Source organism: Streptomyces sp. NBC_00271, from assembly GCF_036178845.1.
GTDB lineage: Bacteria > Actinomycetota > Actinomycetes > Streptomycetales > Streptomycetaceae > Streptomyces.
In genome coordinates this window covers 9,465,909-9,576,601 of the sequence record NZ_CP108070.1, presented here as the reverse complement: position 1 = coordinate 9,576,601, position 110,693 = coordinate 9,465,909, and the positions used below count along the sequence as shown (strand labels likewise).

General features: G+C 70.3%; 111 protein-coding genes, 7 pseudogenes and 1 riboswitch (2 of these 119 cut by a window edge). Of the genes and pseudogenes, 55 read left to right on the top strand and 63 right to left on the bottom strand.

From position 1 onward, the window contains the following. Positions 1-1,191: the 3' portion of a serine hydrolase domain-containing protein gene (locus OG798_RS43565; protein WP_121414286.1), read on the top strand. 36 nt of this gene lie to the left of the window's left edge; only the last 1,191 of its 1,227 coding nucleotides appear in the window; its start codon lies off the left edge, out of view; its stop codon occupies positions 1,189-1,191. Between the two features lie 6 nt (positions 1,192-1,197). Here the strand turns inward: OG798_RS43565 and OG798_RS43560 are convergent, their stop codons facing one another. From OG798_RS43560 to ribA, 5 genes are all read right to left on the bottom strand, one after another. After that, positions 1,198-2,349 carry a saccharopine dehydrogenase family protein gene (locus OG798_RS43560; protein WP_328758833.1) on the bottom strand — a complete coding sequence of 384 codons (1,152 nt, stop codon included), beginning with the start codon at positions 2,347-2,349 and terminating at the stop codon, positions 1,198-1,200. Next, positions 2,342-3,433: a saccharopine dehydrogenase gene (locus OG798_RS43555; protein WP_328758832.1), complete on the bottom strand. Its 1,092-nt coding sequence runs from the start codon at positions 3,431-3,433 to the stop codon at positions 2,342-2,344. Before OG798_RS43555 ends, OG798_RS43560 begins: the two co-directional genes overlap by 8 nt. Then, positions 3,430-4,575 (bottom strand): NAD(P)/FAD-dependent oxidoreductase, encoded by a 1,146-nt coding sequence (locus OG798_RS43550; protein ID WP_328758831.1) that lies wholly within the window; start codon positions 4,573-4,575, stop codon positions 3,430-3,432. The genes OG798_RS43555 and OG798_RS43550 overlap by 4 nt, the downstream gene beginning before the upstream one ends. Then, positions 4,572-5,549, bottom strand: a complete 978-nt coding sequence (locus OG798_RS43545; protein WP_097223988.1) for an ornithine cyclodeaminase family protein — start codon at positions 5,547-5,549, stop codon at positions 4,572-4,574. Before OG798_RS43545 ends, OG798_RS43550 begins: the two co-directional genes overlap by 4 nt. A 75-nt stretch (positions 5,550-5,624) precedes the next feature. Continuing rightward, positions 5,625-6,314 (bottom strand): GTP cyclohydrolase II, encoded by a 690-nt coding sequence (gene ribA, locus OG798_RS43540; protein ID WP_067361698.1) that lies wholly within the window; start codon positions 6,312-6,314, stop codon positions 5,625-5,627. Between the two features lie 49 nt (positions 6,315-6,363). Here ribA and OG798_RS43535 point away from each other — a divergent pair, with 49 nt between their 5' ends. Then, positions 6,364-7,167 (top strand): creatininase family protein, encoded by an 804-nt coding sequence (locus OG798_RS43535; RefSeq protein WP_097223989.1) that lies wholly within the window; start codon positions 6,364-6,366, stop codon positions 7,165-7,167. 167 nt (positions 7,168-7,334) lie between these two features. On the opposite strand, the pseudogene OG798_RS43530 reads toward OG798_RS43535, so the two are convergent. The 5 genes and pseudogenes from OG798_RS43530 to OG798_RS43510 form a co-directional block, all read right to left on the bottom strand. Beyond that, positions 7,335-8,096: pseudogene (locus tag OG798_RS43530) on the bottom strand (lysylphosphatidylglycerol synthase transmembrane domain-containing protein); the annotation flags it as partial. Between the two features lie 359 nt (positions 8,097-8,455). Then, positions 8,456-9,394 carry a class I SAM-dependent methyltransferase gene (locus tag OG798_RS43525; protein WP_373561092.1) on the bottom strand — a complete coding sequence of 313 codons (939 nt, stop codon included), beginning with the start codon at positions 9,392-9,394 and terminating at the stop codon, positions 8,456-8,458. A gap of 2 nt (positions 9,395-9,396) precedes the next feature. Next, entirely contained in the window at positions 9,397-10,683 is a 1,287-nt protein-coding gene (locus OG798_RS43520) for a glycosyltransferase family 4 protein (protein WP_328758829.1), read from the bottom strand. Next, positions 10,680-11,078, bottom strand: a complete 399-nt coding sequence (locus tag OG798_RS43515; protein WP_266428011.1) for a 6-pyruvoyl trahydropterin synthase family protein — start codon at positions 11,076-11,078, stop codon at positions 10,680-10,682. The genes OG798_RS43520 and OG798_RS43515 overlap by 4 nt, the downstream gene beginning before the upstream one ends. A 137-nt stretch (positions 11,079-11,215) precedes the next feature. Beyond that, positions 11,216-12,196, bottom strand: a complete 981-nt coding sequence (locus OG798_RS43510) for a zinc-dependent alcohol dehydrogenase (protein WP_328758827.1) — start codon at positions 12,194-12,196, stop codon at positions 11,216-11,218. Between the two features lie 106 nt (positions 12,197-12,302). Between OG798_RS43510 and OG798_RS43505 the strand changes: the two genes are divergently transcribed. The 3 genes and pseudogenes from OG798_RS43505 to OG798_RS43495 all read left to right on the top strand — a co-directional run. Then, positions 12,303-13,109, top strand: coding sequence for a CDP-alcohol phosphatidyltransferase family protein (locus OG798_RS43505; RefSeq protein WP_328758826.1), 807 nt, complete (start codon positions 12,303-12,305; stop codon positions 13,107-13,109). A 668-nt stretch (positions 13,110-13,777) separates the two neighbouring features. Next, positions 13,778-14,398 (top strand): annotated as a pseudogene (locus OG798_RS43500) (ATP-binding cassette domain-containing protein); the annotation flags it as partial. After that, positions 14,383-15,420: pseudogene (locus tag OG798_RS43495) on the top strand (RNA polymerase sigma factor); the annotation flags it as partial. The pseudogenes OG798_RS43500 and OG798_RS43495, both read left to right, overlap by 16 nt. 503 nt (positions 15,421-15,923) lie before the next feature. Here the strand turns inward: OG798_RS43495 and OG798_RS43490 are convergent. Together OG798_RS43490 and OG798_RS43485 are read right to left on the bottom strand one after the other, a co-directional pair. Next, a complete protein-coding gene (locus OG798_RS43490) occupies positions 15,924-16,226 on the bottom strand; it encodes a putative quinol monooxygenase (RefSeq protein ID WP_328758825.1) in 303 nt (100 codons plus the stop codon). Between the two features lie 332 nt (positions 16,227-16,558). Continuing rightward, on the bottom strand, positions 16,559-17,521 hold the full coding sequence (locus tag OG798_RS43485) for a carbohydrate kinase family protein (RefSeq protein WP_328758824.1): 963 nt from the start codon (positions 17,519-17,521) through the stop codon (positions 16,559-16,561). 248 nt (positions 17,522-17,769) lie between these two features. Here OG798_RS43485 and OG798_RS43480 point away from each other — a divergent pair, with 248 nt between their 5' ends. The 4 genes from OG798_RS43480 (at position 17,770) to OG798_RS43465 (ending at position 21,841) form a co-directional block, all read left to right on the top strand. Next, positions 17,770-18,786: a sugar ABC transporter substrate-binding protein gene (locus tag OG798_RS43480; RefSeq protein ID WP_095851484.1), complete on the top strand. Its 1,017-nt coding sequence runs from the start codon at positions 17,770-17,772 to the stop codon at positions 18,784-18,786. Positions 18,787-18,914: 128 nt separating this feature from the next. After that, complete coding sequence (locus OG798_RS43475; RefSeq protein ID WP_095851485.1) at positions 18,915-19,910, top strand: ABC transporter permease; 996 nt, start codon at positions 18,915-18,917, stop codon at positions 19,908-19,910. After that, a complete protein-coding gene (locus OG798_RS43470) occupies positions 19,907-20,743 on the top strand; it encodes an ATP-binding cassette domain-containing protein (protein ID WP_095851486.1) in 837 nt (278 codons plus the stop codon). Before OG798_RS43475 ends, OG798_RS43470 begins: the two co-directional genes overlap by 4 nt. Positions 20,744-20,818: 75 nt before the next feature. Continuing rightward, positions 20,819-21,841 carry a LacI family DNA-binding transcriptional regulator gene (locus tag OG798_RS43465; protein WP_095851487.1) on the top strand — a complete coding sequence of 341 codons (1,023 nt, stop codon included), beginning with the start codon at positions 20,819-20,821 and terminating at the stop codon, positions 21,839-21,841. 222 nt (positions 21,842-22,063) lie between these two features. On the opposite strand, the gene OG798_RS43460 is transcribed toward OG798_RS43465, so the two are convergent. Next, positions 22,064-22,756: a LuxR C-terminal-related transcriptional regulator gene (locus OG798_RS43460; protein ID WP_095851488.1), complete on the bottom strand. Its 693-nt coding sequence runs from the start codon at positions 22,754-22,756 to the stop codon at positions 22,064-22,066. A 150-nt stretch (positions 22,757-22,906) separates the two neighbouring features. On the opposite strand from OG798_RS43460, the gene OG798_RS43455 reads away from it, so the two are divergent. The 13 genes from OG798_RS43455 to OG798_RS43395 all read left to right on the top strand — a co-directional run bounded on the left by OG798_RS43455 (position 22,907) and on the right by OG798_RS43395 (position 33,968). Further along, a complete protein-coding gene (locus OG798_RS43455) occupies positions 22,907-24,040 on the top strand; it encodes a sensor histidine kinase (protein ID WP_328758823.1) in 1,134 nt (377 codons plus the stop codon). 146 nt (positions 24,041-24,186) lie between these two features. Further along, positions 24,187-25,110, top strand: a complete 924-nt coding sequence (locus OG798_RS43450) for an ABC transporter ATP-binding protein (RefSeq protein WP_328758821.1) — start codon at positions 24,187-24,189, stop codon at positions 25,108-25,110. After that, a complete protein-coding gene (locus tag OG798_RS43445) occupies positions 25,103-25,855 on the top strand; it encodes an ABC transporter permease (protein ID WP_121414295.1) in 753 nt (250 codons plus the stop codon). The genes OG798_RS43450 and OG798_RS43445 overlap by 8 nt, the downstream gene beginning before the upstream one ends. Positions 25,856-25,971: 116 nt before the next feature. Continuing rightward, positions 25,972-26,100 carry an aborycin family tricyclic lasso peptide gene (locus OG798_RS43440; RefSeq protein ID WP_103079660.1) on the top strand — a complete coding sequence of 43 codons (129 nt, stop codon included), beginning with the start codon at positions 25,972-25,974 and terminating at the stop codon, positions 26,098-26,100. 73 nt (positions 26,101-26,173) lie between these two features. Further along, positions 26,174-28,015 carry a lasso peptide isopeptide bond-forming cyclase gene (locus OG798_RS43435; RefSeq protein ID WP_267063531.1) on the top strand — a complete coding sequence of 614 codons (1,842 nt, stop codon included), beginning with the start codon at positions 26,174-26,176 and terminating at the stop codon, positions 28,013-28,015. Beyond that, positions 28,012-28,275 carry a lasso peptide biosynthesis PqqD family chaperone gene (locus OG798_RS43430; RefSeq protein ID WP_267063530.1) on the top strand — a complete coding sequence of 88 codons (264 nt, stop codon included), beginning with the start codon at positions 28,012-28,014 and terminating at the stop codon, positions 28,273-28,275. The genes OG798_RS43435 and OG798_RS43430 overlap by 4 nt, the downstream gene beginning before the upstream one ends. Further along, the gene (locus OG798_RS43425; protein WP_267063529.1) at positions 28,272-28,763 is read left to right on the top strand and encodes a lasso peptide biosynthesis B2 protein; all 492 of its coding nucleotides are present in this window, start codon (positions 28,272-28,274) and stop codon (positions 28,761-28,763) included. Before OG798_RS43430 ends, OG798_RS43425 begins: the two co-directional genes overlap by 4 nt. Further along, positions 28,760-29,725: an ATP-binding cassette domain-containing protein gene (locus tag OG798_RS43420; protein WP_267063528.1), complete on the top strand. Its 966-nt coding sequence runs from the start codon at positions 28,760-28,762 to the stop codon at positions 29,723-29,725. The genes OG798_RS43425 and OG798_RS43420 overlap by 4 nt, the downstream gene beginning before the upstream one ends. After that, complete coding sequence (locus OG798_RS43415) at positions 29,722-30,591, top strand: ABC transporter permease (protein WP_095851496.1); 870 nt, start codon at positions 29,722-29,724, stop codon at positions 30,589-30,591. The genes OG798_RS43420 and OG798_RS43415 overlap by 4 nt, the downstream gene beginning before the upstream one ends. Positions 30,592-30,611: 20 nt before the next feature. Continuing rightward, the gene (locus OG798_RS43410) at positions 30,612-31,148 is read left to right on the top strand and encodes a MauE/DoxX family redox-associated membrane protein (protein WP_220788805.1); all 537 of its coding nucleotides are present in this window, start codon (positions 30,612-30,614) and stop codon (positions 31,146-31,148) included. Positions 31,149-31,153: 5 nt separating this feature from the next. Then, positions 31,154-31,885, top strand: a complete 732-nt coding sequence (locus tag OG798_RS43405; RefSeq protein ID WP_121414300.1) for a DsbA family protein — start codon at positions 31,154-31,156, stop codon at positions 31,883-31,885. Continuing rightward, entirely contained in the window at positions 31,882-33,204 is a 1,323-nt protein-coding gene (gene mslH / locus OG798_RS43400; RefSeq protein WP_267063527.1) for a lasso peptide C-terminal Trp epimerase, read from the top strand. The genes OG798_RS43405 and mslH overlap by 4 nt, the downstream gene beginning before the upstream one ends. Before the next feature lie 89 nt (positions 33,205-33,293). Next, complete coding sequence (locus OG798_RS43395) at positions 33,294-33,968, top strand: response regulator (RefSeq protein WP_095851500.1); 675 nt, start codon at positions 33,294-33,296, stop codon at positions 33,966-33,968. Between the two features lie 221 nt (positions 33,969-34,189). Here OG798_RS43395 and OG798_RS43390 read toward each other — a convergent pair whose 3' ends face one another. Then, positions 34,190-34,558: a hypothetical protein gene (locus OG798_RS43390; RefSeq protein WP_095851501.1), complete on the bottom strand. Its 369-nt coding sequence runs from the start codon at positions 34,556-34,558 to the stop codon at positions 34,190-34,192. Positions 34,559-34,779: 221 nt separating this feature from the next. On the opposite strand from OG798_RS43390, the gene OG798_RS43385 reads away from it, so the two are divergent. Beyond that, on the top strand, positions 34,780-35,490 hold the full coding sequence (locus tag OG798_RS43385) for an alpha/beta fold hydrolase (RefSeq protein ID WP_267063526.1): 711 nt from the start codon (positions 34,780-34,782) through the stop codon (positions 35,488-35,490). Positions 35,491-35,645: 155 nt separating this feature from the next. On the opposite strand, the gene OG798_RS43380 is transcribed toward OG798_RS43385, so the two are convergent. Then, the gene (locus tag OG798_RS43380) at positions 35,646-35,945 is read right to left on the bottom strand and encodes a hypothetical protein (RefSeq protein ID WP_261686487.1); all 300 of its coding nucleotides are present in this window, start codon (positions 35,943-35,945) and stop codon (positions 35,646-35,648) included. Between the two features lie 268 nt (positions 35,946-36,213). On the opposite strand from OG798_RS43380, the gene OG798_RS43375 reads away from it, so the two are divergent. Beyond that, positions 36,214-37,029, top strand: a complete 816-nt coding sequence (locus tag OG798_RS43375; protein ID WP_328758817.1) for a DUF899 domain-containing protein — start codon at positions 36,214-36,216, stop codon at positions 37,027-37,029. Positions 37,030-37,108: 79 nt separating this feature from the next. Here OG798_RS43375 and OG798_RS43370 read toward each other — a convergent pair whose 3' ends face one another. From OG798_RS43370 to OG798_RS43330, 9 genes are all read right to left on the bottom strand, one after another. After that, positions 37,109-38,236, bottom strand: a complete 1,128-nt coding sequence (locus tag OG798_RS43370; RefSeq protein WP_267063524.1) for an LLM class flavin-dependent oxidoreductase — start codon at positions 38,234-38,236, stop codon at positions 37,109-37,111. Positions 38,237-38,249: 13 nt separating this feature from the next. Further along, a complete protein-coding gene (locus tag OG798_RS43365; protein ID WP_267063523.1) occupies positions 38,250-39,368 on the bottom strand; it encodes an LLM class flavin-dependent oxidoreductase in 1,119 nt (372 codons plus the stop codon). Next, on the bottom strand, positions 39,365-40,753 hold the full coding sequence (locus OG798_RS43360) for an NtaA/DmoA family FMN-dependent monooxygenase (protein WP_328758816.1): 1,389 nt from the start codon (positions 40,751-40,753) through the stop codon (positions 39,365-39,367). The genes OG798_RS43365 and OG798_RS43360 overlap by 4 nt, the downstream gene beginning before the upstream one ends. A 17-nt stretch (positions 40,754-40,770) precedes the next feature. Further along, positions 40,771-42,006 carry an LLM class flavin-dependent oxidoreductase gene (locus tag OG798_RS43355; RefSeq protein WP_257037107.1) on the bottom strand — a complete coding sequence of 412 codons (1,236 nt, stop codon included), beginning with the start codon at positions 42,004-42,006 and terminating at the stop codon, positions 40,771-40,773. Between the two features lie 75 nt (positions 42,007-42,081). Further along, positions 42,082-42,171, bottom strand: a complete 90-nt coding sequence (locus OG798_RS43350; protein WP_323138250.1) for a putative leader peptide — start codon at positions 42,169-42,171, stop codon at positions 42,082-42,084. A gap of 106 nt (positions 42,172-42,277) precedes the next feature. Then, positions 42,278-43,015: a GNAT family N-acetyltransferase gene (locus tag OG798_RS43345; protein WP_267063521.1), complete on the bottom strand. Its 738-nt coding sequence runs from the start codon at positions 43,013-43,015 to the stop codon at positions 42,278-42,280. A 26-nt stretch (positions 43,016-43,041) separates the two neighbouring features. Beyond that, positions 43,042-44,070: an ABC transporter substrate-binding protein gene (locus OG798_RS43340; protein ID WP_267063520.1), complete on the bottom strand. Its 1,029-nt coding sequence runs from the start codon at positions 44,068-44,070 to the stop codon at positions 43,042-43,044. A gap of 96 nt (positions 44,071-44,166) precedes the next feature. Further along, a complete protein-coding gene (locus OG798_RS43335) occupies positions 44,167-44,952 on the bottom strand; it encodes an amino acid ABC transporter ATP-binding protein (protein WP_121414309.1) in 786 nt (261 codons plus the stop codon). Continuing rightward, positions 44,949-45,914: an amino acid ABC transporter permease gene (locus OG798_RS43330; protein ID WP_328758815.1), complete on the bottom strand. Its 966-nt coding sequence runs from the start codon at positions 45,912-45,914 to the stop codon at positions 44,949-44,951. Before OG798_RS43330 ends, OG798_RS43335 begins: the two co-directional genes overlap by 4 nt. A 469-nt stretch (positions 45,915-46,383) precedes the next feature. Next, a riboswitch (SAM riboswitch) is annotated at positions 46,384-46,530 on the top strand. Positions 46,531-46,560: 30 nt separating this feature from the next. On the opposite strand from OG798_RS43330, the gene OG798_RS56750 reads away from it, so the two are divergent. Beyond that, positions 46,561-46,641 (top strand): putative leader peptide, encoded by an 81-nt coding sequence (locus tag OG798_RS56750; protein ID WP_413253671.1) that lies wholly within the window; start codon positions 46,561-46,563, stop codon positions 46,639-46,641. 152 nt (positions 46,642-46,793) lie between these two features. Then, a complete protein-coding gene (locus OG798_RS43325; RefSeq protein WP_328758814.1) occupies positions 46,794-47,483 on the top strand; it encodes a glutathione S-transferase C-terminal domain-containing protein in 690 nt (229 codons plus the stop codon). Positions 47,484-47,546: 63 nt separating this feature from the next. Here OG798_RS43325 and OG798_RS43320 read toward each other — a convergent pair whose 3' ends face one another. Next, a complete protein-coding gene (locus tag OG798_RS43320; protein ID WP_328758813.1) occupies positions 47,547-48,062 on the bottom strand; it encodes a YceI family protein in 516 nt (171 codons plus the stop codon). Positions 48,063-48,218: 156 nt separating this feature from the next. On the opposite strand from OG798_RS43320, the gene OG798_RS43315 reads away from it, so the two are divergent. Further along, complete coding sequence (locus tag OG798_RS43315) at positions 48,219-48,764, top strand: MarR family winged helix-turn-helix transcriptional regulator (RefSeq protein ID WP_095851512.1); 546 nt, start codon at positions 48,219-48,221, stop codon at positions 48,762-48,764. A 24-nt stretch (positions 48,765-48,788) separates the two neighbouring features. Here OG798_RS43315 and OG798_RS43310 read toward each other — a convergent pair whose 3' ends face one another. Together OG798_RS43310 and OG798_RS43305 are read right to left on the bottom strand one after the other, a co-directional pair. After that, positions 48,789-49,583 (bottom strand): maleylpyruvate isomerase family mycothiol-dependent enzyme, encoded by a 795-nt coding sequence (locus OG798_RS43310; RefSeq protein ID WP_328758812.1) that lies wholly within the window; start codon positions 49,581-49,583, stop codon positions 48,789-48,791. Positions 49,584-49,641: 58 nt separating this feature from the next. Further along, positions 49,642-50,526 carry a dioxygenase family protein gene (locus tag OG798_RS43305; protein ID WP_328758811.1) on the bottom strand — a complete coding sequence of 295 codons (885 nt, stop codon included), beginning with the start codon at positions 50,524-50,526 and terminating at the stop codon, positions 49,642-49,644. A gap of 306 nt (positions 50,527-50,832) precedes the next feature. On the opposite strand from OG798_RS43305, the gene OG798_RS43300 reads away from it, so the two are divergent. Beyond that, complete coding sequence (locus OG798_RS43300; RefSeq protein WP_267063515.1) at positions 50,833-51,306, top strand: hypothetical protein; 474 nt, start codon at positions 50,833-50,835, stop codon at positions 51,304-51,306. 113 nt (positions 51,307-51,419) lie between these two features. Here OG798_RS43300 and OG798_RS43295 read toward each other — a convergent pair whose 3' ends face one another. Beyond that, entirely contained in the window at positions 51,420-52,046 is a 627-nt protein-coding gene (locus OG798_RS43295; RefSeq protein ID WP_267063514.1) for a MerR family transcriptional regulator, read from the bottom strand. 149 nt (positions 52,047-52,195) lie between these two features. On the opposite strand from OG798_RS43295, the gene OG798_RS43290 reads away from it, so the two are divergent. The 3 genes from OG798_RS43290 (at position 52,196) to OG798_RS43280 (ending at position 55,602) form a co-directional block, all read left to right on the top strand. Then, entirely contained in the window at positions 52,196-52,639 is a 444-nt protein-coding gene (locus tag OG798_RS43290; protein ID WP_267063513.1) for a DUF3291 domain-containing protein, read from the top strand. A 65-nt stretch (positions 52,640-52,704) separates the two neighbouring features. Continuing rightward, complete coding sequence (locus OG798_RS43285; RefSeq protein ID WP_267063512.1) at positions 52,705-54,147, top strand: MFS transporter; 1,443 nt, start codon at positions 52,705-52,707, stop codon at positions 54,145-54,147. Positions 54,148-54,309: 162 nt separating this feature from the next. Continuing rightward, positions 54,310-55,602 (top strand): YhgE/Pip domain-containing protein, encoded by a 1,293-nt coding sequence (locus tag OG798_RS43280; RefSeq protein WP_267063511.1) that lies wholly within the window; start codon positions 54,310-54,312, stop codon positions 55,600-55,602. A gap of 55 nt (positions 55,603-55,657) precedes the next feature. Here OG798_RS43280 and OG798_RS43275 read toward each other — a convergent pair whose 3' ends face one another. Next, on the bottom strand, positions 55,658-55,942 hold the full coding sequence (locus OG798_RS43275; RefSeq protein WP_323138770.1) for a hypothetical protein: 285 nt from the start codon (positions 55,940-55,942) through the stop codon (positions 55,658-55,660). Between OG798_RS43275 and OG798_RS43270 the strand changes: the two genes are divergently transcribed. Further along, a complete protein-coding gene (locus OG798_RS43270; RefSeq protein ID WP_413254805.1) occupies positions 55,926-56,513 on the top strand; it encodes an MFS transporter in 588 nt (195 codons plus the stop codon). The genes OG798_RS43275 and OG798_RS43270 overlap by 17 nt on opposite strands. Before the next feature lie 55 nt (positions 56,514-56,568). On the opposite strand, the pseudogene OG798_RS43265 reads toward OG798_RS43270, so the two are convergent. The 3 genes and pseudogenes from OG798_RS43265 to OG798_RS43255 all read right to left on the bottom strand — a co-directional run. After that, positions 56,569-57,533 (bottom strand): annotated as a pseudogene (locus OG798_RS43265) (NAD(P)/FAD-dependent oxidoreductase); the annotation flags it as partial. Then, positions 57,479-58,231 carry a response regulator transcription factor gene (locus OG798_RS43260; protein ID WP_328758810.1) on the bottom strand — a complete coding sequence of 251 codons (753 nt, stop codon included), beginning with the start codon at positions 58,229-58,231 and terminating at the stop codon, positions 57,479-57,481. The pseudogene OG798_RS43265 and the gene OG798_RS43260, both read right to left, overlap by 55 nt. A 448-nt stretch (positions 58,232-58,679) precedes the next feature. Further along, positions 58,680-59,204 (bottom strand): MarR family winged helix-turn-helix transcriptional regulator, encoded by a 525-nt coding sequence (locus OG798_RS43255; protein WP_328758809.1) that lies wholly within the window; start codon positions 59,202-59,204, stop codon positions 58,680-58,682. 362 nt (positions 59,205-59,566) lie between these two features. Here OG798_RS43255 and OG798_RS43250 point away from each other — a divergent pair, with 362 nt between their 5' ends. Then, positions 59,567-60,610, top strand: a complete 1,044-nt coding sequence (locus OG798_RS43250) for a zinc-dependent alcohol dehydrogenase (RefSeq protein ID WP_328758808.1) — start codon at positions 59,567-59,569, stop codon at positions 60,608-60,610. Positions 60,611-60,658: 48 nt separating this feature from the next. Here OG798_RS43250 and OG798_RS43245 read toward each other — a convergent pair whose 3' ends face one another. Then, entirely contained in the window at positions 60,659-61,663 is a 1,005-nt protein-coding gene (locus tag OG798_RS43245) for a hypothetical protein (protein ID WP_267063507.1), read from the bottom strand. Next, positions 61,660-62,562, bottom strand: a complete 903-nt coding sequence (locus OG798_RS43240; protein WP_095851524.1) for a helix-turn-helix domain-containing protein — start codon at positions 62,560-62,562, stop codon at positions 61,660-61,662. Before OG798_RS43240 ends, OG798_RS43245 begins: the two co-directional genes overlap by 4 nt. 179 nt (positions 62,563-62,741) lie before the next feature. On the opposite strand from OG798_RS43240, the gene OG798_RS43235 reads away from it, so the two are divergent. Together OG798_RS43235 and OG798_RS43230 are read left to right on the top strand one after the other, a co-directional pair. Continuing rightward, on the top strand, positions 62,742-63,944 hold the full coding sequence (locus tag OG798_RS43235; RefSeq protein ID WP_328758806.1) for a CaiB/BaiF CoA transferase family protein: 1,203 nt from the start codon (positions 62,742-62,744) through the stop codon (positions 63,942-63,944). 80 nt (positions 63,945-64,024) lie between these two features. Beyond that, positions 64,025-65,191, top strand: a complete 1,167-nt coding sequence (locus OG798_RS43230; protein ID WP_328758805.1) for an acyl-CoA dehydrogenase family protein — start codon at positions 64,025-64,027, stop codon at positions 65,189-65,191. A gap of 145 nt (positions 65,192-65,336) precedes the next feature. Here the strand turns inward: OG798_RS43230 and OG798_RS43225 are convergent, their stop codons facing one another. Next, positions 65,337-65,918, bottom strand: coding sequence for a dienelactone hydrolase family protein (locus tag OG798_RS43225; RefSeq protein WP_121414334.1), 582 nt, complete (start codon positions 65,916-65,918; stop codon positions 65,337-65,339). 38 nt (positions 65,919-65,956) lie between these two features. Between OG798_RS43225 and OG798_RS43220 the strand changes: the two genes are divergently transcribed. Further along, positions 65,957-66,313 carry a hypothetical protein gene (locus OG798_RS43220; protein ID WP_328758804.1) on the top strand — a complete coding sequence of 119 codons (357 nt, stop codon included), beginning with the start codon at positions 65,957-65,959 and terminating at the stop codon, positions 66,311-66,313. Positions 66,314-66,422: 109 nt separating this feature from the next. Further along, the gene (locus OG798_RS43215) at positions 66,423-66,776 is read left to right on the top strand and encodes an SCO4225 family membrane protein (protein WP_121414336.1); all 354 of its coding nucleotides are present in this window, start codon (positions 66,423-66,425) and stop codon (positions 66,774-66,776) included. A 39-nt stretch (positions 66,777-66,815) separates the two neighbouring features. Here the strand turns inward: OG798_RS43215 and OG798_RS43210 are convergent, their stop codons facing one another. After that, entirely contained in the window at positions 66,816-67,385 is a 570-nt protein-coding gene (locus OG798_RS43210) for a TetR/AcrR family transcriptional regulator (protein ID WP_328758803.1), read from the bottom strand. 156 nt (positions 67,386-67,541) lie between these two features. Here OG798_RS43210 and OG798_RS43205 point away from each other — a divergent pair, with 156 nt between their 5' ends. Beyond that, positions 67,542-68,399 carry an AAA family ATPase gene (locus OG798_RS43205; protein WP_328760154.1) on the top strand — a complete coding sequence of 286 codons (858 nt, stop codon included), beginning with the start codon at positions 67,542-67,544 and terminating at the stop codon, positions 68,397-68,399. Beyond that, on the top strand, positions 68,396-69,778 hold the full coding sequence (locus tag OG798_RS43200) for a vWA domain-containing protein (protein ID WP_121414338.1): 1,383 nt from the start codon (positions 68,396-68,398) through the stop codon (positions 69,776-69,778). The genes OG798_RS43205 and OG798_RS43200 overlap by 4 nt, the downstream gene beginning before the upstream one ends. 47 nt (positions 69,779-69,825) lie before the next feature. On the opposite strand, the gene OG798_RS43195 is transcribed toward OG798_RS43200, so the two are convergent. Then, positions 69,826-70,527 carry an SDR family oxidoreductase gene (locus tag OG798_RS43195; RefSeq protein WP_267063504.1) on the bottom strand — a complete coding sequence of 234 codons (702 nt, stop codon included), beginning with the start codon at positions 70,525-70,527 and terminating at the stop codon, positions 69,826-69,828. 184 nt (positions 70,528-70,711) lie between these two features. After that, positions 70,712-72,229: an MFS transporter gene (locus OG798_RS43190; RefSeq protein WP_382120352.1), complete on the bottom strand. Its 1,518-nt coding sequence runs from the start codon at positions 72,227-72,229 to the stop codon at positions 70,712-70,714. 164 nt (positions 72,230-72,393) lie between these two features. Here OG798_RS43190 and OG798_RS43185 point away from each other — a divergent pair, with 164 nt between their 5' ends. Next, positions 72,394-72,876 (top strand): MarR family winged helix-turn-helix transcriptional regulator, encoded by a 483-nt coding sequence (locus tag OG798_RS43185; RefSeq protein ID WP_323138769.1) that lies wholly within the window; start codon positions 72,394-72,396, stop codon positions 72,874-72,876. 112 nt (positions 72,877-72,988) lie between these two features. Here OG798_RS43185 and OG798_RS43180 read toward each other — a convergent pair whose 3' ends face one another. Further along, on the bottom strand, positions 72,989-74,014 hold the full coding sequence (locus OG798_RS43180; RefSeq protein WP_328758800.1) for a hypothetical protein: 1,026 nt from the start codon (positions 74,012-74,014) through the stop codon (positions 72,989-72,991). A 680-nt stretch (positions 74,015-74,694) separates the two neighbouring features. After that, positions 74,695-75,078 (bottom strand): annotated as a pseudogene (locus OG798_RS56745) (AAA family ATPase); the annotation flags it as partial. Positions 75,079-75,562: 484 nt separating this feature from the next. On the opposite strand from OG798_RS56745, the gene OG798_RS43170 reads away from it, so the two are divergent. Then, positions 75,563-76,744 carry a glycosyltransferase gene (locus tag OG798_RS43170; protein WP_328760153.1) on the top strand — a complete coding sequence of 394 codons (1,182 nt, stop codon included), beginning with the start codon at positions 75,563-75,565 and terminating at the stop codon, positions 76,742-76,744. A gap of 61 nt (positions 76,745-76,805) precedes the next feature. On the opposite strand, the gene OG798_RS43165 is transcribed toward OG798_RS43170, so the two are convergent. The 3 genes from OG798_RS43165 to OG798_RS43155 form a co-directional block, all read right to left on the bottom strand. Next, entirely contained in the window at positions 76,806-77,003 is a 198-nt protein-coding gene (locus tag OG798_RS43165; RefSeq protein WP_095851535.1) for an antitoxin, read from the bottom strand. A 420-nt stretch (positions 77,004-77,423) separates the two neighbouring features. After that, a complete protein-coding gene (locus tag OG798_RS43160; protein ID WP_328758798.1) occupies positions 77,424-77,552 on the bottom strand; it encodes a hypothetical protein in 129 nt (42 codons plus the stop codon). After that, positions 77,549-78,790: a DUF418 domain-containing protein gene (locus OG798_RS43155; RefSeq protein WP_328758797.1), complete on the bottom strand. Its 1,242-nt coding sequence runs from the start codon at positions 78,788-78,790 to the stop codon at positions 77,549-77,551. The genes OG798_RS43160 and OG798_RS43155 overlap by 4 nt, the downstream gene beginning before the upstream one ends. A gap of 202 nt (positions 78,791-78,992) precedes the next feature. Between OG798_RS43155 and OG798_RS43150 the strand changes: the two genes are divergently transcribed. From OG798_RS43150 to OG798_RS43140, 3 genes are all read left to right on the top strand, one after another. Beyond that, complete coding sequence (locus tag OG798_RS43150; RefSeq protein ID WP_097224023.1) at positions 78,993-79,664, top strand: response regulator; 672 nt, start codon at positions 78,993-78,995, stop codon at positions 79,662-79,664. Continuing rightward, positions 79,661-80,779: a sensor histidine kinase gene (locus OG798_RS43145; RefSeq protein WP_095851538.1), complete on the top strand. Its 1,119-nt coding sequence runs from the start codon at positions 79,661-79,663 to the stop codon at positions 80,777-80,779. Before OG798_RS43150 ends, OG798_RS43145 begins: the two co-directional genes overlap by 4 nt. A gap of 466 nt (positions 80,780-81,245) precedes the next feature. Beyond that, a complete protein-coding gene (locus OG798_RS43140) occupies positions 81,246-82,145 on the top strand; it encodes a hypothetical protein (RefSeq protein ID WP_267063498.1) in 900 nt (299 codons plus the stop codon). 51 nt (positions 82,146-82,196) lie between these two features. Here the strand turns inward: OG798_RS43140 and ykgO are convergent, their stop codons facing one another. The 3 genes from ykgO to rpmG all read right to left on the bottom strand — a co-directional run bounded on the left by ykgO (position 82,197) and on the right by rpmG (position 82,886). Next, positions 82,197-82,319: a type B 50S ribosomal protein L36 gene (gene ykgO, locus OG798_RS43135; RefSeq protein WP_054230145.1), complete on the bottom strand. Its 123-nt coding sequence runs from the start codon at positions 82,317-82,319 to the stop codon at positions 82,197-82,199. A gap of 40 nt (positions 82,320-82,359) precedes the next feature. Further along, positions 82,360-82,620, bottom strand: coding sequence for a type B 50S ribosomal protein L31 (locus tag OG798_RS43130; RefSeq protein ID WP_267063497.1), 261 nt, complete (start codon positions 82,618-82,620; stop codon positions 82,360-82,362). Positions 82,621-82,721: 101 nt separating this feature from the next. Further along, entirely contained in the window at positions 82,722-82,886 is a 165-nt protein-coding gene (gene rpmG / locus OG798_RS43125; protein WP_054230143.1) for a 50S ribosomal protein L33, read from the bottom strand. A 1,032-nt stretch (positions 82,887-83,918) separates the two neighbouring features. Here rpmG and OG798_RS43120 point away from each other — a divergent pair. Beyond that, a complete protein-coding gene (locus tag OG798_RS43120) occupies positions 83,919-84,239 on the top strand; it encodes a hypothetical protein (RefSeq protein WP_121414363.1) in 321 nt (106 codons plus the stop codon). A gap of 78 nt (positions 84,240-84,317) precedes the next feature. Here the strand turns inward: OG798_RS43120 and OG798_RS43115 are convergent, their stop codons facing one another. Then, entirely contained in the window at positions 84,318-85,559 is a 1,242-nt protein-coding gene (locus OG798_RS43115) for a cytochrome P450 (protein ID WP_267063496.1), read from the bottom strand. A 211-nt stretch (positions 85,560-85,770) separates the two neighbouring features. Then, the gene (locus OG798_RS43110) at positions 85,771-86,505 is read right to left on the bottom strand and encodes an SDR family oxidoreductase (RefSeq protein ID WP_120986121.1); all 735 of its coding nucleotides are present in this window, start codon (positions 86,503-86,505) and stop codon (positions 85,771-85,773) included. A gap of 136 nt (positions 86,506-86,641) precedes the next feature. Between OG798_RS43110 and OG798_RS43105 the strand changes: the two genes are divergently transcribed. The 3 genes from OG798_RS43105 to OG798_RS43095 all read left to right on the top strand — a co-directional run bounded on the left by OG798_RS43105 (position 86,642) and on the right by OG798_RS43095 (position 89,260). Then, positions 86,642-87,232: a TetR/AcrR family transcriptional regulator gene (locus tag OG798_RS43105; protein ID WP_267063495.1), complete on the top strand. Its 591-nt coding sequence runs from the start codon at positions 86,642-86,644 to the stop codon at positions 87,230-87,232. 194 nt (positions 87,233-87,426) lie between these two features. Beyond that, positions 87,427-87,831, top strand: coding sequence for a hypothetical protein (locus OG798_RS43100; RefSeq protein WP_267063494.1), 405 nt, complete (start codon positions 87,427-87,429; stop codon positions 87,829-87,831). A 55-nt stretch (positions 87,832-87,886) separates the two neighbouring features. Further along, on the top strand, positions 87,887-89,260 hold the full coding sequence (locus OG798_RS43095; RefSeq protein WP_267063493.1) for a phosphatase PAP2 family protein: 1,374 nt from the start codon (positions 87,887-87,889) through the stop codon (positions 89,258-89,260). 540 nt (positions 89,261-89,800) lie between these two features. On the opposite strand, the gene OG798_RS43090 is transcribed toward OG798_RS43095, so the two are convergent. Both OG798_RS43090 and OG798_RS43085 read right to left on the bottom strand, forming a co-directional pair. After that, positions 89,801-90,043, bottom strand: a complete 243-nt coding sequence (locus tag OG798_RS43090) for an FG-GAP repeat domain-containing protein (protein ID WP_267063492.1) — start codon at positions 90,041-90,043, stop codon at positions 89,801-89,803. Positions 90,044-90,358: 315 nt separating this feature from the next. Beyond that, entirely contained in the window at positions 90,359-91,054 is a 696-nt protein-coding gene (locus OG798_RS43085; RefSeq protein ID WP_267063491.1) for a nuclear transport factor 2 family protein, read from the bottom strand. A 252-nt stretch (positions 91,055-91,306) separates the two neighbouring features. On the opposite strand from OG798_RS43085, the gene OG798_RS43080 reads away from it, so the two are divergent. Then, positions 91,307-91,945, top strand: a complete 639-nt coding sequence (locus tag OG798_RS43080; protein ID WP_267063490.1) for a TetR/AcrR family transcriptional regulator — start codon at positions 91,307-91,309, stop codon at positions 91,943-91,945. 440 nt (positions 91,946-92,385) lie between these two features. Here OG798_RS43080 and OG798_RS43075 read toward each other — a convergent pair whose 3' ends face one another. Beyond that, a complete protein-coding gene (locus OG798_RS43075) occupies positions 92,386-92,670 on the bottom strand; it encodes a hypothetical protein (RefSeq protein WP_267063489.1) in 285 nt (94 codons plus the stop codon). Positions 92,671-93,149: 479 nt separating this feature from the next. Here OG798_RS43075 and OG798_RS43070 point away from each other — a divergent pair, with 479 nt between their 5' ends. Beyond that, complete coding sequence (locus OG798_RS43070) at positions 93,150-93,446, top strand: hypothetical protein (protein WP_328758794.1); 297 nt, start codon at positions 93,150-93,152, stop codon at positions 93,444-93,446. 9 nt (positions 93,447-93,455) lie between these two features. Here OG798_RS43070 and OG798_RS43065 read toward each other — a convergent pair. After that, positions 93,456-93,815: pseudogene (locus OG798_RS43065) on the bottom strand (transposase); the annotation flags it as partial. 182 nt (positions 93,816-93,997) lie between these two features. Between OG798_RS43065 and OG798_RS43060 the strand changes: the two are divergent. Next, positions 93,998-94,531 (top strand): NUDIX hydrolase, encoded by a 534-nt coding sequence (locus tag OG798_RS43060; protein ID WP_267063487.1) that lies wholly within the window; start codon positions 93,998-94,000, stop codon positions 94,529-94,531. On the opposite strand, the gene OG798_RS43055 is transcribed toward OG798_RS43060, so the two are convergent. Then, entirely contained in the window at positions 94,509-95,849 is a 1,341-nt protein-coding gene (locus OG798_RS43055; protein ID WP_328758793.1) for a hypothetical protein, read from the bottom strand. The two genes, OG798_RS43060 and OG798_RS43055, sit on opposite strands and share 23 nt — an antisense overlap. Before the next feature lie 125 nt (positions 95,850-95,974). On the opposite strand from OG798_RS43055, the gene OG798_RS43050 reads away from it, so the two are divergent. From OG798_RS43050 to OG798_RS43040, 3 genes are all read left to right on the top strand, one after another. Continuing rightward, positions 95,975-96,205 (top strand): hypothetical protein, encoded by a 231-nt coding sequence (locus OG798_RS43050; RefSeq protein WP_240361308.1) that lies wholly within the window; start codon positions 95,975-95,977, stop codon positions 96,203-96,205. Between the two features lie 251 nt (positions 96,206-96,456). Continuing rightward, positions 96,457-96,900, top strand: coding sequence for a glycine-rich domain-containing protein (locus tag OG798_RS43045; protein ID WP_328758792.1), 444 nt, complete (start codon positions 96,457-96,459; stop codon positions 96,898-96,900). Between the two features lie 118 nt (positions 96,901-97,018). After that, positions 97,019-97,807: a protein kinase gene (locus OG798_RS43040; protein ID WP_393020565.1), complete on the top strand. Its 789-nt coding sequence runs from the start codon at positions 97,019-97,021 to the stop codon at positions 97,805-97,807. Between the two features lie 1,004 nt (positions 97,808-98,811). Here the strand turns inward: OG798_RS43040 and OG798_RS43035 are convergent. The 6 genes and pseudogenes from OG798_RS43035 to OG798_RS43010 all read right to left on the bottom strand — a co-directional run bounded on the left by OG798_RS43035 (position 98,812) and on the right by OG798_RS43010 (position 105,128). Then, positions 98,812-99,354 carry an FABP family protein gene (locus tag OG798_RS43035; protein ID WP_168497745.1) on the bottom strand — a complete coding sequence of 181 codons (543 nt, stop codon included), beginning with the start codon at positions 99,352-99,354 and terminating at the stop codon, positions 98,812-98,814. 652 nt (positions 99,355-100,006) lie between these two features. Continuing rightward, a pseudogene (locus OG798_RS43030) lies at positions 100,007-100,234 on the bottom strand (hypothetical protein); the annotation flags it as partial. 1,988 nt (positions 100,235-102,222) lie between these two features. Further along, positions 102,223-102,798, bottom strand: coding sequence for a hypothetical protein (locus tag OG798_RS43025; protein WP_267063483.1), 576 nt, complete (start codon positions 102,796-102,798; stop codon positions 102,223-102,225). A gap of 246 nt (positions 102,799-103,044) precedes the next feature. Beyond that, positions 103,045-103,314: a BlaI/MecI/CopY family transcriptional regulator gene (locus tag OG798_RS43020; protein WP_267063481.1), complete on the bottom strand. Its 270-nt coding sequence runs from the start codon at positions 103,312-103,314 to the stop codon at positions 103,045-103,047. Positions 103,315-103,392: 78 nt separating this feature from the next. After that, positions 103,393-104,127: a class I SAM-dependent methyltransferase gene (locus tag OG798_RS43015; RefSeq protein WP_328758790.1), complete on the bottom strand. Its 735-nt coding sequence runs from the start codon at positions 104,125-104,127 to the stop codon at positions 103,393-103,395. A gap of 149 nt (positions 104,128-104,276) precedes the next feature. Beyond that, the gene (locus OG798_RS43010; protein ID WP_328758789.1) at positions 104,277-105,128 is read right to left on the bottom strand and encodes a helix-turn-helix domain-containing protein; all 852 of its coding nucleotides are present in this window, start codon (positions 105,126-105,128) and stop codon (positions 104,277-104,279) included. Positions 105,129-105,227: 99 nt separating this feature from the next. Here OG798_RS43010 and OG798_RS43005 point away from each other — a divergent pair, with 99 nt between their 5' ends. Beyond that, positions 105,228-106,691, top strand: coding sequence for an amidase (locus tag OG798_RS43005; protein WP_328758787.1), 1,464 nt, complete (start codon positions 105,228-105,230; stop codon positions 106,689-106,691). A gap of 12 nt (positions 106,692-106,703) precedes the next feature. Here the strand turns inward: OG798_RS43005 and OG798_RS43000 are convergent, their stop codons facing one another. The 4 genes from OG798_RS43000 to OG798_RS42985 form a co-directional block, all read right to left on the bottom strand. Beyond that, a complete protein-coding gene (locus tag OG798_RS43000; RefSeq protein WP_328758786.1) occupies positions 106,704-107,717 on the bottom strand; it encodes a helix-turn-helix domain-containing protein in 1,014 nt (337 codons plus the stop codon). A gap of 54 nt (positions 107,718-107,771) precedes the next feature. Beyond that, entirely contained in the window at positions 107,772-108,416 is a 645-nt protein-coding gene (locus OG798_RS42995; RefSeq protein WP_328758785.1) for a class I SAM-dependent methyltransferase, read from the bottom strand. 94 nt (positions 108,417-108,510) lie between these two features. Beyond that, positions 108,511-109,773: an MFS transporter gene (locus OG798_RS42990; RefSeq protein ID WP_328758784.1), complete on the bottom strand. Its 1,263-nt coding sequence runs from the start codon at positions 109,771-109,773 to the stop codon at positions 108,511-108,513. Positions 109,774-109,927: 154 nt separating this feature from the next. Continuing rightward, on the bottom strand, positions 109,928-110,693 hold the 3' portion of the coding sequence (locus tag OG798_RS42985) for an amidohydrolase family protein (protein ID WP_328758783.1). The gene runs 626 nt beyond the window's last position; 766 of the gene's 1,392 nt are visible here — the last part of the coding sequence; its start codon lies off the right edge, out of view; its stop codon occupies positions 109,928-109,930.

Genomic DNA, 110,693 nt, shown 5'->3' with positions numbered 1-110,693 from the left:
GCCGGCCTTGATCCGAAGGCGCTGGCCCGACTGGACCAGCACTTCTCCCACCTGGTCGACGACCTCCGGCTGCCCGGCTACCTCGTGTCCGTGTCCCGGCACGGCCGGGTCGCGCACCTCACCACGTACGGCCACCGCGACCGCGAGGCCCGACTCCCCGTCGAGACCGACACCTTGTGGCGGATCTACTCGATGACGAAGCCGGTCACCTCGGTCGCCGCGCTGATGCTCCTGGAGGAGGGACGCTTCCGGCTCGACGACCCCGTCGCCCGTTTCCTCCCCGCCTTCGCCGACCCCCGGGTGTACGTCAGCGGGTCGGGCGCCGACATGAAGACCCGCCCGGCCGGGCAACCCCTCCTGATCCGACACCTGTTGACCCACACCTCGGGTCTGACCTTCGGCTTCTACCACTCCCACCCCGTCGACGCGCTCTACCGCGACGCCGGTCTGGAGTCGTCGGTGGCGCCGGGCGCGGACCTGGCCGGGACCTGCGACGTGTACGCGGGCCTGCCCCTGCAGTTCGAGCCGGGCACCGAGTGGAACTACTCGGTCTCCACCAATGTGCTCGGCCGCCTGATCGAGGTGGTGTCGGGGCAGGACCTCGACGCGTTCCTCGCCGAGCGGATCTTCGGGCCGCTGGGGATGACGGACGCCGGGTTCTGCGTCACCGACGAGCAGGCCGGGCGGCTCGCCGAGCTGTACGGCGAGGACGCCGAGGGCCGTATCACCCCGATCGCCGGGCTCCCTCTGCACGGCCGCCCGCGCTTCCTCTCCGGAAGCGGCGGCATGGTGGCCTCCGCGTACGACTACCACCGCTTCATGGAGATGCTCCGCCGTCGCGGCGAACTCGACGGGGCCCGGCTGCTGAAGCCGGAGACCGTGGACACGATGGCCGCCAACCACCTCCCGGGCGGCGTCGACCGCCGCACCTTCGGCAGCGCGCTGCACCGCGAGCCCGGCAACGCGGGGCTCGGCTTCGGGCTCGGGGTCTCCGTCGTGGTGGACCCCGAGATCACCCGGTCGCCGTCCAGCGAGGGCGCGTTCGGCTGGAGCGGGGTCGCCAGTACGACCTTCTGGGTCGACCCGCGCCACGACCTGACCGTGCAGTTCTACACCCAGGTCCGCCCGACCTCGTCCCACTCGATCTATCCCGAGCTCAAGCGACTCGTGCACGAGGCGGTGCTCGACTGAGCCCGGCTACCCCGCGCGCAGGGTGAAGGGCACTCCCTCCCGGGCGAGTTCGGCCAGCCACCGCTCGGAGCGCTCCGCCGTCTCCGCGGCGCGGGCGAGCCCCGGCGGGAGCGAACCGTCCAGGATGTGGCGGACCCCGAGGGCGAGCGTGCGGGAGACGCAGCGGGCCATGGCGCTCTCCTCGGCGGTGCCCACGAGGTCGAGGAGGTAGCGCCCCGACCAGGTCGCGCCGGAGCCGCCGCGCACGTCGAGACAGACGGCGAGGACGACCCGGTCACGGTCCGCGTCGGTGGTCGGATAGGTGTTGGCCAGCTCCTGGGCGAGGGCGGTGATCCGCCGGTCGTCGCCCGCCTTCAACTCCTCGAAGACCGCGTCCCAGGCCCGCAGCCAGCCGTCGAGGCGCAGGGTGCCGCGCACGAAGGTCTCCGGCTTCCAGGTGCCGGGAAGCCCGTACTGCTCGACGAAGGGCACGCTGTCGCGGTTGGGGTAGACCTCGAAGGTCTCGCCGTCGATCAGGTGGGCGCGGGTGGCCTCCCAGGGGCGGTCGGCGGTGGTCTCGGCGCCGTCCTCGACATAGCGGGCGGGCGAGCGCAGAGCGTTGAGCACGCCCGCGGGTGCCCAGCTGAAGCGGTACTTGAAGTCGTTGGGCACGGCGGGGATGCCGCCGCAGTACGAGGTGAGGCGGTACGAGGCGGCCGACCCGGCGCCGATCTCGGCCTCGGCCCGGGCGATCAGACTGTGCGCGAAGAGGTGGTCGATGCCCGGGTCGAGCCCGCACTCGGTCAGCACCACCACTCCCGCCGCCTCGGCCGCGGGCACCTGGTCGAGGACCGCGTCCGACACATAGCTGGAGCAGGCGAAGTGGGCGCCGCGCTCGACACAGACGGCGAGCAGCGGGGCGTGTTCGGGTGCGGGCAGCATGGAGACGACGACGTCTCCGGGGGCGAGCTCGGCGGCGAGCGCCTCCCGTGTGTACGCGCGGGGCTCGGCCCGCCCGGTCAGGCCCAGCGCCTCCAGGCTGCGCGCGGCACGCTCCTCGGTGCGGTGCCACAGGCGTACGCCGTCGGCGGCGTCGCAGGTCGCGGCGAGACCGCTGCCGGTGGACAGGCCCGCGCCGATCCAGTGGACGGTGCCGCTCGCGGCCGTCACCTCAGACATCACGCGACTCCCCTTCCTCTGCTTGCTCGACTTGCTCGGCTTCCTCGGCTTCCTCGGCTTCGAGGGCGCGGCACGCCTCGTGGAAGCGGTCCAGGCAGCGCCCCCACGGTCCGCCGACCCCGAACTCCAGCAGCTGGGGCAGCAGCGACGCCGAGAAGTCGACGCTCGCCTCCAGCGGCAGCAGCGACGGCAGATTGTCGATGGCGATCAGGTCGAGGGCGGGCCGCTCGCGGATGCGGCGGGCGGGGTGCGCCCAGTCCGTCGTGGTGTCGTAGATCGGCAGCACGTTCAGGGGGGAGCCGACGTCGCAGGTGACGTCGCACAGGGTGCGCAGCCGGCGGCCGGGCTCGTCGAGGTCCCTGTCCGTGAGGAAGGGCGGGATCGGCCGGGTGGTGAGCACGGTGTTGACCATCAACTCGTGCGCCAGCAGCGCCGGTCGGTCCAGCTCACGGGTCTCGGCGAGATCCCAGCAGGTGGGCTCGACCCCGGCCACACCCAGCGCCACCCGGGCACCCCGGCCGCTGCGGCCGAGCGCGCCGATGACGAGGGCACGCAACTCCCCCACCTCCGAGGCGAGTTCGGCGTCCAGCTCCTCCTTCGACATGGGCCGCAACGGTGCCTTGAGGCTGCCCCGGTGGTGCAGCACCGCCAGGGCGGCGCCCAGGTATCCGGCCCAGTAGCCGAACGCGGCGAGCCTGCGCCCGTCGTCGTGCACCAGGTACTCGATGTCCAGCAGGGCCCCGCCCCCGGCGAGGAACCTGCGGAGCAGCGCCGCTGCCCCCGGCTGCCGCTTGTAGGCATGCCCGAAGAAGACATGGCGATGTGTCAGGGCCGGTGGCCCGTCGGGGAGTTCTTTCAGACCCACGACGACCGTTTCGGGCGGCGCCGACACCCAGGAGCCCGCCTCCGCGACCCGGCAGCCGGCGTCCTCGTACGCCTCGATGGGAAAGACCCGCTGCGGCGACTCCTCGACCGTGAGCGTCACACCGCTCTCGACGAGCCGTCGGGCGTCCGAGGGCACGATCGGGGTACGCCGTTCGGTCGTACGGATCTCGTGGCGCAGCCACAAGTGGAGCTCGGTCATACGAGGTTGACCTCCGGGCGCGGGGCGTCGGCGGTGAAGCGCTCGACGCTCAGGGGGCTGATGTCGACGAAGGGTACGCGGCCCAGGTACAGATCACGGATCACCTCGCCGACCGCCGGTCCCTGGAGGAAGCCGTGGCCCGAGAACCCGGTCGCGTACAGGAAGCGTGCGCACGAACGCGCCTCGCCGATCAGGGCGTTGTGGTCCGGAGTGATCTCGTACAGGCCCGCCCAGCCGCCCGTCCGGCGCAGGTCGAGCAGGGCCGGGGCACGGCGCTCCATCGCCTCGGACAGACGGGGGATCCAGCGGTCGTGGGGCGTGGTGGCGAAACCGGGGATCTCGTCGGGGTCGGACATGCCGAGGAGGAGGCCGGGGCCCTCGCTGTGGAAGTAGAGGCTGGTGGTGAAGTCGATGGTCATGGGGAGGTCTGGCGGCAGGCCCGGGACGGCTTCGGTGACGGCGATCTGGCGGCGCAGCGGTTCCACCGGCAGGTCCACGCCCACCATCGCGCCGACCGCCCGCGACCAGGCACCGGCCGCGCAGACGACCGTGTCGGTGGCGATCCGCCCCTGGCTGGTGACGACCGCGGTGATCTCGTCGCCGCGGGTCTCGATGCCGGTGACCTCGTGGTGCCGCAGCACGGTCGCGCCGTACCGGCGGGCCCCGGCCGCGTAGCCCTGCACGACGGACTCGGGCGTGCAGTGCCCGTCGTCCGGGGAGAAGGCCGCCGCCAGCAACCCGTCGGTGGTGATCAGCGGGGACAGCCGCCGGGCCTCGGCCGGGTCGATCAGACGGCTGGGCACCCCGAGCGCGTTCTGCCGCCGTACGCCGTCCTCGAAGGCGGTGACCTCCTCGGGCGTGGAGAGCAGGAACAGATAGCCCACCCGGCGCAGCCCGATGTCCTGGCCCGGTTCCTCACCGAAACGGGCGAACGCCTCCAGACTCCGGGCACCCAGCTGGATGTTCAGCTCGTCGGAGAACTGCGCCCGGACCCCGCCCGCGGCCCGCGAGGTGGACCCGGAGGCGAGTTCGTCGCGCTCGACGAGCACCACGTCCGGTACACCGGCCCGGGCCAGGTGGTAGGCGATGCTCGTGCCCATCACCCCGCCGCCGATGACGACGACCCGCGCGCTGCCGGTCATCGGCGCGCCTCCCGGGCACGAGCGGCCGCGATCACGGCCCAGGCCGCGGCGGCGTCCTGGATGCCGAGCCCGACGCTGTTGTAGAAGACGATGTCGTCGGGGTGGGTGCGGGCCGGGTGGCTGCCGGTGAGGACCCCGCCGAGCGGGATCAGGTCGGCGCGGGTGAGTACTCCCTCCCGCAGCGCGTCCACGATCGGCCCGGCGTGCTCCGCCGCCGTCTCCGGGTCGTCGACCACGACCGCCGCCGCCCGCCGTACGACCTCCGTGTCGACCTCGCTGCGGGTGGGCTCGAAGGAGCCGACGCTGACGACCGCGCACCCGGGCGCCAGCCACGCGCCCCGTACGACGGGTGTGCTGCTGAGCGTGCAGGCGGCGACCATGGGCAGGCCCGCGACGGCTTCCTCCGCCGTGTCGACGGCCTTGGTCGCGACCCCGAGTTCCGTCGCGAGGCGCCGCGCCGCCCGCGCCCGTCGGGCCGGATTCGGGCTCCACACCCGTACGGACCGGAGGTCCCGCACCCGGGCGACGGCGCGCGCGTGGGCGAGGGCCTGGGTGCCGGAGCCGAGCAGGCCCAGCTCCGCGCTGTCGGCGGTGGCCAGCGCGTCGAGGGCGACGGCGCTCGCCGCGGCGGTGCGCAGGGTCGTGACCGCCGTACCGTCCATGACGGCGGCGAGTTGCCCGGTCACCGGATCGAGCGCGTTGATCACGGCGTGCACGGTCGGCAGCCCGGCCGCCGTGTTGGCCGGGTTGACACTGCCGAACTTGGCGACGGCCCCGGTGTCGGCGGACAGCCGGGCGAGGTAGGCGAAGACGACGCTGTCGTCGAATCGGCTGGGGTGCATGATCTTGCCGGGGAGCTCGGCGGTGCCGTCACCGAGCGCGGTGAACGCCGCGCGCTGCGAGGCGATCGCCGCATCGGTGTCCAACAGCTCCGTCACCCGGTCCCGGGAGAGGTACAGGACGTCGTCGGTCATTCCTTGTACCTTTCCCCGCGCGCACCTCTCTCACCACAGCCGACGCCTCCGGGTGACGCCCTCGGGCGCCCGCGCTCAGGAGGAGTGGGAGACCACCACGTCCAGATGCGGCAGGAAGTGGTCGAGGCGCTCCCGCTTGGTGCGCAGATAGGTGATGTTCTGCGGGCACGGCGGTATGAGCAGCGGGACCTGCTCGGCGACCTTGATGCCGTTGCGCTGGAGCGACTCCCGCTTGCGCGGGTTGTTCGAGAGCAGGCGTACGGAGCGGACGCCGAGGTCGTGCAGGATGTCCGCCGCGACGCGGTAGTCACGGGCGTCGACCGGGAGGCCGAGGGCGACATTCGCCTCGACGGTGTCGAGGCCCTCCGACTGGAGCTTCATCGCCTGCAGCTTCGCGAGCAGGCCGATGCCGCGGCCCTCGTGGCCGCGGAGGTAGACGAGGACGCCACGGCCCTCCGCGACGATGGCGCGCAACGCGGCGGCGAGCTGGTCACCGCACTCGCAGTGGGTGGAGCCGAAGGCGTCCCCGGTGAGGCACTCCGAATGGAGCCGGGTGAGGACACCTTCCTTCGTGGCGTCTTCCCCGCTGTTGCTGAGATCGCCGACCTCCCCGTAAACCAGGGCCACTTGCTCCTCTCCGCGATCGTGATCCAGGAAGCCGACCGCCTGGAAGTCGCCGTACACGGTGGGCAAAGGGGCATTCACGACTCGTTCGACACCTGTGAGGCGTGCGGTCCCGGCGAGTACTCCAAAGTTATCTGTCATGATCTGGTTCCTAAGCAGAGTCGAAAGCAGCGTCGAAAGGCCGTGAGACATGAGTGGTTCGGGAACGCGCTCGGCGGTATCCGGTCTGTTGCCGGCGGACACCACGGAGGATGTACGCGAGCGGGGGGCCGGTGTCGCCCGTGAGGTCGCCGTGCTTCCCGTCGGGAGTTTCGAACAGCACGGTGCCTACCTTCCGTTGGCGACGGACACCCTGGTCGCGTGCGCCATCGCGGAACGGATCGCCGCCGCTCATCCGGTCCATCTCCTTCCTCCGGTGACGATCTCCTGCTCGCACGAGCACGCGGCCTGGCCGGGTACCGTCAGCATTTCCGCCGTCACGCTGCACGCGGTGGTCCGGGACATAGCCGCATCGCTGCGCCACTCCGGCGTCGACACCCTGGTACTGGTGAACGGGCACGGCGGAAATTACGTGCTCGGCAATGTGGTTCAGGAATCCGTCGGCACCGGTACGCGTATGGCGCTTTTCCCGGCCATGGAGGACTGGGAGGCGGCGCTGGAACGGGCAGGTGTGGAGACCTCGTTGCTCACCGATATGCACGCCGGTGAAATCGAGACCTCCATTCTTCTGCACACGCATCCTGAATTGGTCCGGCCCGGTTACGAGACCTCTGACTTCGTCGCCGACGACCGGCGTCATCTGCTCACCCTCGGAATGGCCGGCTATACCGAGTCCGGCGTCATCGGTCGTCCCTCGAAGGCGTCCGCCGAGAAGGGGAAGGAGCTCCTGGCGGGGCTGACCGAGGCCTTCGGGGCGTACTTCTCCTTGGTGACGGCGAAGACACTGCCCACCGCCTCCGACGCGGCCCCGGCCAAGGGGACTTCCGGAGCGTGAACTTCGGCGGTCTCTGACGCTCGGCATTGATCGTGCCCTCCTGCGTTCTCCTGCCGGGGGCGCCGCAGCGCCGCGAACCACCGGACGACCAGGACCGCGACGCCGGGCAGGGCGGCGGCGAAGCTGAGCACTCCGTAGATCACCGCGACGCTCAGGCCCATGCCGGCACCCAGCCCAGCGGCGCCGAAGGCCCAGGCCATGACGCCTTCCCTGGGGCCCCAGCCACCGATGTTCAGCGGCAGGCCCATGGCGAGCAGGGCCAGCAGGGCCAGCGGCAGCAGTACGGCGGCGGAGGCGTGGGATCCGGCGACGCGGGCGGCGAGCAGGAACATCGCGAGATGTCCCGCCAGCACCACGACCGACGAGATGAGCACGCCAGGCCAGTTGCCGCGGGCGAGCAGCGCGCCGCGCGCCTCGGTGAGCGCGGCGCGGACGGCTCCGTAGCGCCGGGACGGGCCGGACCGGGCCCTGCCCCTGCGGACCGCGCCCGCCGTGACGACTCCGCACACCGAGACGATCGCCAGGATCACGGCGAATTGGCGGGCGTCCGCGAGGACCGGTGACGGGAAGGTAAGCAGGACCACCGCGCCGACGGCCACCAGGACCACCTGGCCCGCGGTCCGTTCGAGGACCACCGCGCGTACCCCGCGGCCGACGTCCCCGGTGCTCTGGCCGTGTCGTACGGCGCGGTGCACATCGCCGAGGACACCGCCGGGCAGCGCCGCGTTCAGGAACAGCGCGCGGTAGTAGTCCGCGACGGCGCCGCCCAGCGGCAGCCGGATCCGCAGTCCACGTGCCACCAGGCACCAGCGCCAGGCGCTGAACACGGTGGTCAGCAGACCGAGCCCCAGCCCTGCCAGCAGGGTCGGGCCGTCGACCCGTCGCAGGCCGTCCAGGAAGACTCCGGTACCCAGCCGCCAGAGCAGCACACCGAGAATGAGGACACCGGCGACGGAACCGATGTGCGTGCGCAGGGAGCCCCCCTTGCGGCGGGCGGGGGTCGGGTCGGCTTCCTGTCGGGCCGGGGCCGGGGGCGTCTCGGCATCGACGTGAACCGCGCCGGGGCGGGAACGGGGGAGCTCCGTCGCGCCGCGGGCCGGCGCCACGTTCCCCTCGGCGCGCGGCTCACCCGCCTCGCCACCGGTCGGTGCCGTGTCCGCCGGACTGACGTCGCCGCGCGCCGAAACCAGGTCCGCGTCGGCGTGGACCCGGACAGCGGTCGCCGCACCGCGCGGGCTGGAGGTGCCCACGTCCACGCCGACCGCTTCCGCCGTCCCCGCCGCGGCGCTCACACCGCACCGCCGGTCGGCCGCGGCAGCGCCAGTACGTCGCTGTGGTGGACCTGTACGTGCAGTTCACCCGCGGCGCAGGCGGCGAGGCGGGACTGCAGATACGACTCTGCACGGGCGGCCAGCGCGGGCTGCTCCTCGACGGCCGCGCCGACCCAGCCGCGCAGCCACTCCGCCGTGAGGTCGGCCTCGTCGGCGCCGAGCCGCCAGGGGCTCGGATGCACCCGTACCGTCGCGCCGTGCCGGTCGAAGGCCTCGCAGGCCGCCGTGATCGCGTCGGGGCCGAGCAGGTCCCCGCGCCGCTGGTGGGCGTTGAACGCCTCGGCGAACTCGGCGTCCAGCGGATCGGCCGGTGTGAACTCGACGCGCCCCACGACGGAGAGCGTGAGCAGGGCCGGCACCCCGGCGCCGGCGCAGGCCGCCGCGAGCCGGTCGATCTCCTCCCGGGTCAGCACGTCGAGCAGGGCGGACGCCGTCACCAGGGACGCCCCGGTCAGGGCGTCCGCGGTCAGCCGGCCGATGTCACCGCGCTGGGTGGTGACCGTCACCCGGCTGCCGTCGGCGGCCGCGCGCGGTGCGCCCACGGTCGCGAAATGCAGCAGATAGGGGTCCCGGTCGTGCAGGATCCAGTGCTGGGCGCCGTCGAGCCGGGGGGCGAGCCAGCGGCCCATGGAGCCGGTGCCGCAGCCGAGGTCGTGGATCACCAGGTCGCCGCCGCGGCCCGGCCGGTTGGCCAGCCGGATGCGCAGCGGGTCGAGCAGTTCGGGCGCCCGCGCGGCGGCGTCCGCGGGCTCCCGCAGCTGGAGCCACTGGGGGGCGTAGCGGGGCACGTCGTCGTCGGGCGCGCTCGCGCGCTGCCCCGGAACCCCGGACACACCACCCTGCACGCCCACCTCCGACACGCCCTGTTCCGGAACTCCCGACGGAGTCGCAGTCATACTCATGCCGCCCTCCGAGGCTGCTGCGGAAGACGTCCCAGCACACCGGCCAGGCTGCGGGCGGTGGTCGCCCAGCCGTCCAGTGCGGCCCGGCGACTGCGCGCTGCGGCCTTCAGCCGACGGCGCACATCGGCCTCGCCGAACCAGCCGCGCAGTTCCGCGGCGAGCGCCGCCGGGTTCTCCGGGGGTACGAGGATGCCGGGGACCCCGCCGTCGGGCGCGCGCCCGACCGCCTCGGGGAGCCCGCCCACGTCGGTCGCCAGCACCGGGATCCCGCGCGCGAGCGCCTCGGTGACGGCCATGCCGTACGTCTCGGCGTAGGAGGTGAGGACCATGAGGTCGGCCGCCGCGTAGCTCGCGTCGAGTTCCGCGCCCGCCTGCGGTCCCGCGAGGTGCAGCCGGTCGCCGAGTCCGTACTTCTCGATCAGGCCGCGCAGCTGGGCGACGTACGTCGGGTCCTGGGTGAGTCCGCCGACGCAGACGCAGCTCCAGGGCAGGTCGGTGACGGTGGCGAGGGCCTCGATCAGCCGGTGCTGGCCCTTGCGCGGGGTGACCGCGGCGACGCACAGCAGCCGGGAGACGCCGTCGGTGCCGGAGGCGAGGGGCGCGATGTCGGCGCCCGGGGCGGCGACATGGACCCGTTCCGGGGCGAGCCCGTGGTGGGCGACCAGTCGGCGGACGGCCCAGTCGCTGGTGGCGACGACGGCGGACACGGCCCGCAGCGTCGCCCGTTCCTTCGCGTCCAGCTCGGCGGCCACGGCGGGCGCGAGCCCGGTCTCGTCGCCGAGCGGCAGGTGCACCAGGACGGCGAGACGCAGCCGTTCGGCCTCGGGGACGATGATCTCGGGGACGCCGCAGGCGACGAGCCCGTCGAGGAGGACGACCGAGTCGTCCGGGAACTCACTGAGCGTGCGGGCCAGCTCGGTACGGGCGGAGGCCGACGGCCGGGGCCAGCTGCCCGCGACGGCGTGCTTGTGGACCTGCCAGCCGAAGCCGGGCAGGTCGAGGCAGAGCCGCCGGTCGTAGGCGTTGCCGCCGCTGGGCGCGGACGTGTCGTCGACACCGCCCGGCATCACGAAGTGCACGGAGCGCAGGGACATGGGGATGATCTCGGCGTTCTTGAGAGCCGTGTGCTGCACGGGCACGTAGTTCAGGGCGGTCTGGTCGCCGTTCGCGGCCGCCTGGCCGGACTTCGCAGACGCCTGGCCGGTCTTCGGGGACGCATGCCCGGACTTCGGGGACGCCTGGCCGGTCTTGGGGGACGCCTGGTCCATGGTCGTGTCGGTCACAACGCACGCTCGTAACTCGCCCAGGCGATGTGCGACTCGTGCAGGGTGACCGTGATGCCCGCGAGGCCGTGGGCGCCCTCACCGAGGCCCCCGGCGTGCACGCGCTCGGCGAGGCGGTCGGCGATGACCTTCGCCAGGAACTCCGTCGAGGTGTTGGTGTTCTTGAAGTCCGGTTCGTTGTCGAGGTTGCGGTAGTTCAGCGCGCTCACGACGGCGCCGAGTTCCTGCGTGGCCAGACCGATGTCGACGACGATGTTGTCGTCGTCCAGCTCGGCCCGGCGAAATGTGGCGTCCACCAGGAACGTCGCCCCGTGCAGGCGTTGCGCGGGCCCGAAGACCTCGCCACGGAAGCTGTGGGCGATCATCAGGTGATCGCGGACGGTGATGCTGAACAACGGACGACCCTCCAGGTGCGGCACGTCTGATCCCCTGCCGGGACCATGCCGTGTAGTACGGCTGCCCCGTTCTCCTTGTTCAGCTGCCTGTTCCCCTTTCTTTGCAGTTTTTGGAGGTCAGGCAGGCTGTTCAGCGCTCAAACGCCTTCGTAGACGACGCGATGGCACAGGCCGGGTATCGATCCGGAGGCCAACTTCGGCATCACGTCGGGCAGTTCGTCGAAGCCGCACTCACCGGTGACGAGCGCGTCGAAGGCGGGCTCGGCGAGCAGTTCCAGGGCGAGTGCCAGCCGATCGGCGTACGTCCGACTGGCGCGCCGCGCCGGGGAAACGGAACCCACCTGGCTGCTGCGCACGACCAGGCGCCGTGAGTGGAAGGCCTCGCCCAGCGGCAGGCTGACCCGCCGGTCGCCGTACCAGCTCATCTCCAGGACGGTGCCCTCCTGGGCGAGCAGCTCCAGCGACCGGGTGAGCCCGGCCTCGGTGGCGCTGGCGTGGACGACGAGGTCGCACTCGCCCGCGGCGTCCGCGGGAAGCGCGAAGTCCACGCCCAGGGCGCGCGCGATGTCGGCGCGCGCGGGGTCGGCGTCGACGAGCTGGACGCGTACGCCCGGGAAGCGGGCGAGGAGCGCGGCGATGGAGCAGCCGACCATGCCGCCGCCCACCACGGCGATCCGGTCGCCGACCAGCGGTGCCGCGTCCCAGAGGGCGTTCACCGCGGTCTCCACGGTCCCGGCGAGTACAGCGCGCGGGGCGGGGACGGAGTCCGGTACGACGGTCACGGCGCTCAGCGGCACGACGTAGCGCGTCTGGTGCGGATACAGGCAGAAGACGGTCCGGCCGCGCAGACCCGCCGGGCCTTCTTCCACCTGGCCGACGCTCAAATAGCCGTACTTCACCGGTGCGGGGAAATCCCCTTCCTGGAACGGTGCACGCATCGAAGCATGCTGACTTTCCGGAACGCCGCCGCGAAAGACGAGGGTCTCGGTGCCCCGGCTCACTCCCGAGTAGAGCGTCCGCACGAGCACCTCCCCCTCGGTGGGGGCCGACAAGGCGACCTCGCGTATCTCGGCGTGGCCGGGCGAGCTCAGCCAGAAGGCACGAGCTGTGAGTTCCATGAGCGTCCCCCTGAACGATTCAGCAGATCTTCACGTACGGAGCGGTGACAAGCCGCGCACTGTACGCGGCGTTGATCGACTCTGTCATACGGCCGGAGGATGTGCGGTGGCCCTGAACAACACGTACGACGCGAGGCTCTTGGCGCAGGAGACCACGGTGGGAGCGGGTCTGCAGCTCCTGGTGCTGGCTCTGCTGGGCACAGCGATCGGGATGGGGCCCGCGGGCTGGCTGACCGGTCTGGCCTTCGCGCTCGCCACCTGGGCGGTGCTGACCCGTGCCCTGCGTCGCTCACGGCCCCGTTCCTTCGGACCGGCCAATCGGGTGACGCTCGGCCGGGCCATCCTGGTCGGCGGGGTCACCGCCCTGGTCGCGGACTCCTTCGAGAGCTCGCCCCCGGTCAGTCTGCTCGTCGGTCTCACGGCGGTCGCCCTGATCCTCGACGGGGTGGACGGCAAGGTCGCCCGTCGCACTGGCACCTCGACCGCGCTGGGCGCCCGCTTCGACATGGAGGTGGACGCGTTCCTGATCCTGGTGCTGAGCGTGTACGTCTCGATGTCGCTCGGCCCGTGGGTGTTGCTGATCGGCACCATGCGGTACGCGTTCGTGGCGGCGGCCCGGGTGCTGCCCTGGCTGAACGCGGCCCTGCCGCACAGCATGGCGCGCAAGACCGTGGCGGCCCTTCAGGGGATCGTGCTGCTCGTCGCGGGCGCCGGGATCATGCCCCTGGAGGGCAACGCCGCCGCGGTGCTCCTCGCGCTCGCCTCACTCATCTGGTCGTTCGGCCGTGACATCACCTGGCTGTACCGCCACCGCCACCCTGTCGAGGAGCGGGAGCAGGAGGCGGAGCGGGCGCAGGAGCAGGAGCAGGAGCAGCAGGTGCGGGACGACGTCCGCGAGCTCGTCGAAGCGTGAGGTCGCGGCGGCGGGCGGAGCGTCATCGAGGGCGGAACCAGTCGATAACGATTCGACAACCGCACGCTCTACCGCGTCGTAGGGTTCGGACATGTGAAAGACCGACTCGTCATCAAGGGCGCCCGCCGGCACAACCTGCGTGACATCTCCGTGGAGTTGCCCAGGAATGCGCTGATCGCTTTCAGAGGAGAAGTCGCCGTCCGAGGGCGCCGTCGCGCCGTGGACGAACACGACCGGCGCCGAGTAGTTCACCCGGCTGCTCGAAGCGGTGGCCGGCGGCGGCCAGGTTCAGCACCGCCGCCCCCTGGCGTCAACTGCCCGACGCCGCGAAGAAGGTGGTACTGCACGGGTTCCGGGAGCAGGTCCACATCACCTGCCCGGCCTGTCGCAGCGCCCGGTTGAAACCCGCTGTGCTCGCCGACGCCGTCGTCGCGGAGATCGGCGAGCGACCGCGGTTCCTTCTCGACGTCGGGCCGGGCGCGGGCGCGCACGGCGGACACGTGGTGCACTCGGGTACCGCGCGCGAACTCCTCGACCATCCGACCTCCCTCACCGACGCCTGCCTGTCCGGCCGACGGCGGATACCGCTGCCCGCGGCACGCAGGCCCCGCACGGAGGGGCGCGCGATCACCGGTGTCGAGCAGATCGACAAGGTGGTCCAGGTGGACGGCCGCTGCGAGCACTGCTACGGCGACGGCACCCGCAAGGTCGAGATGAACTTCCTCCCTGACATCTACGTGCCGTGTGAGGTGTGTCACGGAGCGCAGTACAACCGGGAGACCCTGGACGTACACTTCAAATGCAGGTCCATCGCCGACGTACTGGGCATGGCCATCGAGGACAGCCTGGATTTCTTCGCGGAACACGCGATCATCTCCCGGCACCTCAGGACGCTCCATGACGTGGGTCTGGGCCATGTGAAACTCGGCCAGTCCGCCACGACGCTCTCCGGCGGCGAGGCACAGCGCGTCAAGCTCGCCGCCGAACTGCAGAAACGCACCAAGGGAAGAACGCTCTACGTCCTCGACGAGCCGACCAACGGCCCGCATGTCGACGACGTCCGCCAACTGCTGGCCGTGCTCCACCGACTCGTCGACCAAGGCAACACGGTCGTCGTCATCGAGCACGACCTCGACGTGATCAAGACTGCCGACCGGATCGTCGACATCGGTCCCGAAGGCGGCCACCGCGGCGGCACAGTGATCGCCGAGGGCACCCCCGAACAGGTGGCGGCCCAGCCTCGGTCCTACACCGGGCAGTTCCTCCGACCGCTTCTGGAGAGGAGTTGAGCGCCATGGAAACGGACACTCAGGCATGGGAACTGGAGTCGCCCAATCCCGCCGCGTATGCGGACGAGGACGACGACGCGCCCAGCCCCCGGCTCACCTCCGGCGGCGCCACGATCGATCAGGTGCGCGACTACCTCAAGCAGATCGCCCGGGTCTCCCTCCTCGACGCCGAGAAGGAGGTGGAGCTGGCGAAGCGGATCGAGGCGGGCCTGTTCGCCGAGCGGAGGCTGACGGAAGAGCCGCACATCAGCCCCGAATTCCAACGCGAACTGGAGATTCTCGCCGCGGACGGACATGTGGCGAAGTCCCATCTCGTCGAGGCGAACCTGCGCCTGGTCGTCTCCATCGCCAAGCGGTACAGCAGGCGGGGAATGCTTTTCCTGGATCTGATCCAGGAGGGAAACACGGGACTGATCCGCGCGGTGGAGAAGTTCGACTACACCAAAGGGTTCAAGTTCTCGACCTATGCGACCTGGTGGATCCGGCAGGCGATCTCACGCGCCCTGGCCGACCAGAGCCGGACGATCCGCATTCCCGTCCACATGGTCGAGGTCATCAACCGCATGGCCAAGGTCCGCCGGGAAATACTCCAGGACACCGGGGCCGAACCCACACCGGAACAACTCGCGGACAAGCTGGACGTCCCCGTCGAGAAGATCACCGAGATAGAGGGCTACAGCAAGCAGCCGGTCTCACTCCACACCCCGCTCGGCGAGGACGGCGGCACGGAACTCGGTGACATCCTGGAGGACAGCGAGACCATCTCCCCCGCGGACATGGTCACTTTCCTCCTCCTCAAGGACGCCATCCAGGCCGTCCTCGCGAACATGACCGCACGCGAGGCCGGGATCATCTCCCTGCGCTACGGCCTCATCGACGGGCAGGCCCGGACCCTGGAGGAGATAGGGCAGGTGTACGGGGTGACACGTGAGCGCATCCGTCAGATCGAGTCCAAGACGATGTCCAAACTGCGCCACCCCTCCCGCTCCCAGGCCCTACGGGACTACCTCGACGTCAGCTGATCCCCCCACTCCCGCAACGGGTGTCGCAGGTTCGAATTCTGCCGGGGGCAGAGCGAGAAGGGCCGGCTCAGGAGGATTCACCTCCCAGGCCGGCCCTTCACCCTTTCCGGCGCCGTGCCACACGCGTGCCACTACGTCCGGGTGGAGTCCTTGTCGACCTTGCCCGAGGGGTCTCCCCCACCGTCGCGGATCATCGCGCCAAGCCGGTCGGCGATGGCCCGATCACGATCATTGGTCATGTGCTGATAGATCAGCGCGGCCGGTGCCAAGGATCGACGAACCGGTACAGAGGCGAGCCCCATCCGTGCACGGGGCTTGACCCAAGGCCTGATGCCCCCTGCCCCCCTACTTGTACACAGGCGGGCCGTTCCGCCACAACTGCTCCGGCACCTCCGCGACCCTGTGGTACATGCGCGCGTACAAACCCCGTCGACCCGGAGTCGGAGCAGCAGTTCGATCTTTCTGCGCTCCAGCTCCGGGTCGCTGCCGGTGTTCAGCGCCCGTTACGGATGCGTGGCCAGCGGATCGAGGAACGTCAGTACGGAGGCGTCCTCCTCGATCAGCGGGGTGAGGGCGGCGTTGAACGGGGCACCGTACGGGGCGTCCAGGTGCGTCTTGAAGGCGTCCTCGTCCCGGTAGACCTCGAAGATCCAGTATCCGCGCGGGTTTGCCGCCTTGGTGTAGACGTCGAAGGCCAGGTTGCCTTCCTCTTCGCGCACCCTCAGAGCGTAGTCCCGGATCAGGCGGGCGACCTCGTCCTCCGCTCCCTCTCGGGCGGTGAACTCGGCGAGCAGGGTCTTCTTCACGGTTCCGTGTCCTTGTCAGTGAGCGAAGTCGAGGTGCCAGGCGACGGGCTTGTCCAGATTCAGCGAGCCGATCCCTCGCATGCGGGCATGCCGGGTTACGCGTACAGGGCTCAGGATGTCTCCTTGTCCCCCTGCTGTCCGCGCAGCGGTGACTGCGGCCCCGGCGCGGACGGACCGAAAGCCCCGGGCCGAGGCCGGCGTCCACGCCGCCGACCAGAGGTGTCATCGTCGACTTGTGTCATCGATGACATCGAGTGTCCGATTATGAAGCGCAGTCCGGCCAGTGCGTCAACGGTTCGGGCGCGATTGCTCCGGTGCGGACCGACAGACCATCAGGCGTCGCCGACGGTCGCGAACTGCGCCAACTGGTTCGACCACGGCGGGTTGGGGCCGGCAACCGCGCAGGTCAGGGCCGCGACCTGCGCGGCGAACAGGCAGGCTGCCTCGACGTCGCCGAGACGCAGGTCCGTCAGCCTGCCGCCGAGGAGTCCGTGGGTGCCGAGGTGGTGCAGCAGTCCCGCGGTGAAAGAGTCACCTGCACCGACCGTGTCGACGACCGGCGTCGCCACCGCGGGCACCTGCACCCGCTCCCCGTCGAGTGAGGCCAGGGCGCCGTCGGCACCGCGCGTGATCACGACGAGCCGCGCACCGGCGGCATGCCAGATGTCGCACGCCTGCTCGGGCGGTGTTCCGGGCAGGAGGAGTTCCAGGTCGTCCTCGCTCAGCCGCAGTACATCCGCGAGGGCACACCAGTGCGCCAGCCGGGCGCGGTAGACCTCGGGGTGCACCAGGAGCGGGCGGACGTTGGGGTCGATGCTGATCGTGGCCCGAGGCACGGCGGCAGCCAGGAAGTCCTCCAGCACGGCCGCACCAGGCTCCTTGACCAGGGCCAGCGAGCCGGTGTGCACACAGGCGGTGTCGGCCAGGTCGACGCCGACCAGCTCCGCACTGGTCCACTGCCAGTCGGCGGTGGCCTGCGCATGGAAGGAGAACGCAGCCTGACCCTCGGCGTCCAGTTCGGCAACAGCCAGCGTGCTGGGCTCGGCGGCCGCGACGGCGTACGACAGGTCCACGCCGGACGCCTCGAGATGAGCCCGGAACATGCGGCCGAACACATCGCCGGACAGGCGTGCCAGGAAGCGGGCCGGGGTACCCAGCCTGGCCAGGGCCACCGCCGTGTTCGCAGGTCCGCCACCGGGCAGCACCCGCAGGGCGAGCTCATCCGGGACGCTTGCGGGTTCGGTGAAGGCGTCCGCGACGCACTCCCCCAGGACGGTGATCTGGCGCGGGCTCATGGGCTGCTCTTCTCTCGGAATGCGCGGACAGAAACAAGCACGTCCCGGGCAGCCGGTGAACGGCTTCGGGCGGACGACGGCCGCGGGCGTTGCCGATTTGTGACGGGTGCAAGGCATTGACGTTGCCGGGGAACGGAGTCCATCATCCTCGCCAAGCAGTGTCAACGATGACATAAGTCAACGATGACACCGAGGGACGGCATGCCCCGATGCCGGCCCGTTCGCCCGCAATCCCGCAGGAGTCGTTCATGTCACGCATCTCTCGTCTGCCCTCCCCCTTGATCAGAGCCGCTGCCTGCACGGGTGTCGCAGCCCTCGCCCTGACCGCCTGTGGATCCGGATCGGGATCGGGCACTGCGAGCACCGGATCGGGCAGCGTCAAGGTCGGTCTGATCACCAAGACCGACACCAACCCGTTCTTCGTGAAGATGAAGGAGGGCGCGGAGAAGGCAGCCAAGGAGAACGGCGCCCAACTGTCCACGGCGGCAGGCAAGTTCGACGGGGACAACGCAGGTCAGGTCACGGCCATCGAGAACATGGTCGCCGCCGGCGTGAAGGGCATCCTGATCACCCCGAGCGACTCCAAGGCGATCGTGCCCGCGATCCAGAAAGCCCGCGCCAAGGGTGTCGTGGTCATCGCCCTGGACACCCCGACCGAGCCGGAGAGCGCGGTCGACGCCCTCTTCGCCACCGACAACCTCAAGGCCGGCCAGCTGATCGGCGAGTACGCCAAGGCCGCCATGAAGGGCAAGACGGCGAAGATAGCCGCCCTCGACCTCGCGCCGGGTGTCTCCGTCGGCGTCCAGCGGCACAACGGATTCCTGAAGGGCTTCGGCGCCACCGACAAGGACGTCGTGTGCGCCCAGGACACGGGTGGCGACCAGGCCAAGGGCCAGACCGCGATGGAGAACTGCCTGCAGAAGGCGCCCGGCATCAACGTCGTCTACACCATCAACGAACCGGCGGCCCTGGGCGCGTACACCGCGCTGAAGGCCAAGGGCCGGGAGAAGGACGTCCTGATCGTCTCGGTCGACGGCGGCTGCACCGGCACCCAGGCCGTCAAGGACGGCAAGATCGCCGCGACTTCGCAGCAGTACCCGCTGAAGATGGCCGCCGAGGGCGTCAAGGCCGTCGTGACGTACGCCAAGGACGGAAAGAAAGCGTCCGGTTACACCGACACCGGCGTCACGCTGATCACCGACAAGGCACAGGACGGGGTCACGTCGAAGGACACCGCCTACGGCCTGGACAACTGCTGGGGCTGAGCCGCTCACCCGCCCCTGGCCGCCATTTCCAAACCCCTCAGCGGGACGGCCGGCCCCACCTCCCCGACCGGGGACGGCCGCCCCCTTGTCCTCCCACCGGGACCTCTGTCTTCCGACAAGGACTTCGCATGACAGCCACGACCACGCCGTACGCCGAGCTCAAAGCGCCGACCACGGCCCGCAGACTGCTCACGGCACCGACCACCGGCCCTCTGGTCGCCCTCCTTCTCGCCTGCGCCTTCTTCTCCCTCTCGACCGACCAGTTCCTCACCGGCGGCAACTTCTCGCTGATCGTGCAGCAGGTGATGGTCGTCGGCACCCTCGCCATCGGGCAGACCCTGATCATCCTCACCGCGGGCATCGACCTGTCCTGCGGAGCCGTGATGGCGTTCGGCAGCATCATGATCGCCAAGATGGCCGCCGAGGGCTCCCTGCCGCCGCTCGTCGCCATCGCGCTGGGCATAGCGGTCTGCGCGGGCTTCGGGCTGCTCAACGGGCTGCTGGTGCAGAAGATCCCGCTGCCGCCGTTCATCGTCACCCTCGGCATGCTCAACGTGGCGTTCGCGCTGACCCACATCTACTCCGAGGAGCAGACGGTCACCAACCTGCCCGGCCCACTGACGGCCCTCGGGCTGACCTTCCCGCTCGGCCACACCGACATCACCTACGGCTCCCTGGTCACCATCGCCCTGTTCCTCCTGCTCGCCTACGCGCTGAGCAGCACCGGCTGGGGCCGGCACGTCTACGCCCTGGGCAACAGCCAGGAAGCGGCGCGGCTGAACGGCATCCGCACCTCCCGGCTGACGATCGGCATCTACACCGTGGCGGGTCTGCTGTACGGGATCGCCGCCCTGCTGCTCATCTCCCGCACCGGAGTCGGCGACCCCCAGGCGGGACAGACCGACAACCTCGACAGCATCACCGCCGTGGTCCTCGGCGGCACCAGCCTCTTCGGCGGACGCGGCTCGGTCCTGGGCACCTTCATCGGCGTGCTCATCGTCGGCGTGTTCCGCAACGGTCTCCAGCTGATGGGCGTCGCCTCCATCTACCAGACCCTGATCACCGGTGTTCTGGTGATCCTCGCGGTGACCGTCGACCAGCTCTCCCGGAAGAAGGCCCGATGACCGCCACCACTTCCCCCACGCCCGTGCTGCAGGCCCGTGGTCTGGTCAAGCGGTACGGCCAGGTCACCGCCATCGACGGCGCCGACTTCGACCTGCTCCCCGGCGAGGTCCTCGCCGTCATCGGCGACAACGGCGCCGGCAAGACCAGTCTGATCAAGGCCCTCACCGGCGCGGTGGTCCCCGACGCCGGCGAGATACGCCTCAACGGGAAGCCCATCACCTTCTCCGGCCCGCAAAGTGCCCGCGCCCACGGTATCGAGACGGTCTATCAGGACCTCGCGGTGGCGGCCTCCATGGACATCGCCTCGAACATGTTCCTCGGGCGTGAGCTCCGCCGTCCCGGCGTGCTCGGCAGTGTCTTCCGCATGCTGGACAAGAAGCGGATGCGGCAGGAGGCCGCCGAGCACATGGCCGACCTGAAGATCGGCCTGCGCTCGCTGACGCAGTCGGTGGAGACGCTCTCCGGCGGACAGCGGCAGGCCGTCGCGGTCGCCCGTTCCGTCGCCTGGGCCCGCAGCGTCGTCGTCATGGACGAGCCCACCGCAGCCCTCGGCGTCAAGGAGTCCGGTCAGGTCCTGGACCTCATCCGCCGCGTTCGCGACAAGGGCATGCCGGTCGTTCTGATCAGCCACAACATGCCCCACGTCTTCGAGATCGCCGACCGGATCCACGTCCACCGGCTGGGCCGGCGCGCTGCCGTGATCAAGCCGTCCGACTACTCCATGGCCGAGGTCGTCGCCATCATGACCGGCGCGCTCAGCATCGACGAGGCCGGAGATACTGTCGTAGCGGATTCCAAGGCCGCGAAGGCCGCCGGAGTCCAGGCCACCTGACAGCACAACCCAGCTCTCGCAGTTTCCGGCCGAGGCCGCGGCCGGAACCGAGAGCCCTCAGGAGACGGTTTCTCCATGGCAGCGAACCGCCGCCCCACCCTGGCCGACGTCGCCCGCGAAGTCGGCGTCAGCGCCAAGACGGTCTCCCGAGTCCTCAACGAGGACGGACCCGCTTCCGCGCAGACCAGGGAACAGGTACTGGCCGCAGTGGCCAAGCTCGGCTTCCAGCCGAACCTCATGGCCCGCAACATCCGCGTCGGCGGCCCGGACACCACCATCGGCCTGGTCATTCCCGACCTCGCCAACCCCTTCTTCGGAGCCGTGGCCCGCGCCATCGAGGACACCGTCCGCGACCGCGGACTGACCCTGCTCATGGGCTCCTCCGCGGACGACCCCGATCGCGAACGCGCCCTGACGGACAAGTTCCTCGCCCGGCGGGTCAGCATCCTGATCGTCGTTCCGTCCGTCGGCGCCGACCACTCCCACCTCAAGTCCCACCGCACGGCGGGACTGCCCGTCGTCTTCCTCGACCGCCCCGGAGCCGGCCTCGCCACGGACAGCATCGTCAGCTCCAACCGCGCCGGAGCCCACGACGGCGTCGCCCACCTCATCGCCCACGGTCACCGGCGCATCAGCTTCGTCGGCGACCTGCCCCCGAAGCTGTACACCCGCCGTGAACGTCTGGCCGGCTACCGCTCCGCGCTGCAGGAGGCCGACATCCCCTACGACCGCTCACTCGTCATCAACGCCCACGACCAGCAGGGCGCCGAGGCCGCGACCTCCCAGCTCCTCGGCCTGGCCGATCCCCCCACTGCCCTGTTCGCCGGCAACAACATCATGGCGCTGGGCATCGTCGCCGAACTGGCCCGCAGCAAGCGCAAGGATGTCGCCGTCGTCGCCTTCGACGACGTATCGCTGGCCGAGGCACTCGAACCGGCCCTGACCGTCGTCGCCCAGGACGCGGAAGAACTCGGCAGAACAGCGGCGACCACGGCGCTGGCACGACTCGACGGCGACCGCTCCCGCGCCCGCACCATCACCGTTCCCACACGACTGATCGTCCGAGGCTCGGGGGAGCAACCCGTGCCCAAGCCATAGGCGGCTCACCCTGTCGGACGACCGGCAGGGACCACGCTCTCGGGGTGTTTTCCCAGCTCAGATTGACGGAGGCCGTCCGGCTGGCTGCCTTCATTCTCCTCGGCGTCCATGGCCTGGGTGAGCTTGCCGGGACCGAAGCGGAACTTCGAGGAATCGTGGAAGGCGAGGCGGGACAGTTCGACGGACGGACCAGAGGGCCGCGCGCTCGATCTCCTGGCGTTGTCAAGCGTGTTGGGGCAGTACGGTGTCGGGCTGGTCGCCGAAACCGGCGTCGCGTGCGCGCAGTACGGCGGCGGCCCGATCGTGCACCTCCAGTTTGCTGAAGATGCGGGAGACGTAGTTGCGTACGGTCTTCTCCGCGAGGAAGAGGCGCCGGGCGATCTGACGGTTGTTCATGCCGTCCGCGAGCAGTTCCAGTATCTCGGTCTCCCTGCTGGTCAGTTGGGAGAACTCGGGCGGCTCGGGAAGTCTTTGCATGGTGGCGAAGAACCTGCTGAAGCGAGCCGCGATCGTCGGGCTGAACGCGGCACCCCCGCGCGCCACGATGTGCAGGGACTGAAACAGTTCCTCCGGGGACGCGATCCGCGCGAGATACCCGTTCACGCCGAGACGGAGGGCGGAGACGATCACGTCGTCGTAGTCGTTCTGCGACACCACGACGATCTGTGGCCGTGACTTCTCCTGGCGGTACAGGGAGACGATCCACGCAACGTTCCTGCAGATGGCGCGTTTTGACGGCGGTTCACCTATGAGCACGACGTCCGGGCGGAGCGGGTTGTTCTCCAGACATCGAAGGCCGTGGGACTCGTCGACCGCTGTGCCGATGAGGTTGACGCTGTCGTCCTGTTCGACGATCGCCTCGAGTCCGGCCAGGGACACCGGGTCCTCACTGAGGATGAACAGGTTGATCCGCATAGCTTTGCACCCCCGTGGTAAGCGTTGAACGCCTGCAGAGACGGTGACAGCCTAAGCAGACGAATCGGACGGACCGCACCGACTTAGGCGGTCATGGGCCTGTTCCGGCCGTGTTGGACGTCCGGCTGATCAGGCGCATAGGTTCGGGACATGGGAGATGTCTCGCGCCGACGCCTGGTCCTCCTCGACGGGGCGGCGGCCCTCGGGTTCGCCCTGCTTCCGCAACTGACGCTGGTACGGCCCGACAGCGGCGGTGCGCCCGGTGGCCTGACCGTGTCGCTGCTCTCGTTCGCCACCGCGCTGCCGCTCGCCGTACGGCGGCTGTGGCCCGTCCCGGTGTTCGCGATCGTCCTCGTCGCGTCCTGCGTGGCGCTGGCCGCCGGTCTCGGCCCTGCCGTCTTCCTCTCCGCGGCCTACGCCCTGTACCTGGTCGCGACGACACGGCGACGGCAGCTGGGGCGGTCGGCGGTGATCGTCGGCGGGGCGAGCACGGCGGGCGCGGCCCTGCTGACGGTGACGGGCGGGCAGCACTACACAGGCGGCACCCTGGCGGTGCAACTGCTGTTCGGGCTCTTGGTGCTGGGGGCGACGTGGGCCGCAGGGACGGCCGTACGGGAGCGACGCGAGAGCCTGCGGCGGACCATCGTGCAGGCGGCCGAGCAGGCCAAGGTCGAAGAACGCATGAGGATCGCCCGGGACATCCACGACGTCGTCACCCACAGCGTGGGCCTGATCGCGATCAAGGCCGGGGTTGCCAACCACGTCATCGCCACCCACCCCGAGGAGGCCAGAGAGGCCCTCACAGTCATCGAGGACATCAGCCGCAGGGCGTTGCGCGACATGCGGGCCACCCTCAAGGTGCTGCGCCGGGAACCCGTCGACCAGCAGCAGGACCTCCAGCCGGTCCCCGGGCTGTCGGACCTGCCCTCTCTCGTCCGTACGGCCGAGGCGGCGGGCGTCAGTGTCGACCTGCGCTCCGACTGCGCCGAGGAACCGCCCGACGGGGTCGCGCTGACCGCGTTCCGGATCGTCCAGGAGGCGCTGACCAACGTCGTCAAACACGCTGCCCCGACCCGCTGCCTGGTCAGCGTCACCGCGCAGGACGGCGTGCTGACGATCGGCGTCACCGACGACGGCCCCGGACCCGGGCACCGGCCGACCGTGCCCGGCGGCGACATGGGGCTCGTCGGGATGAGGGAACGGGCCGTCGCGCACGGCGGGACCCTCACGGCGGGCCCCCGCCCCGGCGCGGGCTTCCGGATCCTCGCAACACTGCCGTACTAGTGCCACGCCAACCGCCATACATCCCGCCCACCGCATATGGCTGAAACGGTCTCATACTGCGGTATGGGTCCGGTCCGCGAAACCGGCCCGTGCCGTCCCGACCCCGGTCCGATGTGTGGTGCGGCCGGCGCGGCCAGACTCGTCGCGTGATTGACGTCCAGAACCTGACCAAGCGGTACGGGCCGGCCACCGTAGTGGACGGCCTGACCTTCACGGTGCGGCCCGGAGCCGTCACCGGCTTCCTCGGCCCCAACGGCGCCGGGAAGTCGACCACCCTACGGATGATGCTGGGCCTGACCCGCCCCGACGCCGGAACCGCGCGGATCGACGGGCACGCCTACGGCGACCTGGCCTACCCCCTCCGCCACATCGGCGCCCTGCTGGAGACCTCGGCCCCGCACCGCGGCCTGACCGCGCGCGACCATCTGCGCTGGCTCGCCCAGAGCAACCGGATCGCCCGCGGCCGGGTCGCCGAGGTCCTGGAGGCGGTCGGGCTCACGGACGCGGCCCGGCGCCGGACCGGCACCTTCTCCCTCGGCATGGGCCAGCGGCTGGGCCTGGCCGCCGCGCTCCTCGGCGACCCGCCCGTGCTGGTGCTCGACGAACCGGTCAACGGCCTGGACACCGAGGGCATCCGCTGGCTGCGCGACCTGCTGCGCTCGATGGCCGCCGAGGGCCGTACCGTCCTCATCTCCAGCCATGTGATGAGCGAGATGGCCCTGGTCGCCGATCACCTGGTCGTCATCAGCGGGGGCCAGCTCCTCGCTGACACGGGGATGTCGGACTTCATCGAGCGCCACGGACGGTCGTACGTCCGGGTCCGCACCGCCGAACCCGACCGGCTCGGCAGGGAGTTGGAAGGTCGCGGCGCCACTGTGAGCCGCGTCCCCGGCGGCGGCCTGGACGTCGTGGGCATGGCGGCCGTGGACGTCAGCCGGATCGCCGCGGCGGGCGGCTTCCCGCTCGACGAACTCGCCACCCACGCAGGGTCGTTGGAGGAGACCTTCCTCGACGTCATCGGAGAAGGCCACCACGCCCTGGGTGAGGAAGGCAGGAACACCCATGTCTGAGACCCTCGCGGCCGTCCGCGCCGAGACCACCAAGCTGCGCGGCCTGCGCGGCACCCAGATCTCGCTGCTGCTGTTCGCCGCGGTCAGCGTCCTCATCGCCGCCCTCGACGGCTGGTCCGCGAAGAAGGCGCTGGAGTCCGACAACCCGAGCCTTCGTTCCGACTTCACCCCGGAGCAGGCCGGTCTCGACGGCATCCTCTACGGCCAGTTGGCGCTGATCGTGTTCGGCGTGCTCGTCGTCACCAGCGAGTACACGTCCGGCATGATCCGTGTCTCGCTGCTCGCCGTACCCCGGCGCGGGCGGCTCTACGCGGCGAAGATGGGAGTCACCGCCCTGGCGGCGATCGCCGTGTCCGTCCCCGTCACCGTCCTCGGCTATCTGGCCACGCAGGCGGCCCTCGGGTCCCACGGTTCCTCGCTCGGTGCGAGCGGAGTCCCGCGCGCCCTGGCCGGGGCGGTCGTCTATCTGACCCTGATGTGCCTGTTCGCGGCCGGTATCGCGGCGATCGCCCGCAACGCCGTCGTACCCCTGGCCGTGCTGCTGCCTATGGTGCTCGCCGGGACACACATCCTGTCCCTCATCGGGGCGACCAAGGAGATGGCCCGGTACTTCCCCGACCAGGCGGGAAACGAACTGCTCACCGTCCGTTCCCCACACACGGCCTTCGGCTTCACGGTGCTGCTCGCCTGGACCGTCGCCGCCCTCGCATGGGGCTGGGTGCGCCAGCGCCGTTGGGACAGCTGACAGGACGGGCGTGGGACAACTGCCCCATGCCGGTGGGACATTCAGCCCCGTAACTTCCGTGGCAGATCACAGGCCGAACAAGGTCGGCCTGACCGATCCGATACGGGAGGACCCCCATGTCCGCGATCTACGAACCCCCCATGCTCCAGGAAGTCGGCGACTTCGAGGAGCTCACGAAGTGCCTCGGCGTCGGAAGCTGCAACGACTTCGCCGGCTGCGGCTACGCGATCGTCTGCTTCTGGTGATCACGTCCGGTGCCGGTGCGTTCACACGCACCGGCACCACCCGGGGCAACGAGGAGTGGGGGAACGAGGCGACATGGAATTCGTGGTTCTTCCGGACTGCCCGGCCGGTGCCGCGGCGGCCGGCCGGCTGCGGGCGACGCGGCGCGTCGACCACGCGTCGGGGCGGCCCTGGATCGTCGGCGACTGGCCCGAGGCCGAGGCCGTCGTCGTCGAAGCGGGCCCACGGCGGATGGTCGTACTGGGCCGCACCCGGCTCCACGAGACCGCCGCGACGGCCGCACTCGGCCGACTGCGCTCGCTGCACGACGTGGACGCGATCGCGTCCCGGCTGCCCGGCGCCGTCCACCTGGCGGTGTCACTGGACGGCAGGACCAGGGTGCAGGGTTCGGTCGTCGGCGTACGACAGATCTTCACGGCCGTCGTCGACGGGGTGACCGTCGCCGCGAGCGGGGTGGAACCCCTGCTGCGGCTGACCGGCGCCGGCCTCGACGAGACCGCGCTCGCCGCCCGCCTGCTGGCGCCGGGCGGACCACCCTGGCCTCTCGCCCAACGCCCCGTCCGCCGGGGCGTCGAGGCGCTCACCACCGGCCACTGGCTGGAACTGGACCCGGACGGCCGGGCCCGGCAGATCCGCTGGTGGGAACTCCCGGAGCCGGCGCTCACGCTCTCGGAGGGAGCGGCCGCCGTCCGTGCGGCGCTGGACGACGCGATCACGACCCGGGTCGCCGCGGGCGGCACCCTCAGCGCCGACCTGTCCGGCGGCCTGGACTCCACCTCACTGTGCTTCCTCGCCCACGCGGCCGGGGCCGACCTGGTCACGTACCACGTGATGCCGATCGACAGCGCCAACGCGGACACGATGTGGGCCCACCGGGCCGCGGAGTGCCTGCCGGCGGCCCGGCACCACACGCTGTCCGCCGACCGCGCCGAGAACCTGTTCGACATCGGCTACACCGCCGACCTCGTGGGCGCCGCCCCGGAAGGTCCCTCGACCTGGGCCTCCGGACTGGCCCACATCCAGGACCTGGCCAAGCGGGCCACGGCGGAGGGCGCCACACTGCACCTGACCGGCTTCGGCGGTGACGAGTTGTTCGGCCGGATGCCCGCCTGCGCCTGGTCCCTGGCCCGGGCCACACCGGTCGGCGGCCTGCGGCTGGTCAACCGCTACCGGCTGGCCAATCGCTGGCCGTGGCGGGCGACCGTACGCTCGCTGCTCGACCGGTCGACGTTCGCGCGGAACCTCGGCCGGGTCGCCGCCCGCATCGACGCCCCGCCCCCGCCCGTCGACGAACCCGACTTCGGCTGGGTGTTCGCGCCCCGCATGCCGGCCTGGGCGACCCCCGACGCCGTGGCCGCGGTCCGTGCCCTGCTCACCGACGCCGCCACCGAGGGGCCCGGACCCCTGGACACCGACCGGGCCCGGCACCAGGCGCTCGCCTCACTCGTCTTCGAGGGAACCACCGTCCGCCAGGTCAACACCGCCCTCGGGGACACCGGCATCACCTGGGACGCGCCCTTCCTCGACGACCGGGTGGTGGAGGCGGCCCTGGCCACCCGGATCGACGAGCGCCTGCTCGGCGGGCGGTTCAAGCCGCTGCTCACCTCGGCCGCACAGGGTCTCGTCCCCGCGGACATCCTGGGCCGCCGCGACAAGGGCGAGTTCAGCGCGGAGGCGTTCCGGGGCCTGGCCCGCAACCGGGCCCGGATCCTGGAGCTGTGCGAGGACTCCCAGCTCGCCCGGCTCGGCCTCATCGACCCGGCGGCCTTCCGGTCCGCGGTGCTGAACCCGGGGCCGATGTCCCATCACCTTCAGCCGATCGACACCACCGTGGCCTGCGAAAGCTGGCTGCGGACACACCCGGAGACACACCCCCTGCCACCCGCCCGGAACACGCCTACGGGAGAACTCCGATGAAGCTGACCCTCGCCCGCGACGTCACCCTCACCGTCGTCGACACCGGGGCCGTCCTGCTCGACGGGCGCCGCGGCCGCTACTGGCAGCTGAACCACTCCGGCGCGGGCGTCCTACGTCAACTCCTCGACGGAGAGGCGCCCGACGCGGCCGCCGCCGGCCTGTGCGCCGCGGCCCCGGTCAGCGACGACCAGGCGCGGCAGGACGTCCAGGCCCTCATCGACGCGCTCAGCGCGGCCAAGCTCGTGGAGGTGGCCTCGTGACCACCCCCGCCGTGGCCGAACAGGCCCCGCGGCTGCCCTGGTACCGGCAGCTCGCCCCCCGGTGCGCCGCGGGGGCGGCCCGTCTGCTGGTCCGGTTGCCGCCGGCCCGACTGCACCGCGTGCTGGGCGTGGTCAGCAAGGGGTCCCACCCCGCCGGATACGCCGAGGTGGCGCGGGCCCGCCGCTCCGTCGTCTCGGTCAGTACCCGCTGCGCGGGCCTCGGTTGCCTCCAGCGTTCCGTGGCCACCGTCCTGCTGTGCCGGGCACGCGGCAGGTGGGCCGACTGGTGCACGGGATTCAGAACCGAACCGTTCGGCGCGCACGCCTGGGTGGAGGCCGAAGGGCGGCCGGTGGACGAGCCCGGCGAACTCAGCGTGTTCCGCACGGTCCTGGCGGTCCGTCGCCCGGACGGGCGCACGCGCCCTTTCGACAGGGACCCGCACCCCACCGACAGCAGCCCCCGCTCCTCCGAAGGGAGCCGCTCATGACGGCGATACGGGCCGAGGGCCTCTACGCGTACTACGGCACCACACCGGCCGTGAACGGGCTCGACCTGACCGTGCCCACGGGCAGCATGTACGGCTTTCTCGGGCCGAACGGCGCGGGCAAGACCACCACCATCAACATGCTGACCACCCTGCTGCGGCCCACCGCGGGCCGTGCGGAGGTGGCCGGATTCGACGTCGCCGCGCGGCCCGCCGAGGTCCGCCGCCGTATCGGCATCGTGTTCCAGGAGTCGACCCTCGACCTGGACCTCACCGCCGCCGAGAACCTCCGCTTCCAGGCCGACCTGTGCGGCCTGTCCCGCCGCGCGTCCCGCGACGCGATCGCCTCGATGCTCGACCTGATGGACCTTTCCGAGCGCCGCAGGGTGCCGGTACGGCAGTTCTCCACCGGACTGCGCCGCCGCCTGGAGATCGCCCGCGGCCTGCTCGCCGAGCCCAGCGTGCTGTTCCTCGACGAGCCGACGACCGGGCTGGACGCCCAGACCCGCGCCGCCGTCTGGGACCACCTGGGGCGGCTGCGGCGGGAGCGGGGCATCACGGTCTTCGTCACCACCCACCAGCTGGACGAGGCCGAGCACTGCGACCGGATCGCGATCATCGACCGGGGCAAGGTCGTCACCGAGGGCACACCCGCGGACCTCAAGTCCGTCATCGGGGCCGACCTCGTCGTCCTGCGCACCGAGGACGACCAGCGCGCCGCCCACGCCCTCAGCGACCGATTCGGCCTCTCGGCGGAGCCCACTCCGGACGGTCTGCTGCTCCGGGTGGAGCACGCGGCGGCCCTGGTGCCGCGTCTGTGCACCGAACTCGGCGTGACCGTACGCGAGGTCGCCATCGCCCCGCCGACGCTCGACGACGTCTTCCTGCACCACACCGGTCTCGCCATCCGGGAGAGCCCGACCGGCCCGCGCACGCTCGGCAACCTCGGGGAAGGACTGCGATGAGCCGGACCGACACCGCACCCGCCGCACTCGGCGACATCACCGCCGCCGCGCCACCGACCGACCGGTCCCGCAACCCGGCACGCCCCGTCCTGCTGCTCTGGCGGCGGGAGATGACCCGGCTGCGGCACAACCCCGTGCGCCTGGCCATGGGACTCGTGACACCCCTGCTGTTCCTCGTCGTCCTCGGCACCGGCCTCGACGCGGCGTCGTCCAGCCTCGGCAAGGCCCAGCTGAACGACTACCGGGCCTACTTGTTCCCCGGCACGCTCGTCATGTCCGTGCAGGCACCGGCGATCGCGGTGGGCATCTCGCTGGTGTGGGACCGCAGGCTGGGGGTGCTGCGTCAGATGCTCGTGGCGCCGTTCCCGCGCGCGTCCATCGTGTTCGGACTGGCCCTCGGCGGCGCCACCACGGGCGCGGTCTACGGCCTCATGGTGCTGTCCGTCGGCGGGATCGCGAGCATCCGCTACACGCCGATGCTGCTGGTCGTCCTGCTCGAACTCCTGCTGGTCTCCCTCATGTTCACCTCGCTCGGGCTGCTCGCAGCCGTCACCATCCGGCAGGTCGACACCTTCCAGGTCGTGGTGAACCTGAGCCTGATGCCGCTGATGTTCTTCTCCGGTGCGATGTTCCCGCCGAACGGCCTGCCCGGCTGGCTCGACACCGTCGTCAAGCTCAACCCGCTGACGTACGGCGTCGACGCGGTCCGCCGGACCCTGCCAGGACCGAGCGTGCTCACCTCGGAACAGACCCGGCTGATGCTCGGCGACTGGCATCCACCCGTGGCCGCCGAACTCGGTTTCCTGGCCGCCCTCACCGCGGTCGCGCTGGGCCTCGCGGGCTACCGGTTCTCCCGTACGTCATGAGCCGGGGAGGACAGAGCACGGTGGATGCGAGCGCGACGGACGCGGGCGCGGCGGATGTCACGAGGAGGGTGAACACCCGGGCCACGACCGGGTATTGGGCGGGCGCGGCACGGCTCGCGGCCCGGCTGCTCCTGGCGGCGGTCCTGGCCTACGCCGGTCTGGTGAAGATGGGGGACCTCACGGAGGCCGGTCGGACGGTCGCGCTCTACCGCATCGTGCCCGACGACTCCGCGCAACTCGTGGGTGGCGTCCTCCCGTTCGTCGAGGTGGCGCTCGCGCTGCTGCTCGTGGCCGGGCTGGCCACCAGGGCGGCAGCGGCGGGCGCGGCCGTACTGCTGGTCGCGTATGTGGCGGCCATCGCCTCGGTATGGGCACGGGGCATGTCCATCGACTGCGGCTGTTTCGGCGGTGGAGGCACGCTCAGCGGTGGCGCCGCACGCGGCTACGCGCTCGACATCGCGCGCGACCTGCCGCTGCTCGGCGCGGCCGCCCTCCTGATCCGGAATCCGCGCACCCGATACGCGCTGGACGGCTGGGTCCTGAACCCGAAGGAGTGAGGGGCATGACGAGCACACGGACAACGGACGCCACGGTGCGGGAGATGGTGCACCGACGGCATCGGCGACGGCGCACAGTGGTGGTGTCTCTGGTGGCCGCCCTGGTGGTGGTCGCCGCCGCGCTGGTCGGCGCGGGCCTGGTCCGGGCGAACAACACGGCCCCCGGCAAGGCACCGAACCGCGTACCGGCCGGGATCGCCGCCGACAAGTCGGGCGTGGCTGCCTCCACCGGCGCCGTACGCGTCGACGTGTACCTCGACTACCTCTGCCCCGAATGCCGTCGTACCGAACGGGCTCTGACCGCCGCCCTGGACGATCTGAGGTCGCACGGTGGGGTGAGCGTCGTCTACCACCCGGTCGCCTTCCTCGACGGCCGCAGCGAACCCGCGGGCTACTCGACACAGGCGGCCTCCGCGGCGGCCTGCGCGGCGGACGCGGGGAGGTTCGAGCAGTACTCCACGGTCCTGTTCGCGAAGCAGCCCGCCGAACAGGGCCCCGGGCTCAGCGAAGCCCAGCTGATCGCGGCGGGCCGGGACGCCGGCATCACCGCGGCGTCGTTCGCCCGCTGCGTCGAGGACGCCCCGTACCTGCCCTGGGTACGGTACGTCTCCGATATCGCCGCCTCCCGCAAGGTGGCGCTGACGCCGACCGTGATGGTGGCGGGCCGCCGCGTCGACGTCACCGGCTCCGATCCGGGCGCTGCGCTGACCCGCGCGGTCACGGAGGCCCGGCGGTGACCCGGCTGACCGTGGCCCTCTCCGGCGACTGCATGGCGACCCGGGGAGCGGTGATCACCTCCGACCCGGCCGCCGGACGGCTCCAGGAACTCCTCCACGGCGCCGACTTCGCCGTCACCAACCTGGAGGTGGTCCCCTACGACGGACGCGGGCACCCGGTGCACAACGCGGCCGGCGGCGGCTGCCTGATCGCGGACTCCGGCGTACTGGACGAGATCACGGCGGCCGGGTTCACCGTGCTGGGCTGCGCCAACAACCACGCGATGGACCTGGGCACGGAGGGCGTGCTCGGCACCGTGGACCTACTGCGGTCGAAGCGGATCCCCTTCGCCGGGATCGGCGCCGACCTCACCACGGCGCGTCGACCCGTCTACGTCGACCGGCCGGCCGGCAGCCTGGCGCTGCTCGCCTGCACCACGACGTTCCTGCCCGGCCAGGAAGCGGCCGATCCGTCGCCGGAACTGCCCGGACGACCGGGCCTCAACCCGCTGCGCCACTCGGCGACCCTGCGGGTGACGGCCCCTCAGATGGACGTGCTGCGGACGATCGACGCCGAGACGGGCCTGCGCGCCCGCCGGGCCGAGGCCCGCACCCTGCTCGGGGTCGACCCCGCCATCCTCGCTCCCGACCGGCTCACCCTCTTCGGCACCCGCTTCCTGACGGCGGACGAACCGGGCTTCACGACCGAGTGCGATCCGCGCGACCTCGACGAGATCTCCCGCTGGGTCGGTGAGGCCCGCCTCCGCGCGGACCTCGTCGTGGTGAGCGTGCACTCCCACGAGCCGGGCCCGACGCCCGAGACACCGGGCGAGTTCCTGCGTGCCTTCGCCCACCAGATGATCGACGAGGGCGCGGACGTCGTGGTCGGGCACGGCCCGCATTTCCTGCGCGGCATCGAGCTGTACCGGAACAGGCCGATCTTCTACAGCCTCGGCAACATCGTCAGCCAGATCGAACTCACCGACCGCGTCTCCGCCGAGGACTACGCCAAGGTCACCACCGACCGGCCGCCCACCCCAGGCCGCTACTACGACCGGCTGAGCGGCCACGGCACCCGGTTGTTCGCCCCGCACCGCCGCTACTGGCAGTCACTCGTGCCCATCCTCACCTTCGACGACGGCACCCTCGTGACGGCCCGCCTCCACCCGGTCGACCTCGGCTTCGCCCTGCCGGTGCACCACAGGGGCCGCCCCCGTCTGGCCGACCAGCCCGAGGCCAAAGAGATCCTCACTGATGTCACCCGGCTGTCGGAGTCGTACGGTACGACGGTCGGGGCGGGGATCGACGGCACAGCGGAGCTGCTTCTGGACGTGGCGTGAAGGGCCCTACGTGTCGGGCGAGTTGACGATAGAGCCTTGCTAAAATGTCATATGTCACCTGCGAGCGGACGAGGAACCGGGGAACACGCATGGCCGAGTCGGTCCGGGTACTGATCGCGGACGACCAGGCACTGCTGCGCGGGAGCTTCCGGGTCCTCGTCGACTCCACACCCGGCATGGAGGTCGTCGGCGAGGCGGGCGACGGCGCCACGGCGGTCCGGCTCGCCCGGGAACTCGCCCCGGACGTCGTCCTGATGGACCTCCGGATGCCGGTTCTCGACGGCATCGCGGCCACCCGGGAGATCTGCTCCGACGAGACGCTGACCGGTGTCCGGGTGCTGGCCCTGACCATGTTCGACATGGACGAGTACGTCTACCCGGCCCTCCAGGCGGGCGCCAGCGGCTTCATGTTGAAAGACGCCTCGCCGTCCGACCTGGTCGACGGCATCCGGGTCATCGCCACGGGCGAGGGCGTACTGGCCCCGACGGTCACCCGGCGCGTCATCGCCAACTTCTCCCGGCGCGGCGAGACGCCCCGCCCCGCTCCACGACTCGTCGGTCTCACCAAGCGGGAGCACGAAGTCCTCGTCCAGATCGCCAACGGCCTGTCCAACGCGGAGATCTCCGAACGTCTGGTCATCAGCATGCCGACCGTGAAGACCCACGTCGGCAGCCTCCTGGCCAAGCTGCACGCCCGGGACCGCGCACAGCTGGTCATCATCGCGTACGAGAGCGGCCTGGCCGAGCGGGGAATGCCGACGTGACCGCGGCGACCGGGACTCACGGCGCGTCGCCCCGCTGGGCGGCTGCGCAGGAGTGGCCGTCGTCGCCGACGGCGGTGACGATCAGTTAGTCGCCGTGGAAGCGGGACCGGACCACGTAACGGAGCCGAACCGTCCGCCGAAGGCTTTGTTGAGCGGATTCATGGGGGAAACGGCCGGCTCGGGAGGGGCTTCCCTCCCAGGCCAGCCCTTCGGTGGGTGTGTCAGGAGGGCGGGCATCCGAACCAGTTCACCTTGCCGTCGCCGGAGGTGTAGCCCATGCAGCTGATGGTTCTGTTGTGCAGGGTCTCGGTCCGGTCGACCCCTCCGTCCAGAGTGTCCCTCTTGTAGTGGGTCCGTACGAGGGTGTCGATCTCGATGGTGTACCAGCGCCTCTTGTTGTTCGGGATGCTGCAGTGGTGGCCGGTCAGGTTGCGGCTGGGCCCGCCACTGCTCCACATGTCCTGTTCGGCGCGGTCACAGTGCGCGCGACCGTAGGCGTCAGCGGTGCCGGCGCCGGTGCCGACCAGCGCCGACGCGCCCGTGACCACCGCCGCGGTGACGCCGAGCAGGCGCTTCAGAGTGAGGTTCATCGATTGGTCCTCCTGCCAGATGTGGTGACGGCTCGGAGTCGCCATGTCACCCCGGTGTGATGATTGCATTTATCCGGCATGTCCGGCCTGCCGGCGGAAGACGCAATCCCTCGACCCGGTGACGTCGGTGACGCCAATGCAGCAGGCCGCGGCCACACCCCAGGACCCGCCCCGGGAGCTCCTCCATGGATAGCCGAGTCTCGTCATGAGAGTTGACTTGCATGAAGAGAGCGAAGCCTCTAACTTCCGGAATCTCGTCCGCACTGTCCGAGCACGTGTACGTCGTCACGCCGACCCACCCCGGCTTCGACGGCACTCCCCGCCCGGAGCGTTTCGACACCGTCGCCGACCTGGCCGTCGCGTACCTGGATCTGCTCGACACCCTGGACCTGAAGGGCGTCATGGTGGTCGGCAACTCCATCGGCGGCTGGATCGCCGCGGAGATGGCCCTGCGCGACAACCACGGCCGGATCGGCGCGCTGACCCTGCTGAACGCGGTGGGCATCCACGCCCACGTGAAGGAGAACCGGGTCGTCGACCCGCGCACCCTGGCCCCGGCCGAGGTGAGCCAGCTGTCCTTCGCCAACGCGCAGTTCCGCCCCGACTTCGCCTCGTTCAGCGATGCGCAGCGGGCCGCGGCGGTCGCCAACCAGAAAACCCTCGCCGTGTACGGGGGCGAGGGGTTCACGTACGACCCGAAGCTGCGCGGCCGACTGCACCGGGTGACCGTGCCGGTGCTGGTCGTCTGGGGCGAGGAGGACGGCATAGCGCCCCTGAAGTACGGGCGCGGCTACGCCGACTCGTTCCCCGACGGGCACTTCGCCCCGATCCCCGACGCCGGGCACTTCCCGCAGATCGAGCAGATGGGCCGCACCCTCGGAGCCATCGCCGACTTCGTCAGCGCGATCGTCAAGCCCGACGCTTCGGCGTGACCGTCTCGTACTCCCGGCCCGGCCCGCCCCGACCCATCCCGTCCAACCGCTCTGCCTGCCGCACGCCGGAGCCCCAGGTCCGGCGCGCGGCAGGCACGGCTTCGCAGCGGTCGCTCAGCAGTCTTCAACAGGGTCGGGCGGCGTTTGTCCTGTCCCTATGCCGCACCGCTGATGTCGGCGGCGATGAAACGCCGGTGGAGCGGACTGAAACCTGTCTCGGGTGTACCGGTGATGCCGGCCTTCTGGATCGCGGGTGCGAGCCGTTCGGCGAAGAAGGTCTCGAATGCCTGCTGGGATTCCCACACATCGGTCACGTGGAACCCCTGGGCATCGAACCAGGCCACGTGCACCTGGCCACCAGCCGCCGGGATCTCCTCCCAACCGACCACATCCCGCACCATGTCGTACTGCTCCGGCGTGACCCCTGCCCAATGCATCGACAACACCACAGCCATGCCCAGCCCCCTTGCTGCTCGTAGTGCCAAACGCGGGTACCAGCACCGAAATCGTTCCACCCCACGGGCCTTGCCGGACAGAGCGCGTGGAGGCGTACCGGCGCCCGCGGAAAGCCTCGTACGCTCGCCGAGCAGTCCCCCAGGCGAGTGTTCACGGCCGAGGGCGCCCGCTGCCGCGATGAGTTCTGGTCGGCACGGGAGTCTGTTCTGGTGAGCGTCGTGGGACGTCCTGCGACGCTGCCCGGCACGAGACACCACGGAGGACACCATGTCGACCACGCCGAGTGACCCGACCGCCGCGCTGCCCGGCCGCCCGCCCGTCGTCGACCTGGCCACCTGGCAGGCCGCCCGTGACGAGCTCCTGGTCCGCGAGAAGGCCCACACCCGCGAGGGCGACGCCCTCGCCGCGGCCCGACGCCGGCTGCCGATGGTGGAGCTCGACGGGACGGTCGAGGTCGTCGGACCCGACGGCCCGGTCCCGTTCCTGGACCTGTTCCAGGGCCGCGACGAGCTCGTGGTCTACCAGCACATGTGGCACGACGGCGCGCCGCACCAGGGGCAGTGCGAGGGCTGCACCACCACGGCCTGGCACCTGAAGGACGCCGTCTACCTCAACGCCCGCGGCGTCTCGTTCGCCATCCTGACCTCGGGCCCGTGGGACGAGGTAGCCCCCTACGTCGAGTTCATGGGCTACACCCAGCCCTGGTACTCGGTGCGCGGTGTGGACGCGCCGATCGGCGGAGGAATGGGGCACATCGTCTGTTTCCTGCGCGTCGGCGACCGCGTGTTCCTCACCTACTCCACGACGGGCCGTGGCAACGAGCCGGTCAACGGGTCCCTCGCCCTGCTCGACATGACGCCCTACGGCCGCGGCGAGGCGTGGGAGGACAATCCCGAGGGCCGGCCCGTGATCGGCGATGTCCGCGAGGGGCACCCGTCCGTGGGCCGCCAGGCCTGCTGGTACTGGCGCTCGGACGCGGACGGGCACGCCACCTGGGGCCCGACCAGCCGGCCCGTACCGCAGTGGACCCGCCCCGGCGCGACCGCCGTGGAGACCCTCGGCCGGCACGGCCACCACCACTGACGCGCCCTCGTCGACGGCATCGGCATCGGCATCGGCGTCCGCGTCGGCAACGGGAGTCCGGGTCCGTGTGCCCGTACCGCTATCTGCGTCGCCACTCCTCGGCCAGCAGTTCGTACGAGCGCACCCGGTCCGCATGGCCGTGGGTGATGGTCGTGATCAGCAACTCGTCGGCCCCGGTGGCCTCCTGGAGCTGTTCCAGCTGGTCGGCGACGTGTCCCGGGGAGCCCACGAACTGGGTCTCGACGCGATCCGCGACCAGCGCACGGTCCGTGTCGCTCCACACGTGGGCGCGGGCCTCCTTCGGCGTCGGGAACTCGATCGCGCCCTCGGCGGTACGGATGCTGCGGACCCAGAGGCCGTATCCGGTGGCGAGTTCGCGCGCGGTCCCGTCGTCCTCGGCGACGACCACGTCCGCGGACACGCTGACGTACGGCTTGTCGAGGACGTCGGACGGCTGGAAGGCGGCGCGGTAGCCCTCCGCCGCCTCCAGCACCGTGGCCGGACTGACGTGGTAGTTCGCCGCGAACCGCAGCCCGTTGCGGCCGGCGACCGTGGCGCTCTCCCCGCCGCTGCTGCCCAGGATCCACACCTGCACGTCCGCGCCCTCGCCCGGGACGACATGCGCCTCGACGCCGTCCGCCGACCGGTACGTCCCCGCGAGCAGGGCGAGGATGTCGTCGATCTGCTCGCCGTAGTCCTGCGACCGGGCGTGCGGCTGCTGGAGCAGCGTGCGCTGGAGGGCGACGCGGGGTGAGCCGAGCAGGTACTCGAAGGAGAACCGGGGCGGGATGCGCAGACCGTTCGGGGCGCGGCCGTCGACCACGGGGGTCGCGGTCGGCAGCGGGGTGGTGGGCCCTCCCGGCGGGCGCCCGCCGGAGCGGCCGAGGCCCAGGTCGAGACGGCCGGGGTGCAGAGCATCGATCAGACCGAACTCCTCGACCGTGGAGAGCGCGGTGCGGTGCCCGAGCTGTACGGCGCCCGAGCCGAGCCGGATCGTGGAGGTGGCGGAGGCGGTCAGGGCGAGGACCACCGCGGGCGAGGTGCCGGCGACTCCCGGGTTGAGGTGGTGTTCGGCGAACCAGTAGCGGGCGTACCCGAACCGCTCCGCCTGCCGGGCCAGGTCGATGGAGTTGCGCAGGGCCTCGGTCGCGGTGGAGCCGGAGGAGATCGGGACGAGGTCGAGAACGCCGAGGGGGATGTCGGACATGGGGCGGGGCTCCTCAGCGGTCGGCGGGGACGGACGCGGGGGCGGGGGCGGACACCGGCTTAGCCTCCTCGGGCGTCGCGAGCACCGGCCCCCACGCGAACGGCGGGTCGGGGATCTCCCGGCGCAGTACCGGAGCGACCTCCGACTGGAAGCGCTCGAGGGAGTCGCGGTGCTGGGCGTCGCCGAGACCGCTCGCGTCCGCGTGCAGATGCACCACCGTGTGTCCGAACCGCTCGTGGTAGCGGTGCACCTTGTCGATGATCTGCTGAGGGCTGCCGATCAGGGCCGAGCTGCGCTCGACGAAGTCCTCCAGCGTCGGGAAGACCGGCTCCAGGCCCAGGCTCTTCTGGAAGGCCAGGTTCCCCTCGAACACCGGGCGGTACGCGGCCAGCGCGTCCTGGGACGTACGGGCCGCGTAGAGGCCCGCCGTGCCCGCGCCCACCGCGATGTCGGCCGGGTCGTGGCCGTAGTGCTCCCAGCGCTCGCGGTAGTAGCGGATCAACTCGGCGTAGGGCTCTATGGGGTTGGTGACGTTGGCGGAGAAGAGCGGGTCGCCGTAGCGGGCGGCCAGGTCGACCGACTCCTTGCTGGTCGCGCTGCCGTGCCAGACCCGGATCGGCTGCTGGTACGGCCGGGGCCACACCTCCGCGTCCTTGAGTTCCGGGCGGAAGCGGGTCTCGGCGGTCACCTTGTCCTGGCGCCAGATCTTGCGGAACACCTCGTAGCTCTCGGCGTTGCGGTCCCACTGGTCCTCGGGGGTGACCTGGAACAGGTCCCGCTGGGCGGCTCCGTTGCCCTTGCCGATGATCAGGTCCAGGCGACCGTCGGAGAGGTGGTCGAGGGTCGCGTAGTCCTCGTACGCGCGTACCGGGTCGAGCAGGCTGAGCGTCGTCACGGCCGTGAACAGGCGGATGCGCTTGGTGAGCGCGGCGACGTGGCTGAGCACGACGGGCGGCGAGGACGAGATGAACGGCCGCTCGTGCCGCTCCCCCACGCCGAAGCCGTCGAAGCCCAACTCCTCGGCGAGCAGGGCGTTGTCGAGGACCTCGCGGAACCGGTCGTGGGTGGGCTTCTGCACGCCGGTGATCGGGTCCGGCCGGTGCACGATCAGGGTGATGGCGAGGAATTTCATGACGCCGCACGCTCGTCGCGTACGTCGTCCGGGTGGGCGAGGCCGAGGTGGTCGCGCAGGGTCGTGCCCTCGTACTCGGTGCGGTACACGCCGCGCTCCTGGAGCAGCGGGACCACGGTGTCGGCGAAGGTGTCGAGGCCGCCGGGGGTGATGTGCGGGACGAGGATGAAGCCGTCACTGGCGTCGGCCTGCACGAAGGAGTCGATGGTCTCGGCGACGGTGGCCGGGGAGCCGACGAAGGCCTGCCGGTTGCCGGTCTCGATGACCAGATCGCGGATGGACCACTTGTTGGCGGCCGCGAGTTCCCGCCATTCGCGGGCGGTGGCGAGGGGGTCGCGGTACATCCGGACCTGGGCGCGGCCCCGGGCGATGGTGTGTTCGCCGAGGTCCGGGTCGATGTCGGGCAGGGGTCCTTCCGGGTCGTACGCGGACAGGTCGCGGTTCCAGACGAACTCCAGGTGCTTGATCGCGGTGGCGCCACTGACCTGCTGGCGGCGTACCTCGCGGGAGAGCTCCTCCGCCTCGGCGTCGGTGTCGCCGAGGACGAAGGTCGCGGCGGGCAGGATCAGCAGCTGGTCGCGCTGACGGCCGTAGCGGGCGAGGCGTCCCTTGACGTCCGTGTAGAACGCCTGGCCCTCCTTGAGGGTGGCGTACCGGCTGAAGATCGCGTCCGCGCTGGAGGCGGCGAACTCGCGCCCTTCGTCGGAGTCTCCCGCCTGGAAGATCACCGGGCGTCCCTGCGGGCTGCGCGGGACGTTGAACTGCCCCTGGATGTCGAAGTGTTGACCCTCGTACACAAAGGCTCCGGCCTTCGCGTCGCGCAGGAAGGTGCCGGTCTGCTGGTCGGCGACGATCTCGTCCCCGTGCCAGGAGTCGAAGAGTTCGTTCGCCGTGGTCAGGAACTCCTTGGCCCGGGAGTAGCGCTCCTCCTGCGGGAGGAAGCCGCCGCGGCGGAAGTTCTCGCCGGTGAAGGCGTCCCAGGAGGTGACCACGTTCCAGGCGGCGCGGCCGTCGGAGAGGTGGTCGAGGCTGGCGAACTGGCGGGCCACCTCGTAGGGCTCGTTGAAGGTGGAGTTGATGGTGCCGGTCAGACCGAGGTGTTCGGTGACGGCGGCGAGCGCGGTGAGGATGGTGAAGGTGTCGGGGCGGCCGACGACGTCCAGGTCGTAGACCTTGCCGCCCTGTTCGCGCAGTCGCAGTCCTTCGGCGAGGAACAGGAAGTCGAACTTGGCACGCTCGGCGGTGCGCGCGAAGTGGGCGAAGGAGCTGAACTCGATGTGGCTGCCGGCCTCGGGGTCGCTCCACACGGTGGTGTTGTTGACGCCGGGGAAGTGCGCCGCGAGGTGGACCTGCTTGCGGGGCTTGTCCTGTGACGTGCTGCTCATGAGTGGGTCCCTCCGGCTCAGGCGGTGGCGGCGTAGCGGTTGGCGGGGCGGGAGAGGCCGAGCAGCCCGCGCAGGGTGTCGGACTCGTACGACTGCCGGAAGACGCCCCGGCGCTGGAGTTCGGGCACGAGGCCCCGGGTGACGGCGGGCAGGTCGTGGCCGAGGACGGCGGGACGCAGTCGGAAGCCGGACAGCCCTGCCTCCGCCAACTCCTGGAGCAGATCGGCCAGTTGGACGGGCGAGCCGGTGAAGATCCGGGCATCGCCGGTGTACGGGTATCCGGCCAGGGCGTCGAGACGCTCGCGGCGGGCCGCTGCGGCGGCCGGGTCGTCGTCCAGGAACACCACGAGGTCGCCGAAGACATGCAGGGGTTCGTCGGCGCGGCCGGCCGCCCTCTGCTCGGCGCGGATCTCCTCGACGATGGCACGGGCCTGGCCGGCGTCGTGCGGGGTGACGTAACCGATGTCGGTGGCCCGGGCCACCAGCCGGTAGGGGACGGTCGCGTGGGCGAGGGCGCTGACGATCGGCTGGCCCTGCGGCGGGCGGGGGGTGATCGAGGGGCCCTTGACGCTGAAGTGCTTGCCCTCGAAGTCGATGTAGTGCAGTTTGTCGCGGTCGACGAAGCGTCCGGTGGCGACGTCCCGGATCTCCGCGCCGTCCTCCCAGCTGTCCCAGAGCCGGCGCACCGCCTCCACGTAGTCCGCGGCCTCGTCGAAGAGGTCGGTCGTCAGCTCCCGCACGGCCGGGCTGTCGAGGTCCTCGATGCGCAGCGGCGGCACCGTACGGCGGCCGAAGTGCGCGGCCTCGTAGGCGCGGGCCGACACCTGCACCCGTACGCCCGCACGGCCCGTGCTGACGTAGTCGAGGGTGGCGATCGCCTTGGAGAGGTGGAAGGGCTCGGTGTGGGTGACGACGGCGGTCGGGACCAGTCCTATGTGGCTGGTCAGGGGGGCGACGCGGGCGGCGATCAGGACGGCGTCCAGGCGCCCGCGGACCTGGTCGGTGCGGCTGTCGGGCTCGGTGAGGTGCGAGGACTGGAGTCCGAGGGCGTCCTCGATGGTGACGAAGTCGAGGAGACCGCGCTCGGCCTCGGTGACCAGGTCCGTCCAGTACCCGGCGGTGAGCAGGTCACGGGGGCGGGCCACCGGCTCGCGCCAGGCGGCCGGGTGCCAGCCGGCGCCGTCGAGTGCGACGGCGAGGTGCAGATGGGGGGACGAGGGGGAGGAAACGGGCAGCGAAGATGATGCGGACACGGAGGGGGTGCCTTCCTGGTCGACCGTACGAGAGCGCGGCCCTCTACGCGGAGGGCGTGGCGGCGGGGTGACAGGTCAGGGACGACAGAGCGCGCCGGCCACGCGCTGCAGATCGATGTGCGGCCGGGAGTAGAGACGTACACGGCGGCGCGGGGTGAGCACCATGACGCGGAGATCGGACCCGACTCGCACGTCCCTCACCTCCGCCCTTGCGTCCCGGCGGGCCTGTGGCCGCGCCGACATCGTGAACCTCTTCAACACAACGGCCCGCCTACGCCGTCTGTTCCTGCTCGGCGCCCGGAGTTCGGACGAGGAGGAAGTCCGAGCGGCGGCGCAGGGTGAAACCGATCGACTCGTAGAGCCGGATCGCGCCGGTGTTGGTCGCGGAGGCATGCAGGAAGGGGGTGTCTCCGCGCTCCCTGATGCCGGCCGCGATCGCGCGGACCAGTCGTGTGGCCAGGCCCTTGCCGCGGTGGTCCGGGGCGGTGCAGACCGCGCTGATCTCCGTCCAGCCGGGCGGTCGCAACCGTTCGCCGGCCAGCGCGATCAGTCGGCCGCGGTGCCGGATGCCGAGGTAGGTGCCGAGTTCGACCGTGCGGGGCAGGAAGGGCCCCGGCTCGGTCAGGGCGATCAGGTCCAGGATGTCGGGGACGTCGTCGGGCCCGAGCCGCACCGCTTCGGGGGCGGGCTCGGCGCGCAGCGCGGTGTCGACCAGTTGTACGCCCTGGCCGTGCTGGACCGTTTCCCAGCCCTGGGGCGCCGACTTCGCCCCGGTCACGGGGGTCACGGTGCCGGGGCCGACGAGCGCGGCGAGGTCGTCCCAGGCGCGCGGGTCGGCCGGGTCGGCGAGGGCGGTGAACGGGGAGACGTCCAGGGGGTAGCGGGCGGCGCTGCCGACGCGCTCGGCGAGGTGGGCGTGCGGGCCGGTCAGCGCGGCCCAGGCGGCGTTGTCCAGGATGTGGGGTGTCGCCGTGCTCTGCGGCGGGGTCGGTCGGGCAACGGTGGACATGGTGGTGTCGGACCTCCGGGAAGCGGTCAGGAGTTGTCGAGCGGGAGGCCGGGCGGGTTGATCTGCGAGGTGCTGACGGCCTCGTTGGAGAGGTTCCAGGCGGCGAGCCACTTGGCGTACTGACCGTCCTTGATGAGGTGGTTGATCGCGTCGGCGACCGGCTTGGCCAGCCCGCTGTCCTTCTTCGCGGTGGCCGCGATCAGGCCCTGGAGGGTCGCGCCCGCGCCGGAGAACTTGCCCGCGTTACGGGTCGGGTTGGGCGTCTTCGCCGTCTGGGTGATGTGGTACGAGATACCGGGGTTGGGTCCGAAGTAGGCGTCGATCTTCCCGCTGGACAGCGCCAGATAGACGCTGTTGTTGTCCTGGAAGTATTTGACGTTGAGCTTCTTGCCCTCCTTCGCGAGCTTTGCCTTCCACTCGAGCAGGATCTTCTCCTGGTTGGTTCCGGCGCCCACGGCGACGGTCTTGCCGGCGAGGTTCTCGTAGTCGCCGGCGAAGTTCCAGGTGCTCTTCTTCCGCACCTCGAAGGCGAGGTTGTCCTGCCGGTAGGAGGCGAACTCGTACTTCTTCTTGCGTTCCTCGGTGTCGGTGACGTTCGTGAAGGCGACGTCGACCTTGCCGCTGTCGATGCCGACGAACAGGTTCTCCCAGGTCGAGTTCTTCACCTCCGGCTTCAGTCCGAGGACGGCCGCGACCAGTCGGCCGAGGTCGGGTTCGGCACCGGTGAGGGTCTTCTGGTCCTGGCCGACGTACGCCAGCGGCGGGAACCCGGCGGGCAGCGCGCCGACGCCGATGACCAGCTTGCCGCTCTTGGCGACGGACTTGGGCAGTTCGGCGCTGATGGACTTGACCTCGGACACCTTGAGGTCGGTCTGCCGTGCGGCGCCGTTGGAGAGCGCGCCCACGGTGACGGTGCCGGCGGCCGCGCTGTCGGAGGTGGTGGCGGCGGCGTCGCTCTCGCCCCCGCAGGCGGCGAGTCCGGCGGCGAGAGCGGCGACGGCGGTGGAGGCGGTGAGGCCACGGAGGAGTCTGCTGCGGAGGGTGAGGGTGCGCATGGCTGTCCTTGTCCGATGCTCGTGAGTGAACCGTGTGGTGGGGAAGGCGTGATGGGTGAAAGCGCGGTGGGGGAAGGTGCGGTGGGGGCGGGAGGTTCAGAGGACCTTGCTCAGGAAGTCCCTGGTCCGTTCGTGCGTCGGGTGGTCCAACACCTCGGTGGGCGAGCCCTGTTCGACGACGCGGCCTTCGTCGAGGAAGACGATCCGGTCGGCCACCTCGCGGGCGAAGCCGATCTCGTGGGTCACGATGACGAGCGTGGTGCCGCTGGTGGCCAGGTCCTTGATGACGGCGAGAACCTCGCCGACCAGCTCGGGGTCGAGGGCGGAGGTCGGCTCGTCGAAGAGGATGACTCCGGGCCGCAGCGCGAGGGCGCGGGCGATGGCGACCCGCTGCTGCTGGCCGCCCGACAACTGGCGTGGATAGGCGCCGGCCTTGTCGGCCAGACCCACGCGGTCGAGGAGGGTGCGCGCGAGCTCCCTGGCCTCGGGCCGCTTCAGCCGTCGGGTCGCCACCGGCGCGGCCGCCACGTTGTCCAGCACCGTCAGATGCGGGAACAGGTTGAAGTTCTGGAAGACGAACCCGATCCGGCCGCGCTGGGCCAGGATCGCCCGCTCGGTCAGCTCCTTGAGCCTCTCGCCCTGTCGGCGTACGCCGATGAGCTCGCCGTTCAGGCTGACATGGCCGATCTCGGGCTTCTCCAGGTGGTTGATCACCCTGAGGAGGGTGGACTTGCCGGAGCCGGACGGGCCGAGGATCACGGTGACCTCTCCGGGCCGCACCGTCAACTCCACTCCGTTCAGCACGCGTTGGGCGCCGTACCACTTGTGCACATCGCGCACCTCGACGGCGGCCGGTCGGATCTCGAGCGTCTCGCCGGTCATATCGCCGCCTCCTTGCGGACCCGGGCCCGCAGGTCACGCAGACCGGTGCGGACCTTCTGCAACGGGGTCGGCGGGAGGGAGCGCAGCGCGCCCCGCGAGAAGTACCGCTCGACGTAGAACTGGATGACGGACACGACGCTCGTGAGGATCAGGTACCAGGCGGTGGCGACCAGCAGGAGCGGCACGATGTCGCCGGGGTAGGTGGAGCCCATGCTCTGCACCGAGCCGAAGAGGTCGAGCAGCGAGACGTAGAAGACCAGCGAGGTGCCCTTGATCAGGCCGATCAGCTGGTTGACGTAGTTCGGGGTGATGGAGCGCAGCGCCTGCGGGAACACGATCCTCGTGAACTGGTAGCTCTTGGGCAGACCGAGTGCGGAGGCCGCCTCGTGCTGGCCCTGGTCGACGGAGAGGATGCCGCCGCGGACCACTTCCGCCGCGTACGCCGCCTCGTTGAGGCTCAGTCCGACGACCGCGACGACCATGTCCGTGGCGAGCCGGGACTCGTCGAAGGTGAAGAAGGCGGGGCCGAAGGGGACGCCGAGGCTCAGCGTCTTGTAGAGCGCGCTGAAGTTGTAGAGGAACAGCAGGACGACGATGAGCGGCACCGAGCGGAACAGCCAGATGTAGACCCAGCTCACCGCGCGCAGCACGGGGCTCTCGGAGAGTCGGGCCAGGGCGAGCAGGATGCCGCCGAGCAGGCCCAACACGGCGCTGTAGAGCGTCACTTCGAGGGTGATGAGCAGGCCGTCGAGGATCGTGGGACGCAGGAACCAGTACTGGAACCGGTCCCACTGGAAGAAGGGGTTGGTCGCCAGCCCGTGGACGATCTGGGCGACCACGACGAGCACGATCGCCGAGGCGATCCAGCGGCCGGGGTGGCGCAGGGGCAGCACGCGCTGTGCCGCGGCCGGGCGGGGCTCCGTCGTGCTCAACGGCACGGCGGAGCCCAGGGATTCACTCATGGAGGGCTCCAACGAATGCGGACACACCGCCGCCGGCCCGTACGACGGCGGTGCGCGCGGGGACAGACGGATGTCAGGGGGTACGGAGGGAGGAGAGGCTCACCGACGGCACGCCGACAGGGCGGCGGGCGAAAGGGGTCGAGCCGTGCGGACGTTCAACGCCGCGGAAGGCGTAAGCGGTCAGCCCTGACAGAGACAGCGGGCGCCGCGGGAGCTACAACACAGTGCGGCGGCGGGGCAGCCGTGGCGCCGCGAAGCGGTCGTCCCGTCAGCTGCGTACATCGCGTTCACCGTCACCATTCCGCCCCGCTGGGCCTCGAACGCACCGGAATCGATCCGGTCCGATGCGGCGTAAGTTAGGCATGGCCCCAAACGAATGTCAACGCGCCCCGGCCGGAATGACCACGTGGTGAGACCGCGCATATGCCTTCTTGACTGCTCCGCGGACCGCACCGAGACTGACGGGGACGGTCACGATTGTCAGCGCCCGTCGTGCGGGTTTCTCCCGTTCGACGCGGTTATCGGCCCCGGCCCGCTGACAGGCAACCCTTCCACCGCGACGGGGTGCCCCGGGTGACGACCGGGTCCCGCCGGTGCGGCGGGGCAAGCGTGGTCTCGCCTCTCGCGAGCCCCGGACACGGGAGCGATGGGAATGGCCAGGAGGAGCGCGAACGGTCTGACCAGGCGCCTGCACATCGATCTGCAGCGGGTCTCCAGCGCGTACTAGTCCAGGCGGTCCGTCCAGCGCGTACTGGTCCACGCGGTCCGTCCGGTCAGGCACGTCCCACGATCCGGACCGGCCCGTACGTCAGCGCAGTCACTCCGTTCCGCCACCGCCGCCCAACGGGCCGCGGGGGCTTCGACGTTGCCTGGAGAGTCATGCCCAAGACAGTCTCGCTCGCCGCCCCTCGCCCCCACCGCATCCGCAGCCGCATCGGCGTCGGCCTGGCCGGCGGTTTCTACCCGGCGCCGCACCGCTATCAGCTGTACCTCGTCGAGGGCTGTCCGCGCTCGCTGCGCATCTCGGTCACCCTGGAGCTGCTCGGTCTCCACGACTCGGTCGCCACCACGCTGCTGACGCTTCCCGCCGAGACACCCGATGCGTTCGCCGCACTGCGCGGCGCGTACGAGGCCACCTGGCACCACTACGACGGCCCGCTCACCGCGCCCGCGCTGTGCGACCGTTGGAGCGGGCGGATCGTGAGCAACCACACGCCGGACATCCTGCGTGACCTCGCCGGGCTGCCGGTCTGCCAGAGCGACGCCCGCCTCCCCCGGCTGAACCCACCGGCCCTCATCGCGGACATCGACGCCTTGCGCGAACTCCTCGACCGGGACGTCACCCCCGCCGCGCCGCCGCTTGCGCGCACGGCGGCACTCCAGTCGCTGGACCGGCAACTCACCTCGCGCGTCTACGCGTTGGGCGACGAGCTGACGGCCGCGGACGTCGACCTCTGGGTGGCCCTGACCCAACTCGGCCCGACGGAGTCCCTCTCCCCGTACGGTGGGCTCCGCGACTACGTACGTCGGCTCGACGCCCACCCGGCCTTCCACGGCAAGGTGCGCTGACCGCGTACGCCAAGGTCGCCGGGGCCGGTAGGGCCTAGGCCCGGGCCCCGGCGCCGCGTCGGCTCAGCCCTTGGCGCGGGTGAAGACGAGCGTGCCGGTGACGGTCGTCAGGCCGCGGATCATGCCCATCTGGTTCCAGCCCATGTCGAACTGGTCGCGGTCCACCGTGAACTCCGCGGTGAGCGTGACGGTGTCGGCGCTCGCCCCGGTCACCCGGCCGGTGACGGGCTGCGGCCGGCTGATGCCGCGCACGGTCAGCTGCCCGTTGATCTCCACGGTGTCGTCCTGACCGAGGACGGCGTCGCGGACGGCGAAGGTGATCGTGGGGTGGCGGTCGCCGTCGAAGAGGTCGGCGGAGCGGAGGTGCTTGTCCCGCTTGGCGTTCTTCGTGTCCAGGGACGCGACATCCAGGGTGATGGTGCCGCGGGCGGTCCCGTCGGGCTGGACCTCGCCCTCTCCGGCGACTCCGGTGAAGGTGCCCTTCACGGTGACCATGCCCCACATCGTCTTGTGCTTGATGGCGACGGTGGTACGGGCGGGGTCGAGCTGCCACAGGCCGGTTTCGACGGCGACGGTCATGAGAGTTCTCCAGACGGTTACGGGCAGTGCACAGGGGTGCGCGACGCACGGGGCGCGCGGCACACGGGGACTGTGGGGACAAGGCGGTCATCCAAATTTGGATGACTCCACGCTAGCCGGTTCTTCAAATTTGGACAACCGGTAGACTGTGACACTATGGCCGACCCTTCCGCCCCCGCTGACCTGCCCGAACGCGAGCCGTCGGGCGACGGTGAGCTACTGCCCGCCCCGCTTCGGGCCTGGATGCGTCTCCTGGCGGCGGCCGGGGCGATCGAGCAGCAACTGCGCGCCCGCGTCAAGGACACGCTCGACGTCTCACACGACGAGTTCCTGGTGCTGTGCCTGCTGGCCGACCAGCCCGGATCCAGCCTGCGGATGACCCAGATCGCGGAACTGCTGGGCCGCCCCAAGACGCGGCTGACCTATCAGGTGGCGTGTCTGCAGCACGCGGGACTGATCACACGACGCTCGGCGTGCGGTGACCGGCGCGGTATCGAGGTGGTCCTCACGGACAAGGCGCGTCGGCTGCTGCGCGAGTCCACGGGCCCGCTGGCCGACGCCGTCTCGCAGGCCATCGCACAGACGGCCTGCGCGCAGCGCTACGAGGCCCTGCACGACTTGCTGCCACCCTCGCCGCATCCCGGTGCGGACTCCGGGCAGGTCGAGGGTGGCGATGTGGCCCCCGAGGGGCCGGGGAAGTAGCCCCTCAGGGGATGGACCGGCGGATCAGAACCCGGGGAAGACGCGTCGCAGGTCGTCCAGGGTGAGGGTGTCGCCCTTGAGGGTCACCTCGGCCGGGGTGTGGGTGGCGGCATGGCGGCCGGTGACGAGCCGCAGCCACCACTCGGCCGGTGCGCTCAGAACGGCGTCGGGCTCGGCCGGCTCGTCGGTGAGCGCGACCGCGTCGACCAGGTCGAGCCCGAACGCGCGCCGGGGAGCGGTGGTGTGGACCGCGAGGCGGACCTGCCGCCCGCCGAGGGCCTCGACCTTGCCGAGGAAGCCGATGAGCAGTCCGGCCTGGTCGAGGAGCGGCTCGACCGCGGCGGGCGCCAGGACCGCCGTACGGTCGAAGGCCACCTCCACGTCCCAGGTGTGGTGGGTGAACTCGCCGAGCCGCAGACCCGCCACCGTCGCGACGTCCACGGGCGCGGGCAGGAAGCCGAGGTCGACCCGGAGTTCGGCACGGGCCCGCGGGTCGAGAGCCTCGTATGCGCGCACCAGCGCCTCGTTGGCGGTCACGAAGTTCTCGGCGCGCTCGACCGGGGACATCGCGTCCCAGCGCGCCCACACCGACTTGTTGAAGTCGCCGTCCCTGGGCCCGGTACCGTGCAGCGCGCCCTCCAGGGAGGCGAGGCCGATCTCCGCGCCGCTGCCCAGGTGGCTGAGGACCTGGGACACGTCCCACTCCGACGCCCCGGACGGCCGGGTGAGGTCGGCGGTGGCGAGCCCGTGCACCGCGGCGGTCAGGTAGTCGTGTCCGCCGCGCAGGGCGTCGATGGTCCGGTCGGCACGGTCGTTCATGTCTCAACTCCGTTGACGTGGAAGCGGTGTGTGTGTCGGTACGGAGGGGTTCAAGGGTTCACACCGCGGTCTGGAAGGACCGCTTGGAGAAGCCCATCATGAAACCCTCGACGGTGGTGTGCACCGCCCGGTCGGCGCTCGGGGCGGCGCCCAGCGTGACGAACAGCGGGATGTAGTGGTCGACCGTCGGATGGGCGTACGGCATTCCGGGCGCCCTGGTCCGGAAGGCCGCGAGTTCGTCGACGTCGCCGCGGGCGAGCGCGTCGGCGACCCAGGTGTCGAAGTCCGAGGACCAGCCCGGGACTTCGCCCTTCGTCAGCATCGCGCGGGTGAGGAAGGGCAGCCCGTGCGTCATGAACCCCGAGCCGATCACGAGGACGCCCTCCTCCCGCAACGGGCCGAGCCGGGCGCCGAGTTCGAGGAGCCGGCCGGGGTCGTGGGTGGGCAGGCTGAGCTGAAGCACCGGGATGTCACCCAAGGGGTACATGGCCATCAGCGGCACCCAGGCCCCATGGTCGAGACCGCGGGAGGGGTGCTGGTACAGCGACTCGCCGTCCGGCATGGTCCCGGCCACGCGGTGCGCGAGGGCGGTCGCGTCGGGGGTGTCGTACGTCATCGTGTAGTAGCGCGGGTGGAAGCCGCCGAAGTCGTAGACGAGCGGGGTGTGCGCCGCCGGGGCGGACAGGCTCAGCGGCGCCGCCTCCCAGTGCGCGGAGACGATCAGGACGCTCTTCGGCTTCGGCAGGGACTGGGCCCACTCGAACAGTTCCCACAGCCATGGTCCGTCGTCGAACAGTGGGGGCGCGCCGTGGCTCAGGTACAGAGCGGGAAGCGGTCCGTCCGCGGGCGTCCACGCGCGCTGGGACCGGGCTCGCGGCAGCGCGTCGATCAGGAACCGGTCGTACGCTCCGGCGGGCACCTCGGGATCAAGGAGGGAGTTCATGCCGGTCCTTACGTGGGTGAGGGTGCTCCGGCTTACGGGGTGAGGCCTATTAACTTGAACATTCAACTTTGACCCTAGGTCATCCCACTTGAGACGTCAACCAAACGACCGCGGGCGGTGACGCCGGAGGTCCGAAGAAGGGCGCCGTACGCGATCGGACGTAGTCCGATCTCCGTATGCGGGATCGGACGCCGGTCGGACGCGGTGGCCGACGGGCTTCACTAGGGTCGGCCGCAGTCCACGGTCAGGTGCAGCTCAGCGGTGGACCGTCCGGAGTTCGGGCTGCCCGCCGAAGGAGTCCACCGCGTGTCGCACCATCCCTCCGTTCCGTCGCCCCACGACCGGATCACCGGCCCCCACCCCGCCCGGCACACCGCGTTGCTCCTCCTGCGCGGGTACACCGACGGCGACGCGCGGGCCGTCGGCTCGGCCCTGGACACCCTGGACGATTCCGCCCTCGACGACACGTACACCCACCTCTGTGCCGTCATGGACGTCACCCTGCGCCTCACTCTGACCGCCCAGCCCGCGGCCCGTGACGTGGGCCGGGCCGCCGAACAGGCGGCCACGGCGGCTCCCCCACACTACGAGTTCGTCTTCGGGCAGGCGGTCCGGGCCTGGGCGGCGGGCGACACGCAGGCCCTGACCCGCGCCGCCGACGCGGACCTCCCGGGGGCCGTGCATCTGCTGGCCGTGATGACCGTGGCCCTGGGCGTCTCCGTCCTCGACCACGACGGCCTGAACGCCCTGCTCAACTGCCTCCCGGAAGACCCGCGTTGATCGCGACCACCGCCTGATCGGAGCTCCCCGGTCAGCGCCACCCGCATCACTCGGTTCGCCCCATGGCGGCCGTCCGCCCCATGGCGGCCGTCCGCTCAACGGCAGCCGCCCGATCATCGGTGACCGCCCCCGTGGCGCCGCGCCGACTCGTTCTCCTGGGCCATGCGGCGCAGCGCCATCAGCGCGGGTTCGAGCAGGACCGTGAGCAGCAGCGCGCGCTCGGCCAGTTCCAACGGGTCGTCGATTCCGTCCAGTTGGTCGAGGTCGAGCGCCGCGGCGCCTTCGGCCAGCCGGGCGTACGGCACGAGCGCGCCCCGGTCGAGCGGGACGCCCAGGCCGCGCAGCGAGCCCAGGGTCTCGGCCAGCGTCTCCCGCGCGGGCGCCGACTTGTGGACGTCCCAGCCCAACTCCTCGACGAGCGCGTCGACTTCGGCCCGTTCAGTGGAGTCCTCCGCGGATTCCTCGGCGGGCCCGATCGAACCGAGGGTGAGACCGAGCAGGCGATGGGTGTCGCCGGTGTGCTCCGCCAGAGCTCCCAGGACCTCCCGGGTGGTGCTGACGGACAGCCCCCGGACGCCGGTCAGCGCGCGGATCAGGCGCAGCCTGCGCAGATGGTTCCCGTCGTACTCGGCCTGGGTCGCCGACAGTTGCCGGCCGGCCGGGAGCAGCTGCTCACGGAGGTAGTACTTGATCGTCGTGACGGAGACGCCACTGAGGCGGCTCAGCTCGGACATACGCATCGGGTCGGCTCCGCTCTGGTCATTGGATACCTCTACTGTCTAACATGGATAGCGGAGGTATCCAATGCGCGCTCCCCTGGATCTCCGTCCATTGAGCGCTCCCCTGCGCCTCCGCCCGTCGTCCTGCCTCTGTGGAAGAAGGCGCCACCGTGCCCACGCTCCCCTGGACCACCGTCAACGCGCCCGCACCGGACTCCCGGGCGTTCGTCATGGCCTCGCGCTTCGAGGTTCGCTCCTTCCGCGACGTACCGCGTTTCTTCCTGCGGTCCCTGGCCGCGTGGAAACAGGTGAAAGGCGCACCCGGCGCGTACGGCGCCACGCTCGTCGCCCAGCCGCTCAAGCGCACCTTCTGGACGCTGTCGGCCTGGGAGGACAAGCGGGCCCTCTACACATACGCGAGGACCGAACCGCACCGCTCGATCATGACCGGGCTGCGGTCCACGACGAGCGGCTCGATCTTCACGTTCTGGGAGCTTCCGGCCTCGCAACTCCCCCTCGACTGGGCGGACGCCCGGCGACGGCTCGCCGAGCAGGAGCGCGCGGACGCCACCGGCGCGCGCGGACCTTCCGACGCCGGACCCGGCACCACCTGACACTCCCCCGCTCCTCCCGCCCCTCCCCCGCACCAACTCTTCATCGCCCAAGGAGACATACCGTCATGACGCTGTCCGAGCAAAGCCCGGCCCTGGACGACCCTTCGGTCGACCCGGCGCGCGAGCGACGAAGGGTGCCCCTGTGGCTCGCGATCGTCGCGTGCAGCGTGCCCATGTTCATGGTCGCGCTGGACAACCTCGTCGTCTCCACGGCGTTGCGCACCCTGGCCGTGGACCTGGAGGCGTCCACCCAGCAGCTCCAGTGGTTCGTCAACGCCTACGTGCTCAGCTTCGCCTGTCTGCTGATGACGGGGGCCGCCCTGGGCGACCGGTTCGGGCGCCGGCGGGTCTTCGTGATCGGCATCGTCGTCTTCACCCTGGCCTCCGCCGGCTGCGGACTGGCCGACAGCAGCGCGCAGTTGATCGGCTACCGCGCCGTCCAGGGCTTCGGTGCCGCGGCCGTGATGCCGCTGTCGCTGACCCTGCTCTCCCAGGCCGTGCCGGAGCGGCTGCGCGGCCTCGCCCTCGGTCTGTGGTCGGGCATCAGCGGGCTGGCGGTGGCGATGGGCCCGGTGGTCGGTGGCGCGGTGGTCGACGGGCTGGACTGGCGATGGATCTTCTGGATCAACGTGCCGGTGGGCGTCGTGGCCGTACCCCTCATCCTGCTCACCCTGCGCGAGAGCTCGCTTCCGGGCGTCCGCCTCGACCTGGTCGGGATGGTGCTGGCCGCCGCCGGACTGTGCGCCGTGGTGTGGGGCATCGTGCACGGCGACACGGACGGCTGGACATCGGCGAAGGTATTGGGGGCGTTCCTGGGGGGCGCGGTGCTGCTCGCCGTCTTCGTGGCCTGGGAGGCGCGGGTTCCCGAGCCGATGCTGCCGCTCTCGTTCTACCGGGTACGGGCCTTCACCCTGACCAACGTCGTTTCCGCGGCGATGTACTTCGGCGTCTTCGGTTCGCTGTTCCTGCTCGCCCAGTACCTCCAGATCGTGCCGCAGCGCACGCCGTTCGAGGCCGGAGTGCGCACCCTGGCCTGGACCCTGATGCCCATGTTCGTCGCCCCCGTCGCCGGACTGCTCTCCGACCGGGTGGGCGGCGGCAGGCTGATGGCCCTCGGGCTCTTCCTCCAGGGCGTGGGTCTCGGCTGGATCAACGTGGTCGCGGACATCGACACCCCGTACTCCTCCCTCGTCGCCCCGATGATCGTCGCCGGTGTCGGTATGGGCCTCGTGTTCGCCCCGACGGCCGCGGTCGTCCTCGGCTCGGTCAGCAAGGAGCACGCAGGCAAGGCCTCCGGCGCCAACACCACCGTCCGCGAGATCGGCGGCGCCCTCGGTATCGCGGTCCTCAGCTCGGTCTTCGTCGCCCACGGCGGCATGGGCACGCCCCAGCGGTTCATCGACGGTCTGCACCCGGCGGTGTGGGTCGGCGTCGCGGTCGTCCTCGTGGGCGCGGTGTGCGCGCTGGGCATCCCGCGCGGGCCGCGATCGGAGGGGGCGGGCGCGTGAACGCCGGGCCGCGCAGCGCTGAGCCGGAGGCGCGGTGCCCCCATGGCGTTGTGTGCGCGGCGCGTCGCTGACCGCCGCGCCGCCGCAGCCTCCATCCTGGCCTGGTGCGGGCGCCCGTACCCGCCCACGCAGGTCCCGCGCCGCACCCACCCACGGAGAGCCATGGCCGCCGACAGCCCGCCCCCCGCCGACGACACCCGCGTCCGGGCGAGCGCCGCCGTGCTTCTGCGCCGGCCGAAGCTGTGGCTGGTGCCGACCGTGCTGTGCGGGCTGCTGGCGTTCCTGCTGTCACTGCTCTACATGGGCGGCATCGTGAACCCGAACGGGGAACTGCACCACCTGCCCATCGGCATCGTCAACGCCGACCAGGGCAGACCGCTGCCCGGGCAGACCACGAACCTCGGCACGCAGATCACCCGCTCCGTCACCGCCGACACCTCCGGCAAAGCCGACTGGCAACCCCTCACCCGCGCCGAGGCCCAGGACAGACTGGCCTCCGGCAAGATCTACGGCGCCCTGGTCGTCCCCACCGACTTCACGACCACCGCCGCCGCCCTCACCACCGCGAACGCCACCACCCGGCCCACTCTGACGGTGCTCACCAACCCCGGCATGGGCAGTCTCGGCTCCTCCCTCGCGAGCCGAGTCACCCAACAGGCCGCGCAGCAGGCCTCCCTGGACATCGGCATGCAGCTGATGGATTCCCCCGCCACCGCGGCGGCCGACGCCACCACCCGCCTCGTGCTGGCCGACCCCGTCGCCGTCGCCACCCAGGTCGGCCACCCGATCGGCGGCCACAGCGGTCTGGGACTGAGCGCGTTCTACTACACCCTGCTCCTCGTCCTCGCCGGGTTCCTCGGCGGCAACGTCATCAGCAACGGCGTCGACACCGCCCTCGGTTACGCCGACAACGAGATCGGCCCCTGGCACGCCCGCCGTCCCACCGTGCCCATCAGCCGCACCCAGACGCTGCTGCTGAAGATGGTCATGACCGCGGGGATCACCGTCCTGACCACCACCCTGGTCATGATCGCCACCGTCGGGATCCTCGGCATGGACGCCTCGCACCTGCCGCTGCTGTGGATCTACTCCTACTGCGCGTCACTGGCCGTCGGCCTGGGCGTGCAGGCCATCAACGCCGCCTTCGGGGGCATCGGCCAGCTCGTCTCCATGTTCGTGTTCATCGTCCTGGGCCTGCCCTCCTCCGGTTCCACCGTCCCCCTCGAAGCCGTGCCGGGCTTCTACCGTTTCCTGAGCCACTTCGAACCCATGCGCCAACTGAGCGTCGGCGTCCGCGCCATCCTCTTCTTCGACGCCCGCGCCGACGCCGGCCTCACCCGCTCCTGGATCATGATCTCCGTCGGCGCCGCCCTCGCCCTCCTCTTCGGCCTCGCCATGACCCGCTACTACGACCGCAAGGGCCTGCACCGCCTCACCCCCCAACCCCCCGGCTGATCGCGCGGAAGGAGTCACGCGAGAGAGGAGGCCACACCCGGGGGGCGGGACCTCGTCAAGGCCCGGTCGTGGCACTGGAATCCCGCAGTCGCCGGACGGTTCCACCGACCTTCGCGCGCAGCGGTTCGAGGACCGTCGGCTCCGCGCTGATCGCCCAGCACGGGCCGACGAGACAGGTGTCGCCGTAGCTCGCGGCGCTGTCCAGCCAGGTCACCTTGTAGCGCTCTTCGGGGAACGTCGTGATGAGGTAGTCGCCGGTCTCGGTGTGGCAGGCACCCTCGCGGAGTTCCTTCGCCTCGATGCGGATCGTGACCTTGCATCCGGTGAGGTTCGCGATCACCTCGACGGCACCGCTGTCCGCGCGGATCTCCAAGACCAAGGGGCCCAAGGTCACGCTGATGCTCGGCGCCCTCGTGGTCGCCGCCGGCTACGGCATCGGCGTCACGATGATGTCCGCCATCTGGCAGCTCGTCCTCGTCTCCAGCATCATCGGGGTCGGCGTCGGGCTCGCCTACGGCGCAATGCCCTCGCTCGTCATGGGGGCCGTGCCCGTCTCTGAGACCGCCGCGGCCAACAGCCTCAACACACTCATGCGGTCCATCGGCACATCGGTCTCCAGCGCGGTCGCGGGTGTCACCCTGGCCCAGATGACCACCACGTTCGGCTCCGTGGCCCTGCCCTCCGAGAACGCCTTCCGGGTGGTCATGGCCATCGGTTCCGGCGCCGCCCTGGTCGCCTTCGGCTTCGCCGCCTGCCTGCCCCGCCGAAGCCCGCTCTCCGGCAGCCCGTCGACGCCGGTGACCGGGGAGCCGTCCACACCCGCGGACACATCCGAGGGCACGTCCGCGGGCACTTCGACAGGGACTTCGGCGGGCACTTCGGCGGGTACGACCATGGAGACGAGGCCGTAGGCCGCAGGCGGACGGGGCCCGCGTGGCGACGCGCGGGCCCTCCCGCGGGCGGTGCTCAGAACGACGGTTCGCCGTGGACGATCTCCTTGGCATCGGCGTCCGTCGCCCACGCCCACGCCCGTATCGCCTCGTGCCAGCTGGTGCCCATGGCAATGGCCTGCCGCCAGGGACGCATGGCCTTCGGCGGCATCCCGACCGCAAGCGCCCCGGCCAGCCGGTCACCGGTGCGGTAGATGGCCAGGAACCGACGCTCGCTCATCTCGCCCTCCACCACGACGATCTCGTCGTGCCCGCGCAGATGGCCGAACGCCTGCACCTTCATGTCGTACTGGTCCGACCAGAAGTACGGCATCGGGGCGAAGGGCCTGCGGGCCTCGGGGTGGAGCAGGTTGTAGGCGGCGGTGACGCCCTGCTCGGCGGCATTGGTCCGGTGCTCGATCCGCATCGACGTACCGAACAACGGGTTGAACCAGCGGGCGACGTCCCCCGCCCCGTACACCCCGGCGCGGCCGCGCAGAACTGATCGCACACCAGGCCATCGGCCACCTTGAGGCCGCTGCCCTCGAGCCACCCGGTGTTCGGCACACATCCGATCGTGACCAACACCTCGTCGGCGTCCACGAGTTCACCGCCCGCGAGCCGCACACCGTCCTCCGTCACGCCGGTGACGGTCACACCGGTCCGCAGATCGACGCCGTGCTCCAGGTGGGCCGCCGAGAACACCCGCCCGACCTCCTCGCCCACCGCGTGCGCCAGCGGAACCGGGGCCGGTTCGAGGAGCGTGACCTCCGTGCCCATGCCGCGCGCCACGGCGGCGGCCTCCACGCCGAGGAACCCGGCACCGACGATCACGAGTCGCCGCCCGTGCCCCAGCCGTTCCCGCAGGGTGAGCGCGTCGTCCACCGTGCGCAGTACGTGCGCACCCTCGCCGGGGAGCCTGCGGGAGCGTACCCCGGTGGCCACGATCAGACCGTCGTACGACAGTCGCGTGCCGTCGGCCAGCAGGACCGTACGAGCGGCCGCGAGTAGCCGAAGCCCCGGCGGGTGTGGATGAGGGCCGGTTCTTCCTGGTTCACCTTGCGTCGAAGGCGGGACACGAGCTTCTCGATCGCGTTCTCGGCACGGACCTCACCCCAGACGTACCGACTGATCTGGTCCTTCGAGAACACCTGTTCCGCGTTGACCAGAAGATGCCGCAACAGCCGGTACTCGGCGGGGGTCAGATCGAGCGCCCGCCGTCCGCGCCGCGCCTGACAGGCCGCGTCGTCGAGAACCAGGTCGCCGTAGCTCGGCGAGCCGTCCCCGCGCCCCGCGCCCCTGCCGCGCAGCAGTACCTGCGCCCGGGCCAGCACCTCGGCGATCCGGAAGGGCTTGGTGACATAGTCCACCTCGCCCAGGCCCAGATCGGGGATGAGACTGCCCAGGGAGTCGCACTCGGTCAGGAACAGCACGGGCGGTCGCCCGGTGGGCACGAGCCGGTGTCTGCGGGGGATGCCGCCCAGGTCGGTCATCATCGCGTCGAGGACCACCAGGTCGAAGTGGTGCTCGGCGAGCTGGGCCGTCAACTCGGCTGCGCCAGCCGCGATTTTGACGTGATAGCCCGCCAATTCCAGTGTGGTCGAGAGCAGTTCGGTGATGTCGGGGCCGTCGGCGACCACGAGGACATGCTGACCCTGCCCACGCACCGGCGACCGCCACGCACTCACGTATCCGTACATGGAAAGACCATTCGTGTAGGGCCGGACTTCACGCGGGAGCGGCACCGAGCGACGAGAGGGGTGCGGTCGGAGGTCTCCGCCGGGTCCGCCGGGCGGCGGGGGCGGTACGTCGGACGCGTGCGGGTGAGGGGAACAGTGCACTCACGGGGACTCCTCCGCGGGTCTCCGAAGGGACGTCCGCCACCGTGGAGTGTGCTGCGGCGCTTCTGAGCGGGCTCCAGGGGCGGCACTTCTGCGTGGTCGGGCCGGGGGTGGTGCGGGGTGCCGCGGGCGGGGGTGCGGTGGCCGTTGGCGGTTCGGCGGCGTGCGTGGGCTGCTGTTGAGCGGTGCGGCGGGCTGTGCGGGTTGTCGCTGAGCGGGCGGGCTGGCTGTACGTGGCGCCGAGCGGTCGAACCGGGCGGGGTGTCGTGCGGCTGGGCGGCCCGGCCGAGCCGAGCGGGCCGTCGGATCAGGCCGGGCGGGCAGCCCCGGCCGGCTCCCGGGGGGTTTCCTCGTCCTCGATGGCGTAGGAGAGGAAGTCGTCCACCATCCGGTGGAACAGGGTGGCGAGCTGCTGCAACTCCTGTGGCGACCAGTCCGCCAGAGCCATCTGCATACCCCGCGTGCTCGCCTCGCGGATGCGGTGGACCGCCTCCTCGCCTGCCGGGGTGATCTGAATGCGCTGCGCACGGCGGTCGTCGGGGTCCGGGACCCGGGTCACGAGACCGGCCTTCTGCAGCTGCTGCACCTGCCGGGTGATGTGGGACGCCTCCACGGCCAGCCGGGCCGCCAGCTCGCTGGGGCGCATCGGCTCGGAGTCGGCGATCTGCCGCAGCAGCGCCGTCGCGGCACGGTCCAGCGCCACTCCGGCCAGCGCCATCAGCCGATCGTGCTGGCGGATCCCTCTGGCCAGGTAGGTGATGCGGCTCAGGGCGCGCTCGATCTCCAACGTGGCGGTCGAGACGGGAACATCTGCGGGCGGCGGTGTGGGCATGGGTCCAGTTTAGCGCCTGATTGCCTGAGTCAAGTAACTTAGGGAACCATTTGCTTGACTCAAGTACTTCACATATGCTTGCCTGACTCAAGTAAGCCAGTAGTGAGAGCCGGTGGCCGACACACAGACCGAGGCCCCCTCCAGCGGAGGCGACCTCGCCGCGCCGAACCCGTGGGGACGGGGAACGGCGCAGTCCCGGGCCCGGCGGCCGGTTCACTCCCCCGTCCGCCGCCGGGCCCGAGGGCGGCCCCCTGATCCGATCGGGTCGCGAACCGCGCGCACCGGTCACGGCTCGTCCGAGCCGGTAGCAAGCAGCCCGCAGCAAGCAACTGTCGCAGCGTCTTCAGAAAGCGAATCCCTCCATGGCCACCATGAAGTCCGTACAGACCGGCCCCGTCAACGCCATCGACGTCCTCGAGGTCGAGCGCCCGGTACCCGGTCCCAAGGACGTCCTCATGCGCATCCGCGCCTGTGGGATCTGTGGGACCGACACCTTCTTCCTGCACATCGGCGGCGCGCCCTTCGGCCCCGACGGCTCCATGGTCTCCATCCCCCTCGGTCACGAGCCCGCGGGTGAGATCGTCGAGGTCGGCGCCGAGGTCGAGGACCTGAAGGTGGGCGACCGTGTGGTGGTCAACCCCCAGGCCGCCCCCTCCGGCATCATCGGCTGCGGTGGCAGGTTCGGCGCCCTCGCCGAGTACCTCCTCATCGAGAACGCCGAGATCGGCAAGAGCGTCGCCGTCTTCCCCGGGACCGTTCCCTTCGACGTCGCGGCCCTCAACGAGCCCATGGCCGTCGCCCGCCACTGCGTCAACCGGTCCGGGGCCGAGCCGGCCGACAAGGTCGTGATCTTCGGTGCCGGGCCGATCGGTCTCGGCGCGGCGATCTGGCTGAAGCTGCGGGGGGTCCAGCACGTCACGGTCGCCGACGTCATCCCCGAGCGCCTGGAGACCGCACTCGCCGTGGGTGCCGACGCCGTCATCAACTCCGCCGAGGAGAACGTGACCGAGCGGCTGGCCGAACTGCACGGCCAGGCCGCGAACGCGCTCGGGCAGCCCCGTCCCGCCACCGACATCTACATCGACGCGGCCGGTGTCGCCGCCGTCATCAACACCACGGTCGAGTCGGCGAAGTGGGGAGCCAAGCTGGTCATGGTGGCCGTGCAGAAGAAGTCCGACGCGGTCGATCTCGGCGGGATGCTCCGCAGTGAGCTGACGCTCATCGCCTCGCAGGGCTATCCCACCGAGATCTTCGAGGTCACCCCCGAACTCGTCGAGCACCACGAGCGCTTCGCCAAGCTCATCAGCCACCGCGTCCCCTTCGGTGACGCCAAGCACGCGTTCGAGCTCGCGCTGACGCCGGGTGCGGCGGAGAAGGTCGTCGTGACCTTCGACGACGAGCGGTAGTCCCGGGGAGCTTGTCGGGTGGGGCGAACTATTTCCGGTTCCCTCCGACTACTTCCGGCTCCTTCCTATAGACGCGGGGCCCAGCAGGAGGTTGGGGTCGGTGGACGTGGTGTAGGCGGCGCTGAGCACGTAGAGCGTGCCGTGGCGCAGCGCGACGGAGGTCGGGTTCTGCAGGCCGTCGGCGGCGGTGAGTACGGTCGACGAGGTGCCGTCGCGGCGGATGCGTACGACCGTGTTGGGGCCGTTGAGCGCGGCCAGGATCTCGTCCCCGCGGCCGGTGAAGGCGAAGTCGTCGATGCCGGCCAGATCCGTCGCCCGGATCCGTACGGGGCCGGGCCCGCCGCCCGGGCCGAACGGGATGCGCAGCACGGTGCCCCGGTCGAGGTTGGTCGCCCACAGCGCGTTGTCGTGGATCTTCAGACCGTTGACGCCGAGGAAGCCGGTCGCGGAGAGTTCGGGGGCGGCGGACCAGGTGGCCGGTTCGCTGCCGGTCGAGCCCTTCGTGGGGACGGTGTAGATCTTCCCCAGTACGGAGTCGGCGACGTAGAGCCTGCCTCGGTGTTCGTCCAGCACCAGTCCGTTGGGCAGGCCGTCCGCGGGGAGGGCGGCGATGCGTTGCGGGGTGCCGCCCGGGCGCAGTCGCCACAGGCCGGTCAGGTCCGAAGTGCCGGTGGCGTAGAGGAAGTACAGCGTGCCGTCGTGGGCCCGGGCGATGCCGGTGGTCAGGGCGAAGCCGAGGACCGGGGTGTGCACTCCGCCGTCGGCCGGGGCCGGCAGGGTGGCCAGGACGCGGGTCGTACCCGCCGTGCTGACGGCGGCCACCTGCCGGGCGGCAGCGAAGGTGACGTCGGCCGTGCCGTCGGGCTCCAGCGCGATGTTCTCGGGCATCTGCCCCCGTGTCAGGTCGAAGTGCGCGGCGATACGGGGCTTCGCGAGCGGCCCGGTGCAGGCCCCCGCGGGGGACGCGGTGAGGGCGGTCACGGCGGTCATTCCGGCGGCCGTGAGCGTGTAGGCGAGTGCGGTCAGTTTCCGTGCGGTCAGTTTCTTTCTCATGCTTCTTTCGCTGTTTCCTTCGTGATGGTTTTCGGGCGCACGGCGGACGGGCCGGCCGCCGCCGTGCTGTGGGTGAGTAGGGTCATGGCGGCCCGGGAGGGCGAGTCGGCCTCGGTGGTCGCGACGACGACGTACTGTCCCTGTTCGGTGTGCAGCGTCTGCTGGGTGACGTCCATGGCGCCGACCAGCGGATGCCGCATCGCGTAGACCGCGACGTCGCTGGTCTTGACCCGGTGGTCGGCCCACATCGCCGCGAACTCGGCGCTGTTGAGGGTCAGTTCACCGACGAGCGAGGCGAGTGCCGGGTCGTCGGGGTACTGCCCGGACGCCAGGCGCAACGTGCCCACGACGGCTCTGGCCTTGGCCGGCCAGTCCGCGTACAGATCGCGGGTGTGGGCGTCGAGGAACACCAGCCGGGCCATGTTGGGACGGTCACCCGGCCGGTCCGGGCCGTCCGGGTCGAGGTGTCCGGCGTACAGCGCGTGCCCGGCGCGGTTCCACGCCAGTACGTCGCTGTACCGGCCCGTCACCACCACGGGCACCTCCGAGAGCACGCCCAGGAGTTGGGCGACCGCGGGTGAGACCCGTTCCGGCGCCGGGCGGCGCGTCCGTGGCCGGCGCCGGGCAGCGGCGGACAGCTCCCGCAGGTGCCGTCGTTCGGCCTCGCTCAGCCGCAGTGCCTGGGCGATCGCGTCCAGGACGTCCGGGGAGGCCTGGGACTGCCCCTGCTCCAGCCGCGCGTAGTACGACTCGCTCACCCCGGCGAGCCGGGCCAGTTCCTCGCGCCGCAGCCCCGGCACGCGACGGCGTTCGCCGTACGTCACCACACCGAGGTCCTCGGGCCGCAGCTGCGAGCGGCGCGCCCGCAGGAACTCACCCAGCTGTCGTTTTCCGTCCATGCGCCGAGTATTGGGCTCGCCCGCGAGGGCCAACCACACCCTGATCGGGATACCCGAGGGCTCAGCGCTCCGTGTGGAGCCATCAGGGCTTGCTATTTCACCGAGGCCTCCATGAGCGACCATGATGGCATCACGGCCGCGTCGCCGCGGTCTCCCGGCCAGCCTCTGGAGGTCGCCCCATGACCGAGCTCTCCGAAGCGCTTCCGCTCTCCGGCATCACCGTCGTCAGCGTCGAGCAGGCGGTGGCGGCGCCCTACGCGACCCGTCAGCTGGCCGACCTCGGCGCCCGGGTGATCAAGGTGGAACGCCCGGGAGGCGGCGACTTCGCCCGTCGCTACGACACCACCGTGCACGGCGAGTCCAGCTACTTCGTATGGCTCAACCGCTCCAAGGAGTCCCTGACCCTGGACCTGAAGTCGGCCCGGGGCCGGGACGTCCTGGAGCGACTGCTGGCCGGTGCCGACGTCTTCGTACAGAACCTGGCGCCGGGCGCGGCCACCCGGCTCGGGCTGGACGCCCCGGCGTTGCGGGAGCGGTACCCGTCTTTGATCCCGTGCACCATCTCCGGATACGGGACCAGCGGGCCCTGGGCCGACCGGAAGGCGTACGACCTGCTCGTGCAGTGCCAGACCGGACTGGTCTCCCTGACGGGGAACGAGCACGGGTCCGCCCGGACTGGGGTGTCGATCGCCGACATCGCGGCCGGGATGTACGCCTACTCGGGCGTCCTCACCGCCCTCTTCACGCGCGCCACCACGGGAGTCGCCCGCGCGGTGGAGGTCTCGCTGTTCGAGGCGCTGGCGGAGTGGATGGGGCAGCCCGCGTACTACACGCGCCACGGCGGCACCCAGCCGCCACGGCTCGGCACCCAGCACGCCACCATCGCCCCGTACGGCGCCTACCCCGCGGCCGACGGCAAGGACGTCCTCTTCTCGATCCAGAACGAGCGCGAATGGGCCGCGCTGTGCGAGCGGTTCCTGGGGCGCCCGGATCTCGTCGACGACCCGCGTTTCGCCACCGGCTCGGATCGTGTGTCGCACCGGGAGGAGCTGAACGCGATCGTGGCCGCGCGGTTCCGCGCGCTGGACAGTCAGGAAGCGATGAAGCTGCTGGACTCGGCGAGGATCGCCAACTCCGGTGTGAACACGGTCGAGGAGTTCCTCACCCACCCCGTGCTCGAGGAGCGCCACCGCTGGCAGGACGTCCGACTGCCCGGGGGCGCGGGGCCCGTGCCCGCGCTGCTGCCGCCCGTCGACCTGGCCGGGGTCACTCCCCGTATGGACGCCGTTCCCGCCGTCGGCGAGCACACCGACACGATCCTGGCCGCGCTGGGACACAGCGCGGCCGACATCGCCGCCCTCCGGGCCGACGGCGTCGTCTGAATCCCCGGCCCGGCGCTTCCTCTCCCCGGCCCGGTGCTTCCTCTCCCCTTCCGCGCGCGTCCCCCAAGGAGCGGCACAGCATGAGCACTCTCGACGTCCTGTCCGAGGACGAGCGGCTCGTCGTCGCCGCCGTGCGCGAGTTCGTCGACAAGGACGTCAAGCCGGTCGTCCGGGAACTCGAACACGCCAACACCTATCCCGAAGCCCTGATCGAGCGGATGAAGAAGCTCGGGATCTTCGGGCTCGCCGTCCCCGAGGAGTACGGCGGCACGCCCGTCTCCACCTCCTGTTATGTGCTCGTCACGGAGGAGCTCGCCCGCGGCTGGATGAGCCTGGCGGGCGCGATGGGCGGCCACACCGTGGTGGCCAAGCTGCTGCTGCGGTTCGGCACCGCGGAGCAGAAGCGCCGCTGGCTGCCACGGCTGGCCACCGGCGAGGTCCGGGCGACGATGGCGCTGACCGAACCCGGCGGCGGGTCCGACCTCCAGGCGATGCGCACGCTCGCCCGCAGGACCGCGGACGGCTATGTGGTCAACGGCTCCAAGACGTGGATCACCAACTCGCGGCGCTCCGGACTGATCGCCCTGCTGTGCAAGACCGACCCGGACGCCATTCCCGCACACCGGGGCATCTCCGTCCTCCTCGTCGAGCACGGCCCCGGGCTCACCGTCTCCCGCGATCTTCCGAAGCTCGGCTACAAGGGCGTCGAGAGCTGCGAGTTGTCCTTCGAGGACCACCGCGCGCCGGCCGACGCCGTCCTGGGCGGAGTCGAGGGCCAGGGGTTCGCCCAGATGATGAAGGGGCTGGAGACCGGGCGGCTCCAGGTCGCCGCCCGCGCCCTCGGCGTCGGCCGGGCGGCCCTGGAGGACTCGCTCGCGTACGCACAGGAACGGGAGTCCTTCGGCAAGCCCATCTGGCGGCACCAGTCGATCGGCAACTACCTCGCGGACATGGCCACGTCCCTCTCCGCCGCGCGCCACCTCACCCTGCACGCCGCACGCGAGGCCGACTCCGGTCGGCGCGTGGACATGGAGGCGGGCATGGCCAAGCTGTTCGCCTCCGAGACCGCCATGCAGATCGCCCTCAACGCCGTGCGCATCCACGGGGGTTACGGCTACTCGACCGAGTTCGACGTGGAGCGCTACTTCCGGGACGCCCCGCTGATGATCGTCGGCGAGGGCACCAACGAGATCCAGCGGAACGTGATCGTGCGCCAGCTCGTCGAGCGGGGTGGGCTCGACGCGTGAGCCGGTCCCGCCCCGCTCGCGAGCCGGTCAGGGCAGCTCCCGACCCGCCGCCTCCAGCGCCGCCAGGCAACGCGGTGACGTCGACGAGCCACGAGTCGACGATCCTGACCCGGCTCAGGTCGGTGCCGCTGTCACGGTCGGGCCCCTACTCGATGCCGTCGAGGAGGGCGAGCACGCGCCGGGTGAGCAGGGTGGCGGCGTGCTCGTCGTACGACGGCAGGCTGTTGTCGGCGAACAGGTGCTGCTTGCCGGGGTAGAGGAACAGTTCGGCGGCGTCGGGGGCCGATTCGACGAGGGCGCGGGCCGCGTCGAGGTCGCCCTCGTCGACGAAGTACTCGTCCGCCTCCATGCCGTGGATCTGGACCGGGACCTGCCGCGGCCAGTCGCCGCCGAACTCCGAGGCCGGGACGCAGGAGTGGAACAGCAGCGCGCCCTTCGCTCCGGTCCGGTTCTGGGCGAGGTACTGCGCCGGCAGGACGCCCAGCGAGAAACCGGCGTACACCAGCTCGGCGGGCAGCTCGGCCGCGGCGGCCCGGCCGCGCTCGACAAGGGTGCCGAACCCGATGCCCTGGGCGTACGCGCTGCCCTCTTCCAGGTTCTCGAAGACCCGCCCTTCGTACAGATCCGGCACGTGGACGGCGTGTCCGGCTCCCCTGAGCGACTCGGCGAACGCGTGCACGCCGGACGTCAGCCCCTGCGCGTGGTGGAACAGCAGCACTTCAGCCATGTCGGCCCCCTCCTTCGGCGCGCAGCCCAGGTGACTGCGTGGGATCGAGTATGGACCGGGGCACTGACATCGCCCGGCGGTCTCCGCGCACCCACGCCGAACGCCTCGTCCGGTGGGCGGGCGGGCCGGAGTCGGGAGCGCTGCGCGCCGTCGACCTCGGCAGTGACGGCTCGGGCGGCGAGCTGATCACGGTGGCCGCGGGTGGCTCCCGCCGTCCCCGTGCCGACGGCGAACTCCCGCGCTCGCAACGGTACTTCCGGATGCAGGCCCGTACGGTGTACCGGCACGCGGTGCACCGGACGACCGCCTCCTCGCGGCTCCTGCTGGAGCGGGCCGGCTGGTCGCCACAGTCGGTCGTATGCCACTCGAGTGGATCGGTCGGATCAGATGAGTAGTCGTACTCATGCCCGCTCGCGGACGCAGCCGCCATCGTGATGTCCACGCCCCTCCGGCACCCATGCGGAGAGGGGACCGCGCCACCGGCTTCGTCCGACGGAGGACATCATGAACATCTCGCGCCGCACCCGTACCGCGCTCACCCGGGCCACGGACAACTGGCTCTCCCGTGTCTACCTGGCCGCCGTCACCGCCGCGACCGGCTACGTCCTCTTCGACGCCCTCTTCGTCGACCACCCCGACGCCTCCATGGCCGCCGTGGTGCCCTGGCTGCTGACCGCCCCGCTGAGCCTGCTGTACACCCTCCTGCCCGACGGCACCCTCTCCGGCACGAGCACCGGCGTGTTCACCGCGCTCCACCTCGCGGGGATCGCCTTCGCCGCCCTCGCGAACGCCGCCTTCATGGGCCATGTCGTCCACAGGCTCCGCCAGCCGTTCCCCGGCACCGCACCCAGCGCCTGAAGGGCGACGCCTGGCGGGCGAGGCGGGCGTCGGTCCCGCCTACTTCACCCCGCCCGCATCCAGCAGCGCCGTCACCGTCGTCGTGGTCAGTCCTTCCAGCGTCTCGATCCCGGCACCGGCCCGGGCGCTCGCGCCGTCGAACACCAGCATCAACTGCCGGGCGAGAAGCTCAGGATCACGTGCGCCACCCAGCTCGCCCTGCACACGGAACACCTCTTTCATGCGCCCCTTCGCACCACCCGCGACCACCGACGCCGGGTGCCCGGGGTCCTTGAGTTCGACGAGCGCGGCGAGGAACGGGCAGCCGCGGTACTCGGGCCCCACCGAGGCCGCCTCCATCCGCTCGAAGATGTCCAGGATGCGCTCGCGCGGCGTCCCGGCATCCTCCGGGTCCGGCGCGAGCTGCTTCTCGTACTGCGGAATCCGCCGTTCCAGGCTCGCCGCGAGGACCTCGTCCTTGCTCTCGAAGAGCTGGTACATCGACCGCTTCGAGACACCGGCCGACCGGCACAGCGCCTCGATGCCGACGGATACGCCCTCGCGGTAGACGAGGTCGGCCGCCGCGTCCAGCAGCCGGTCCCTGGTGGACGCCTTGTCTGTAGTGGCCATAAGGGCAGGTTACCGCGCGGGACGAGACAAGGAAACCGATCGGTCTCCCCGGGCCGCGTGGGCGCAATCACACGTGACACAGCGACTGAACAAGCGCTTGGATAGTGACGTTCGGATCGTGTCCCACCCTGCCGTGCCGCGCTGGAGGCCCCGTTGCTGTTCACATCCGTCGACGAAGTCTCCGCGCGTCTCGCCGAGACCGGCTATCTGGCCTCGCCCGCGGTCGCGACCACGGTCTTCCTGGCCGACCGCCTGGGCAAGCCACTCCTGGTCGAGGGCCCCGCCGGGGTCGGCAAGACCGAGCTCGCCAAGGCCGTGGCCGAGGTCGCGGGGGCACGGCTGGTCCGGTTGCAGTGCTACGAGGGCGTCGACGAGTCCCGGGCGCTGTACGAGTGGAACCACGCCAAGCAACTGCTGCGCATCAGCGCGGGCCGCGACGAGACGTGGGACGAGGCGCGCACGGACATCTTCAGCGAGGAGTTCCTGCTGGCGCGCCCCCTGTTGACCGCCATCCGCGGCGACGATCCCAAGGTGCTGCTGATCGACGAGACCGACAAGGCCGACGTCGAGGTGGAGGGATTGTTGCTGGAAGTGCTCAGCGACTTCCAGGTCACCGTCCCGGAGCTCGGCACGATCACCGCAACCAGCCGGCCCTTCGTGGTCCTCACCTCGAACGCGAGCCGTGAGCTGTCGGAGGCGCTGCGCCGCCGCTGCCTCTTCCTCCACATCGGCTTCCCGGAGGAGGAGTTGGAGCGTCGCATCGTACGGCTGAAGGTGCCGGGTCTGGACGCGGCGCTGACGGAGTCGGTGGTGCGGGTGGTCGGCGCACTGCGCGAGATGGACCTGCGGAAGGTCCCCTCGGTCGCCGAGACGATCGACTGGGCACGCACCCTGCTCGCACTGGGCGCCGACACCCTCGACGGGACCGTCGTACGTGACAGTCTCGGCGTGCTCCTCAAGCACCAGGACGACATCCTCAAGGCGGCCGCCAAGCTCGACCTGGACGCCATGTGAACGCGCCGACGGGCGTCGCCGAGCGGCTGACGGGACTGGTCGGCGCGTTGCGCGCGCACGGCGTGCGCATCGGCACCGGCGAGACGGTGGACGCCGCGCAGGCGGTGGTGGCGCTCGGCCTGACCGACCGGGAACTGCTGCGTGAGGGCCTCGCGGCCACCCTGTTGCACAGCACGGGGCAGCGCCGGGTGTTCGACCCCGTCTTCGACCTGTACTTCCCGCGTCTCATCGGGGCGCCGATGTCCGAAGGGCGCGAGAGCGACGCTCCCGCCGCCGACCGGGAGGACCTGCGCGACCGGCTCGCGGCCGCGCTCGCCGCCGGCGACCGGGAGACGCTGGAGCGGCTGGCGATCGAGGCGGTGGACGGCTTCGGGGGCTACGGCTCCTCGCCGGGGTCGGACGGCTGGTCGTCGTACCAGACGCTCGACCGGCTCCGCCCGCAGACGCTGATGGCGCGCGTCCGTGACAGCGTGCGCGCACGGCAGGAGGGAGCGGCGGGGTTCGCCGACCGGCTGCTGGAGGACGAGATCCGGCGGCGCATCGAGGTGTTCCGCGCGCTGGTCGCCACGGAGGCGCGGCGCCGGGTCGCCGAGCGGCGCGGCCGGGACGAGTTGGCGCGGCGGGCGGTGGCCCCGACCGCCGACCGGGTCGACTTCCTGTTCGCGGGGCGGGACCGGCTCGCCGAGCTGCGCAGGACGGTGCAGCCGCTGGCGCGCAAGCTGGCCACCCGGCTCGCCGCACGCCGCCGCCGGGCCGCACGCGGCACCATCGACCTGCGGCGTACCCTGCGCGGTTCACTGTCCACCGGCGGGGTGCCCATGAAACCGGTGCTGCGCAGGCGCCGCCCCGTCCGGCCCGAACTGGTGCTGCTGTGCGACGTGTCGGGCTCGGTGGCCGGCTTCTCGGACTTCACGATGCTGTTGGTGCAGGCGCTGCACGACCAGTTCAGCAAGGTGCGGGTGTTCGCCTTCGTCAACCGGATCGACGAGGTGACCGGCCTGCTCGTGCACGGCACGGCCGATCCGGAGGGGCTGGGTGCGCGGATCCGCTCCGAGGCGACGCTGACGGGCTGGCACGGCAGCAGCGACTACGGCGTCGCGTTCGGCGAGTTCGCCGAGCGGTACGTCGACGCGGTGGGACCGCGCACGACGGTGTTCGTCCTCGGCGACGCCCGGACGAACATGGGCGACCCGAATCTGCCGGCCGTCCGGCGGTTCTCCGAACGGGCCCGCCGTGTCTACTGGTTGAACCCCGAGCCGCTCTCCCAGTGGGGCACGGGCGACTCGGCGGCGCCTGAGTACGCCGAGCTCGTCGAGATGCACGAGTGCCGCAACGTACTGCAGCTCAGCGGGCTGATCGGCCGACTGCTGCCGGTCTGACCGCCGGGTGGCGGAACGGGATCGGCCTCCCCGAATCCCTGCCTCCGCTACGCGACCAGCTGCGGGTACATCACGCCCAGATCCTCGGCCAGCTGGGCCTTGACCTGCCGGGTGAGGTCGTCCGCCAGCACCTCGAAGGCACCGGACTCGATGCCGTCGAGGGCCTGTGCCGCGACGCCCTCGGGCGAGGACTTCGGCGCGTCCACGTGCGCGGCCATGTCGGTGTCGACGTAACCGACATGCAGGCCGGTGACGTCGATGCCGCGCGGCTTCAGGTCGAGGCGCAGGGAGTTGGTCTGGGACCAGAAGGCCGCCTTGGAGGCGCTGTAGGAGCCCAGGAGCCCTACCCACGACAGCACCGAGTGGACGTTGAGGATGTGGCCGCCGCCGTTGCGCTCGATGATCGGCACGAAGGCGCGCGTGACGAGGAGAGGGCCGAAGAAGTTCGTCTCGAACTCGCGGCGGACGTCCTCGACGGGCGAGTCCAGGAAGTTCGCGTTCACGGACGCGCCCGCGTTGTTGATCAGGATGGTGACGTCCTGCGCGCGCTCGGCGGCCGCGGCGACGGACGCGGGGTCGCTCACTTCCAGCGCCAGCGGCACCGCGTCGGGGTGGGTGACGGTGCGCGGGTCGCGTGCGGTGGCGTACACCTTCGACGCGCCGCGCTCGTAGAGGGCCTGCACGAGCGCGCGGCCGATGCCGCGGCTGCCGCCGGTGACCAGGACGACCGAACCTTCGATGGATGTCATGAGAACTCCCGAAGCCATGGGGAAACCGATCGGTTTCCCTTCACTGGAAGAGTAAACCGATCGGTTTCCAAGGGCAAGGCGGGAGGCGAGGAGGGGGCAAAGAGGTGGGCGAAGAAGGGGGCAGGGAGCGGACACGAAAACGGCTCGCCCCGATGGACGGGGCGAGCCGTTGACCGTGTCCGGATCAGGACGTGACGGCCGCCGTCTCCGCGACAGCCTCGTCCGCCGCGGCGTCGTCGGTGGCCGCGGCCTTCTTCTCGACCGTGTACTCCTGGGCCGCACCCCTGGTCAGACCGACCAGCGCCACGGCCACGATCAGCACGAACGCGACCCCGGCGATCGCGAAGCTCAGCGTGAACTGGCTCTCGGCGGGCAGCGCGGGCGCGCCGGCCGGCAGGTGCTGGATGGTCTTGGAGGCCAGCAGCGAGGTGATCACGGCGCTGGCGATCGCGCTGCCGACGGAACGGGAGATGGAGTTGAGGCCGTTGGCGATGCCTGTCTGGTGGTGCGGCACGCTCGCCACGATGAGCGCGGGCATGGCCGCGTAGCCGAAGCTGATCGCGACACCGATCAGCAGGCCCGCCAGGATGATCGACGCGGAGGTGTCGTGCGCCAGGGTCAGCCACGCGAAGCCGGCGACACCGAACACCGCGCCCACGGCGAGGGTGAACCGCGCCCCGATCCGCCCGACGAGGATCCCGCCGAACTGTGCGGCGAGCAGCGAGATCAGCGTGGTCGGCAGCAGGTACTCGACCGAGGCACGCAGCACCGAGGCGCCGAATCCGTACCCGGTGAGTTCCTTCGGCATCTGCGCCAGGTACGCGACGCCGATGAACTGGGAGAACATCGCGAAGCCGAGGAAGAGGCCGGCGAGGTTCGTGAAGAGCACCGGGCGGTGGGCGAACATCCCCATGTCCACCATCGGCGCGCGGACCTTGCGCTCGACCAGGACCCAGACGCCCGCCATGACGACCGCGGCGACGAACAGGCCGATGGTGCGGGCGGAGGACCAGCCCCACTCGTGTCCCTGCGAGATCGGCAGCAGGAGCAGGACGAGCAGCGCGGCGAGCGTTCCCGCGCCGAGCCAGTCGGTACGGCCGCCGGTCGTCGAGCGTGAGGAGGGGACGCGCAGGACGACGCCGACCAGGGCGAGGGCCGCGAGCCCCACGGCGAGCCAGAACACCCGGTGGTAGTCGGGGTCCGAGCCCCGCGTGAGCAGTCCGGCCGCGACCAGGGCGAGTCCGCTGCCGACCGCGAGCGTGCCGCTCACCAGCGCCATCGCGCCGTGCAGCTTAGCCGGGGGTATCTCCTCGCGCAGGACCGAGAGGGCGAGCGGGAAGATCGCGGTGGCCGCGCCCTGGAGCACCCGGCCGACGATCAGCCACAAAAGCGAGGTGGTGGTCGCCGCCAGCACGGAACCGGCGATCATCAGCAGCAGAACCCCGATCAGCGTGGGCTTCTTGCCGTGCATGTCGCCGAACCGGCCGAGCAGCGGGGTGAAGACCGCGGCGGACAGCAAGGTCGCGGTGGTGACCCAGCTGACGTTTGCGGTGGTGGTGCCGAGGTCGCTCTGGATGATGCTCAGGATCGGTACGACGAGGGTCTGCATCATCGAGACGATCATGGCCGCGAGACCGAGGACCAGGACGAGTGAGAGGTCGCCGGTGGGGCGCTTGGGCGCCACGCGATCTGTGGGTGTCACGGTGTTCTTCCGTTTGGTCAGGACGTCGAGCAATCACGGAGAGTGATGCCGCGAAACTTGAGGACCGCAAAGCTGTAGAGACTGGAAGTTTGAGGTCCTCAAGTAACTTGATAGAGGTAAGCATCGAAGGTTGAGGTAGTCAAGTTTCGGGTTACGCTGGATCCATGTCCGCGACATCTGGAACGAACCGCTCCACCGAGGCGTCCGACACCGGACCCCTCACCGTCTCCAACGTCATGCTTCTCGACACCCTGTGGGCGTCGATGGTCAGCCTCTACGCGGATCTCACCAGCGCCGCCGCCGCGCACGGCCTCACCTACAGCCAGGCCAAGGCGCTCAACGTACTGCGCCAGGGTCCGGCTCCGATGCGTGCCCTGGCGGGCACACTGCGCTGCGACGCCTCGAACATGACCGGGATCATCGACCGGCTGGAGGCCCGCGGTCTCGTCTACCGCGAGCCCAGTCCCACCGACCGGCGGGTCAAGAACGTCGTCCTCTCGGAGGACGGGGCGGCCGCCGTGTCGAGCATCCGCGACGGCATGCACGGCACCCACCAGGCCCTCGACTCACTCAGCGACGCCGAGCGGACCACCCTCGAAGGCCTGCTCTCGCGCCTGTTCGTCACCGGGGACGACCGGGCCTCCTGACCCCCGAAGACCCCGTAACAGGCCGCCCCGGCCAAGCGGCTCCTGTGCCTGCCCAGCCCCTCCTAGGGAGGGACCCAGGGATTTCCCCGAAGAGTTGGGGTGCGGCGCGGCCCTAACCTCGCAGGTGATCGGCCGGGGTGGCAGGCGAAGCCCCGGGCAGACACAGGGGGTGGTCGCGGTGGGCAGTGCCGATGTGATCGCCGATGTGTCCGACATCCTGGTGCACGTCCTGACCGCCGCGGTACGCGAATCCGACGCCCACGCCCGGGTACGGCTCGTCGAACTCGTGGGGCAGCAGCGCGGCGGCGGACACGGAGCGCTCGGCCTCGAACTCTTCCTGTACGAGGTCGCCGAGGACCCGAGCGCACGCAACCGTCCGTCCCGCGCGGGCGCCGTGCCAGTCCCCGGTCCACAGCCGGATCCAGGCCCGGCAACCGAGCGCGGCCGCCCGCTGGGACGGGTTCGCGCCGCCTTCCGCGCCGCCGAGCGGCGGGGGCTGGTCGCCGAGCACTCGGTCCAGCAGGACGCACGCGGCCTCGTACTCCTCCAGCCACCCCAGGACTTCCGCCCGGCCCACCAGCGCTCGCGCGGCCTCGCCCGCGGTCTGCCCCAGCAGCAGTTCGCGGGCCTGGCCGCGCTCGCCGCGCAGGGCCAGGACCTGGGCGAGATGCACGGCCGCCGCCTCCGCGAGGTCCCCGCCGCACAGACGGGTGAGCCGGTACGCCTGCCACGCACTGCCCAGCGCGGCCCGGCTGTCGGCCGCGTGGACCGCGGAATCGACCGCTTCCAGCAGGAGTCGGGCCGCCCGGTCGGGCTCCCCGGTGAGCCGTCCTGCCGCGTCGCGCAGCACCCGGTGCGCGGTCCTGGGGTGGCCTCCCGCACCGGGCCGACGCGCCTGGAGGACGGCCAGTTCGCGGCGCAGGCCCGGGGCGCGGGCGAGTGCCATCGCCTTGCCCAGCAGCATCTGTACGTGTTCAAAGGCTCCGGCCCGCTGTCGGCAGACGGCGGCCAGGTAGAGCAGCCGGGCGGTTTCGTCGTGGTCGTCGGCCAACCCCGCGGCGCGCTCGTACAGTTCGGAGCCCGCGTTCGGGTCCGTCTCCTCGGCGGCGCGCGCCGCCGCTTCGACGGCCCGCGCCACGTCCGGGCTCGGGCAGGTGTGCGCGGCGGCGAGTGGCGGCCCGCGTCGGGCCCGCGCAGTACCTGCGCGAGCACGTGGTGGACGGCGCGCCGACGGGACGTAGCGGCGTCGTGGTAGGCGACGAGGCGCAGCCGTCGGTCGGCGAAGACCAGTCGGCCCCTGCGCGGTTCGACGACGCCCGCTTCTTCCGCGGGCAGCAGCGCGTCGGGGGCGTGTCCGAGCAGTTCCAGCGCGCGCTGCAGATCGCCGCTCGGGACGTCGCCGGCCGCGGCGGGCACCAGCAGGGCGGCCCGGGTGGTGTCGGGGAGCCGGGCCAGCGTCGGGAGATGGGTGTCGCGCAGCCGTTCGCCGGGGGCGAGCGGGTCGTCGAGGGGCAGGTGTCCGGAGCACTGGCCCGGGGTGAGGACGGCCGGCAGTTCGGTGAGGGCGAGCGGGTTGCCCTCGGCGACGGCGAGCAGCCGGTCGGCGACGAATCGGCGCAGCGGGTGCGGGGCGGACCGCTGGAGCAGGGTCCGCGCGTCGACCGGGTCCAGCGGTCCGAGCCTCAGCTCCGGTACGCCGGTGACGACGGGGCGCAGGTCGGCTCCGGCGGCGGAGCCGCGGTGTTCGGCCGTGAGGAGCAGGACGATCGGCTCTTCGGCGATGCGCCGCGCCACGAAGAGCAGTGCCTCCCTCGACGGGGTGTCGAGCAGATGCGCGTCGTCGATCGCGAGCAGGAGAGGACGCCGTGCGGCCGCGGCGCCGAGCAGTCCGAGCACCGCCGCGCCGACCGCGAGCCCGGTGTCCCCCGGCCGCTGCTGTCCGGTGGCCAGCAGATGGCCGAGCAGGTCGCGCTGGGGTGCGGGCAGGCGTGGCAGATCGCAGCGGTAGGCCTGGACGACCTGGTGCAGACCCGCGTAGCGCAGCCCCGATTCGGCTGCGGCGCCCACGAGATACACCGAGCGGACGGTGTCGTCGAGGGTGAGGATCCTGCGGAGCAGGGTGGTCCGTCCCAGCCCCGGTTCCCCTACGACGAACAGCGCGCCACCGCGCCCGGACGCCGTGTCACGGAGCAACCGGGCCACCGCGGATGCTTCAGCGATCCTCCCGAGCACATTCTGCGCGGCGGTACGGGAATCAGACGCGTGGCCCCGCGTCGCCGGTGCCGCTTCCCCCCTGCGTCAAGCTTGGCACGCACCCCTCCGCCGGAACCCGGAAATACCCAGACATTCACCCTTCCGCTTCGGCCGAGCGGTGGTGGCACCCCTCTCGGCCGCGGCGCGGATTATACGTGTCGCGCGTCCCCGGGCCAGGAAATTTCTGGCCTGTTTTTTACCATCCGATTGGTGTGAGAACAGCCGTCAGGCCCGCGACCTCCGCGTCTTCATTCGGCTGATCAACCGAACGGTACGCCGTAACCAATCGTGTCCGAATTTGAAACGACGAGTTCACAGGCTCGCAAGTTTCTCCTGTGTCCATAGCGGAGAACCCGCAGATCACAGGGGTTGAAAAGGTTTCCTCCCTTTCTGCGAGACGGGCCAAGAGGTGCGCGTGATGGACGAACTGCGTGTGCTGTCGATCTATGAAGGATTCTTCTCGGGCGGGGCCCGGATCGTGCACAGTGATGTGGTGCTGGGGCTCCATGAGGGTGGCCAGCGGCATGCGGTGCTGAGTGTGAATGGCGAAATGTATCGGGAGGAGACCCGGCAGCGGATGGAGGACGACGTCTGCTACCGGTCACTGACCGCGGCGGGCGTGCCGGTCACCTCGCTGGGCCGCACCCCCGGGGCACCCGACGGCCCCGAGGCCTTCACCGGGCCGGAGCTGGCCGCCACCACGCGGGCGGTGGCCGCCGCCGACGTCATCCTGTCCCTCAAGGAGCAGCCGCTCGGCCTGCTCAACCAGGCCGGTCTGCCCCGGCGGCCCGTCGTGGTCTGTCTGCACCGCTCCGACCCCGAGAACCAGGGGGCGGCCCTGGACGAGCTACGGACAGCGGTCGCCGACGGCCGGATCGCCGCCGGGATCTGTTGCGCCGAGTCGACGCGCGCCGCGTACACCGCGGCCGGGATCCCGCCCGGCCTGCTGCACGTGATCCCGAACGGCGTGGATCTGCTGCGATTTCGCCCCGACCCGTACAGACGCGCTCTGCTGCGGACGTCGCTGGGCATCCCGGAGCGCGCGCCCGTGATCGTCTTCGCGGCACGCTACGCCACGATGAAGAACGTTCCGCTGTTCCTCCGGGCCGCCCGGGCCTGGCTGCGCCGGCAGCCCGACGGCCACGTCCTGATGTGCGGCGCGGGCATGACCCGGGCCAACGGCTGCCTGCGTGAGGACATCGCCACCGCGTTCGGCGAGGACGCCCCGCTCGCCGAACGCCTCTCGTTGCTCGGCGTACGGCATGACATGGAGACCGTCTATGCGGCCTCCGACGTGGTGTCGCTGACCTCCGCCAGCGGCGAGGCGGCACCGCTGTGCCTGATCGAGGGCATGATGTGCGGGGCCGTGCCGGTCGCCACCGATGTCGGCGACAGCGCCTCGATCGTCACCGGGCACGGCTTCCTCACCCCGTCCGACCCCGAAGCGATCGCCCTGGCCTGGTCCGAGGCGGTGGCGCGGGGCGCCGAGTTCGCACCGGCCCTGGCCCTCAGCCGCGAACGGTTCAGCCGCACCCGGATGATCGCCGCGTACGCCGCGCTCATCGAACAGGTGCGCAGCGGGTCGAGCCGGGTGCCTCTCCCGGAACCCTTCTGAGCGAGCCCGCCGGGAAGGGGCGCCCTCGCGGCGCCCCGGGACCTGCGTTCGCCGCGCGGGGTCAGGCCTCCTTCTCGCCCAGTTTCTCGACGTACTCCTGCGCCTTGTCCACACCGGTCTCGATCTTGTCGGTGTACTTGCCGTCCGTCTTGTCGTCGACGATGTCGCCGGCCTTCTCCAGTCCGTCGGAGATCGTGTCGCCGTGGGCCTCGGCGAGTTCCTCGGCCTTGTCCTTGAGGTTCTTCAGGTTGTCGAACACGCGTGACACCTTCTCCGGCGGCACTGCCTGATCAGGGTCACGATCCCACCCGGCCCTCGGCGGCCAACAGGCCCACGGTGCGGCGCCCTTGGGCAACGGGAGCGTACGGCCGCCCGGCCCGCTCCGGCCCACCGAAGCCCGACGCGCCCCGTGCGCGGGGGCGCGGGGCGCGGGGGCGCGACTCGCAAGCACCGGACGGCCGTGTTGCCGTCGTCCACGTCATTCGCCACGCACGGCGGCGAACACACCGCCGTCCACGAGGACGTCGATGCCGTTCAGGAAGCCGACCGCGCCGGTACGTCCCCGGCACGACGACGACCGCGAGGATCGTCTCGGCCGGGGACGCGGTGGCACCGAAGAAGTGACGTCGACGGGCTGAAAGCCTCGCCCAAGGCGGCGGCCCGAGTCGTCGGCCTCCCGTCAGGGGTGTCCGATCAGCGTGGTGACGACGTGGTCGACGGCGTCGGCGTACAGGTCCGGGCGCAGGACGCCCAGGACGGCCGCCGCCGCGGCCGCCGTCAGGAGCCAGGGCTCCCAAGGGCCGCTCATCGGACGCGCTCCGCGATCCTGGTGGCCCGGCCGAGCAGCCACTCCAGCGGTCCTCGCGCGAAGTGGCGGGACCAGAGGCTCGCGAACACGGTCACGGACACGAGGAAGCCGAGCAGCACGTGCAGCGGGGAACCCGGCAGTTCCTCTATGCCCAGGGCGCGGATGGCGACGATGTGGAAGACGTACGCGGTCAGGGACATCGTGCCCACCGCGATGACCGGAGCGGCCAGTCGGCGAAAGCGCGGGAGGGCATCGGTGGCGGCGAGGCAGGCGGCCAGGACCGCGATGGCCACGCCGGTGTTGGCCACGACCGAGAGGGTCGTCTCGGAGTGCGGCGAGGCCGCCAGCAGCCAGGCAGGAGTGGTGCCGGTCGGGTAGCCCGCGGTGTCGGACCACCAGGCCGACATGACCGAACCTCCCTCGCCCCAGCCGGAGACGCGGAGCGCGGAGGCGGCGCCGGGGACGAGGTGCAGGGCCAGGAAGGAGCCGCCGTAGCCGAGGACGGCCAGCGAGACACCGGTGATCGCGAGGCGCGTGCGGACGACGGCGGAGGCCAGGTCCAGCCGGGCCACGGCCATGCCGGCGACGACGAACGGGATCCAGGCCAGGGCCGGGTAGCCGCCCGTGAAGAGCAGCGAGACGATGCCGTCCGCGTCGGTGGGCCAGGCCCAGATCCCGCCCGGACCACCGCCGTCGCCGCCACCGGGGTTGAGGGCCTGCTGCACCACGTACAGGATCTGAGGCAGGATCAGCGCACCGCTCACGGCGATGACCGCCAGCGGTCGGGCGCCGAGCCGGTACAACGGCAGGACCAGCAGGAAGTACAGGCCGTAGAAGGCGAGGATCACCTCGACCGGGGTGCCGGTCAGGGTGAGCGCGGTGCCCAGAACCAGCAGGATGAGGGCTCGGATCACCACCTTGGCGACCGCCTGGCGGCCCGCCCGGCCCGTCTTGGGGGTACGGCGGCCGGTGATCAGCACGATCGAGAAGCCGGCCAGGAAGGCGAAGAGCGCCGAGGCCCGACCGTGAGCCAGTTCCATGAAGAAACCGGTCGATCCGCCCTCGGAGGGATCGGGGCCGACGTGGGCCGCGTACATCCCGAAGACCGCGAGCCCCCGGGCGAGGTCCACTCCGATCAGGCGCCCCACCGAGGGCCGGAGTTCGGGGAGTTGCGTGGTTACGGACGCCTCAGATCGGGGCGGCGCCAGGAGCGCCGTGTCATGTGCGTTCTGCGTCATGGCTCACAGGCTCGAGAGGAACGCCGATCGCGCAGTATCCGGCAGGCGTCCGGTCCACACCCCCCGGACGACTGGAACCGACCCGCCGGGTGGCCGGGCCGTTCCGCCGGAGCGCCGCACCGGGCGTTTCCCGTTCTACGGTCACAGTGACGACAATCGACATCGAGGACATCGATGGCATCAAGGACGAGGCGGAACGCACGTGATCCGGGTAGTGGTGGTGGACGACGAGGCCCTGGTGCGGTCCGGCTTCGAGCTCATCCTCGGCGCGGCCGACGACATCGAGGTCGTCGCGACCACGACGGGCGCGGAGGCGGTGGACGCGGTACGGCGGGAGGCACCGGACGTCGTACTGCTGGACATCCGGATGCCGGACGTCGACGGTCTGACCGTACTGCGGCACCTGCGGGCGCTGCCGGACGCGCCCGTGGTGGCGATGCTGACGACGTTCGACGCCGACGAGTACATCCTCACCGCGCTGCGCTCGGGGGCGGCCGGCTTTCTGCTCAAGGACACCGAGCCGGACCAACTCGCGCAACTGGTAAGGACCTTGTGCGCGGGCGGTGTCGTGATGTCACCGAAGGCGTCCCGTGCCGTGTGGCAGAGCCACCCGGGCGCGACCGCCGCGGACGACGAGGAGGCCGCCCGTGTCGGACGGCTCACCGAGCGGGAGCGCGAAGTGCTGGTGCTCATCGCCGAGGGGCTGTCCAACGCCGACATCGGCAGCCGCGTCCACCTCAGCGCGGGCACCGTCAAGGACCATGTCAGCGCGATCCTGACCAAGCTGCGCGTGAACAGCCGGGTGCGGGCCGCGCTGCTCGCCCAGCGAGCGGGCCTGCTGGACGGCCGGAACGGGTCGGAGGACCGGCGATGAACGCGGGCAGGTCGTGGTGGGCGCGGATCCCGGATCCGGCCGTCGATGCCGTGGTCGTCGCCGTGGCCGCCGTGGACGTCCTGATCAACCTGGGGGACTCGAGCCGCCTCGCGACGGCGGCGACAGCCGTCGCCTGTGCCGCGCTCACCCTGCGTCGCCGTTTTCCGCTCACGGTGTTCCTGTTCACGCTCCCGGCCAGCCTGATGGTGGACATCGTCTTCGCACCGTTCGCCGCCCTGTTCACCCTCGCCGAGCGCTCCCGCGACCGTCGGCTCCTGGTCGCGGCCGCCTTTCTGTTCGCGGCCGCCTCCGCCGTGCCCTGGCCCCTGGGCAACGTCGGCTCACATGAACGCGCCTGGACGCTGATCTACTTCTTCTACACCCTGGCCACGGCCGCCGCCCCCGTGCTGCTCGGCCAACTCGTCCAGGCCCGGCGGGACTTGGCCGACCGGCTCACAGAGATCGAGAAGGCCCGCGAACACGAACGGCTGCTGCACTCCCAGGCCGTCCTGGCCCGGGAGCGCGCCCAGCTGGCCCGCGAGATGCACGACGTCGTCTCCCACCAGGTCAGCCTGATCGCCGTACAGGCGGGTGCCCTTCAGGTCGCCGCCAAGGATCCGCAGTTCAAGGAGGGCGCCCGCACCATCCGTTCGCTGAGCGTCGACACGCTCGACGAACTGCGCCACATGGTCGCGCTGTTGCGGGCCTCCGGGGGCCGCGTCGGCGAACTCACCCCGCAGCCCACACTCGCCGACCTGCACAAGCTCGTGTCGACCAGCGGCATCGAGGCGACCCTGACGGGTGAACTCCCCTCCGCCATCGCCACCCCCGCGCAACGCGCCGTCTACCGCACCGTGCAGGAGTCCCTGACCAACGTGCGCAAACACGCGCCCGGCGCGGCCGCCACCGTCCACCTGTGGCACTCCGACGACCGCTTCGGCGTCACGGTGACCAACAATGCCCCCACCCGCCCCTCCCTGCCCCTGCCCGGCTCCCAGCAGGGCCTCGTCGGCCTCCGGGAGCGCTCCGAACTCCTGGGCGGGGCCTTCGAGTCCGGGCCCACCCCCGACGGCGGCTACCGCGTGACGCTCCGCATCCCGACGGACGCGGACTGAGCGCGATGCCGTGGCCCGTACGAACGTCAGACCATCGCCAGAACGGTCCGGAGGGGCCAATCGGGGGACGTGCCCAGGTGGACCGCGTGGGATTCGCGATCCACCGGAAGAGGGCGCCTACTCTCCGAAACGATCAAGGAGGTGGCATGCGGAAGAAGATCCACAGGGGGATCGTCACGTCGGTGTGTATCGGAATCGGCCTCGCCGTGGCCGCCGCCTGCGACCCCTCGGAACCGGCGCCTGACCCGTCGACATCCTCCGCAGTCACTCCGTCCTGGTCACCGAGTCCCTCTCCCACAGTTCCGGTTCCTCCCCCTTCCCCGGACACCACCGGCCCGACGGTCCCGCCACCACCGCCGCCGCCCACGGACACCGGTGACACCACCGTCGAACCGCCCCCTGCACCACCGTCCGGAACAGCGCCCGACACCACCCCAGCCGACGAACCGCCGACGCCTCCCAGCACGTGAGCGAGCATCTCGAGCACAACCACCGTGCGGGTAGTTCCACGCTGATGACGGACCTGGGCGACCGTAAGAGTACGACCGCCTTCTTGAAGAGCGTGGTAGCTCAGGCTTCCTTCGTCGCGGCGCTCATGTTCTACCTCGGCGCGATGTACACCACGAGTTTCTACGGCTACTTCAACCTCACTCTGAACACGCTCAACCTCGGCTTCAGCGGCTTGGTTCTGCAGAGCCTGCATCTGCTGAGACGCGAAGTCCTGGTGGTCGCCGTGATCGTTCTGGTGGCGGCGGGCATCCCATGGCCCCGCTCAGGCGCACGATTCGCTGAGCGAGGATACGGGGACGGGGACGGGGACTCACCTCTTCGCACGGCGGCGGTACGTCTCCACTTGGTGGTGGTCGGCGCCGGGCTGGTCCTGCTCGTGATCTCGCCGGCCATCGCACCGTACGGCTGGGTCGCCCCGCTCACCGTCGCGGCCGGTCTCCTCCTCGGCCAGTGCCAGGACACGACGAGCGACCGTCGAGCCGGTCTCCGGCACAAGGCGCTCCCGTTCTTCGCGGCGGCGGTCTTCCTGTTCTGGGCACTGACCCAGATCACCTGGCAGCTCGGTGAGCGGGACGCCAAGGAGCGCGCTCGCGATGTGACGCGCTGGACCGGGGTGCTGATTCTCAGCACCCACCGGCTGGCTCTGCCCCAGGACTCCCTGGTCACGGAAGACCTGGGAGCACCCTTCCACCCCCGCTACCGCTACACGGGTCTGCGGCTGCTCCTGGAACGCGATGGGCGGTACTACGTGGTTTCCCGTGGCTGGAAGCCACGTAGGGATCCCCTCTACGTGATCCGGGAGAGCGACGACATCTGGGTTGCCCTGACGTCTGGCACCCAGCCGCGCGGCACATAGCCGGGCGGGGAATCCACTCCTCGTCGCCGCCCGCCTCCGGGTGGTGTGCTGTCAGCCCTGGCGGGCCTTGAAGCGCGGGTTCTTCTTGTTGACGACGAAGACCACGCCCCGTCGACGGACCACCTGGGCCCCCGGCTTGGACTTCATGGAACGCAAGGACTTGCGCACCTTCATGGATCTGCCCTCCTCGTGCAGTGAACTGTCAAACCCGCCGTCAGTGCCGCGACGAGGCCGTACGGCCGTAACGACGCTCGAAGCGCTCCACGCGGCCTGCGGTGTCCAGGACCCGCGAGGTCCCGGTGTAGAACGGATGGCTCGCCGACGAGATCTCGACGTCGATCAGCGGGTAGGTGCTCCCGTCCTCCCACTCGATCGTCTTCGACGAGTGCGCGGTCGAACGGGTCAGAAACGCGGTCTCCGCGGCCCGGTCACGGAAGACGACGGGGCGGGATTCGGGGTGGATGCGGGGCTTCATGAAGTTGCCTCCCTTGTGACGGTCGACGGTTCCGTGACGGTCGACGGTCTTGTGACGGTCGACCGTCCTGTGACGCTCCGCCCGGTGGTGCCGGGCTCGGCTCAGCGCTCCTCCCGGAACGGGACGTGCTCACCGACCACCGGGTCGTACTTGCGCAGGACGAGCCGGTCGGGGTCGTTTCCGCGGTTCTTCCGCGTCACGTAGGTGACGCCGGTCCCGGCTGTCGACCTCAGCGTGACGACGGGTCGCGCGCTGTTGCGTGCCATGAGGTCCTCCTTCCGCCCACATCACGCGATCTTGACTCGCGCATGTCAGCTACGTGTGCTGTAACAGCGGACCTGGTCGGCGCATTCCCGGGGGCTGGAGCGGGGGGCCAGAGGCCGGGGTGGAGGGAGGCAGGGGGTGGCGGGGAGCGGTACGGGGGCGACAGGAAGGCTTGGGGCGAAACGAAACAAGCCCCGCCTCCGGAGTACAGGAGGCGGGGCTGCGGAGCGCCGGGCAGGCCTTGCACCTGCATCTCCCCGCAGGAAGCGGGGCGTCTTTCCTTGGACCACCAACGCGAGGCCGACCGCCGAAGTCTTCCGGCGGGCTGCTCAAGATCAATCATAGCGCAGCCGGAGCGGTGCATGACACCGCCAGGGTTGCCGCGTGTCCAGGAAGGCCCAGGGGTCATCGGCGGCAGCCGCCGCCGCACGCCCGCTGATCGGAGGGTGGCATACCCGCGGGACGCCGACTGTCGAGCGGTACGCGCTGCAACACTGAACCGGTGGCGGACGCGCTCGGTACCCGGGCGCAAACGGGAAGTCCGACCGCCGCTCCTGGCGCCGGTGCGGCGCACCTGCGGGCGCCTCGGCGGTGTGGAGTGATTCGGCGGGGTCGGTGAGCGAGTCCTCCCTGCCGAGTTCGCGTGCCGACCCCCGAGGGTCGGCCGCGCGCGGGAGGAAGCCGAGGCTGCTGTCTCCGCGCACCGGCGCCCGTCCGAAGACACACATGCGCCGCGCGCGCCGCTACCCGCCCTTGCGCTCCTCCGGTGCGTCGCCCGACTTCTGGCTCGCCCACGCAACCCTGGCGGTCGCCGCCCGACTCGACGGGGACGACGAACACCGGCTCACCGCGATGGGGCAGGCGCAAGGGCTCGACCTCGGCAACGCCAACCTGTTCTTCTCGCTCGCCGCGGCCAGGACGGGCGAGCACGAACGGGCGGGGAACTGGATGGACGGCTACCTTCAGCACGCCGTCTCCCCGGATCGCCTCGGCTGGAGAAGTCACCCGGGAACCGGCCGCCCGACGCCCGAGCCGTGGCCCGGGCGGTCCAGCAGATCGAGTACGTCTCGGACGACTCCGCGGAGCCACAGGTCGACACGCGCCATATCGCCGAGATCCAGAACTTGGAACGGTTCATCCAGCTGCACGCCGACGGCCCCCGGGCCATGGACCCGGACGTCCTCGACGCACGCGCCCGGCACGCCAGGCTCACCGGCGAGTCGGGCGACTCCCGAGGCGCCGCCGCGCTCTGCCAGCGCCTGGGGCAGGACTGCGCGCGCCTGCTCGGCCCCGATCACCACCGTGTCTTCGAGGCCTACCGGGAGGCGTCGCGCTGGAAGGAGGGCACCGGCTGAAGCTCCGTATCTCCCTTGGTACGTCCCTTCCTGCGTCCTGCTGGTATCGAAGGGCTACGAGCTAGAGGTACGGACGGGCTACCAGGTGACCGGCAGCGCGGCGACGCCGTACGCCATCGCGTCCTCCTTGAAGTCGATCTCCTCCAGCGTGGTGGCCAGTCGCAGCGTGGGCACGTGCCGGTAGAGCGTGCCGTAGACGACCTGGAGTTCCACGCGGGCGAGTTGCTGGCCCAGGCACTGGTGGACGCCGAAGGCGAACGCGTTGTGCTGGCGGGCGTCGCGGAGCAGATCGAGGCGGTCGGGCTCGGGGAAGGCCTCCGGGTCCCAGTTGGCGGCGGGGAGGGAGACGATGATTCCGTCCCCGCCGCGGATGACCTCGCCGCCGATCTCGATGTCCTCCAGGGCGATCCGGCGCTGGCCGGTGTGCGCGATGGTCAGGTAGCGCAGCAGTTCCTCGACCGCTCCGGCCACGACCTTGGGATCGTCCGTCTCGCGCAGCAGGGCGAGCTGCTCCGTGTGCTCCAGCAGCGCGAGGGTGCCCAGCGCGATCATGTTCGCGCTGGTCTCGTGCCCGGCGATGAGCAGGATGACGGCCATGAGGGACGCCTCCCCCATGGTCAGTTCACCGGCCTTGACCAGGGCCGCGAGGTCGGACAGCGTGTCCTCGGCGGGGTTGTCCGTCTTGGCGTGGATCTGCCGGGCCAGGTACTCGCCGAGCGCGACACTCGACTCGCGGTCCTGCTCGGCCGATGACGTCTGGCTGACCGCGACGGTGGCGTGGTGCTGGAAGAACTCGTGGTCCTCGTAAGGGACTCCGAGCAGTTCGCAGATCATCAGCGTGGGAATGGGCAGACCCAGCGCCTGGACCAGGTCGGCCGGCTTCGGCCCGGCCAGCATCGCGTCGATGTGCTCGTCGGTGACCTTCTGGATGGCGGGGCGCAGGGCCGCCATCCGCTTGGCGGTGAAGGAGGAGGTCAGCATCCGGCGGAGCCGGGTGTGGACGGGGGCGTCCGTGTTGAAGAGCGTGTCGGGGTGGTGGTGCGCGTTCTCCGCCATGGCCTTCTTCGGGAACGGAAAGCCGGGCCGCTTGTCGTCGACGCTGACGCGGGGGTCACCGAGGACGGCCCGCAGGTCCTCGTGGCAGGTGATGAGCCAGGGGGTGCTGCCGTCCCAGATCCGCACCTTGCTGATCGGCTTCTCCTCGCGGATCTCCGCGAGGACCGGCGGCGGCGCGAACGGACAGGCGGCCGCCCTGGGCGGCACGAACTCGGGGATCTCTTCGGCGGCGCCGCTCGCGGTTCCGGTCAGTGTCTCAGCCATGTCACTCCTCGGTGGGGGGGGGCTCCCCCGGAACGGGGAGCGGGGTCTCAGAGGGGCTCTGGGGCCTATGAGATCGGAGCAGACTGACGGCTGCGGGCCACTTCGCTGACGGGAACCTGACGTGACTCGGATCACGCGTACGCGCCCCACACCTGGGCGCCTGAAGGCCATGACGCGGCATGGCGTGGCAGGGCATGGCGGCGAACGGACCTCAGTCCTGCGCGGTGGGACGCACCACGATGTCACCCACGTCGACACCGTCCGGCTGCTCGACGGCGAAGGCGACGGCGCGGGCCACCGCGGCCGGCGGGATCGCGATGCTGTCCATCTTTTCGACGATCTGGACCTTCACCTCGGCATCCATACGGTCGGCGAAGTCCGTACGGACGAACCCCGGCGAGACGACGGTGACGCGCAGGCCCTCGCCGGCCTCCTGGCGCAGGCCCTCGGAAAGGGTACGGACGGCGTTCTTCGTGGCGGCGTACACCGACTGGAGCGGAGTGACGCGCAGTCCGGCGGTGGACACGATGTTGACGAAGTGCCCGAAGCCCTGCTCCCGGAAGACCGGCAGAGCTTCGGCGATCCCGTACAGCACGCCCTTGAGGTTGACGTCGATCATCTCCTCCCAGTCCTCGACACGGAGGTCGTCCAGGGGGGAGATCAGACCGACTCCGGCGTTGCTGACGAGGACGTCGAGCTTGCCGTACCGCTCGCGGGCCAGCCGTACGAGGCCGGACAGATCCTCGCGCCGCGTCACGTCCGTAGGGACCCAGGCGGCTTCACCGCCCGCCTTTTCGATCCGGGCGGCCAGGGCCTCGAGACGCTCCGCACGGCGCGCCCCGAGGACGACCCGGGCGCCGCGTTCGGCGAGCAGGAGCGCGGTCGCCTCACCGATGCCGCTGCCGGCACCTGTGATCGCCACTACCTTGCCTTCGATTCCCGACATGATCGACAGTCCTTTCGCAGGAGAAACGAGGGCATCGCACACGCATGCCCTACAGTGAAAGTGGAGGCGCCGCCACTTCACCCACCATAAGCGGAGGCGCCGCCACTTAGCAACGGGAGAGCGAGGAGCGACGCCGATGGCCCGCGATACGGGACGTCCACTGAGGGCTGACGCACAGCGCAACCGGGAGAAGATCCTGGACGCCGCGGTACGTGTGTTCACCGAGGAGGGGCTGGACGCGCACTTCGAGCGCATCGCCAAGGAAGCGGGCGTGGGCACCGGCACCCTCTACCGCAACTTCCCGACCCGGGAGGCCCTGATCGAGGCCGCGTACCGCAACGAGGTGGCCCGGCTGTGCGAGGCCGTCCCCGGGCTCCTGGCGACGATGCCGCCCCGCGAGGCCCTACGCGCCTGGACGCGTCGCTTCATCGACTACGCCACCGCCAAACTCGGCATGGCCGAGGCCCTACGAGCCGTCGTCGCCTCGGGAACCAACCCCTACGCCGAGAGCCACGAGCTGATTCAGGCCGCCCTCACCTCCCTCATGAACGCCGGCACCGCCGCCGGCGCGATCCGCACCGACATCAGCCCGACCGACATGTTCGCCGCCCTCGCCGGCATCGCCCTCACCTCGGCCGGCCCCGCCCAACGCGAACAGGCGGAACGCCTCCTCGACCTCACCCTGGACGGCCTGCGCCCGACGCCACCGCAGGAGCCCGACCACTGACGCCGACGTCCCGTGCGGGGCGCGAGCAGCGCCGGACAGGGTCGACCGGTGAAAGCCGGGGCATCGACGGACCCGGCAACTATCCGGGCCACAACAGCAAGGAAGACACGGTCTGCCGGGAGCCGTCGGCCATGAGAGGGACTTCGGTGACAGCCGAGCACAACCCGCGGACGAACTTCGTCTTCGCTCCGCCCATGGAGAATCCAGCCGCATGGCAGGCAAGCCCGGAGACGTTCAGGAGCGCGCTGACGCAAGCATTTCCCGATGCCTCCCTGGAGACGCTCACCTCCCCTCTCCGCGACGCGCCTGCCCTGGACTTCGAGATCGAGGTGGCGCCGGACATCTTCGTCACGGGGACGGCTGTCATGCCCGCCCGGGACTACGCCCATGTCAGCATCGTCGACGTGACCGCGGACGCGGCGGCACTGTTCGCCCAATGGCTCCGCGACCTTCGGCGGCCCAGCGCAGGTCTCAAGGCATGTACAGGTGAAGCCTCCGTTGACCACCGCCTTGTAACCTCAGCGGTCGGCTGCTGCGAGGCTGGAGCTGATGCCTACGACCGCAGGCGACGAGCGAAACCTATCCTGACCTTTGACTAAAATTTAGCAAATAGGCCAAGAATTGAAACATATACCATCGCGGTCTTCTTCGCGAATGAACTGCAGAATCGCGTTCTCAGTGTGGCGTCAACCGCGGGCGAGACTCTGGGTCGTAGCGGGTGTCGCGACCCTCGGATTCCACATTGCGCTGGAGATCGTCGCACGTCGCTACGGCCTGCCCGGGCCGATCACCAACGAGGTGCGAGATGCGAAATTCGCCCCCAAATCAGGCTTCTTGTTGTACGCCGGTATGGCGTTGATGATGGTGGTGCTCACCTGGCGGCAACGGTTCATCGCGGCTGGTGCCGCGATCGGTATCGACGTCGCCTTCTTGGTGGTCCGGTGGGCGGTCGGCGCCAAGACGACCGACAGCGACCCCGTCGGCACGGGCGCGTTGTGGGTGCTTCTGGGCTGTGCGGTCATCGCTGTCACGCGTCGCACCGGCCGGGAACGTGCCCTGCTGCTGAAGGGCGTCGGGCTGGGCCTGCTGCTGGTGGTCGGCCGCACGATCGGCGATACCTGGCTGTTCGTCACCGCCAAGACCCGCCCAGCGGTGCTCGACCAGTACGTGGCAACCGCCGATCACGCGCTGGGCAACCCGTCGTGGCTGGTAGGCCGGATTGTCACGGCCACCGGCCCGATCGGCTTCAACATGCTCCACATCGTTTACGGTCAACTCGCGTTGGCCGCGGTCATCGTCGCGCTGTACCAACTGCGTAACGTGGCGGTCGAGCGTCGCTTCCCGGGCCATCATCTGTTGCGCACCTTTCTGGTGATCGGCCTCCTCGGGCCGGCCTTCTACATGATCTTTCCGGTGGTCGGACCGGTCTTCGCCTACGGGACCGGCGTCGAGCACTGGACGACGGTCAGCCTGTGGTCGCAAGCGCCGCCCAGCGAACACTGGGCGGTGGCCGACCTGTGGCCGGAAACGCCGCCGCCGATCAATACCCCGCACCACATGCCATTCGACGAGATCACCCCGCGGAACTGCATGCCCAGCCTGCACACAGCGTGGGCAACAGCGATTTTCATTCACTCCCGGAAGGGCCCAGGGATTCTGCGATTCGCAGGCACGTTGTGGCTGATTGCCACGCTCGGCGCAACGCTGGGCTTCGGCTACCACTACGGCGCGGATCTCATTGCCGGCGTGGTGTTCACGCTCACGATCGAGGCAGCTCTGCGCTCGCTCGACCGCGGCTGGGATCGATCAGGGATCCGGCTGGTCGCTTACGGTGCAACGGTCTTCGCCGCGCTCTTGGTGTCCTATCGCTATCTGCCGTTGGAGATGGCCGAGCATCCGCGGGTGTCCGGACCTTTTCTCATGCTGGCGATGACCTCAGTGGTCTACGGCTACGTACGGACCACCAAACTGTGGGAACCGAAGCCCGCACCAGCGCGGCAACCGGAACCACAACCCGAACTGATTTGAATCATGTTGTCTCAGGTTGTGTGCTGAGCGCTGCCCGGATGGGGCGGGATGCTGAACGTGTGCAGGCGAAGGCCTTCACCGTGCCGCGGGTGGCACAGGCTGCCGTCCCCTGAAAAGGCTGCAGGGCGGGCGGACCTGCGGGGATGTCCTGGAGGCCGCCTCACAACCCCATCCGCCATCAGTGGCCGACTTTCGCTGAAGATCGCACAGTTGTTGAGGAGGGATGCCCGAATATCGAGTGGCGGGCTGCTGACCTGCCTGATTCTGTGCGACAAGCTGTCCGTCATCGTGAAGCACATGCTCAAGCCGCCCGGCCTGGCCTCCGGAGAACCGGTACGAACGAGGCGGCGCAGACGATGCCGAGCAGGCAACGGGGCCGTGAACCGCGTTCCTGACCAGCTCCTCATCAGAGGCGAAGCCAGAATTCGCCCGCGGTTCATTCGCCGGGCAGCGGTGGCTGGGGTGTCTTGGGCGTGCGGCATGGAATGGGCCCGGACGAACCACGTCGTCCGGGCCCGCGGGGCAGTCGCGAAGGCCGGCTCAGAACAGGCCCTTGTACCCCTGCCAGCCAGTGGCGATCCTCGTACGGCCGCCGAAGGAGCCCTTGCCGTTGCCGTTGTTGCGCCAGACGGTGCCGGAGGTGTCGCGGGAGACGATGTCAGCCCTGCCGTCGCCGGTGATGTCGCCCACCCCCACGATCACGTTGTACGACGGGCCGCAGTCGTTGAAGACCTTCACGCGGCTCTTGAACTTGCCGGTCGCGGTGCCGTCGTAGCGCCACACTCGTTCGACTTGTCCTGCGCCAGCAGGTCGCCGTGGCCGTCGCCGCCTGGTTGCGTAATCAGGTCGCCCACGCGGTCGAACTCGTCCTCCGGATCGGCCGGTTCGCAGTCGCCAGCGGTTGGACAGCATGCGCAGCCTGTCGGCGTACTCACCGCGGGCCTCGGCGAATCGCTCCGGTTCGACCGCCTTGACGAGGATCTCGTCCGGTAGCTCGCCGGAACCGAGGATGACCGGGTTGCACCGGCGTGCCAGCAGCCGATCCTTGGCGGGTGATGCGCGGCCGGTAGTGCCGCGCATCACCCGCCGGGAAACGACTCAGTGCTTGTTGACCGCCGAGGCCCAGTCGAAGTCCACGCCCATGTCGTGGTACATCTTCGAGTACCCGACGAAGCAGTTGAACGTCTTGACCTTGCCGTTCTTCAGGTACCAGAAGTCGGCAGTCGGCGCGTCGACCTTGTGGCCGTTCCCCTTGACGACGCCGCCCGTCGGCGACGCGAGTTGCCCATCGAACGTGCCCTGGATCGACAGCTCGATGCTGACCACGTCGCCGTTCACGGTGATGCGCTTGAGGTCACGGTGAACATTGGAGAAGAGGCCCTTCATGTAGGGCAGCACGCTGCCGAGCGCCTCCCCCCGATAGGCCTGGCCGGCGACCATGTCGTTGAAGACGCCGTCCTTGGTGAAGCTGTTGACGAACGTCGGGACGTCGATGTGGCTGCCCTCCGCCACGTAGTAATCGCGCAGGACGATCGCGAGGTTGGCCTTCTCGTGCTTGGTCAGGTGGCGGTCGGTGAGCGGCAGCTTCGCCAGTTGGCGTGCGGTCAGGGTAGGGGCGGCCGTGTCGCTGTGGACCGCTGCCCCGTTGTGGGCGGGGTCGCCTGTGACGGCACAGCGGCGATGGAAAGACCACCCAGGACAGCTACCGCGGCCGCGGCGGTGATCGACTTCCGGCTGAGCAGCTTCATGTCGTGTTCCTCCAGGTTGGTACTCAGGATTCGGGATCCGTCGCAACGGTCTCCGTCGCGCTCTTAGTAATTCAAACGCTCGCTTAACGTTATGAACGGCAGTGTGGACTGTCAAGCCATTGTTTGAATTCTGTGGTTGCGCAGCCACGGGGGCATGCGTGCCCACCCGCGTCGCGGCTGGTCAGGCCGAGTCTGCGGCAGTGATCCGGGCCGGTGCGGCGTCCGGCGGCCGACGTTCGACCTTGATCCGCGAGGCGACTGTTGACAATGTACTCAAGCATATGCTTGAGTACATTGCATGATACGGGCGGAAAAGATGGACCTACGCCGGGAGGCCGGTCAGCGCACACGGGACGGCCTCCAGACGGCCGCCCTGGAGTTGCTCGCGCAGCGAGGCCAGGAGGGCGTGACACTCCGCGAGATCACAGATCGCGCCGGAGCCAACGTCGCCGCGGTGAGCTACCACTTCGGGTCACTGAAGAAGCTGTGCGACACGGCGATCGAGCACGCGTTGGAACGGTATCTGGACGACAAGATCCTGGAACTCGATTCCCTCGCCTCCACTGCGACACTCCATGAAGTGGCGGCGGCGTTCGCCCGGCCGATGGTGCGCGCACTGGCGGCCGGCGGGCAAGACCTGGACGTGATGCGGACGGTGGCGCGCGTCGGCATCGATCCGCCCCAGGGGTGGCATCGGCTGGATGGCAAGTTCGACCAGAGTCGCCGGGCGGCCGTCCGGGTACTGGCACCGAACCTTCCCGGAGTCGACGAGCAGGAACTGATCTTCCGTACGCGATGCGCAGCCGGCCTGCTGAACTGGCTCGCGCTGGCACCCATCGGCACCGAGCTGGCCGCCATGTCCGCCGAGCAGATCGAGCGGCAACTGGTTCCCGTGGTGGCCGGGGCGTTCCGCGGGGACGCCCCCGCCAGCCGCTGACCCGACCAAAGGGCCACCGGAATCCAGACCACTGCGAGCGCCCTGGCGGCTGGTGAGGTCGGTCGGCACGTAGACCGTCTCGCGTGTGCGTTTGCCGGTCAGGACCTGCACCACCGGGGTCTCCAGCCGCCCGTGGCTATGAGACCGGTCGTAGAACTTCGCCGTCGTGATCAGTCACCGTGACCAGGTCCAACCCCGCGCCATCAGCGACTTGTGCCCGACCTGGCAAGTGAAGGTCACGGTGTGGGCGCGCCGGCTGCGGTGCCGGCGGGTGCCGCGGTCACGGCGTACGGTCCCGGACGGGGCCGTGCACCGTTCCGCGTGCACCTCGGGCATAGGGAGGTGCTACAGGACGGGATCGGTTGCTGTGATTGCTGTACTTCGCTGCCGTACCGCCGCCTCAGGAAGTCTCGTGAGTGCAGGGACAGGCTCGCATGCTGCTACAAACCGCGCAGCGCCTCGCATAGATCGCCGTAGGCTGCCCAGCAGTCAATGCTGCCGCCGTCGTACAGGCTGCCCATGTACCAGTCGTCGTCATGTACGGGCTTCACGAGGCACAGGCCGTGGAACCCGAGAATGATCTCGGGGTGCAGCACCTCGTTGACTCCGGTGTCGGCTACCCACTTCACCATCCGGTCCGGATCCAGCGCGACAGCCTCTCGGTCCCCGGATACGTCGCGGATCTGCGGAAGGGTCCACCCTGGAGGTAGCCGTGCATCTGCCATCCACAGATGCTCTCACCCGCCGGGTGTCGAGCACCGCTTTAGGAGTTCGGTCCGGAGTCCCGCATGGAACCAAGCTCCCTGTATCGGAACGCTGCTTGCGGCTGCTCAAGGTTGCTTGTGTCCGCCGTCGTTGATGTCAGCTGGTGATGTCAGGAGCCGGGGCGCTCCTGACGTGCGCCCGCATCGCGATGCGTAGGGCTTCTAGGGCGTGTACCGAAAACGGATCTTGGAACAGCTCGGGTTCTGCGACGGGGGAGGCTGACTCGCAAGATCCACAGCGGGCGGTGGGCCGGTGCTGGTATTAGTCGGCCATAGCAGCAGACGTGTGGACCCCCGTGATTTCGATGGCCGGTGTAGCTCTGGGTGGTGCGTTGGCGTATCTGACCCAACGCACCACGCAGCGGACAGCCGACCGGGCTGAGGAACAAAGACGCGCTGCGGCTCTGACGGAGGAGCGACGTGCCGAACAGATCAGGACCGTGCTGGAGTTCATCCGGTGCGCGCTGGAGGCTGAGGGCGTGGCGCATGCGCGGCCGTCACTTTGGGAGGTCGGCGATGAGTGGTACGTGACGGCCAGGCCGGCGATGGACGGCCTGCGCATAGCCGAGAAGGGTGTCGAGCTGCTGTGTGCCCCCGGCATGCACGCACCAACAACCGCCTATGCCCGCGCCCTTAATCAGGCGGTCTGGCAGGAGCGGGACGAAGGGAGCCTGGCCGAGCGTCTGGAACCGTTCAAAGCCGAGTTTCTCGCCGTCGCCCGCCGCAGCCTGACCTGACATCGCCGGTCACAGCCACTCGTTGATGGAAGCAACCAACACGGTCGCTTCGTAGCGCACGGCCAGCTTGTCGTACCTCGTGGCTACAGCGCGGTGCCTCTTGAGCCGGTTGATGCCGCACTCGACCGCGTGGCGCTCGCGGTAGTCGACCGGGTCGAACTTCGGCGGCCGACCGCCACGCGAGCCGCGTTTCTTGCGGTTGCGGGCCTGGTCGGCCTTGTCAGGGATGGTGCAGCGGATGCCGCGCCTCCGCAGGTAGGCACGGTTCTTGCGGGAGGCGTACGCCCTGTCCGCGCGGACCCGCCGCGGCCGGGTGCGTGGCCTGCCCGACTCCAGCCGCGGCACCCGGATGCGGCCGAGGACCGCCTCTCCATCAAAGGTCAGTAGCTCGCTTCCCGGCCCGATCTGCGTTCGTCCGCTGGATGTTTGGTCAACACCGCCGGCGAGGGACTTCACGACGCATCTCGTCAAGGTGACGCGAATGCGGTGAAACCTGTCCCCGACGCTAGGACGGTCTGAGATCCTGGAGACCGATCGAAAGGGGCCGCGGTATGGAGTGGAAGACCCACGGAGAGCGTCAGATCTACACCAACAAGTGGGTGAATCTGTGTCTGGTCGACGTCCAGCAACCTGACGGACGCAGGTGGGAGTACCACGTCGTTCGCCTCCGGCACCTAGCCGTAGCTGCGGTGGTCAACGATCGCCAGGAGGTGCTGATGATGTGGCGTCACCGCTTCATCACGAACTCCTGGGCTTGGGAGTTGCCTATGGGCCTGGTCGAAGACGATGAGACCCCGGAGGAGGCGGCAGCCCGCGAAGTCCTGGAGGAGACGGGCTGGCGGCCCGGTCCCGTAAAGCCCCTGATCTACGCCGAGCCGGCCAACGGGATCACCGACTCTCAGCATCATGTCTTCCGTGCGGACGGCGCGACCTACGTCGGGCCGCCGACGGAGAAGAACGAGTCTGACCGCATCGAGTGGATCCCCCTGAGCGAAGTACGGGGCATGATCGACCGCCGCGAGATTGTGAGCAGCGGGTCTCTGGTCGGTCTCCTCTACCTGCTCATGGACGAAGCGTTCCGCTGACCGGTGGGAGGATTTCCCGTAGTCGAGCCTCGAAGGCTAGGGCTACGGGCTCTTGTCTGTATGGGGCCAACTGGTCGTAGAACTCTCTCAGATGACCTGATACTCGCTCCGAGGCCACTGCCGACGCGGGCTCCAGAGCCTGCGTGGCGGTGTGGCACGCCTGGTCAAGCTTGCCTTGGTCCAGTTGCGTACGCGCGAGCCAGAAGGCGTGGAACGCACGGCCGCGCTGGTTGGTGCTGCTCTCGCGGCGTAGTGCGTCGGCGATCAGGGGTTCAGCGGTCGCGGCTTCGCCCAGCTGGCCGTGGGCGATGCCGGTGTCGACGATCAGCTTCGGCTCGTCGAAGTACGTCACCCATGACGGGTCCGGGTCGCCCGGCTGGATCTGCTCGAACTGGCGGTGCGCTTCGGTGATCGCTGCGTGGGTGGAAGTTTGGCTGCCGAGGGTGGCGTGGGCGAACGCCTCCCGCATGGACAGCATCGACATGACGCGTGGCGTGGTGCCGAGGGCTGAGCGGGCCTGGTCCTGGGCGGCAGTCACGAGTGCCAGAGAATCCGCGGGCTTGTCCTGGTAGGTGCCCTGCAAGCTCATGCAGGCGAGGACGTTGGCCATGAACTGCCGGTCGTCGATCTCCTTGGCCAGTTGCAGGGCTTCGGTAAAGTACGCGCGGGCCTGGTTGTACTGGCGGGCGTCGAAGTACGTCCAGCCGGTGAGGCGTGCCAGCTCGGCCGCGATTCCGTACAGGCCGTTCTGAATGGACGGTGGCCGGCTCTCCTTCAAAAGTCCGACCACGTGTCGGAGCTGGCCGACGATGGCCGGCCGCAGCGCTTCGCCGCCGTGCTGGTCGTCGCGTCGCCAGTAGTCCTCGATCGAGGATCGGTAGGCCTCCAGCGTGGCTGCACTGAGGCTGGTGCGCGAGGCCATCGCCAGGATGCTGTCCACATCGGGGCCTGGCAGAGACGCGGAGGCCTGTTCTTCCGGCTTCGCCACTTTCGGGGCCTCGCGCTCGGTGACGACGAGGGCCTGCGGTGTCTCCCACGGCCGCCGGGCAAGGCCCAGCATGTGTCCGGGGATGCGTAAGCCGTCCGAGATGCGCTCGATGACGTCCATGTGCAGCAATTGGCGTCGCCCCGCGATGACTTCGCCGACTCGGCTCGGGGTGAGCTCACATCGTCTGGCGATCATCGATGGGTAGATGCCCGCTCTTGTTTTCACCAGTCGGAAGACTCTGGCGAAGTCCCGTACCCGACAGGCATGGAGCATCTCGGGATCGGTGAGCAGCCTCGCGGGCAGTTCCTGCGGCCGTTCGGCATCGGGCATCGGCAAGCTCCCACACTGCGAGGGCTACGCAACGTCGCTGATTCTCTACTTCCCGCGATATTACCCAAGTTGGGTAATCAGCCTGACCTTTTGGCGGCGGCCCCCAGGTCGCGATGCTCCTGTGCATGGCGAGCAATCAGCAGACCAGACCAGGCATCGGTGAACTGGCGAAGGACAGTGCCAGGGGACGTATCGGCGTCGTCATGGGTGAGATCGGCGGCCGTGTTCAGATAAGGCCGATCCGCGGCGGCAAGGAGTGGGATGCCATGCCGGACAACGTGGTGGCGCTCAGTGCACGAGAGGAACTGAGCGCACGTCTGGCCGTGAAGAACGGCAACAGTCGGGTCGGGCTGTGATGCGCGCCATCGGCCGGTACGCCGGGGTCCTGTTCATCATCTGCATCAGCGGTTCGTGCGGCTTGGTGATCGGCATGGCCCTCGGTACCAGCCCGTAGACAGGTCGACCCCGGACGGGCGCCAACTCCCCGGCTCCCCAACCCGTTCGGGGTCGACCATCCAAGCCCGCTTCCCGGTCGTCTATGAGCCGAGCTCGGCGATCAGGGCGGGAGGTAAATGCCCATGCACCACCTCACACGAGGAGATTGCACATGACGGCAACGGCGAACGACCAGAAGACCGGTCGCGCGGTGGCTGGTGAGGAGCTGTTCGAGAGCCTCGCCCACTTCGTGGTCATCCACAACGGGCAGTCATCCGAGCGTGCCGAGCGGATCGCGGACCAGGCGGTCGCGTTCTTGATCACAGCGGCCACCGCCACCGTCCCCATGGTCCCGTCGGACGACGTGGACTTCGGCCTCCACGCACTCATCCTGCACACGAAGGAGTACGCCGAGCTGTGCGAGAAGTACGCGGGCCGCTTCCTGCACCACAGCCCGATGCCGGGTGGAGGGGCCCGTGATCCTGAAAGGGTCGCCGCCTCGGTGCGCGCCATGAAGGCGGCCGGGTTCACGGTCTTCGACGACCTCTGGACCGTCAACGGCACGAACCTCGCACAGTGCGACTCGGACTGTGGCCGACCGTACGGTCGGGCGTAGCACACGACAACAGCGATGCGGCCGGCCTCGACTCGTGGTCGGCCGCGTTCGCTCGGAAGGAGAAGAGACGTTGCCCGGCTCAACCGCTGAACTGCCGATCGTGGTGCTCGACGCACTCATGCCCACGGCTCAGCACCTGGTCATCAACCGTCGGGGCTCCACGGTCTGGGAGGTGGAGAGCCCTCGGGGCCACTACGCCGTGAAGCTCGGCTATCCGATCGAGGCCACGGCCGACTGGCCCGCCCAGCCCTGGACCGCGCTCGCGCCCGCACGCGAGGGTGCCGTGCTGCATCGCCTCGGCTTCGATGAGATCGCGTACGGCGAATGGGAGCGCGGAACGTGGAACTTCCAGCCGTGGCATGAAGGGCCGGACCTGTACAGGCTGTGGGAGCCATGCCGCGGGCGAGACTCGTCCGTCGCGCCGCACACCAGCGTGGCGCTGGGATGTGTGGAAGCGCTGGCCGAGCTCCACGCGAAGGGCTGGGCACACGGTGATGTGCAGCCCGCGCACTTCATCGTCGGGCCGGAACGGACGCACCTCATCGACCTCGCCCTTGCCCAGGGCGGACAAGTGCCCGAGGGGTACGACTTCCCCTTCCGCGGCTGCCTCGTCCACTACGAGGCACCGGAGATCGCTCGCAGCGTGCTCGCCACCGGTGAGGCCGTGCCCACGCAGGAAGCCGACATCTACGCACTCGGCGCCTCCCTGCTCATCTCTGCCACAGGCTGGCGGGCGGTCGAGTACCCGGACGACGCTCCGCGCCCCGTACAGCGAGAAGCAGTGGCGAACGGTCGGCGTCGTCCCGTGAAGGCGCCCGGTGAGCTGGGCGAGCTGATCGACGCGATGCTCAGCCACGCTCCGGAAGATCGACCCACCATCTACGAGGTGGGCAAAGCCCTGAGCTGATCCTCAAGCCCTGATTCATCCGTGCCGCTCGTGCGGCGAAGCCAACAACAAAAGACCGGACCACCCCTCAGCCTGGACAGCATTCCGGGTGGTCCGGTCGTGGAATCCCTGATCGGGGCCCCGGTGCCGATGGCTGCCGGGGCGGTCGGGGTGCTCGGGTGCGGGTGCGGCTACAACCCTGGCTTTCTGTTGTCGAGTTGGAGAGGACGACCCTTGCAGTACGGCCGACGGCACAACGGTTCTGGCCTCAGCCACCGAAAGTCAGCCACAGCGGCAGGGGCGCCGAACGAGCACCCGTCACGTGTGTCTCCAGCAACCCCCTACCGTCCTCAGCCACGCTTCCCCCGGTCGAGTTCTGGACGCGCGGTTGGCTCCTGCAGTTGTCGCCGACGGCAACAGCCCTACTGTTTGCCCTCAGAGAGGCCCTCGGACGGCACTCGGAGCCGCAATACATCCATACGGCGAAGCGTCAGCGATACGGCCTGTCCTCGGACACGTGGACTAAGAGCCGCAAGGAGCTCGAAGCGCAGGGACTGTTGAGCGTCAAGCGCGAGCCGCAGGGCGACTTCTACGACTTTACGCGGCTGAGGAATGCCTATGAGCTCAACTTGGAGCGGCTGGACGACTCGCCCTCCTGGTCTTGACGGGGCGGCGATTACCTCTCTCGCAGTTCTATCGCGACCAGAGTGAAACAACGAGAAAGAGCGGGGACCAGTGAGACTGGGTCCCGCTCTCTTCTGTCGGCATCCACCCTGGTCAGGGTGTCATTCCTGCCGATCCTCGGCGAGTGCCTCCGGCAGGATTCGAACCTGCGCACACGGCTCCCGCAGACGCGTGTCCCGATGGAACAGCGGGAGGACGCGTCGGCGTACTGGCCGCAGGCCGACGCACGTCCACCGCATACGTGCGGGGGCCGACGAAGAACGATTCGGATCAGCCGACAAGTCCGTGCCCGCTGCTTCCTGACCAGACACTCCCCCATACACGTGACGGCGGTTGCGGGTCTACCCCCTGCGCCGCAGCGTCGCCGAGAGGTGGTGCTGCAACGGCTGCCCCACCGCCGCGAGCTCGTGGACGAACGTGAGCGTGTCGTCGTCGATCAGGGCGTAGGTCCGGCGGGTTGCGTTGACCTCCTTGGCCGTGGGCGTGAGGGCCACCTCGTGGGTGGAGAGGTCGACCGTGTTGTCGGCCGCTCGGCCGACGGCGATCTCGGCGATGCCGGTGGGCTGGGTGATCAGGGCCTCCACCCGGCCGTCGGGCTGGAGCCGCCACCAGCCGCTCTCCCGAGCCGACGGGCGCAGCGGTGTGCCGTCGGCGTCCAGCAGCCAGGCCCGGGCCTCGTAGCGGAGGAAGGGGCGGCCGTCGTGGCTGAAGGTGACCTCCTGCGCGTACGCGAACTCCCCGGCGAGCGTGGGATACCCGCCGTGACCGCGCCCGTGCCAGGTACCCAGGAGTCCGATCACCGGCGCGAGAAGCGCGTGCGGGGTGGGCGCTTCATCCGATCGGTGGACGTCGGGGTACGGATACTCCGGTGCGGGGTCGAACACGGTGTGCGCTCCTGGGATCGGGTCCGGTACTGGGCCGAAGCCTAGGCTGTCGATGTCGTTCCCCGCGGCGACGGCGCGGAGGAGTGTCCGCCAGCTCGTCACAACTGGAAGCCAGGGGCACGCGATCTCGTCTGCGGACGCCCTGGACAGCGCGGTCTCCGTGAGCACGGACGACGCCCAACCAGCCTTCGCTACACGCACATTCAGGGCGGGACTCAGCTCCAGGCGGCGCGGCGCGCGGCGGACCATATACGCCACGACATCTCGACCTCCGCCGTTCCGATCGCGCCTGCACTCGCCTTCCGGCAGGATGTCGAACCGCGCCTTCCCTGCGGCAGGGCGGTCCGGGCCGAGCTCCCCCTTCGCGCCCCGAAGCAGCGCGAACCCACCGATCGAAGCCGCCTCGAGCTGGTCATCCCCCAACTACCTTGTACATAAGACTGAGTTCACACTGCGCACCTTCCCTGAGGGTACGAGAGCGGAGTTCGCGAGCCGGTTCGTCGGTTGTGGATGACACGGACGGCTGAACCACCAAGTGGAGCTCACCTTGCGTGAGGGCGGATGCCCGGAAGGGCGACCCCGCCATTCCGAAATCCACCACCGAGGAGTGGCCCTCTTGACTTCTCCCCCTCCTGAAAGAGAGGGATTCATACGGCTCGCGCCGTTGAGGGTTTCTGCTCCGTTGCCGACTGCCCGTCCGGGAGTACTTCGTTGAGGTCTTACACCGGCTCCACAGACTGTCACCTCCAGCCCGGCGGCCAGAAGGTTGTGCGCCGCGTTCACGTCGCGGTCGTGGGTCGTGGGTCGTGGGTCGTGGGTCGTGGGTCGTGCCACAGTCGCCCGTCCAGGTGCGGACGTTCAGCGGCATCCTGTCCTGCAGGGCTGCGTGAACTACCCCGGACGCAGATCATCGAGCGGACCCGTCACTGGCACGCGGACATCCAACAGCTCGTAGTCCTGCTGGCCGGCCGTACCAGAAGGGGCGCCTTTCAAACACCCGCGCAGCTGTCTGCCGGCACGCGCATCGCGTCCACTCTCCAGCACCTCGCCGCTCACCCTTCTCACGCCGCGTCAGCGGCCGGCGCGGAGGCCTGCCGACGCGCAACCATGCTGAGCCGGCCCCGATCCCCGAGGCCGTCGCGTCGCCCCAGCCCGCCCACCACCCTTCTTTCTTCTCCACCGGGCATGGGAGCAGCGGCAGCAGAGGGGATGTCAGGCCCCCGACCACGCGGAAATTAGGGTCTGACCTGGGCCTACGCACAGGCGCTGACAGGAGGTAGGGAACCCTTGATGCAACAGTCAGGTGCAACAGTTGCCGCAGTAGATGGTTCCAACAGTTGGTGTCTCAACACCTTCCGCTCACAAAAGATGACCAACTCGTCGCCGTGTCCCAGCCCGCCCCCGGTCGGCGGGACACGAAGGAGCGTTGACCGTGCTTCGTGGCAACGAACCCGAGCGGATCGGGCGCACCAGCGAAAACTGCTTCAGCCGTCGCCGACAGCTCCCGACAGCAGGCCGCCATGGTGGCGTTGAACACATCCGCGAGACCAAACCAGGATCGCAGAGCGACACACCCGCAGGATGGCCGCGGCACTGCGAAAAAGATCCCCACGAGTCCCGGAAGAGGCGTTGGCGATCTACGTAAAATGATCAACGGCATCGTTCCACCCGGTAACACTCGGAGCGCGCGCACCGACGAGTCGGCCGGCAGAGGCGAGTGTTGAGCCCGGCGCAGGGCTCATCGAGGCTACTCGCGCACTGACATGGCCCGGGCGGGTGCGGCCGAGAGCTCGACGACCGATCAAGATCCCAGTACCTGGACCGCAGGCTGCCGTGGTCGGCCCTGTGGTCGGGGCCGACCAGACGGCCCCGTCACCACCTGGTGGTCCCACACGGCGGTAGCAAGCCACGCAGGTGCACATCCCGCGCGCTCTTCCCTCGCTCCTTGCGGCCCCTGGCACAGTCAAACCAATGAGCCCCACAGCATCAACTGGTTGGGGCACGCCGTGCTGCGCACCAGCAGACGAACGCTGCGCACTCGATTGCAGAAGGGCCTGCGCACTGGACGTCAGAGACGACTGCGCAGTTGCGCAGCGCACGGTTCGTTCGCCAGGCAGCGTCCGCAACATCCTCCTTGGGCGGCACTGCGCATCCCGCCATGACTATCGATGGCCTCGTAGTAGTGCGCGCAACTGAGCTCGCCGCCGTTCTGCGCACGGGGTGTCCGCGAGACGCACGGCACTACGAGTCACCCGGTGCCTCGCACTTGGTCGGGCCCGTGGTCGGGTGACCACGGGCCCGACCAGGACTTTTGTGTCTGCTTCGTCATCATGGTCGGGGTCCTGTGGTCGGTGGTTTGGTCGGGGCCGGCTGGTAGTAGCGCTCGCAGCGGCCACCCTGGCAAGTCCGAACAGGAGGCAGGGCGGCCTCGCCGAAGGCAGCGGACCTCTGCGCACGGCCAGGGCGGCCGCCGTATCGGGCTATGCGCAGGTTCCGTCTCGGCGTGGTTGCGCACCACCACAGACGGACGTCGTCAAGTGCGCAAGCACGCGGTGCGCAAGCACGCGGTGCGCAAGCACGCGGTGGGGCCCTCCACCTTGATCGTGGACACCTCGACACTGGATCTTGAGTCACGGACGTCCACGGCCACTACCGGCTGTGGATGAACACGGACTTCGGCCCGGCGACGGACGCGAACGGCTACTGGGCGGTCCCGCACGGTAAGGCTGCACAGCGGCAGCCGCACCGAGACCGGCTTCGCGCTCACCGGGAACTGACCGCCGTCCCCGTCGCCTCCCTCGGGTTCCCGGATGCGGGAGAGGCGACGGGCGCGGGCGCGACGGCAGCCCCACGGCCGTGCGCATGGGCTCAGCCCGTCACGGAGGACTTCGTGCCGGACGGGGTGACGGCGTACCACGTCTTGTTCTTGGCCTGGCCGTTCGTCTGTCCGGCCTGTGTGTCGCCCACGTATCGGTACAACGGCCAGCCGCCGAGGGTGAGCTGTTTCATGCCGTTCCGGTGGACCGTGCCGAGCAGGCTCTTCTCGACTCCCATGGTCTGTACGGAGTCCTGCACAATGACGGGGATCCACGTCTTCGTACACTCGCCGGCGCACGTCCACTTGGACGGATTCGCCTCGTCCTTGTCGTAGCGGTAGAGGGTCATCCCCTTGTCGTCGGTCGCCACGTTGCCGATGCCGTTGACCGTCTTGGCCATCACCATGGTGGTGGTGGCCGGGTCGCCGGCGGCAACCGGTGCGGAGGGCGTGGATTCCGAGGCGGTCGGAGCTGAGGTCGCGGACTCCGAGGCGGCCGTGGCGACCGGAACGGCGTTGCCAGGGCTCGTACCCGTGGAGGCCTTGTCCATCGAGCTGCCGCACGCCGCCAGCAGGAACGCCGAGGTGAGCCCTGCGGCCGAGAGGAGGACGATGCGTCGCTGGATCACGGAGTTTCCCTTCGGCGGTCGTTCTGCTTACTCCCTTCGTACGTTGGGTGACTCCCGCCCGCTCAGCCACCGGTGACACATGGCGAAGGCTTGACCGACTGCGACGGAGAACTCAGGAAGCTCGGTTGGCGGTCGGCAGGGCGGCGGCGGGCTGGTCGGCAGTGACGGGGTCGCCGACGTCCGTGCCGCAGGAGTGGAGCGGGGCCGCCCACGGCCGTCGTGTAGCCGACCAGGACGGGGCGGCGTTCACGGCTTCGTCTGTCGGCCCATGTTGCGCAGAGCTCTGCGTAGAGCGGCCACTTCTTCCTGCGACATGTTCTCCACGAAGTGGAGCAGTGCGGCCGAGCGGTTCTTGCTCTCCCCCAGGCCGTCCTCGATGAGTGCGGCGGTAGGCCTCACGGCTGCGACGGGGCGGGTCTTGTTGATGTCGTCGACGACCTCGCGCACGGTCGCCGGACGGTCCCACGTCCAGAGGCGGTCCATGATCTCCGCCTCGAGATCCCCCAGCCGCCGCATGGCCCGGCTCCCTCACGCCACCGAATACGTATGGCCACAGTAGACGGCTGACCTGTCGCATTTCCGTGGGCAACCTGCTCAGCGGCCCTTGACGGCATGCAGCAGTGTGACGCCGAGCCAGGGGCCGCCGTACCAGTACCCGGGGCCGAGTCCGCGCAGCGTGCCCTGGCCGATGTGCGCCGCGTACTTCCTGGCCATGGGCCAGAAGTCGGCGACGATCAACTGCCCGCCCGGGCGCAGCACCCGCATGGCCTCGTCCACCGCGCGGTATCGCGCCTCGGGCGACGGGATGTTGTGGATCGCCAGCGCGCTCGTCACGACGTCGAAGGAGCCGTCCGCGAAGGGCAACGCGGTCATGTCTGCCGTCTGTACTTCCACCCGGTCGGCGACCCCTGCCGCGGCGGCGTTGGCGAGCGTGACTTCGGGTCGGTTGCCGCTCTGGTCCTTCCCTGACCACAGGTCCACGCCCACGGCGTGTCCCGTCGGCAGCCGCCTGGCCGCCTCGATCAGCACCGCGCCGCGACCGCACCCCAGGTCCAGCAGCCGCTCGTCACCCTTCAGGCCGGCCTGGTCCAGCTCCCGCCTCCAGATGCGCAGCTTGCCGTGCAGTGTGGTGTGCAGGTAGATGCCGGTGCTGGCCAGCAGTACCGTCCCCGTGGTCACCATCGCGCTGCGTGCCGGCCGCCACCGGCCGGCGGCCAGGCAGCAGGCCGTGCCGACGGCGGCGAGTGTCGCAGGGAACGCTGGAGCGTCTACGCCGTACCGCGGCTGTTGGAAGCGCGGCTGTGGGGAGTCATCCCGGTTCTTGGACATAGACGCAGTGTCACAAGCTCAACTGCCGGGCGGCTTGTAGAAATGTTCCCCCGTGGCCGGCCCGCCACCGGCCTCGCGCCTGCCGGGTACAGACCGTCGGTATCGCCTGCAGACCATCGGGGGCAGGCCGTCGGGGGCAGACCGTCGGGTCAGGGCTTGGACAGGTATGCGGGGGCGGCCCACGCCACGTCGTCGACCGCAAGCCACGGCGCGACCGCGACGGCCGTGGGTGTCACACCGGCGAAGGTCATGACATCTCGATGGAGGTGGGACTGGTCGGCGTAGCCGATCTCCGCCGCCACCCGTGCGGCGCTGTGACCCGCGGCGAGTCGGTGGGCCGCGTGGTCGAAACGGACAAGCTGAGCGGCTCGTTTGGGGTTGAGACCGATCTGGGCTCGGAACCGGGACCAGAGTCGCTTACGGCTCCAGCCGACCTCGCCCGCCAGCCGCTCGACTCGAATCCCTCCCAGGTGCGTCACCATCTGCCGCCATACGAAGGCGACTTCAGGATCGATCGCTCGGCCTGCTTCGTGTCGTCGAGCGAACGCCGCCTCCGCGATCGCGAACCGGTCGTCCCATGACCTGGCAGCGCGCAGTTGCTCTTGGGTGCGGGCGGCATCGCGGCCCCAGAGGTCGTCGAGGGAGACCATCATCCCGCTCAACTCCGAAGAGACGCCCAGCACGGCGTGCGCGATCACCGGCGACAGACGCACCTGCAGGCTTTCGATGTCACGGCCGCGTCCCCGAAGGCCGCTGGGCAAGAGTCCGACGACGACACTGCCGTTCTGCTGCCGGCCGTTGATGTCGTCGACGGTGAGCGGCTCGTCGCCGAGGCTGACGAGCACCGTGACCGCCGGGAACGGGATCACGCTCAGGTCGACGAACTCCGTGGTGCGAGCGCGGAATCCGGCCATGCTGACCCCTGGCAGCAGGCCGGGCCGGGACGGGGTGGCGATGTCCCAGATCGCCGCGGCGTCATGAGCCGAGTCGGCGGATCGCATGTCGCCAAGCTACGCGACATTCGTCCAAGACGGCATGTCGCAGACGCGACGACACTGACGGCTTCCGCAAGCACCGCGGACCAGAAGGGACCCCTCGTGATGCGCTCACCGATTGACCCGCTCGACCCGTACGACGTGTTCGACCCGTTCACGTCGGCCGTCGAACTCGCCGCAGCCGTACGCCGAAAGGAGGTGAGTCCGGTCGAGGTGACCGATTGCTATCTCGAGCGGATGGACCAACTCGACCCCCGGCTGAACGCCTTCTGCCACCGGGCCGACGACGACGTCCGCAAAGCCGCGTCTGCCGCGGCTGATGCGGTGGTGCGGGCCCCGTCGACCGAAGACCTCCCGCCGTTCCACGGCGTCCCGCTGCCGATCAAGGACCTGCTCGACGTGGCCGGATGGCCCACCACCCATGGATCCGCCGCCGCCAGGCAGGCGCCGGCCGCGGCATCGGACCCGGTCGTGCGACGGTTCGTGGACGCGGGGTTCATCCTGCTCGGCAAGACCACCACCTCCGAGTTCGGTGCCCTGCCCTTCACCGAGAACGAAGCCCTGGGCATCTCGCGCAACCCGTGGGACCCGGATCGCACGCCGGGCGGATCGTCGAGCGGAGCGGGCGCTGCCGTCGCCTCCGGGATGGCGCCCATCGCCCACGCCGAAGACGGCGGCGGATCGATCCGCATCCCCGCGTCGTGCAACGGTCTCGTCGGCCTCAAACCCACCCGCGGCCTGGTCACCAACGCGACCGTCAGCGTGGAAGGTCTCGGCACGAGCGGCGTGCTCACCCGCACGGTGACCGACACCGCGGCCGCCCTCGATGTGCTGGCGCGCCATGATCCGGCCGCGTGGTGGTCACCCCCCACCCCGCACAGGTCCTTCGCCACCGCGATGCAGACGGACATGCCGACCGGGCTGCGGATCGGTGTGCTCACGGACTCCCCGATCGACGGGATACGCGTGCACCCGGCGTGTACCGAAGCCGTCACCGTCACTCTTCGGACGCTCGAATCGGCCGGTCACGACATCGTCGACACTCGCCTACCGCTCCCCGCGACCGACGAGTTGGTGGCGGCGTTCACGACCATCTGGAACGTCGGCGGCAGCGGAATCGTGCTCGCCGACCCGGACCGTGTCGAGCCCCACAATCGTGCCCTGCGTGACGCGGCACGATCGATCGACTCGTGGTCCTACGCGGAAGGGGTGAGGAAGACCCAACAGTTGTCGCGGCGCATCGTCGAGGGCTTCCTCGCCGGCTTCGATCTCCTGGTCACGCCCACGATGGCGTGCCTCCCGCCGCTCGTCGGTGCCTGGCGGGCAGGCGCCGACGGCAACCCCCTGATGCCCCTGCTGAACAGCTACCCGATGGGGGTGTTCACGTCGGTGTTCAACGTGACAGGCCAACCGGCGATCTCCCTCCCCATCCACCACGACGACGCCACCGGCTTGCCCGTCGGCATCCAGATCGTCGCCGCACCGTGGCGCGAAGACCTCCTCCTCCAGGTGTCTCGCACCCTCGAGCTCGCACACCCCTGGGCCGATCGCCGCCCGCCCGTCGGTTGAGCAGGGAGGCGATCAGTCCATCGGGGACCGGCTGAGCGTCTGCTCCCGCTCGGACAGTGCCTGGAGCCGGTACTCCTTCGGGGAGAGCCCGTACGCGGTGCGAAAGGCGCGGGTGAATTCGGAGGCGCGGGGGAAGCCCCAGCGGGCGGCGACGGCGTGGACCGGCGTGGTGCGCAGCGAGGAGTCGGCCAGGTCTCGGTGGGCGTTCTCCAGCCGTCGACCGCGGATCCAGGCCGCGACCGTTTCGCCCTGCGACTGCTGCTGAAAGATCCGGTACAGGTAGCTGCGGGAGATGTGGTGCGCGGCGGCGATCGAGGACGGCGTCAGCTCCGGGTCGTGGAGATTCTGCCGGATGAACGCCTGGATGCGTTGTGCTGTGACCCGCCGGCGGGTCTCCTGCGGAAGCGCGGCCTCTGCGTCCAGTACCTGGGCGAACCAGGCCGACAGCAGGTCGAGTACGACCGTACCCAGGCGTGGAGCGTCGGACGGCTGAAGGGTTTCGGCCTGCCGGTCCAGACCGACGACGAATTCGGTCAGCAGAGCGCCGGTACCCTCCCGCCCCGACAGCCCCCGGCCCAGCAACTCCCGTACGAGGTGCGGCGGCAGGGGCAGCAACGCCTTGGGGAAGTCCACGCCGACCCCCTTGACGGCACGGCGATCCCGGTCGTCGAGCGGTCGGAGGTCGTACGGCCGCGAGCCGTCGACCAGGTGCAGGTCACGTGGGCCGAACGTGTCGGTCCGTCCGGCGTGCTCGAGAGCCAGGTCTCCTTCGAGCAGCAGCGTCAGGTGGTACGACTCGGGGTCGGACCGACGCACCATTTTTCCGCTCCGCCGGTAGCGGGTCGGCAGGAACGACGACGGCCATACGGTCACCGGCCCCAGCTCCATCAGCCGGTACTCCGCCCAGTAGTCGGCGGTGTGGGCACTGATCAGGTCGCTCGAGCGCGTCCGGCCGACCAGTTCCCGCCAGTACTCGAATCTGTCCTCCGCAGGCACGTCCTCGCTGCGGAACACGGTCCCGATCATTCCGTCCCATCTCCCCCGGCCCCGGAGCCGTGGCCACCCGTGTCGACACCTGAGTCACTTGGCTGCGCGCATCAGCAGATGGCCATGGCGGAACTGGCGTTCCTCCTCGCGCGGCGCACGCAGCATCCGGCCGACCTCGACGAACCCGGCTTCACCGGCCAGCCCCGCGAGGTCGTCGATCGGCCATCGGTACGCCGTCACCACTTTGTGGTCGAACGCGGCGACCGGCTCACCCTCCGACTCGAAGAACGCGAGCGAGAGGTGGCCGTCAGGCGCGAGTATCCGCCGGAACTCGGCGAGGTACGAGGGCACCTCCTGCGGTGGGGTGTGGATGACCGAGTAGTAGGACACGATGCCGTTCAGCTTGCCGTCGGCCAGGTCCAGGGCGTCCATGGAGCCGACCTCGAACCGCAGGTCCGGGTGTGCCTCGCGGGCGAGATCGATCATCACCGGCGACAGGTCGACGCCGAAGACGTCCAGCCCCAGGTCCCGCAGGTGCGCGGTGATGCGTCCCGGGCCGCATCCCAGCTCCGCGACGGGCCCGGCGCCGGTGGTCCGTACGAGGTCGGCGAACGCGGCGAGCATCGCGCGATCCAGCGGAAGAGCGTCGAGATCATTACGGAAGCGTTCGGCGTAATGGCGTGCGACGGCGTCGTAGGCATCCGCTGTCGCACCGAGATGCGAGGAGGGTTCGGTCACAGAGGAGGGTTCGGTCACAAGCGAGGACACTAGCTCGTCGCGCGGGGCCATTTCCGCGAGGGCAGACAGGAGTTGGTAGAAGCCCTGTTCCATGTCATTGGGTGCGGTGGTGTCGGAGGGCCGGCAGAGCCAGGAGGATGCCCAGGACGAGTGCGGCGGCGACGAAGCGCAGGATGCCGCCGAAGCCGAGGCCGGTCAGAGCTCCGGTGAGCTGCGGGCCCAGGCTGGCGCCGATGAACATGCTGCATCCGTAGAGGGCGACGGCCGCGCCGCGGGCGTGCGGGGCGGTGGCGTTGATCGTCTCGACGACGGCGGGTGCCGCTGCCGCGACGGCTGCCACGAACAGGAGCAGCGCGAGGGCGAGCGGCACGGCGTGACCGCCGAGGAAGGAACCGGCCGCGACGGTGAGGGCGGCCAGCGCGAACGCGAGGACCGCGCGCAGGGGTGCGGCCAGGCGCTGGAGCGGGCGGGCGAGCACGGGGACGGCGACGAGGGCGGGCAGCGCGCTGGCCCGCAGGGCGAGGATCGCGGAGGAGTTCCCGGCGATGCCGGCCGGCCCGGCGATGGCCACCGCCGTGTAGATGGCGACGAAGGAGGACATCAGGGCCACGGTCGACAGGTAGAGGGCGACCATGCGCGGTCGGCCCAGTAGTCGCGGCATCGCCGCGAACGCCTGACTCAGCCCGCCGCCGGTGTCGTGGCGGAGCGTGGGCCGCAGGACGCGGCGCACCGGGATCAGGCTCAGGGCCATGAGGGTGGCGCTGAGCCAGAAGACCGCGCGCCAGCCGAGCCCGGCCGCGACGGCCTGGGCGCCGATCTGCAGGAGCACGGCGGCGGCGAACATGCCGCTGGTGATGCAAGTCAGGGCGGTGCCGCGGCGTTGTGGCGCTATGTGGTGGACGACGTAGGAGAGCGCGGAGGGCGCGAAGGTCGCGGCGGTGAGTCCCTGCAGGCTGCGCAGGGCGATGGCCGTGGGGAGGTCGGGGGCGGCGCTGACCGCCAGGGTGGCTGCCGTGGCGGCTACTAGCCCGGTCGTGATCACGGCGCGCGAGCCGTAGCGGTCGGACAGCGGACCGGCGAGCAGGAATCCGGCGGCGTAGGCGAAGCCGAACGCCGTCGCGGTCCAGGTGACCTGCTCCGGTGCGGTGCCGAGCGCGGTGGCCATGGGGTGCAGCAGGGCCAGGACGGTGTACATCTGGCCGACCATCAGGACGCCGAGTGCGGTCAGCAGGGCGATGGTCGGGGCGGCGGGCGCCCAGGAGGGCGGCTGGTCCGGGGTGTTGGGCGCGGTTGCCGCGGGCTCGGGGGACGTGGTGGGGGTGGGACGGGGGGACGTGGAGGGAGTGGGGTGGGACATGGGAACTCCAGAAGGGGGCGTCTGGTCGCCGCCCCGCGGGTTTGTGCGCGGCACGATCGGCCGATGGCACCACCGGGATCGGGTGAGTGCCCCCGGCCGTGGGAGGAACGGCCGGGGGACGATGGAGGGGAAGGGGCGGGTGGCGGGGAGATGCTCAGACGGCCGGGGTGTTCAGCACGTACTCGCGCGAGGCGTGCACCTCGCTGCGCAGAGCGGCCAGGTTGACGTCGAGGACCTGTCCGTCCCACTTGCGGGGCTCGCCGTTGATGAGGACGGCGGTGATGTTGCGGGCGTCGGAGCCCAGCACGAGGGTGCCGATGGGGTCGTTGAGGGGCATGTTGTTGAGGTCCTCGGCCTGGAGGACCAGCAGGTCGGCCTTCTTGCCTGGGGTGAGTGAACCGGTGACGCCTGCCAGGCCGTTGGTACGGGCGCCCTGGAGGGTGGCGAAGTCGAGGACGTCGTGGGTGGTGATGCGGGAGGGCTGCTGGTCGGTGCCGTAGACGGCGTTGACCGCGCGCATCCGCTGGATGGCGTGCAGGGCCCGCATCTGCGTGAACATGTCGCTGGCGAGGGCGACTTCGACGTCGATGCTCAGGCCAGGGCGGATGCCGACGGACAGGGCCTCGCCGATGGCGGGGATCGCCGTCTCGAGGCCGATCTGCGCGTCGGACGTGGGGGCGAGGGCGACGGTGGTGCCGGTCTCCCCCATCATCTCCCATGCCTCGGAGGTCAGTCCGGTGGAGTGGATGAGGGTGACGTCGGGGCCGAGAACGCCGTCCTTGGCCCAGCGCAGGACCGCTTCGGAGGAGGACGTGCCGAAGACGGCGTCCACGCTCACTCCGATGCCCAAGTCCCTTGCCACACACGCGAGTTCAGGACCGTAGGCGAGCGCAGGACCGGCGATCTCGTCGGTGGCCAGG

What these genes read in the sequence shown, in the direction of transcription:
- OG798_RS43365 (WP_267063523.1), bottom strand. Translation starts at nt 39,368, where the DNA reads ATGAAATTCCTCGCCATCACCCTGATCGTGCACCGGCCGGACCCGATC.
- OG798_RS43045 (WP_328758792.1), top strand. Translation starts at nt 96,457, where the DNA reads ATGACGGCAACGGCGAACGACCAGAAGACCGGTCGCGCGGTGGCTGGT.
- OG798_RS43060 (WP_267063487.1), top strand. Translation starts at nt 93,998, where the DNA reads ATGGAGTGGAAGACCCACGGAGAGCGTCAGATCTACACCAACAAGTGG.
- OG798_RS43115 (WP_267063496.1), bottom strand. Translation starts at nt 85,559, where the DNA reads ATGGCTGAGACACTGACCGGAACCGCGAGCGGCGCCGCCGAAGAGATC.
- OG798_RS43370 (WP_267063524.1), bottom strand. Translation starts at nt 38,236, where the DNA reads ATGTCCGACATCCCCCTCGGCGTTCTCGACCTCGTCCCGATCTCCTCC.
- OG798_RS43195 (WP_267063504.1), bottom strand. Translation starts at nt 70,527, where the DNA reads ATGACATCCATCGAAGGTTCGGTCGTCCTGGTCACCGGCGGCAGCCGC.
- OG798_RS43360 (WP_328758816.1), bottom strand. Translation starts at nt 40,753, where the DNA reads ATGAGCAGCACGTCACAGGACAAGCCCCGCAAGCAGGTCCACCTCGCG.
- OG798_RS43395 (WP_095851500.1), top strand. Translation starts at nt 33,294, where the DNA reads ATGGCCGAGTCGGTCCGGGTACTGATCGCGGACGACCAGGCACTGCTG.
- OG798_RS43535 (WP_097223989.1), top strand. Translation starts at nt 6,364, where the DNA reads ATGAGTGGTTCGGGAACGCGCTCGGCGGTATCCGGTCTGTTGCCGGCG.
- OG798_RS43455 (WP_328758823.1), top strand. Translation starts at nt 22,907, where the DNA reads ATGGGAGATGTCTCGCGCCGACGCCTGGTCCTCCTCGACGGGGCGGCG.
- OG798_RS43225 (WP_121414334.1), bottom strand. Translation starts at nt 65,918, where the DNA reads ATGGCTGAAGTGCTGCTGTTCCACCACGCGCAGGGGCTGACGTCCGGC.
- OG798_RS43080 (WP_267063490.1), top strand. Translation starts at nt 91,307, where the DNA reads ATGATACGGGCGGAAAAGATGGACCTACGCCGGGAGGCCGGTCAGCGC.
- ribA (WP_067361698.1), bottom strand. Translation starts at nt 6,314, where the DNA reads ATGACAGATAACTTTGGAGTACTCGCCGGGACCGCACGCCTCACAGGT.
- OG798_RS43245 (WP_267063507.1), bottom strand. Translation starts at nt 61,663, where the DNA reads ATGAGAAAGAAACTGACCGCACGGAAACTGACCGCACTCGCCTACACG.
- OG798_RS43010 (WP_328758789.1), bottom strand. Translation starts at nt 105,128, where the DNA reads ATGCGATCCGCCGACTCGGCTCATGACGCCGCGGCGATCTGGGACATC.
- OG798_RS43440 (WP_103079660.1), top strand. Translation starts at nt 25,972, where the DNA reads ATGTCCGCGATCTACGAACCCCCCATGCTCCAGGAAGTCGGCGACTTC.
- OG798_RS43110 (WP_120986121.1), bottom strand. Translation starts at nt 86,505, where the DNA reads ATGTCGGGAATCGAAGGCAAGGTAGTGGCGATCACAGGTGCCGGCAGC.
- OG798_RS43015 (WP_328758790.1), bottom strand. Translation starts at nt 104,127, where the DNA reads ATGTCCAAGAACCGGGATGACTCCCCACAGCCGCGCTTCCAACAGCCG.
- OG798_RS43005 (WP_328758787.1), top strand. Translation starts at nt 105,228, where the DNA reads ATGCGCTCACCGATTGACCCGCTCGACCCGTACGACGTGTTCGACCCG.
- OG798_RS43330 (WP_328758815.1), bottom strand. Translation starts at nt 45,914, where the DNA reads ATGAGTGAATCCCTGGGCTCCGCCGTGCCGTTGAGCACGACGGAGCCC.
- OG798_RS43550 (WP_328758831.1), bottom strand. Translation starts at nt 4,575, where the DNA reads ATGACCGGCAGCGCGCGGGTCGTCGTCATCGGCGGCGGGGTGATGGGC.
- OG798_RS43435 (WP_267063531.1), top strand. Translation starts at nt 26,174, where the DNA reads ATGGAATTCGTGGTTCTTCCGGACTGCCCGGCCGGTGCCGCGGCGGCC.
- OG798_RS43020 (WP_267063481.1), bottom strand. Translation starts at nt 103,314, where the DNA reads ATGCGGCGGCTGGGGGATCTCGAGGCGGAGATCATGGACCGCCTCTGG.
- OG798_RS43485 (WP_328758824.1), bottom strand. Translation starts at nt 17,521, where the DNA reads ATGAGCCCGCGCCAGATCACCGTCCTGGGGGAGTGCGTCGCGGACGCC.
- OG798_RS43100 (WP_267063494.1), top strand. Translation starts at nt 87,427, where the DNA reads ATGGAGAATCCAGCCGCATGGCAGGCAAGCCCGGAGACGTTCAGGAGC.
- OG798_RS43510 (WP_328758827.1), bottom strand. Translation starts at nt 12,196, where the DNA reads ATGGAACTCACAGCTCGTGCCTTCTGGCTGAGCTCGCCCGGCCACGCC.
- OG798_RS43560 (WP_328758833.1), bottom strand. Translation starts at nt 2,349, where the DNA reads ATGTCTGAGGTGACGGCCGCGAGCGGCACCGTCCACTGGATCGGCGCG.
- OG798_RS42990 (WP_328758784.1), bottom strand. Translation starts at nt 109,773, where the DNA reads ATGTCCCACCCCACTCCCTCCACGTCCCCCCGTCCCACCCCCACCACG.
- OG798_RS43405 (WP_121414300.1), top strand. Translation starts at nt 31,154, where the DNA reads ATGACGAGCACACGGACAACGGACGCCACGGTGCGGGAGATGGTGCAC.
- OG798_RS43280 (WP_267063511.1), top strand. Translation starts at nt 54,310, where the DNA reads ATGGCCGCCGACAGCCCGCCCCCCGCCGACGACACCCGCGTCCGGGCG.
- OG798_RS43240 (WP_095851524.1), bottom strand. Translation starts at nt 62,562, where the DNA reads ATGGACGGAAAACGACAGCTGGGTGAGTTCCTGCGGGCGCGCCGCTCG.
- OG798_RS43465 (WP_095851487.1), top strand. Translation starts at nt 20,819, where the DNA reads ATGGCAGCGAACCGCCGCCCCACCCTGGCCGACGTCGCCCGCGAAGTC.
- OG798_RS43320 (WP_328758813.1), bottom strand. Translation starts at nt 48,062, where the DNA reads ATGACCGTCGCCGTCGAAACCGGCCTGTGGCAGCTCGACCCCGCCCGT.
- OG798_RS43325 (WP_328758814.1), top strand. Translation starts at nt 46,794, where the DNA reads ATGCCCAAGACAGTCTCGCTCGCCGCCCCTCGCCCCCACCGCATCCGC.
- OG798_RS43470 (WP_095851486.1), top strand. Translation starts at nt 19,907, where the DNA reads ATGACCGCCACCACTTCCCCCACGCCCGTGCTGCAGGCCCGTGGTCTG.
- OG798_RS43040 (WP_393020565.1), top strand. Translation starts at nt 97,019, where the DNA reads ATGCCCACGGCTCAGCACCTGGTCATCAACCGTCGGGGCTCCACGGTC.
- OG798_RS43475 (WP_095851485.1), top strand. Translation starts at nt 18,915, where the DNA reads ATGACAGCCACGACCACGCCGTACGCCGAGCTCAAAGCGCCGACCACG.
- OG798_RS43555 (WP_328758832.1), bottom strand. Translation starts at nt 3,433, where the DNA reads ATGACCGAGCTCCACTTGTGGCTGCGCCACGAGATCCGTACGACCGAA.
- OG798_RS43185 (WP_323138769.1), top strand. Translation starts at nt 72,394, where the DNA reads ATGTCCGCGACATCTGGAACGAACCGCTCCACCGAGGCGTCCGACACC.
- OG798_RS43285 (WP_267063512.1), top strand. Translation starts at nt 52,705, where the DNA reads ATGACGCTGTCCGAGCAAAGCCCGGCCCTGGACGACCCTTCGGTCGAC.
- OG798_RS43255 (WP_328758809.1), bottom strand. Translation starts at nt 59,204, where the DNA reads ATGCCCACACCGCCGCCCGCAGATGTTCCCGTCTCGACCGCCACGTTG.
- rpmG (WP_054230143.1), bottom strand. Translation starts at nt 82,886, where the DNA reads ATGGCACGCAACAGCGCGCGACCCGTCGTCACGCTGAGGTCGACAGCC.
- OG798_RS43295 (WP_267063514.1), bottom strand. Translation starts at nt 52,046, where the DNA reads ATGCGTATGTCCGAGCTGAGCCGCCTCAGTGGCGTCTCCGTCACGACG.
- OG798_RS43130 (WP_267063497.1), bottom strand. Translation starts at nt 82,620, where the DNA reads ATGAAGCCCCGCATCCACCCCGAATCCCGCCCCGTCGTCTTCCGTGAC.
- OG798_RS43235 (WP_328758806.1), top strand. Translation starts at nt 62,742, where the DNA reads ATGACCGAGCTCTCCGAAGCGCTTCCGCTCTCCGGCATCACCGTCGTC.
- OG798_RS43480 (WP_095851484.1), top strand. Translation starts at nt 17,770, where the DNA reads ATGTCACGCATCTCTCGTCTGCCCTCCCCCTTGATCAGAGCCGCTGCC.
- OG798_RS43210 (WP_328758803.1), bottom strand. Translation starts at nt 67,385, where the DNA reads ATGGCCACTACAGACAAGGCGTCCACCAGGGACCGGCTGCTGGACGCG.
- OG798_RS43050 (WP_240361308.1), top strand. Translation starts at nt 95,975, where the DNA reads ATGGCGAGCAATCAGCAGACCAGACCAGGCATCGGTGAACTGGCGAAG.
- OG798_RS43445 (WP_121414295.1), top strand. Translation starts at nt 25,103, where the DNA reads ATGTCTGAGACCCTCGCGGCCGTCCGCGCCGAGACCACCAAGCTGCGC.
- OG798_RS43375 (WP_328758817.1), top strand. Translation starts at nt 36,214, where the DNA reads ATGTCGACCACGCCGAGTGACCCGACCGCCGCGCTGCCCGGCCGCCCG.
- OG798_RS43215 (WP_121414336.1), top strand. Translation starts at nt 66,423, where the DNA reads ATGAACATCTCGCGCCGCACCCGTACCGCGCTCACCCGGGCCACGGAC.
- OG798_RS43055 (WP_328758793.1), bottom strand. Translation starts at nt 95,849, where the DNA reads ATGCCCGATGCCGAACGGCCGCAGGAACTGCCCGCGAGGCTGCTCACC.
- OG798_RS43310 (WP_328758812.1), bottom strand. Translation starts at nt 49,583, where the DNA reads ATGAACGACCGTGCCGACCGGACCATCGACGCCCTGCGCGGCGGACAC.
- OG798_RS43460 (WP_095851488.1), bottom strand. Translation starts at nt 22,756, where the DNA reads ATGCGGATCAACCTGTTCATCCTCAGTGAGGACCCGGTGTCCCTGGCC.
- OG798_RS43230 (WP_328758805.1), top strand. Translation starts at nt 64,025, where the DNA reads ATGAGCACTCTCGACGTCCTGTCCGAGGACGAGCGGCTCGTCGTCGCC.
- OG798_RS43145 (WP_095851538.1), top strand. Translation starts at nt 79,661, where the DNA reads ATGAACGCGGGCAGGTCGTGGTGGGCGCGGATCCCGGATCCGGCCGTC.
- OG798_RS43315 (WP_095851512.1), top strand. Translation starts at nt 48,219, where the DNA reads ATGGCCGACCCTTCCGCCCCCGCTGACCTGCCCGAACGCGAGCCGTCG.
- OG798_RS43305 (WP_328758811.1), bottom strand. Translation starts at nt 50,526, where the DNA reads ATGAACTCCCTCCTTGATCCCGAGGTGCCCGCCGGAGCGTACGACCGG.
- ykgO (WP_054230145.1), bottom strand. Translation starts at nt 82,319, where the DNA reads ATGAAGGTGCGCAAGTCCTTGCGTTCCATGAAGTCCAAGCCGGGGGCC.
- OG798_RS43385 (WP_267063526.1), top strand. Translation starts at nt 34,780, where the DNA reads ATGAAGAGAGCGAAGCCTCTAACTTCCGGAATCTCGTCCGCACTGTCC.
- OG798_RS43545 (WP_097223988.1), bottom strand. Translation starts at nt 5,549, where the DNA reads ATGACCGACGACGTCCTGTACCTCTCCCGGGACCGGGTGACGGAGCTG.
- OG798_RS43420 (WP_267063528.1), top strand. Translation starts at nt 28,760, where the DNA reads ATGACGGCGATACGGGCCGAGGGCCTCTACGCGTACTACGGCACCACA.
- OG798_RS43345 (WP_267063521.1), bottom strand. Translation starts at nt 43,015, where the DNA reads ATGTCCACCGTTGCCCGACCGACCCCGCCGCAGAGCACGGCGACACCC.
- OG798_RS43095 (WP_267063493.1), top strand. Translation starts at nt 87,887, where the DNA reads ATGAACTGCAGAATCGCGTTCTCAGTGTGGCGTCAACCGCGGGCGAGA.
- OG798_RS43415 (WP_095851496.1), top strand. Translation starts at nt 29,722, where the DNA reads ATGAGCCGGACCGACACCGCACCCGCCGCACTCGGCGACATCACCGCC.
- OG798_RS43430 (WP_267063530.1), top strand. Translation starts at nt 28,012, where the DNA reads ATGAAGCTGACCCTCGCCCGCGACGTCACCCTCACCGTCGTCGACACC.
- OG798_RS43160 (WP_328758798.1), bottom strand. Translation starts at nt 77,552, where the DNA reads ATGAGCGGCCCTTGGGAGCCCTGGCTCCTGACGGCGGCCGCGGCGGCG.
- OG798_RS43340 (WP_267063520.1), bottom strand. Translation starts at nt 44,070, where the DNA reads ATGCGCACCCTCACCCTCCGCAGCAGACTCCTCCGTGGCCTCACCGCC.
- OG798_RS43250 (WP_328758808.1), top strand. Translation starts at nt 59,567, where the DNA reads ATGGCCACCATGAAGTCCGTACAGACCGGCCCCGTCAACGCCATCGAC.
- OG798_RS43260 (WP_328758810.1), bottom strand. Translation starts at nt 58,231, where the DNA reads ATGTACGGATACGTGAGTGCGTGGCGGTCGCCGGTGCGTGGGCAGGGT.
- OG798_RS43105 (WP_267063495.1), top strand. Translation starts at nt 86,642, where the DNA reads ATGGCCCGCGATACGGGACGTCCACTGAGGGCTGACGCACAGCGCAAC.
- OG798_RS43075 (WP_267063489.1), bottom strand. Translation starts at nt 92,670, where the DNA reads ATGGCAGATGCACGGCTACCTCCAGGGTGGACCCTTCCGCAGATCCGC.
- OG798_RS56750 (WP_413253671.1), top strand. Translation starts at nt 46,561, where the DNA reads ATGGGAATGGCCAGGAGGAGCGCGAACGGTCTGACCAGGCGCCTGCAC.
- OG798_RS43390 (WP_095851501.1), bottom strand. Translation starts at nt 34,558, where the DNA reads ATGAACCTCACTCTGAAGCGCCTGCTCGGCGTCACCGCGGCGGTGGTC.
- OG798_RS43155 (WP_328758797.1), bottom strand. Translation starts at nt 78,790, where the DNA reads ATGACGCAGAACGCACATGACACGGCGCTCCTGGCGCCGCCCCGATCT.
- OG798_RS43335 (WP_121414309.1), bottom strand. Translation starts at nt 44,952, where the DNA reads ATGACCGGCGAGACGCTCGAGATCCGACCGGCCGCCGTCGAGGTGCGC.
- OG798_RS43000 (WP_328758786.1), bottom strand. Translation starts at nt 107,717, where the DNA reads ATGATCGGGACCGTGTTCCGCAGCGAGGACGTGCCTGCGGAGGACAGA.
- OG798_RS43525 (WP_373561092.1), bottom strand. Translation starts at nt 9,394, where the DNA reads ATGACTGCGACTCCGTCGGGAGTTCCGGAACAGGGCGTGTCGGAGGTG.
- OG798_RS43350 (WP_323138250.1), bottom strand. Translation starts at nt 42,171, where the DNA reads ATGGTGCTCACCCCGCGCCGCCGTGTACGTCTCTACTCCCGGCCGCAC.
- OG798_RS43380 (WP_261686487.1), bottom strand. Translation starts at nt 35,945, where the DNA reads ATGGCTGTGGTGTTGTCGATGCATTGGGCAGGGGTCACGCCGGAGCAG.